Genomic DNA, 115,343 nt, shown 5'->3' with positions numbered 1-115,343 from the left:
CTCGTCTGCCAGTTGATGATAATCTCCTCTCCTTTTTTCGCATGAATTTTATTCGCTGTAAAAGTTTTGATGGCTGGCGGAATATTATACCTGAAACTTCGCTGATGGTTTTCTAAATTCTGATCATAAGTACGTCTCAGCGCGCGATCACTTAAGGTTTCATAAGCCTCCTGAATCTCACGGAAACGGTCCGCAAAAAAGTCATCATTGTCATTTTTATCGGGATGATATTTTAAGGACAGTTTACGATAGGCTTTTTTGACGTCTTCTTCTGAAGCATCCTGTGATATACCGAGAAAATAATAGTAATCTTTCATTGAGCAATACAAAAATAAGGATTTATTTTTCTTTGCGTTTGATGTTTACGGTAAAATTTTGTTGGAAGTATAGATCAAAAAGTCATTGCGAACTGCATGTGAAGCAATCTCAACATAGCTTATAATCCGTTGGTTGGAAAAACGCAAGGGCGCAAAGTTTTTTATAGCTGTCTGCATATTTTTAAGGCGCAAAGATTTTATCTCCGATAAAACTGTACTTCTCAACAAATACATGAATTGAATGAGTTCAACAGCCCCTTTGTCATTCCGAGCAAAGCAAGGAATTTCTACTTCATATTAAAGGTGTTTCCCGCAGATCTCGCAAATTACGCAGATCATTTCGTAGTAAATTCAATCATAAGAACTGAACAGTAATAGACCGACCGTAATTACTTACGGGAAATCCAATCCTTAGTGGGAGCAATCCACTCATTAAGTGCTTTGAAAAGAAAGCCATGATTCAATCCCGTATTAAGCTCTATTTCTTTAAAGTCTTTTAGGTGGGATCTGACGAACCGCTGTTCATACGACATCGGCACATGTCCGTCATCTGATCTCTCCGTAATAGAAAGAATCCTTCCATACAATCTGAAATTTTTATCTTTTTCCAAAGAATCATCTTTAAAACTGGCTCCGATGAAGACAAACTTCAATTGCGGATTCTTTTCATAATAAGACACATATTGTGCAATATATCCTCCCTGCGAAGTTCCCACAACGGTAATCCTTCCGGCAGGAATTCCCTTTTTCATCAGGCTGTCAATCTGCTTTTTTACTTTTTCAGCATACGCTGACGGATCTGTGTCCGCTTTTCTTTTCTCAGAAATGACAATCGTATTTTTATCCTTTAGCTTATTGAGTATTGTCTCATATTCTGCAACACCATATTTCGGATGCTTTTCCTCAAAAGAATGATCTTCCAAAAATTTATTATGTAAAAAGAAAATATATTGTTTTTGTTGTGACTTTTGGCCAAACAATATGATCGAAAAAAATGAAAGTATGACAATAAAAACATTTGTAAACCTCATCATAACCGGAAATAGCTTTTAATTAGAAAGAAACAAATATAGTGTTAAAAAGCCTTTACTGGGACTATTTTATGTAAAAATTCCGGCTCGGGAAGCGAAGCTTCCCGAGCCGGAATGTAACAATTTCAATTTAGTTTTTACTTTTCTTATGCTTCGCAGGTATTATCCTTTTTGCAGCATTTTGAACGGAATTCTTTTTTGAATTTCCCTTTCAGTTCCTGATAGTCTTCCTCATTCATTTCTCTGATCTTATCTGCCAGTCCGAAAGGTGACTTTTCTTTGATTCCATACTCATCAAAAATACCTTTGATAAATCTTCTTCTTTGTATTGCTTTTTTAGCGATTAAGGCTACACCTGCAACAGCTAATGCTCCAAGAGCCCCTTTTAATGCTGAATTTTTCATTTTTTCAAAATTTTAAATTTTACTACTTCTTGTTTTTTATAGAGACGAATGAATGCTGATTTTTACTTTACTACTTCTTTAAAAATTTCAGATTATTCGTTATTTCTGTTGAAGAATCCACCGGAGCATTTATTTCTCCAGACTTCTTTAAATTTCTCTCTTTCTTCAGGAGATAAGCCTGCCATTTTTTCTCTCATCTTTCTTTCCTTGAAATCTCTCACCCCTTTGCCAAAGTGGAAACCTCCGAAAAGAATTTTGCTTAAGATCAGTATTCCCATGGCCTGCCAGAAAGTAATTGTTTTTGCTCCTAAAATCTCCGGAAGAAGGCAGTTCCAAAGCATCATGACAATCCATGTAACGGCAGCTAAAATTAATGGCGGACATAGCAATAAAAAAATCCAACCCTTTTTGTGTTTATGATTCATAATTTCTTTTTCTAACTTTTTAAATCTTCGTATAATTTTCTCAATCTGTTTCTTAAGTGCTTCACAGCATAGTTTTTTCTGCTGATGATGGTTTTGATGTTTTCTCCCTGTTCATCGGCGATCTCCTGGAGGGTTTTGTCGTTCAGTTCATTTTCTACGTAGACCAGCCTTTGTTTTTCGGGAAGTTCATCAAGCGCCTCAAACAGTTTTTTCCAGATCTCATCCTGAAACATCTTCACTTCAGGACCGGCACTTTCATCCATCAAAAGGATATCCTTGATAGAAAAACTGCCGTCTTCATCTTCATATACGAAATCTTCAAGATTTTCTGTTTTCTTTTTCCGGTAACGGTCTGTGATCTTATTCGCCGTCACCCTGTACAGCCAGCCCCCAACGTTTACGATCTCAGAAAGATTCGTAAGGCTACTGAACTGATACCACACTTCCTGCAGAATATCTTCCGCATCCTCCGTGTTTTTCACTTTCGGACGAATATAAGACATCAGCTTCCCTCCGTAGTTCGAAACGGTTTGTGAGATGATGCTTTCTTTCTCCTTCTGTGGCATTGTTATTTTTTCGACAACCTCCATACTGATATGACGGTTAGCCTTTTGGTTTTACTTTAATAAATTTAAAATATTTTTCTTACAATTCAATTTTTCTTTTATTCATCATGTTTTTATCTTCTCAATTATTCCCGGATTACTCATTACTTATGTTTAAAGAAGCTTTTTCCCGCTATCCGCTCATACTCCTCACGCCAAATTACCCCACCCTCTTACCCTCCGGCTCTTCCACCCATGTTCCGGGGTAACCGCTGCTATCGGGGCTAAGTTGGTGAGTGATAATTGGTAATTGATGAATGATAATGATAAAATTGTAAAATAATATTTTTGTTGGAAAACGCAAGGGCACAAAGTTTTTATCGTTATAATGTATAATTGTAAGGCGCAAGAAAATCAGAGATTTTCAGCAAGCGATCTGTCTTATTATTTTCTAATCATGGGACTTCTCAAATCTATTTAGTCAACATAATCAGCTAAAAAACTAAAATAGGCAGTCTTCAATTTTATCGGAGATAAAATCCTTGCGCCTTAAAAATATACAGATTGTTGTGAAAATTTTTAGCGTCTTTGCGTTTTCCAACTCTACTACTTCTGGTTTTAATAAGATTGCTTCGCTTTGCTCGCAATGACTTTATGGTAAAAAGAAACGGAAGACCAAGCCTTCCGTTCCAAACATTATAAAATTATAGTTTACTTATTAAAATTTTCAGCAAAGAATCCCAACATCGATTTATAAAGTTCTATTCTGTTCGGCTCTTTTCCAAATCCGTGTCCTTCATCGTATTTTACAAGATAAGGAACTTCAAAACCTTTGGCACGCATTGCTTTTACAATCTGATCAGATTCATTGATGTTAACCCTTGGGTCATTAGCTCCCTGTACTACGAATAAAGGTTTCTTAATCTTATCAATCTGAAACACAGGAGATACCTCTTTAGCAATTTTAGCTTCTTCAGGGTTATCAAGATCATACCAGATCTGTTTTACCATTTCTTTGTATGGTTTCCAGTATTCCGGGAAAGAATCAAAAAAAGTAAAGATGTTGGATACCCCTACATAATCCACTCCACAAGCATATAAATCCGGAGTTTTGATCAATCCCATCAATGTTGCATATCCACCGTGGCTTCCTCCGTAAATAGCAACCTTATCTTTATCTACCCATCCCTGTTCAATGGCATATTTTACACCATCTTCCACATCATCCATCGCTTTTCTTCCGATCTGCTTGTAACCTGCTTTCTGGAATGATTTTCCATATCCTCCGGAAATCCTGAAGTTCACCTGAAGCGTAGCATATCCACGGCTTGCAAACAGCTGTGTTTCCGGATTGAATCCCCAACTGTCCCTGATTCCCTGAGGGCCGCCATGAGGATTTACGATCAAAGGAACTTTTTTACCTTCCAATGCAGCTTTAGGTAGGGTAATATATCCATGGATTGTCAACCCGTCTCTGCTTTTAAATTCGATAGGCCTCATTTCAGCCATGTCTTCTTCCTTCAACTGTGGCATCAGGTTGTACAGAAGCTTGGTCTGCTTGGTTTTGGTGTCGTATTCATAATAAGTCCCATAGAGCTTATCACTTCCTACAACAACCAGAAGTTTATCATTATTATCATCAGAAGAAACAATTCCAAATTCCTTGTCTCCAAACTGAGATTTTAATTTGTCATGTATTTCTTTATAAAATTTACTTACCGGAACTGTTTCTCCTTTGGTTCCTTCATAGCTGATATAGTCAAGCTCATAGTTTCTGTTTTTACCCGCTGTGCTTATTGAGCTTACATCATATACAGGATTGGAATAAATTTCTTTAATCACCGCATTCTTCTTCAGATCATACAGGACGATTCTCGCTTTATCGCTATCCAGATTGGTTACTACATACGCTTCATCTTTATTTTTAGAATTTTCATTAAACTCTATAATACTGAAGGTATCAGACCAGTCTGCAGATTTGATCAGATTGAATTTTCCGGTCTGCAGATCTTTATAATAGGTTTTTGTGGTTAATCCGTTTTCAAGGACGCTATAACCTCTCAGATTTCCGTCTTTATCAAAAAGATAATCGTCAATAGGGCTGTTGACATCTTTATTTTCATACAGCTGGGTCATTTCCCCGGTAATGAAATTGATTTTAAAAGGCTCAAAGATCTGCTTGTTGTTTTTATTCATGGTAACCACAACGAAATCAGTATCTTTTATAGGAATAATGGTCTGCACTTTTACTCCGTCAAATGGTGTTAAATCCTTTTGATTTCCTCCGTCTGTATCGGTAGCATACAGGTGGATATTTTCATTTCCGCCTCTATCTTGTGTATAGAAAAGGCGTTTTTTGTTCAGCCAGCCATAGTTTCTTATCAGATCATCTTTTTCTACAATAGCTTTGGTAATTTTTCCGGTGCCAAGATCTTTTACATAAACATGATTTTTTTTCTCCTGATCTTTTTCTTTATAGGAAAGATATTTCCCGTCCGGAGAAATTTTAAAGGCTGAAGCTTTTGGTCTTGCAAAATAATCTTCAACTTTGTATTTAAAATCTCCTTTGTCGTAGGAAATAAGTTTTTCAAGATTAGCCCTGGAAGATGGTAAAGTAGGATCTCCCGGCAGTTTGGCAGTAGAACTCTGTGCGTTGGTCATAATGGTGGATAGTACAATAAGGGCTGTACCGAAAATGTTGTGATTTAGATTCATAACTTCTGTTTTAAAGGTTAAAGTTATATAGGCATTTCATTTTTAGATTAGTAAAAACTCATGCTTTTCTATAATAAGACTCGTTACACCTATAAAATGTTACATTTTTATCTCATTTAGTTAAAAAAAATCCCGATTATAAAAAAAAACAGCCTATACAGACTGTCTTTTTTAGTGTAAATAAATTCCGAAATACCAGGTCCAGACTATTAAAATAATCTGCATGGGAATCCTTTGAGTATAAAGATACTTCATTCCCGGCCCTGTGTAATCGGCTTTAAAAATATTAATCTTATTTCTGGAAGAATTGATATTGGCTATAAAAACCAATACGTAAAAAATAATGAGTAAAATTGCTGTTATCTCACGGATGGCAGGAATCATAAGCCCGATTCCTGCCGCAATCTCCAAAACTCCTGTACAATATACCCAAAACATCCTGGCAGGGATAAAATCAGGGATCATCATCGCCATTCCTTTTTGAAATTTAAAATGGGAAAAACCTGTAAATAGGATGAAAACAGCCATTCCCAGATTCCCTGAAAATATAAAATCCGGCTTTCCCTGAAACAAAAAAGTCCCCAGCAAAGCCAGAATAAATGTTGCGAAAAGTATTACGAGTAATTTCATTTATAGGTGGTAGATATTAGGTGGCAGGTAGCAGATATTAGTATTCAGGGTAAGAAACCAACTCTAAACCTTAAACATTAAACATTGAATTTCATCACACTGAACCAAGGCTCACTCCTTCCGCAAGACTTTTCACAACCATTAATCCTTTTGTAAAGCCTGTATTCATATGATCCTGCCACTGTTTTTCTACCTGAACCTCGGCGTGAAGTTTCGTTTTTCCGTCAAAGTCTATCAGAAAGTATTTTTCAAAACTCCCGTTCCACTCCATGACTTCTTTGCTTTGGGTATCTTCATGCCCATCTTTATCTACCATTCCCAGATGTTTAAACACAATATGATTGGGCTCGTCCATGCTGTCTATGGTTGAAACCATTCCTTCTCCCTGTGCATTCAGGAAATAGGTTTTTCCTCCTACTTTCCAGTCGGATTTCATAACAGATCCTGCTCCGAAATACTTAGTCCATTCACTATATGTTTCAGGATTCCATAGGATGTCCCACACTTTCTGCATAGGCGCATCAATTACTGTTTCGTATGATAAGGTTTCCATTTTTTATTTTTTTAGGGTGGTCATTGCGAGCAAAGCGAAGCAATCTCAGAGCTCGCAGATTTTTCTTTAATTCTAACTCAATTATTTACAGCTGATTTTCTGAAAGATGTTTAACGAGTGACATCGCTTTTGGAAACTTCTCTTCAAAAAATTCTTTAAATTCTGCCGGTGTCTGAATTTCTGTTTTCAGTAAAGTGCCTTCTTCATTCTCCTCAAGAAAGTAAGCCTCTGTAGCTTCACCCCAGTCCTGAGGAACTTCAATGCCTTCATAAATTTCTCCAAGGTGCAAAAATTTTATTTCCTCGTTGGGGATCATTTTTTCCACCCTGCTGTACATTCCGTTGTTTTTCGGATCAAGAAACTTGACAATATTATTTTTTTCAAGCGTTCCTTCATAAAAAGAACCTTCTGTAAATGCTGTTGTCCATTGTCTGTAGGTAATATCACCCCAAAGGACACTCCATACTTTTTCAGGTTCAGCATTGATCTCTATTTCATATGATAATTTTTCCATATATTTTTTAAGGGATTAGGTGATGGATAATAGGTTGCAGGTGACTGCGTTGGTGGGTGAGTTTGAGAGTAAGAGAGTAAGAGTGTTATTGTGACCACTTCTAGCTTCTCATTCTATCCTCCGACAAAATCACCTCCATTGATATGAATAATTTCTCCTGCAATATAACTTGCATCCTTTGAGGCAAGAAAAACATAAGCTGGTGCTACTTCAGAAGGTTGTCCCGCACGTTTCAGCAGAGTGTCTTTTCCAAAGGTGGAAAGGTCATCAAAAGCTTCTTTCACCAATGGAGTCCATATAGGTCCTGGTGCAATTCCGTTTACCAGAATTTCTTTTTCGGCAAGATTATCGGCAAGAGACCGGATAAAAGACAAAACAGCACCTTTTGTTGCCGCATAATCTATTAAGTGGTCACTTCCGCGGTACGCTGTAACAGAGGTTGTACAAATGATTCGTCCTCCTTTTGGTATCATAGGAAGAAAATTTCTGGTGAATGAAATCATGGAAATAATATTGGTATCAAACGTTTCCTGAATCTGTTCATCAGAGATTTTTTCCAGACTGCTTTTTGAAGTATGAATTCCTGCATTATTAACAAGAATATCAATATTCTTCCACTCTGTTTTAATCTTGTCTGCGCATTTGGTTCTGAATGCTTTCCGGGTAAGATCTCCTTTGATCAGAAGACATTTCTGCCCTTCTTTTTCCACCAGTCTTTTGGTTTCGTTAGCATCATCGTCACTTTCTTTATAGATAATGGCGACATCTGCTCCTTCTCTGGCAAAATGAACGGCCACCGCCTGTCCTATGCCGCTGTCTCCTCCGGAAATAACAGCTTTTTTACCCTGCAGCTTCCGGCTTCCCTGATAATCGTTCCTGATAATTTCCGGAAACACCCCGTCTTTAGGGACTTTTGACTTAGAGTCTGATTTGTTCTGTGTTTTCATATGCAAATCTTTTTTCTAAATCACATCAAACAATACGCCGAAAATATTTAAGAATTATAAGCGTCTTCCAGATCCTGAATAATAATTTTCTGCATTTTCATCATCGCCTGAACAACTTTATAGGCTTTTTCCTGGTTAGAATCATTCATCAGCTGGATGAGTCTCTTAGGAACAATCTGCCAGCTTAATCCGTATTTATCTTTCAGCCAGCCGCACATACTTTCTCTGCCACCGCCAGCAGTGAGTGTATTCCAATATTTGTCGGTTTGTTCCTGGTCATCTGTCATTACCACTAATGATATTCCTTCATTGAAGTCAAACTGGTGATCATAGGAATTATCCATACAGAATACGCTGTAATTATCGATTGTAAAATGAGCATGCTGAACATTTTCTGCCGGTTCCGGAATGTTATGTCCTTCGCTCCCTGCTCCGTAGGTCAATATATTTCCGATGCTTGAATTGGGAAAAGTTTTCGTGTAAAGTTCCATTGCTTCTTTGGCTTTTCCGTTATTTCCATGGATAAACATCAAGGTAGGAATTATTTTCTGATCGCTTGCTTTTTCTCCCAGAAACAACTGCCATGTTACGCCATATTTATCCTGAACCCATCCGTATTTCGGGCTCCATGAGTAAGATCCCAGTTCCATCAAAGCTATTCCGCCATCCAGTAACTGATCCCAGTATTTTTGAACTTCATCTTCTGTTTCACAGATTACCATAAAAGAGATGGAAGCATTTTTTTTGAATTGAGGGCCTCCATTCAGAAGCATAATTCTCTGTCCAAACAAATCAATATTCATGACAACAGGAGTATCTGCAGTGATTTCGCCTCCGAAAACCTTACAATAAAATTCGGCTGACTGCTTGGCGTCTCCATCATACCAGAGACATGGGAAAATATCGTTATTCATAATTTTAATTTTTAAAAAGGGTGATGTATTTTTAACTTTCTATACAGCAAAAACAGATCTTATGCCTTTGCTTTTAAACGATACCAATCCGTTTTACTGCAATGACACTGCAAAATTTTTCAGTTGTATATATATTATGCTTCTTTAAAGCAGACCTGATTTTCTTTCATGTAATTCTTCAGTTTCATCATCGCATTTTTACCGAAACCATGCAGCTGCATGATTTCTTTTTCGGAATAATCTGAAAGTTTTTCCAAAGAATTTATTTTTTCCTTTTCTAAGGCTTTTCTTGCCGGTATTGCAATAACTCCGTGAAGGAATTGCTCTGCAGAGTCATAATTAAAAGCATACATAGAGTTTAAACTCTTTGACATGATAACTAGATTGATCATGGCTACAAAAAAATATTATTAATGATTCTCAACATATTTGTGGAAGTTGTTGAGAATAGCATACCAGCCATCCCGCTGCATTTCCACAGAATTTTGTTTTTCCGGATCGAAAATTTCAATCACTTTTGTTGTATTCTCATCTATTTTATCGAAAACAACTTCCACTTTTCGTCCGTCCTCCAGGTGATACTTAATGACCTCATGAGGAATAATTTCATCATATACGCCTTCAAAATCAAACCCGAAGCTTTTGTCTTTTGCTTCCATTCTGTTTTTGAATTTGCCTCCTACTATAAGGTTATTTTCAGAACTAGGACAGTGCCAGGTTTCATGGGCGAAATTCCATTTCGTAATGTGCTTGGGTTCATTGAAATAATTCCAAACCTTCTCCACCGGTGCTAAAATTGTGATGTCTATTTTAATTGGATCCATAGTTCTATATTTTTAAAAGTTTAAATAAAGAGCTGCCCAAAAATGAGCATCTCTTTATTATCATTAGTTAAATATAAGATTATTTTGCAGATTCTTCATTATAGTTCACCATCCAATGAACACCATACTTATCCTGAAAACATCCGAAGTAGTCTCCCCAGAACTGATCTTCAATGGGCATTTCCACGTTTCCGCCATCAGAAAGTTCTTTAAAAATTCTGTCTGCTTCGCTTTTTGAATCAGGGAAAATAGACACATAATTATTATTTCCTACAGTAAGAGTCTGCCCGAATGCCGGTACAATATCGGATGCCATTAAAAGATCGCCTCCCACAGGCAAAGCGATGTGCATTACCCTGTTTTTTTCTTCTTCTGACAGGTTTTCGGTACCGGGAGCATTGCCCATTTTATGAATTCCACCAACGAATTCACCACCGAAAACACTTTTGTAAAAATTGAACGCTTCTTCAGCTGTTCCATCAAAATTCAGATAAGGATTTAATTTAGCCATGATTTTTAATTTTAAAGTTATTATTATAAAATATTGTTTCTACTGTTGATCCATTAAGGATTAATTAATTTACTATGAATAAAAAAACGCTTAATGGTTTAAAAATTTTTCTACTTCCCTGACGGTAAAGTCTATTAAGTTGGCATCAATACTTCCATCAAAGTCCGGCATCATATAAGTACCATGAGTTGCGGGAAGTATCAGTAACCGGGAGCCTTTCACCAACCTCCACATTTCGGCAGTATGTTCCGGCTTCATCACATCCTGATCGCCGCTGATAAATAATGCAGGTGATTTGATCGACCTCAGCACTTCATCATTCCAGTCCTGAAAAGTCTGCATCCTTGTACAATCTTTCTCAAAAAGGTTTTCAAGCTTTGAAAAATCAGGATTGAGGCTTAAGAAATTAATTTTAAAAGGTTCCGGCATTGATTCAAAAGTTGCTTCCTGCATTCCTTCAAAAAATCCGTCTATCATTCCGCTTTTTTTGTAGAAAGCTGAGGCAACAACCAGTTTTTCAACAATGCCCGGATGTCGGTGGCCAATCTGCATTACCGTACTTCCTCCATTACTGAATCCCCAGAATGAAGCTTTTTCAATGTTAAGTTCTGCCAAAAGTCCTGCAACATCGTCTGCATCCTGTTCAAATGTTTCAGGAATATCGCGGTGTTCACTTCTGCCATGGTTTTGTAAATCGATTCCTATCAGCTGGAACTTGCCTTCCAGCCTTGCAATGACTTCTTTAAAATCATAAAGCATTGAAGAGCCACCGCCATGGATTAAAACCACAGGTTTTCCTGATCCGTAGATCTCGTAATATAATTGGATTCCGTTGACTTTTTTATAGCCTTTTTCTACTGGATTCATTATTAATATTTAAGATTTTCGTCCACATCATATTTCATTCCCGGATAATCCAAAATTCTGCGCATGAGACCTATCTGTCCGCAGAGATAGTCTTCACGGCCGATGCACATTCCGACAAAATTGAGTTTTGTTTCTTTAATGAAAGGGATGTTCATTCCTATTTCAAATATTTCATCCAGCTCTTCATCGGTTACTTCATGAAGTTTTTGAAAGACTTTAGCTGAAATTGTATGAAAGTTTTCTTTCAGTTCAGCCAGGGTTGGATATTTTAAACTTTCATCCAGTGCTTTTCCCTGGAAAAACAAATCATTGTAAGGGTCTTCTCCCTGAAGCCCAAGTACTGAACCTAATCCGTAGCGCATGTTGACAAAGTTTCCTGCCATCCATACGATATGATTGGTTTTATTTTCAATTCTTTTCAAGGCGTCTTCTTCCGAAATGCCGTCCAAAACATTCATAAAGCTTTGGGAATGCATTCTGTAAGCCGGAATAACGAGCTCCATTTTTTTTGATTTTGGTGTGTTCATTTTTAATCAGAGATTAGAAGTTAGAAATTAGAGGTTAGTAGGTTGGAGAAACATAAAGGCGCTAGGAGTTTTACAAACTATGCTTTTTTAAGTCGCAAGGATTTTATCTGCGATAAAATTATACTCATCTGAAAAGGTAATACTCATATTTCAGCGATGCACCTGTCATTCCGAGCGAAGTAAGGAGTCTAAAAATAGCATGCTATTTTATAGCACCCGGTTTTCCTAAAATTCTGCGGAGATAACCCAGCTGCCCACTGTGATAGATTTCATGAAGGCTTAAGGTTGATATATCTTTAACCATTTCAGGTTTAAAACTATCAAGCGTGCTGAGTTTTGCTTCCAGCTTATCCTGAGATTGTTTAAGATAGGATTTTAAATCTTCGATACTAATCAATTTATCTTGATGATCTAAAGCAATTTCACCCCTGTTATAGAAAGAAAATTTTTCACTATCCCAGACAGATTCTTCTCCTAAAATATTCAGTAAGGGATTTCTGATGTAAATTAAATGTCCAAGGATCCAGTTCATACAATTGGCTTCACCATTGGGAAAAATCATAGATTCTTCGTGGGTAATACCATCGATATTCATCGTAATCACAAAATAATTACTGGTTATCTGATTTTTTATGATTTCTATATCGTTTGATTGTGTTTCCATATGATATATTTTGTGGTGTTATGGATTATTCTGCAGGGATCTGAGAAGCATCACCATGCACTACTTCCCACTGATGGCCGTTGATATCAGCAAAACTGCTTTGATACATCCATCCGTAATCTACAGGTTCACTGTATTTTGACCCTCCGTTTTCGATCGCTGTTTTTACCATACCGTCTACTTCTTCCCGGCCGTTGACTCCGATAGCAAGAAGTACCTGAGTAGTATCTCCTTTCGCAAAAGGTCTGTTGGTAAAGGTTTGGAAAAACTCTTCTTTAAGAAACATGGTGTAGATATGATTTTCTTTCATGACTACGCATATTGCTTTCTCATCTGAAAACTGTTCATTAATAGAAAAGCCAAGCTTCGTCCAGAATTCTCTGGTTTTTTGAACGTCTTTTACAGGTAAATTGACGTAAATATCTGTAATATTCATTTTGTAAATTTTAGTGGTGATTGTTATCCAAAATTATCAGGATTTGGTAAGAATGTGCTTGCCATAGGGCAAGATTTATTTTTTATTTGGATTAATTTATTCAGCAGGCATTTGAGACATATCTGCAAAAGTAATATTCCAGCCATGCCCATCCGGGTCCCAGAAGGAGTTCTGATACATCCATCCGTAATCCTGAGGTTCTTCATGCTGCCGTGCGCCGTTCTCTACAGCAGTGTTTACTATTTTATCTACTTCTTCACGGCTGTTCAAACCTACCGCTACAAGAACCTGACTGGTATTTTCTTTGGCAACAGGTTTATTGGTGAAGGTCATAAAATAATCTTCCTGGAGAAACATCACATAGATAGTATCATTCAAAACAACGCAGGTTGCTTTATCATCAGAGAATTGTTCATTGATAGAAAAACCTACCTTAGTCCAGAATTCTTTGGTTTTCTGTACATCTTTTACCGGAAGGTTGACATAAATTTGATTGACTTTCATTTTTTGTAATTTTAGTGTTAAATTGTAATCCAAAATTACCGAGGTGCAATGAAAATCTACTTGTCATAGGGCAAGATTTAATTTTTCTTGGGATGAGAAACGATTTCCTTACGGATACGGCTCAGGGAAGTATCTGTAACTCCCAGATAGGACGCTATTTGTTTCAAGGGGGCAAATTGTATGACTTTAGATTTTTGCTCCAGCAGATTAAGGTATCTTCTGGTGGCAGAAAGGGTAAACATTTCTACAGATCTTTGTTTGTAGGCAAAAAGCTCCTGAGACATCCATGATCTTCCCCATTCCCTGAGGTTTGGGATTTTATGGAACAACTCCTGGAAGGTATCATAATCCAGCCTCCAGCACTCGCAGTCGGTAATACAAACAATATTTTCCTGAGACGGAACCCGCTGAAACATTGACAAAACCTCAATAATGACTTCATTTTCTACAAAAAAGTGGGTTGTTACTTCATTTCCGTTGAAATCATTCACATAGGAACGCGCCAATCCGCTTTCAAGAATATAATATTCATTGGCTGTTTTTCCTTCCTCAAGAATGAAATCACCTTTCTGGAAAGATGTTTTTTCATGAGCCTGGAATATTTCAGCAAGCTCTTCAGGGAAAAAAAAGGGGAAATCATAGCAGGTTTCTAAAGCTTTATTGGTCATTTGGTGTCAATTTTTTAAGTCTTTAAAAGTAAAATTTTTAATTGAATTCAGAGCAAAAAATATTAAACAAAGCGTTGAATGTTTTTATCAAAAACACATACCCTATTGAATTAAAAGCATTTCAAATATTTTTGTTTTTAAACAGCCATTTGAAACATACGATATATGACCACCCCGTCAAAAATTCTTTGAATTTTCGCCACCCCTCCAAAGGATGGGAATAACTACCTGCCGATAATAGTAATCGTAAACTTTTTAAAAGAAATAGAAAGCTTAAAATAAGGAAAGCTGTATTGATTTAGGAGCAGTGGGTTTCTGGGCATCGCCGAATACCGTTTTCCCACCAAAACGCCATGAATTTTGTCTTTCTTCTTCAATTACCTGCTGAATATCAAAATCCGGTGTAAAGTCTTTTTCTGCTTCAGTGACAATATGGTGAAGCTTGTTTAAAGAATTAAGCTTATCAGAGTTTCCCAGCCTGGATTTTTCAATTCCTTTTCTGAGAATGCTGATACTTTCATCATACGTATTGATCGGAACAGGGAAAGGATGTCCGTCTTTACCACCATGAGCAAAGGAAAACCTTGCCGGATCTGCAAATCTTGACGGTGCTCCATGAATCACTTCACTTACCAAAGCCAAAGACTGCATGGTTCTTGGACCTACTCCTTCCAGCATCAGCAGGTCTTCAAAATTCTGTGGCTGCTGTTCTCTGGTAACATACAGAAGGGCTCCGAGACGTTTCAGATCAACATCAGAAGCCTGCACATCATGGTGGGCAGGAAGAATCAGTCTTGCAAAATCTTTCATCACTTCCGCAGAATCGGTGTGGGAAATATCCAGAATTCCTTTCCTGTTCTCTGAAGCTTCAGTATCGGTAAGGTTAAGAATTCTCCCTCTTGAAATCCCATTGATTCCTGTGTGCGGCTGTTCTACAAAAGAGGTAATGTTTTCCGAGTGCCAGTGATAACGTCTTGCTGTTCCGTCAGATTCATGCATTCCCTGCTGAATGACGCTCCAGTTTCCGTTGTCTGAAAGAATGAAATTGTGAAGATACAACTGATAGCCATCCTGAATGGCTGTATTATCTACTTTTGCAGAAAGCTTGCTGGCTCTTACCAGTTCTGTTCCGTTCAATCCGGTTTTATCTGCAATTTTAATGAGCTCTGATGGAGTTTCGCGGGAAAACTTCCCTTTTCCGCCACAGATATAAAGTCCCAGTGATTGAGAATTTGGGTTAACAGAACGTTTTAAAGCTCCCATAACGGAAGTGGTAATCCCTGAAGAATGCCAGTCCATTCCCATCACAGCTCCAAAACTTTGAAACCAGAATGGATCTGCTAATCGGCGTAGAACCTCATCTTTACCATAATCCATGAGAATGACTTCAATAATGGACAGCCCCAGAACAGACATACGCTCATACAGCCATGGCGGTACTTTGCCATAGTGAAGGGGTAAATCTGCAGTTCCTGAACGTTTCATTCCGTTTTTAAAATGTAAAGGTAAGTTTTATTCCTCTACTATTTAGTGATCCGGATCATTAATAATGCCACATTATGGTAAAACATGTGGCCCTGGGAAACTGTTTTATTGGTGAGACAGTATATTGATCAGCTTTTCAAATGGATCTCTGACAAAAAACCTGCGAACTCCCCAGTCCTCATTGGTAAGTTCTTAAGTGACTTCAAAACCGGCCTTTTTCATCTTTTCATACACTTCATCCACATTATCCACTTCAATGGAAAGATCAGGAACTTCCGTATCGTTTCCACCCTGTTCAGCAAAGCTGATCTGAACTTTGGCTTCTTCCTCATTACCCAATGTTTTAATCCAGCCATGATCCATCAAAACCTCCAGTCCCAGAATATCCTGATAAAACCGGCTGGCTTTGGAAATAGTATTCGTTTTAATATTGACTACGATTCTTTTTACCATGTTCAAATTTTTTAATTAAAAAAGCCTTGCAAAATCATATTCACAAGGCTTTTCTACAAAAATTATTTTATTATTTCAATGCTGCAAGAGCGGCATCGTAATTAGGTTCATTAGCAATTTCCGGAACCTGCTCTGTATAAACTACTTTATTGTTTTCGTCAGTAACGATCACGGCACGGCTCAGTAATCCTTTCATAGGAGAATCTGCGATGGTTACTTCATAATCGTCTCCAAAGCTGCTTCTGAAGTCTGAAAGTGTTTCTACATTATTCAATCCTTCTGCCGCGCAGAATCTTCCTAATGCAAATGGAAGGTCTTTAGAAACATTGATGATCACCGTATTATCAAGCTTTGAAGCTTCCTCATTGAATTTTCTGGAAGAAGCAGCACAGGTAGGGGTATCAATGCTTGGGAAAATATTGAATACTTTTTTCTTTCCGTCAAAATTTTGAAGTGTTTTTACATTTAATCCTGAATCTACCAATGCAAAGTCTTTTACAGTGGTTCCTACTGATGGTAATGCTCCTATTGTGTGTACTTCGTTTCCTTTTAAAGTGATTGTCGTTGACATAATATTTATTTTTTTATTTTTTCAAATGTAATCAAAAAAGAAAATTTTTCCGGTTTTATTATGGTTAAATTAATCTTAAAGTGAAAATAAAAAATATCTTATTGATAATCAGTTTTATCAGAGATAATTATTATGTAGCTGCAGACTTACAAAAGCCTGATTGTAAGGACAAAAAGTTCAGCCTCTGAACATTATAAAATTATTTCTAAAATAAATGTACCCGGAAGGTGAACATAAATTAAGCAGATATCAATATAAAGACTCAAAAGCCTCTTTTTTTTATGGAAATATCTTAAATAAAACAATGATATTTACTAAATTTGTGGGACTTAAAATTTCAAATAAAAAATAACAGTATAATGTCAGAAAAATCAAAAATCTATTACACACTTACTGATGAAGCTCCAATGCTGGCTACTCACTCGTTTTTACCTATCGTAAAAGCTTTTACAAAATCAGCAGATATCGAAATCGCAGTACCGGACATTTCTTTGGCAGGAAGAATTTTAGCCAACTTTCCTGAGTTTTTGAAAGACGACCAAAAGATCGGTGATGCTTTGGCAGAACTTGGAGAATTGGCAACAAAACCTGAAGCCAACATCATTAAGTTACCGAACATTTCTGCTTCTGTACCTCAATTGGATGCAGCGATTGCGGAATTACAAGGTAAAGGTTTCGCAGTTCCAAACTATCCTGCAGAACCTAAAAATGACGAAGAAAAAGCGATCAAAGCTAAATATGCCAAAGTATTAGGAAGTGCTGTAAACCCAGTATTAAGAGAAGGAAACTCTGACAGACGTGCTCCAAAAGCTGTTAAAAACTATGCAAAAGCAAACCCTCACAGAATGGGTAACTGGGCATCTGACAGCAAAACTGACGTAGCTCACATGAACAATGGTGATTTCTACGGTACAGAAACTTCTACAACGTTAGAAAATGCTACCAAATACAGAATCGTATTCAAAGGAAACGACGGTTCTGAATCTGTATTAAAAGACTTCGCAGGTCTTCAGGCTGGTGAAGTAATTGACTCTTCTGTAATGAACCTTAATGCATTAAGAGCATTCGTTCAGGAAGCTATCGAGGAAGCTAAGAAAAGAAATGTACTTCTTTCTGCTCACCTTAAAGCAACGATGATGAAAATCTCTGACCCAATCATTTTCGGGGCTATCGTTGAGACTTTCTTCAAAGAAGTATTTACAAAATATGCTGAGACTTTCAAGTCTTTAGATATCAATCCAAATAACGGTCTTGCTGATCTTTTCGAAAAAATCAAAGGAAACGCTCAGGAAGCTGACATTAAAGCTGATATTGAAAAAGCTCTTGCTGAAGGACCTAGAGTAGCAATGGTAAATTCTGACAAAGGAATTACCAACTTCCACGTACCTTCTGACATCATCGTCGATGCCTCTATGGCTGCCCTTGTAAGAGGAGGAGGTAAAATGTGGAACAAAGACGGAAATGAGGAAGATACCGTTTGTATTATTCCAGACCGTTCTTATGCTGGTTTCTATCAATCTGTGATTGATGATATGAAAGCGCACGGAAAATTAGACCCTACCACTATGGGATCTGTTCCAAACGTAGGTTTAATGGCTCAGAAAGCTGAAGAATATGGTTCTCACGATAAAACTTTCCAATTGTCAGCTGACGGAACTGTAGAAGTTCAGGATGAAGCCGGAAACGTTCTTCTTTCTCAGAAAGTAGAAAAAGATGATATCTTCAGAATGTGTCAGACTAAAGATGCTCCTATCCAGGACTGGGTAAAATTAGCGGTAAACAGATCAAGATTATCTGATACTCCTGCTATCTTCTGGTTAGACAAAGGAAGAGCTCACGACAGAGAAATCATCAAAAAAGTAGAGAAATATCTTGCTGATCACGATACAACAGGTCTTGACATCAAAATCCTTGATGTAAAAGACGCTATGACTGAAACGTTGAAGAGAGCAAGAGAAGGTAAAGATACAATCTCAGTTTCCGGAAACGTATTGAGAGATTATTTAACTGACCTTTTCCCAATCCTTGAGCTTGGTACTTCTGCAAAAATGCTTTCTATCGTTCCATTGATGAATGGTGGTGGTTTATTTGAAACTGGTGCCGGAGGTTCTGCTCCAAAACATATTGAGCAGTTCCTGGAAGAAGGATACCTAAGATGGGATTCTCTGGGTGAATTCTTAGCACTTCAGGCTTCTTTAGAGCATCTTGCACAAACTCAGGGAAATACAAAATCTCAGGTTTTAGCTGATGCATTGGATGAAGCTAATGCTAAATTCTTAGCTACAGATAAATCTCCTGCAAGAAAAGTAGGTCAGATAGACAACAGAGGTTCTCACTTCTATCTGGCAATGTATTGGGCTGAAGCGTTGGCGAACCAGACTGCTGATGCTGAACTGGCTGCTCAGTTTGCTCCTGTTGCTCAGGCACTGCAGGAAAATGAGGAAGTAATCAATGCTGAATTAATTGGTGCTCAGGGTAAACCTCAGAACATTGAAGGTTACTACAAAGCTGATACGTATAAAACATATGCAGCCATGAGACCTAGCACTGTTTTAAATGAAATTATTGACGGAATCTAAAATTTATGAAAAAAACTATAACCTTATTATTTGCTTATTTATCAATATTTTCATGCAGCAGTTCAAACGATGATATTACGGAGGTGGTCACAGTAACACCTCCTGTTATTGAAAATAAGATCAATTTAACTTCAACTTACAGTGATACCACTGAAACGGTAAGCTTAAAATGGACGCTCAGCGGAGATGCCACTTATAATCATTATAAAATTGTAAGAAGTGATTCTCAAAATGGGATACAATCCGAAATTGGTAATAGCTATCCGAATCAGTTTACATTTACTTCAGCCGTACCATTTAACCCTTATGTAGAATATCAGGTTATTGGTATTAAGGCTAATGGTGAAGAGGTTAAAAGTAACATTATAAAAATTGAAAGACCTGAGATCAAATTGGTTAATCTTAAAACTTTTGATGCCCAATTTGATAAAAACTCCGGAAAGCTATACCTATTAGATACGGATGGGAAAATTGCTATTTATGATGTGAATACAAACTCTGTTACCCATCAGATCAGCACAAATGCAACTTTAGGCTATTCTGATATTGGAACCTATAATGGAAGTGTAGAACTATATGTTCCCAGAAATGATGGTTGGGTAGATATTTATGATGGAAATGATCTGACATTGAAAGCTCAGGTGAGTTTCGGAATGCCGCTCATCAGTACTGTATATCATAACGGTATACTTTACGGTTCTTCAAATAGTAATAGCAGTTCCAGTGTGATTAAATCAGCAAGCAGGGCTACAAAAGCTATCATTTCTCAATCGCCTCAGCTTTATTATAATAGCGGAAGGATGAGAAAAGCTGTAGGAAGTTCTGTGCAATTATATACCATAACACAGAATATTTCACCTGTAGATATGGATCTTTATAATTTTGATCTTAATGGTAATTACATCAGTCATCAGGACGATACTTATCATGGAGATCACCCACTTAATTACAGGATATTTGAAGCATTTCCTGATGGAAGAATCATTACGGCAAGTTCTGGTTCTGTCTATAATTCGCAAATGATTTATCAGAATGATCTGCCTTCCGGAAATTCCAAGCTATCAAGTTTTGATTTTGATAGTAACAGTATTATTGCAGGAACTACAAGTAAGACCATTGAGCTTTATAACATCAATTCTTATACAAAAACCAAGACAATCAATACAAAAAGATATCCTTATAAAGTGTTCAGCTACAATAATAAGGTAGTCTGTGTAAGTTCAGTTACTCAACTCAACGTTCAGTCTTATGATTATTCAGGAATAATTCCTGACAATGTAATGATCGAAATTTTTGACAAATAATTATAAACCTCTCCTTTGTGAGAGGTTTTTTATTGGCATTATTTCCTATCTTCCACAATTACTCTTCTATGCTCCCTGCCCCAGTTGATCATTTCCTGAATGATATTTCCAAAGGTTCGGCAGTATTCTGTGGGTTCATATTCTATTAAAACAGGAGTTTCGGGATAAACGGTGCGTTTTAGCAGTTTATTCAGTTCCATATCTTTCAGTTCTTTAGAAAGCATTCTGGTGGTAATTCCGGGAATACTCCTTTCAATTTCCCTGAAGCGTCTGTTCCCGTTACACAGTGAATTGATGACAGGAATCCGCCATTTGCCTCCGATAAAATAAAGGGTATCCTGTAATGCTCTGAGTTCTTCGTTCTGGTCTCTTTCCATAATTGCAAAGTTAAGTGATATCAAGAATGATACTGGTATACTCTGTGATACTGGTTACAAAAGTATATCATTTTGAAATAACTTTGTCAAAAAAATTTACAATGAAAAAATTCAGTAACAAACTGGCTATCGTAACAGGAGGAAACAGCGGGATCGGATTCGCTGCAGCAAAAGAACTTATTTCAGAAGGAGCAACCGTGCTCATTACCGGAAGGCGAAAAGAAGCTGTAGAAAAAGCAGCTGAGGAGCTTGGAGCGATCCCCTTTATTGCAGATCAGGCGGATATTGAGGATATTGATCTGTTGAAGAAAGAAGTAGAGAAAAAGTTCGGTAAAGCAGATATTCTGTTTATCAATGCAGGAATTACCGGAACTCTGACTCCTATTGAAAATATGGATGTTGAAAATTTCGATCAGGTGATGAATATTAATTTCAGAGGAGCTTATTTTACATTAAGCAAATTCATACCATTGTTAAATGATGGTGCTTCTGTCATCTTTTTATCTTCTATTGTTGCGTCTACCTATAAACCCAACAGTTCAGCTTATCAGGCAAGCAAAGCCGCGTTGAATTCTATTGCCAAAACGGCAGCAACAGAATTGGCTCCAAGAAAAATCAGAGTGAATATGATAAGTCCGGGTCCGATAAAAACAGAAATCATGAGTAAAGCAGGCCTGGATGAAGAAACTTTGAAAAATATCCAAAACCATCTCATAGAACAGATTCCAATGAAGAAAATGGGAACCGCTGAAGAGATTGCCAAACTGGTTACTTATTTAGCCGACAACGATTCTTCCGGGTATGTCACCGGAACTGAAATTGTGATAGATGGTGGTATTACTTTATAAACAACAGATTTAATCAAATCCCGGTAATTGTGTTACCGGGATTTTTCTTGTAGATTTTCGGGGTTAAAAATTCCGGATTCGCCTTTTGATTTGTCCAGCTCGGACAGTTTTCCGTTTCACAGCATGTACTACCCGCCTACTTTTGATCCAGAAAAATAAAACAATACTCATTATGGATACCGTAAAGAAAAAAAGAAATCCCATTGCCATCGTATTTCTGGCTATACTAGGTGTTTTCGGAGGGTTGCAGCTATTCAGTAAACCTTTGGAAGGAAAACCGATTACAGGAAAAATTGAAGCCCCAAAGGAAGTGATCAGTATTCTTGAAAACTCATGTTTCAGCTGTCATTCCAATCAGCAGAATTTAAGCTGGTATGATAAACTTGCTCCTGTTTCCTGGGCTGTGAACAAAGATATCAAAAGAGCCAGAGAAGTCCTGAACTTCTCAGAATGGGAAAAGTTATCTCCTGCAGAACATCAGGGAAAAATGTACGCTATTCTCAATATGATGCAAAGTGGTAAAATGCCTCTCCATGAGTACACCCTTCTGCATCCCTCAGCCAGGATTACAGCAAAAGATATTGAAACGATCAAAAAATATACAATTTCCTTATCCTCAGCAGGCCCATCTGCTCAAAAAAAGATTGAGCCCCCTCAAGTCTCATCCACTGTACCTGTTCCGGCATCAACCAATTTCCCGGTTTCTCCCAACGGTGTTCGATATACCGATGATTTTAAAAACTGGAAAGTAATCAGTATGAGTACGCTGTTTGATAACTCTATCCGTGTAATTTATGGAAATGATATTGCGGTAAAGGCTGTGGAAACTGAGAACTTTCATCCGTGGCCGGACGGAAGTGTGGTAGTAAAATCCGTATGGAAACAAGAAGAGCTTCCGGATGGAGAAATCAGACCCGGAAAGTTTATCAATGCGCAGTTTATGGTTAAAGATTCCAAGCAGTATCAAGATACAGAGGGTTGGGGATTTGCAAAATTTTCCGGAGATGATCTTCATCCGACAGGAAAAACGGCGTCCTTCGCCAAAGAATCCTGCATTGCCTGCCACAGACAACTCGCTGAAAAAACAGGATATCTGTTTGATGTTCCCATGAAAGTAAACACTCAAAGACTCATTCAAAATTTACAGAAAAAATGAAAAATACAATCCTGATCTTATTGGTAAGCCTTGTTTCTCTTACCGCCTGCAGCAAAGAAAATAGTAATACGAATAATGGCCTTTCAAGGGTTGTTTTTGACCCGGGAAATCTCCAATTCATCTCCAATTCTTTAAACCCTAAGAAGAAAACGATGTCGGCATTGTACGGAAATGAAAAAGCACTGGAATCTTTGTCAAAGAAAATCCAGACCCCTGAAGCAGGTGCTGTGATGAAACTGGTTACCTGGAAATACCATGACAATCCTCAGTATATTGGCGGAACCATCACCGGAGAACTGGTAAGTATCGAAACTGTTCAGGCAGACAGTGCCGGAAATGTCTCTTATGATCTTAAAAATGATCAGCCTGAGAATACTTTCTCAAACCCAAAAGAAAGAATACAGTATTTCATGAGTTACCGCCCCGTAGTGAGGCCATAATAAAATTTCTGTTTCACTATTTATCATAATATTTCCAATAAAAACATTAATTTAACCTTTTCAAATCAGCAGATTTCATGCAACAGCAAAAAATAAAAATCTCACCGGCCATCATCTGGATAAGCTCCGTTTTCCTGGGAGTTCTATCTTCTGTACCCCAGCTGGCGTCTCATGAGTTCAACTGGAAAGAGGCCGCAGTAAACTCGGCCATTACAGCAGCATTTTCCGTTATTATGTGGTATATCAATATCTATATGCTGAACCGTACAGGAAAACGAAGACAGCATATCTCTTATTCCAGATTGATGGTGGTACTGGCTTTCGGGATGGTGATTATGTTTGGACTGGCATGGATTCAGCAGCTGATTCTGTCTCATATCAATTTTGGTCCTGTAATGCTGATGGTAGAAGTAAGGGGAATTTTAATCAACCTGGTTTGCTATATGTTTCTTACGCTGCTTCAGAACAACTATACAGGGCAGCAGATACAGCTTGAACTGGAAAAGGTAAAGAGTGATAATCTGGGTGCTCAGTATGAATTATTAAAGCAGCAGATCAATCCGCATTTTCTTTTCAACAGTTTGAATACGTTAAAATTAATGGCAGAGACTCATGACGAAGAAACCGTTGATTTTATTGTCAAGCTTTCTGATTTTTACCGTTTTACACTGGAAAGCCGTAAGCTGGATCTGATCAGCGTTCAGGAAGAAATGAAAATCGTGGATTCTTATCTTTTTCTTCAGAAAGCCCGTTTTGGAGAAGGAATTAAGTTTACCAACGAACTTGGAAAAGAAACCGCTCAAACGCTTATTCCTCCTTTTACCCTTCAGCTATTGGTGGAGAACTGTATCAAACATAATATTGTCTCACAAAGTAAGCCTTTACACATCAAAATCTATAATGCAGATGACAAAATTGTTATTGAAAATCCTATACAGCGAAAAGTAACCCCCGAAGATTCTTTGGGTGTTGGACTCGACAATATTAAAATGCGCTACAAACATTTATTGGAAAAGGATATTACCATTCATTCAGGCGAAAAAACATTTCAGATAAAACTACCATTAATCCATGAATATAATCATTATTGAAGATGAATTCAGGGCGGCAAAATCCCTGCAGAATTTAATTTCAGACTTAAAACCGGAATCAAAGATACTAGGTGTTTACGACAGTATTGAAACAAGTATTGAAGGCTTAAAGGAAATCAAACCTGATCTTATTTTTATGGATATCCATCTTTCGGACGGACTCTCCTTTGAAATTTTCAAATCAGTGGAGATTACCTGCCCTGTGGTTTTCTGTACTGCCTTTGATCAGTATATGCTGGATGCTTTTAAAAGTAAAGGAGTTGATTATGTTTTGAAACCATTTTCCAGGGAAGATATTGCCGAAGCCCTGCGAAAAGTTGATGAACTGAAAAAATTCTTCCAGAAAAATGAACTTCCGGACCTGGAGTCTCTGATACAGAAAATCAGCCAGCCTGCTACTGCAGGTAAGAGTAGTTTTCTGGTTTTTAAAAATCAGAAATACACCACCATTCCTACCGAAGACATTGCTTATTTTTATATTCATAATGAGATCACCCATCTGGTTACATTCACAAAGGAACAGTTTCCTCTTACCCAGCCTTTAGGACAAGTGGCGGAACAGGTTTCCGACAAACAATTCTTCAGAGTCAACAGGCAATATCTCGTTAATTTTAAAGCGATTAAAGAAATGGAGCATTATTTTCAGCGTAAAATACTCGTAAAGCTTACCGTTGAAACTCCCGAAAAACTTTTAATTAATAAAGAAAAAACGCATAGTTTCTTTACGTGGCTGGAGGAAAGGTAGAGGAGAAAGGAGGCTGAAAGTTGGGTGTTGGAAGTACTTGAAGGCTTTATAATCAATAAAAGTTTTATTTAAATATACTAGAGCCCTGATTGAGATGATCAGGGTTTTCTTTTGTTAATTTTTTAAGCTTCCTGGCTTATATTAAAAATAAACCTGTATTCCATTTCGTGCTCTGAAACTTCCAGCCTCCCACTTCCAGCTTCCATCCTAAAACCCTTCCCCTCACAATTTCCGGATTCACCTCTCAATTTGTCCGGTTGAACCTGTTTTGTATTCTTTTGCCTTTATCAAGTATCTACTTTTGAATCAAATTAAAAGACATGATACTAAAAAACTTAATTACAGTAAGCGCTTTTACCGCGGTATTATTTGCAGCCTCAGCATTTATTCATCAAAATAAAGATCAGAAGACAGCACAGCATTCCACTTCAGAAAATAATGGTTTCGCTGTTCTGGAACTCTTTACTTCAGAAGGCTGTTCAAGCTGTCCTCCTGCAGATGAACTGATGGGAAAAATTGAAAAGGAATACAAAAATGAGCCTGTTTACCTCCTCTCCTATCATGTTGATTACTGGAACCGACTCGGATGGAAGGACCGGTTCAGTACGGCTGAAAACTCTCAACGGCAACAGCAATACAGCCACCTGCTGAATTCCCAGGTTTATACTCCACAGCTGGTAGTGAACGGAAAAACAGAATTTGTAGGCTCTGATGAAAACAATATCAAAAATGCCATCCGAAAAGCTCTGATTACTTCTAAAAAAACACCTGTAGAGTTATCTGCCGTCATTTCTCAGCATAAAATTGATGTTCAGTATAAAACACCTTCCGCAGATCCTCAGAATATGCTGCTCATTAATCTGGTTGAAAAACATTCTTCCACAGAGGTAGGGAAAGGCGAAAATGAAGGACGCCATCTGCATCACTGGCAGATTGTCCACAAGCAAAACCTCATCTCATTGAATAAACAGCAGGAAGGAATCACAACATTTAAACTTCCGGAAGGCTTTTCTCCGGAAAACTGGGAAGTCATCGCTTTTATTCAGAATAGGAGAACGGGAGAAATCTCAGGATCAGCAAAAACAGCTTTTAAATAAAATACTATACAATTTAATTATCACTAAAAATTACAACAATGAAAACAAAAACTACAAAAATTATCTATTGGTCAGGTGCTATTTTTATGTCATTATGGTTTGGAGCCAGCGGTTTCTTTGAACTGACAAAAAATCCGGTTGTATGGGATATTACGCGACAGCTTGGATATCCGCATCATTTTATTTATATATTAGGAATTTTTAAAATCTCCGGAGTTATGGTTCTTTTGCTTCCCAATAAATTATTGAGACTAAAAGAATGGGTGTTTGCAGGAATGTTCTTTGATATTCTGTTTGCTTTCTTTTCAAAAATTGCGGTCCTGGGTTTTCCGTCTACGGTAGATGCAATTGTTGCCTTTTCTGTGTTAACGGTAACTTACATCATGTTCAGAAAGCTGTATTCTCCTGAATTGGTGTTTGGAGAAGCTTAATGATAAAACTCTAATTTTTTCTTATGTTTGAAACAGATCCTTCCATTGCTTGGGAGGATCTGTTGTTTATATATGATCAATAAATTTTGGTTAAAACCGAATAAATAAATGTTGATTATGAAAGCGGACTAAAGTCCGCTGCTATGGATGATTTATATGTTGGATTGATTATGCTGTTTAGTTAACCACCCCGTCAAAAATTCTTTGAATTTTTGCCACCCCCTCCGGAGGAGGGGAATACTGAGCACCTATTTATTAATCCAGGTAACGTATTCCTTATCCCTAATCCTCTTTTTCTCTCACCTGCAACCTACGATCTGCTATCTGCAACCTATTCCCTAATTCATAAAACCTTCCGGAAACCATTCAAAGCCGGATGTTTTCTTTTTTGTGTAACCAAGGCCCGGCCAGGGTAAATGGTAAGCAAACGCTCTGATTCTGGTATCCGCCAGTTGCTGAAGGAGTTTTTTTCTTGAAGCTGTTGCGATATCCAGATCTGTATCTCCGAAATAGCCCCATTCAGGGTGTGGAAACAAGATAACATCAGAATGGATAAGGTCTGCAATATAGATCAGCTTTTCGTTTCCTGAAGAGATGGTGGTAACGGTTAAGCCTGGTGTATGGCCAGGAGCTAACTGGAAACTAAAATAATCATACAATGTATTATTAAGGTCATAAAACTTCAGTTTGGGCTGAATCGTTTTCAAAATATTCTGAATTGCAGGAATAATCTGATTAAGAAATCCAGGTTGTGTTTTCAGTGCACTGTTGCTGAAATCTTTGATGGAAGCTTTCATCCAGAAATCATGTTCTGTTTTGGAGATGAAAATATCAGCATTGGGAAAAATAAACTGATTTTGTTTATCCACGACTCCGCCAATGTGATCCGGATGGGCGTGAGAGATGAAGACATCGGTAACATCTTTCGGAGAAAATCCTGCTTTTTGAAGACTTTTCAATAAAAATCCGCTTCTTTCATCGGCAAAAATACCCATTCCGGTATCCAATAAGATGAGTTTATTCTTTGTTTTAACCAATAGAATGTTCATCGCCATATCAATATAATTCTCCGGTCTGAAATTATCTTTAAGAATTGCTTTCAATTCTGAAACAGTGCCTCTTGGTGCAAATGAATTCAGGTTTTCTTCATGGATATATCCGTCCGTAAGAACAAATAGTTCAAGTTCACCAAGCTGCAGTTTTTTAAATCCGGAAAGGTCATCACCAGTTTTTTCAACAGTTGTTTTAGATTGTGCCATTAGGCCGGAGAAAGAAATCATGCTCAATGATACTGCCAATAATCCGTTCTTTAATAATTCTCTTCTGTTCATAGTCGAACTCATTTTAAATATAAAAACAAAAAAACTGAGCTCTTTTATTGTAAGAAGCTCAGTTTTATCTAACATAGTCTTTAATTGTTCACCAGTTTCATTGAACCTTCATTGTATCTTTCTCCTACATTAGGATATTTTTTCAAGATGGCATCAATGGTATCCAGATCTGATTGGGAAAGTTCAATATTGACAGCCGCAATATTTTCTTCCAGATATTTGATTCGTTTTGTACCAGGAATCGGAATGATATCATCTCCTTGGTTCAGCACCCAGGCTAAGGCAAGCTGGGTACCTTTCACTCCTTTGGAAGCGGCAAATTCGTTGATTTCGTTAGCCAGCTTAGTGTTATTTTCAAGATATTCCTGCTGATAACGCGGTAATGATTTTCTGAAATCGTCATCACCCAGATTTTGTGCATCATAGATATTGGTAAAGAGTCCTCTTGCTAACGGCGAATAAGGAACCAAAGAAATTCCCAGTTCTCTGATGGTGGGTAAAATCTCATGTTCAACATCTTTCGTAAGGATAGAATATTCTGACTGCAATGCTGCGATAGGGTGAATTTTATTGGCCTTTCTGATAGATTCTGCCGAAGCTTCAGACAATCCAAGATATTTCACTTTTCCTGCCTTTACCAATTCTGCCATTGCTCCTACCGTTTCTTCTACAGGAACATTAGGATCTACTCTATGTGCATAATACAAGTCGATTGTATCAATCTTTAATCTTTGAAGGCTTAAATCCACGGCCTGTCTTATCCATTCCGGAGAGCCGTCGAAATAAGTTCCCGGAGCACCGCTGTGGCTTGCCTTACCATCTTTAAACCTGAATCCGAATTTGGTAGCAATGAAAATCTTATCCCTGTTCGGTACTAAAACTTTAGAAATCAGTTTTTCATTTTCTCCATTGGCATACATATCTGCCGTATCCCAAAAGTTAACTCCTAAATCCAAAGCTCTGTGCAGGGTATTGATACTTTCCTGCTCGTCGGTAGGACCATATGCGAAACTCATTCCCATACATCCTAAACCAATTGCTGATAACTGTTCTTCTGTGTTTCCTAATTTTTTAAATTTCATGATAGGTATGATTTAATTTTACATGACAAAATTAGAACATCAGGAAGTCAACCCTGATATAGAATTCAAACTAAGAATTATAAAATTCAAACAACATCCATTCTTAAGGCATTGGGAGTAATTCCGGTTTGTTTTTTAAAATAATTGGTGAAATAAGCGGGTTCTTCAAAGCCTAATCCGTAGGCAATCTCAGCAATATTCCAATCCGTATGTTTCAGTAAGGCATTGGCTTCCTGAATAATCCTTCCCGTGATCTGCTGGCTGGTTGTTTTCCCTGTAATCTCTTTTACCGAACGGTTTAAAGAATTCACATGAATGGAAAGACTCCGGGCATAATCATTCGGGGTTTTTAACTTCAAAAAGGCCTCAGGGCTGTCGATAGGAAACTGTCTTTCCAACAATTCCATAAATAAAGAGGCAACCCTTTGTGAAGCATTCTGATAAGGTTCGAAACTTTCTGCCGGCTGCATTCTCATCGTCTCATGAATCATCAGATGAAGATATGCTCTCAACATATCATATTTGTGAATATAATCTGACTGGATCTCCGTCATCATTTTGGTATAGATCTCAGCAAGTATTTTCTGCTGTTCTTCATTTACAAAGAAAACAGGTGTTCCTCCGATCTTGAACAGCGGAGAATCCTGAAGGTTTCCCATACGGCTTCCGTTATGCAGAAACTGATCTGTAAACAGGCAGAACCAGCCTTTCTGATCCTCATCATCCGCTTCCCAGGAATAGGGAATAATGGGATTGGAAAACAATAATGCAGGACGGTCTACTTTGATCCATTTATCAGCATAATGAAGCTTTCCCTTTCCTATAATTAATGAAATTTTATAATAATCTCTCCTGCTGTATGGGGTAAGAGGAGAACAGTATTCCCGTGAAAACACATTGAAGTGTCCCATTTTACTGACCCCAATACATTGAGATGCCAGATTGGGAGCATTCCTTTCATAAAAACCTTTGAGTGATTCGTGTGATTCCATAGATCAAAGTTATAAAAATCAAACAAAATAAATCACATCAGATATTGAAAAATAATATGGCTGACAAAAAATGTCAGCCGTTATAAGTGATAGAGTTGATAATGGGCTTAATCCCAGTCACCGTCATGCCCGTGACCGCGGTGTTTATTTTGTTTTTTATAGTATTTCTCCTGATCTTTATAATACTTTTCCTGTTGTTTACGGTATTTTTTATAATCGTTTTTGTTTCTTCCGTAAACAATTACAGGATTCTGTCCTCTGTAGTACTTCTTTTTAAAGATGATATACTTTTCTCTACCCAGAATTCTTTCCAGCTCTGAATAACGGTCGTTTCTCCATCTTCCCGGTTCCACCACATACACTCTATTCCAGGTATCATAATCACGATATCTGTCATTTAACACATAAATCTGATTGGCCTGTGTTGTTGAAAGCACAAGATCAGTAATTACTCTTTGCCAGTTGATATCAGAGATACTCCTTCTGTAATCATTATAATAATCTGACTGGGCATAACTAAGACTAAATGTCCCAACCAATAATGCTGTTAATATTAATTTTTTCATTTCACACCACTTTAAAATTAAACATGAAGGGATAGTCAATTAAAGTGCCAATTCTTAAATATAAATACTAATATTTGTTAATAAAAATCATAAACCACTGATTATCTTTGAAATATTTTCTGCGTTTTTTATGAAATTTATAAACATTAACCAATCCAAAGTCATCCTCAGAACGCAAATAATTACATCCAACGAAAACTTATGAAATATTAATAATCAATGAATTGTAGATTATTTTCAATATAAAAAAAGAGATCTATTTGAAGTTTTGGCTGAAGCCGTAGGAGAAATTATATATTGTATGGCGGGCTAAAGCCCAGCTCTATTGATCCTGACATACGGATATTTAATGGTAATATCTTTTATCTTTTATCTTTTATCTTTTATCTTTTATCTTTTATCTTTTATCCATTTATGTTATAAAATTCGTTAAGATTATTAAAAACTATTATCTGATATCATTTAATTTCGTAATTTTAATGGAGAGAATGTTTTTAAAGAATTGTCTCAAAATTATTTTTAATCAACCAAATCTTACATTGTTATGGAAAATATAAAGTTTCAGGTATCTCAATATCAGGATGAATTGCAGCTACTTATCGATGGGAAAAAGGCAGGTTATATGTCCATAGAGGTTGATGGAAGACTGCTTATTGTATTTTATACGAAACTTGATGAAGAGCGTGAGGGAAAAGGATACGCCAAACTATTGCTGGACGAGCTGGTACGCTATGCGGAAGAAAAAGATTTGCTTGTAGACCCGGAATGCGATTTTGTAAGACAGCAGTTTGAAAATCATCCTGCAAGGTATAAAGAAATCTGGCATGCCTGATCAGCTTTCCCACCAGGCTGTAAATTTCTGGTCTGACTGATTCAGATGTACAACCTCACCTATCATCGGGGTGAGGATATTCAACTGTTTTTCTTTTCCAAGGGCGGTTATCTTTTGTAAAGGCTCATTCCACGGATGAAGTGCCAGTGCAAATTTGGCCGCATGAACCGGGATAATACGCTGTGCTCTAAGATCAATAGCAGCCTGAACAACATCTTCCGGTAAGGTATGAATATACCGCCATGCCTCTCCATATTGTCCGTTTTCAAGAACAGCATAATCGAAAGGTCCGTACTTTTCGCCTATTGCTTTAAAATGGGAATCATAGCCGCTGTCTCCTCCCAGAAAAATTCTTTTTGTTGGGGTTGCCAGAACATACGAGCTCCAAAGCGTATCATTCTGTCTCACTCTTCTGCCGGAAAAGTGTCTGGCAGGAGTGTAAACAATTTTTATATCATTTTTCAGGGCAACTTCTGTTCCCCATTCTTCTTCAATAAGCTTGTTTTCAGCATATCCCCATCTTTCCAGGTGCGCTCCTACTCCCAAAGGTATAATGGCCATGTCTGTACTTTCTTCAATCGATTTTACCGTTGGGTAATCCAGGTGATCAAAATGATCATGAGTGATGACCAGATAATCTATGCCGGGAATGTCTTCAGGCTTAAAAATATCTGAGCCTTTGAAAGCTTTATTAAAGTATTTGAAAGGTGAGCCATAAAGACTTAGAACAGGATCTATCAGAAAGGAAACGCCATCTGTCTGCAGGTAATAAGATGAATGTCCCAGCCAGATCAATACATCCTGATTTTTATCAAAATTTTTCAAATCGGTATGAAGAGCTGGAATTTCTTTCAAAGGTTTCAGCAGCGGATCTTTTTTTCCTAAAAAGAAATCATAAGTCACTTTTGACATTTTGTAGCCTTCTGTAAGGGAAGGTGTATGGCTGATATTCTGGAATTGTCTGTTTTTATAGAGTTTCGACTGCCTGATGCGCTTCAGCCTTTTCCCTTTTGGCACGCCACCAAACGCCTTCATATTGATCACGATAAAAAAAGTTACCGTCAAAACAACTATACACGTAATAATCCAGTAAATCATCTGTACGAAATAAATATCAAATGTATTGACTTTTGTCTTTACATGAAAGTTTATTCCATTTTACTGCATTTTTTAACTAAATTTATCATGTATTTTTAAAAATTTATTATTCATTTAAGTCGGGATTAATTTTAAACTTTTTATTTTAGCACCCTAAAAAAACTCAGATACATTGAAAAATTATTCGGTAATATTACTTCTCGCTATTTTTTCGTCCTGTGCCTCTGTAAAAAAACACAACGAACAGCGGGCTTCATGTATTCCACCGGAGCAACTTAAAGAGGATGTGGACTTTGCGTATTCAAAATTACAGCAAATGCACCCTCAATTATACTGGTATATTCCCAGAAAGGAACTGGAACGTAAATTTGACAGTCTCAAGCAAACGATCACCGAACCTCTTACCCCACTTCAGTTTTATTTCAAACTTCAGCCTGTCATCGCCGGAATTCGTGAAGGCCATCTTTCATTGAGAATTCCCAGAAAGAAATTTACGAAAGAAGAAATTAAAAGACTGGAACATCAAAAAGGAATGTTCAGCCGTTTTGAATATTATATATCGGGAGACCGAATGTATATCATCCAAAACAAAGATTCCATTGAGCACATAAAGCCAGGAACTGAAATTTTATCCATCAATAATGTACCTGTATCTGATTATATCAAAAAGTACAGAAGCCTGATCAGCAGTGATGGTGATAATACCACTTTCCATCCGTATTTTTTAAAAGATCTTTTCTTTAATTTTTATACTGCAGAAAATGGTTTTGACAGCAAAGCTACTCTTGAAACCCTTTATAATGGTAAAAAAAGAACGTATACTTTAACCCGCGAAACGAAGTCCGATTCTGATCTTGAAAAGGATAAGGAGATGCAGAAAAAGACCCCGGAAAAGAAACTGAATGATTATGTAGCTTCGAGTAATTCTTATAACAGAAGTTTCCGGTTTCTGGACAAAGACAGTACTATTGCTTATATTAAGGTAAAAAGCTTCTCAAGGGATTACTCAGATAAGTTTTATAAAAAAGCTTTTGCCAGCATCAACCATTCAAAATCTTCCTACCTCATCATCGATGTCCGAAACAACTACGGCGGTTCATTATATGAAATCAATAACCTGTATTCGTATTTAGCTGATGCACCGTTTACTCTGATTAAACCCTCTCAGCTAACTTCAAGAAATGCACCTTTACGCACCAATTACTTCAGAAAAAGTACTCCTTTAGAGTATGCTCTTAAAAGTATCGCTTATCCGAGTTATTTTCTTGCGCAGACTTTCAGTACCTATAAAAAGGATGGAAAAGTATTCTACAAGATGAAGGCTGACAAACCTACAAAGCCTAAAAAGGAGGCTTTCCATGGAAAAGTTTTTGTATTGATTAACGGAGGGAGCTTCTCAGCATCTTCCATTATTACCGCCAAACTTAAGAATGATAAAAGAGCAACGCTTGTGGGAGAAGAAACCGGAGGTGCCAATGACGGAACTGTGGCCGGATTTTATTCTTACCAGAAGCTTCCCAATTCTGAAATCAGATTTCCGATAGGACTGCTTTTGGTGCAGCCTAATATTAATTTTTCAGATTCACGGAAAGGGGTTGTTCCGGACGTGACTATTATTGAAAATATGCAGGATATTATTGATCAAAAAGATCCGCAACTGGATTGGATAATAAACGAAATAGCAAAAGAAAAAGAAAATAAAAGTAATTAATGAATATTGATCCGGCGGGCTTTCAGCCCGCCGAATTCTTTTCTATCTTTTCAATTCTCCCAGAAGACTTTCAATATATTGGATATATCTTCCGTAATAGCGGTGAAACCAGAATTTTCCAGCCAGATACAGTAAAAACAATCCTGCAACCACAGAACCGATCAGGATAACAGCAATCTTCAGTTCACTCAAAGGTTTTGGCCACGGGATAAATTCAAGAACAATAAGGATCTCGCATACGAGAAACGGCGCAAAACTGATGTAATAAGAGAGGTAATACTGTTTATTAAGATTAAGCTGCATTACAAGATCTTTTAAAGAATCATAGGTTTTTGGAGCGGGATTACTGATTTCATTGTACAATGTAAAGAACTTACTAAAAAAGAAAACGGTAACCAAAAGCATGGAGGCAATCAAAACTGTTATATACAACTGAAGTTTAAATGGTCTGCATACAGAGCATACCAGAAAGGCAAAAATAAAGATTCCGATGATCCACCAGAATTCCACACGCATGTTTTTACGTATCTTTTCCAGGGGTAGATGTAATTTATTTCTCTGTTCTATGCTTATTTCAGGAGTTTCCTCCACAATATCTTCGTTCCAGGTATTTTTCAATTCATCGATATTCATGAGATTACTGTTTTTAATGTTTGTTGGTTTTTATGTGGCTTAAGATATCTTTAAGTTTATTTTTTGCCCGATTCATTTTCACTCTTGCGTTGCCTTCTGAAATTCCCATCTGTTCTGCAATCTGTTTTCCTGAAAAATCCTCCAGATAATAGAATATAAAGGCCTTGTCGATAGGATTAAGCTGATGAATAGCCTGATACATTTCAGCCAGACGCTCTTCTTTACGGTAATCATAGTCTTCCTGAATAATAATTTGGTTAGAAAAGTCTTCATGGGCGATAAAGCTTCTTCTCTTTTCTGATCTCAGGAAAATAATAGCTGTATTCAAAGCAATTCTGTATAGCCATGTTGAAAATTCACTTTCACCTCTGAAACCCGGAAATGCTTTCCAGAGCTGATAGGTAATCTCCTGAAAAAGATCATCACGGTCATCCTTTTCAGTCATATACATTTTAGAAATCTTAAACAGGATTCCTTTATGCTGTTCAATCTGACTTATAAACTCTTGTTCTAATGAGGTCATGGGCATTTACTCTATAGAGTTAGTTTTCGTTTAAAAAAATTGTTACAGATTTTTACAAAAAAATAAAAAACCTGACAGAGAAATACTGCCAGGTCTCATTGTGTTTTTTTTAAGCTTTTTACGATTTCCCCGAAATAGCATGAGTCGAAATAATTTTTTTCTGACTTGACCAGTTCGTAGGAAAAACGTAAAAATGTTACATAAAAAAAGCAATAACCTGATATTGTTAACATCAGGTTATTGTTTTTATATATCTAATTCTTTTATTATTTAAAATCTAAGAAATCATCTTTTTCCAGATAATGGTTCAGTGCAGTGATAAGCTGAGAAGAGTTAATATCAGCACGCTGTCTGAAAGCAAGATCTACCACATCCTGAATATTTTCATCTGAACACATATAATGGAGCTTGTTATGAAAAACGAAATCAGGTAAGATTTCATTATCATCCCCACCAATATCCAAAGGATCTCCGATAAAAATTTTCATTCCGGGCTTAAATTCGTCTGCTGAAGAATAAACTGCATAATTATATTCCGGGTCGAAGGCTGCTTTCCTGTCCTGCTTGTTCTTTACAAGCTCCAGAAATTCTTCTATAGAATACATCTGATTTTTAAAATCATCCATGTAATATTTTTTTACAACTCAATGTTCTAAAGATAGAAATTTTACAGAAGATACAGTCATTTCTAATTCAGTTTATTTAAAGCTCTCTGTAATGATCCGATATCCAGAAAATCAAATTTTGCTCCCACTATAATAATGATCAGAAGAACAACGGTCAGCAATAATATGATCAAAAAATACATGGATACAAACCATATCACGGTATTCAGAATGTTTCCTTTAATCCCCATTTTATTCATAAAAAGTCTCTGTGAACGTTCAAACCAGGTCATTTTCTTTTCAGGTTTTGGCCTTACTTCAATTCCGTTAAGCTCATCTACCAGACGCACTACATCATCAATATATCTTCCGTACATATAATAGATCCAGTATTTGATAATAAAGGCGATTAACAGAAGGGTAATGAGAAGACTGATACCGAAAATAGCCAGGTTATATTCCCTATCAAAATGAAAATTAATTTTGATCAGAGACAAAAGAAACCCAAGAGGAATATAAGCAATATAATAGGAAATATAAATTTCTTTTGATATGAGGAGCTGCGTTCTCAGATTAAACAAATCATAATTGGTATTGATGCTGTTTTTTCCAAGCAGCTTATACAATTTCAGGAAGCGGGAATAAAAATAAATAATAACAGCAACTGTCAGAATCGTGACAAATATTGAAATGGTTTTAATATTAGAATCAGCAGAAGCCAATGGAACACCTGTCAAGAGCAAAGGCAGTGTTATAATCATCAGCCAGAATTCAGTTTGCATATTCACTTTCAGCATCTCCAACGGGGAATGTATTTCCTTCTGTTTTTCCAGAGAAATTTCAGGGGATCCGTGTCCTGTATCTTTATTCCAAAGTTCTTTAAAGTTTTCTAACTCCATAGTGTCATTTTTTAATGGGAATCTGTACCTTGTCTGGCAATAATCTCTTTCAGCTTTTCTTTTGCCCTCTTCAGCTTTACGCGTGTATTCACTTCAGTAATTCCCAGTTGTACAGCAATCTCTTTTCCCGAAAAACCCTCTAAAAAGAAAAATATAAGGGCTTTATCAATGGGGCTCAACTGATGGATGGCTTCATACATCCGCTTCATATTCATATCATCCGTATCATTATAAGGTTCCTGCCTGGCACTCAGCCCATCCACATTCTGATTTTGTATAAAACTACGTTTTTTTTCACTTCGCAAAAAAACAATGGCTGTGTTGAGCGCAGTTCTGTACAGCCATGTGGAGAAATCACTCCTCTTTTGAAAATCAGCGTATGATTTCCAGGCCTGGTAAATGATCTCCTGGTAGAGGTCATTCTGGTCGTCCTTATTATCCATATACATTTTAGAGATCTTGAAAATAACACCTTTGTGCTTTTCAATTTTCTCTAAAAATTCTTTTTCGGGTGAAGACATGATTTACACACTGATCATTAGATGACATCTCTAAAAAACACCATCCTATTATAACACAAAACTTTAATTTCCGGTATTAAGTTAAAAAAATCCTCAACAAATCAAGGTGTTTATTGAGGATTTTATTTTATGTTAAATATAATGCTGGTCAGAATCAGAAAATATAATCTGTGCTTAAAAAGTTAGAATCATGTTCCCTTACAATCGTATTCAGCAGCTCTTTGTTGGAATCTGTCAGCTTTGCTGCCACCAGAGACCTGATAGAGAATGAGCGGAGCGCATCAAAAACAGAAAGTGTTCCTTCCGCACTGTCTTTTCTTCCGGTAAATGGAAAAACATCGGGGCCTCTTTGTGCCTGACAGTTGATATTGACGCGGCTTACAAGATTTACAAAAGGATCAATCAGTCGTGCTACTTCATGAGGATCTTCACTGAAAATACTTACCTGCATTCCGTGGGAGGCATTCACCTGATATTCTATAGGCTCTTCTATATCTTCGAAGGGAACAACAGGAATCACAGGACCAAACTGTTCTTCATGATAAAGTTTCATATCGTTGTTTACAGGATATACAACTGCCGGGAAAACAAAAGATTCATCTGTATAGCCTCCATCTTTATTCAGTACTGCAGCTCCTTTCTGTAAAGCATCATCAATACATTCTTTCAGATAAGCCGGTTTATTGACCTCCGGAAGTGGAGTTACTTTCACCTCTTTTTCCCATGGCAGCCCGGCCTTCAAAGCAGAGACAGCAGCACTTAATTTCTCTGTAAACTCCAATGCCACTTCTTTCTGAACAAATATCAGTTTCAATGCTGTACAACGCTGCCCGTTGAAAGAAAGTGCTCCTAAAATACACTCACTTACCGCTACATCAAGATTCGCATTTTTAGTAACGATGGCTGCATTTTTAGCATCCAGACTCAGGATGGCTCTTAAACGGTTCACTTTCGGGTGTAATTTTTTTAATCCGTTCGCCACTTTACTGGATCCGATAAAGGCAAGAACGTTCACTTTTCCGCTTTCCATAATCGGAGTGATGATTTCTGAACCTTTTCCATATAATGTATTCACCGTTCCTTTCGGGAAGGCTTCTTTGAAAGCGTTCAATAAAGGATAATGAGCAAGGACGCCATGTTTTGGAAGTTTAAACAGGATGGTATTTCCCATGATCAAAGCCGGAATCAATGTGGTAAAAATTTCATTGAGAGGATAATTGAAAGGTCCCATACTTAACACCACGCCAAGCGGAGCCCTTCTGATCTGTGCAATGGTTCCTTCTGCCTGTTGAAAGCGGGAAGATTCCCTGTCAAGATCTTTTAATGCATCAATGGTTTGGTTGATATAATCTACAGTACGGTCAAACTCTTTGGTAGAATCGGCCAGTGTCTTCCCGATTTCCCACATCAGTAGTCTGATAACCAGATCTCTCTGCTGGATCATCAGATATACGAATTTCTGCATGCATTTGATACGTCCTTCCACAGACATGGTAGGCCACTCGCCAAGTCCGTTATCATAGGCTTTTACACAAGCTTCGAGAACTTCCATCGCCTCGTTCGGACCAATATTCGGAATACTTCCCAGAAGTTTTCTTTCCAATCCGTTTTCTGTGGGGATGCATACCGGGGAATAAATTTCCGTGACATCTCCTTTCCACTCTACCAGTTCTCCATTCAAAAGATAGGTTCTCTGATGGATGACCGGAACTTTATATTCTTCCGGAATTTCGTTTTCTCCTTTAAAAATGCTGTGATGAAATGATGCTGTATTTTCTGAACTCATAAATCTTTCTATTTTTTTATGTGATAAGATTGAGATTGTCTCAAAATTTAAATTATTTGACTTTCGTCATTCTGACGAATGAAGAATCTTTATTGATTTTTATATGAGATTCTTCATTACATTTTATTTCATTCAGAATGACACCTTTGAAACAACCCTGTTTAATAATATAAAGGTAAAAGTAAATTGTGTTGAAAAAAATAATCTGACAATAGATTCGATCTATTTGAATTAAAATTAATCTTAGCTCCTGAAAAAAGAATAATTTAGCTTAAAAATAAATTTCATGTTTTCAAAATTAGTTTGCGGCACACTGCTATTCTTCTCTGCGGTGGGCTTTGCTCAAAAATCTAAAGCGATCAATACAGTTTTAATGGGCGGGAAAGAAGTTCATACTTATGCCAAATTGCCGGCGCTGAATAAGCCGGCTCCTAAATTTACCCTTACCGATGTGAATATGAATGACCAGACCCTGGATTCCTTCAAAGGAAGATACGTTATTCTGAATATCTTTCCGAGTGTAGACACTGGTGTTTGTTCTGCTTCTGTACATCATTTCAATGAAGAGGCAGGAAACCTTCCCAATACCGTAGTCCTTTGTATTTCCAAAGATCTGCCGTTTGCCCAGAAAAGATTCTGTGGCGCAGAAGGCATTAAAAACGTAATCATGCTTTCCGATTTCCGTTCAGACTTTGGCTGGAATTATGGTGTGGAACTGGTAGATTCTCCAATGAAAGGGCTTCTGAGCAGAGCAGTTGTGGTGATAGATCCTTCAGGTAATATTATCTATGAAGAACAAGTGCCGGATATTTCTCAGGAACCGAACTATGAGGCGGCTATTGCGGCTGTGAAATAATAAATGGCTTAAAAATAAAACTCAGCGAATTGCTGAGTTTTTTTATATAATAACTGTTTTGTTGGAAAAACGCTAAGGCGCAAAATGACATTAAAAACTTTCTGTTGTAAGGCGCAAGGATTTTATCGGAGATAAAATTTCAACGGCATTTTTGTCATTCCAAGCAAAGCAAGGAATCTAAACGCAAATCTCCAGAAACTGCAAGAAAATAACCATTAAGAAAAATTAAATTATTAAAAATAGTAAGGTGAAGTGCACCGCTTAAAAAAAATCTTTGATGTTTTCTTAACTGATCTTCACCACTTCAATATTCTTAATGGTTAAAAAAAATAAAACTCAGTTTCATACTGAGTTTTTTTATGTTATAATTGTTTTGTTGGAAAAACGCTAAGGCGAAAAATGACATTAAAAACTTTCTGTTGTAAGGCGCAAGGATTTTATCGGAGATAAAATTTCAACGGCATTTTTGTCATTCCAAGCAAAGCAAGGAATCTAAACGCAAATCTCCAGAAACTGCAAGAAAATAACCATTAAGAAAAATTAAATTATTAAAAATAGTAAGGTGAAGTGCACCGCTTAAAAAAAATCTTTGATGTTTTCTTAACTGATCTTCACCACTTCAATATTCTTAATGGTTAAAAAAAATAAAACTCAGTTTCATACTGAGTTTTTTTATGTTATAATTGTTTTGTTGGAAAAACGCTAAGGCGAAAAATGACATTAAAAACTTTCTGTTGTAAGGCGCAAGGATTTTATCGGAGATAAAATTTCACACCACCACTGTCGTTGCGACCCGAAGGTGAAGCAATCTCAATATTCTCCCGCAGATTAGGCGGATTAAGCAGATAAATATAAAAAAGATCTGTGAGATTTGTGGGAAAGAATAACGTAATACTTACTGAAAACCTCACATTGAGCCAAAACGAAATGTTCTTGCAACTTCAAATAAAAAATGAAGCACAAAAACTTTATGCCCTTGCAATTCTCCAACAAAAATTTTGCATATTTGTAGAAAATACGGGTCATGCAAAAAGAAAAACTACGCAATGCAAGAAAAGTAAAAGGCATCACGCAACAACAGATTGCAGATATCATCGCCACAGATGTCTCTAACTATAGCAGAAAAGAAAGTGGAGATGTAAGGATTTTCAATGATGAATGGGAAAAAATTGCCCGTTTTCTGGAAGTTCCCGTAGAGGAAATCTTTGAAGAAGAGGAAGCAAAGCAGATCAATCATTTTGATAATATTACTGGAAGTAGTGGTTTTGGAAATAACATAAATGGTAATCTTTATTGTAACGTTCCAGAGTTCCTTCTAGAAAGCCAAAGAGATTATATAGAAATCTTGAAAAAGGAAAACCAGAGATTACAAGAGGAGCTAAATACCCTTAAGAAAAAATAAAAAACTCAGCAAATTGCTGAGTTTTTTTCCGTAGTTGAAAACGCAAAGATCAAATTAAAGAAATACGATACTCAAGCGGGCAAAGAAGAATCAATCAGGATTGATTTTATGAAGCTGCCGTTTTACATCCCGCTTCATCAGTGGCGCAGCCACATCCCTTTGCTTCCTTATTTTAAAACGAATAATAATTAAAAGCTTTGCGTCAAAAAAACATTTTTGTTGGTAAACGCAGAGGCGCAAAATGATATTTAAAATATATTTTTTAAGGCGCAAGGATTTTATCTACGATAAAATTGAACGTTGGTTATTTTTAAAGGGTCATTCCAATAAAAAAATCTGTGTTATCTGTAAAATCTGTGGGAAAACAGACAACGCTCCACTTGCTGAAAAATCTTAATTTGTATTTACTTTTATATATTTATTCATCTATCAACAATATTATTCAAACCATGAGAATATTTTCTTTCTGAATTTAAAAATAATAAAACCAGATATGATCAATGATAAAACAGAAAACATAATACTTATCCAATTGAATTCTTCTGCTGCCTTCAGATTTCCGGGAATCCTTTTTTTATTTTTTACGAGTGTTTGAGAAGACAACTTCATTCTTTCTTTTAAAACAGGATTTTCTAAACCATATTTTTTGGCCTGCAGATAGCTTTTTTCAGCATCATATTTCTGGTTCATCAATAAAGCAATATTTCCAAGGTCAAATAAAAGCTGTGCTACAATTGGATCCTTAGGTTTTACAAAAGTCATTCTCTCATTCAGCTGATAAAAGATCTGCATTTTAAGCAATTGAAGATCATCCTTGCTTAATGTGGACTTAGGAGCTTTCCCATTCCCAAAATCTTTTCCAATAAGATCGGTGGATGAGATAGATTTGCCACTAATTTTAGCTTTTAAAATATTAAGGTGAATCCATTCAGATTTTAAGTGAGAATGAGGTTCTATCTTTACCGCGGTTTCAATCCATTTCAGAGCTTCTTTATTATTTCCTATCAGCTCATAAGCTGTACCTATATTGGATGCTGTAGAGTATCTGCCAGGTTGTAAAGTTTCAATCCTCCTATATAGATCAATTGCTTCCTGATATCTCCCTAAAAGAATTAAGATATATCCTTCGTCCGACAAATAATCAACATCTTTTGTCTTATCATATCCTTTTTTCAGCTTCACCAAAAACTCTTCTAATTCTTCTTTACCACCAATCTGGTGTCCGTATGGAACTTCACCATCAAGATCAACATATAGTATCTCTTGATTGGCTAAAACCATTTTTTCTCCATTCAGGCAGGCAAAAGCAGATATTGAAAATAAAGTTCCGAAAAGTAGGCTAAAAAGGTATTTTTTCATTTTTGTGTATATTAATTTCTAGTTTTTATTGAATTTTAAAAATAAAAAAACTTTACTATATTTTTAAATAGAAACTTTAATTTTATGTGGATGCCATTCAGAGCACAGGCCAAAGAAGCCAAAACTTAATTTTAAATTTCGGCTAAAGCCAATTATATTACGCACAAAAGAAAACGGGCTTCCTTCGACTAGGCTTAGGATTATGGCCCGTTCCTATTGATGTTGAGATTCTTCATTCCATTGCATTTCACTCAGAATGACAGTTTTCCTTACAAATATCAGTTAAGATTCTACCAGCATTGCTCCATCTTTTAAAATCAAATATTCCTGTCCAACTTCCTCAGAAATATTTTTCAAATCCTGCTCATCAAACACCTGAGGGATATAGCATTTCTCGTGGGCAAACAATCCGTAATGGATAGGCACCAGCTTTCTGGCGTGCAGAAGATGAGCCGCAGCAAAGGCTTCTTTCAGATTGAGGGACGCGGGAACTGGGCTGTATTCTAATCCAATGATCTCAAAATTGACTACTACTCCGTTTACGGGTAAGAAAGCGTAATCTATATTGGGGTTTTCTTTCCCGAGCTTCCAGAACTGGTTGTGCCAGATGGTATCTCCACCATGAAAGATTTTAGTATCACCATCATCTACAATCCAGGAAGACTGTATTTCTCCTACGCCATCCATGGCAAATACAGGTTTGAAGGTGATATTGTTTTCTGTGAAGGTTTCATCAAGATCAAGAACGATCATTTCAACATCAGGTACAAGTTTTCTTACAATAGGCTCCAGTCCTGCGTAGATGATCAGTTTTCCGTCTTTCTTTAAGCATTTCCGGATCACTCCTTTATCAAAATGATCAAGGTGCATATGCGTAAACAGGATATAATCTGCCTGTACATGGTCTGAAAATTCTATGAGATTTTCTACAGCATCTCCCAAAACGGGTTTGTAATAAGAGAAATCTTCTACAGCATCTATTAAGATGGTTTTGTTATGTGAAGTGAGTTTTACACCTGCCCAGTTTAATTTTTGTATTTCCATATTCTTTTTTCAGCAAAGGAAGAAACTTACGGAAGGCCAGTCAATAAACAAAAGTTAATTAATGGGGTGTTTTTAAGGTTGGAAGATGGAGGATGGAAGTTGATTGTTTCTCTACAGTTTCTATTGCCTTTTCTTTGAATTAACAGTAAGGATTTTATAAACGTTCTATGTTAAAAAAACTCAGCAATATGATATAGTCTTAGTAACTTCTTTTATTATCTTCAAATTTCCAGCATCTTACAAAATTCTTTTTCTGATTCTGCTTAAAGAGATAGGTGTAATCCCGATATAAGAAGCCAGGTATTTCAGAGGAATATTTTGAATATAATGGGGTTTGTTCTTCAGCAGATATTCATAAAGATCCTGTGGAGTGTTTTTCAGCAGGAGCATTTCCCTTTTCATCGCAGCATTCAGTTTTCTGCTCAGATAATAGTTCTGTACGAAACGGCAGTGCGGATTGACAGCAAACAGGTTTTTCACCTCATCCAGGGTGATTTCCCAAGCCAGTCCTTTGTTGATGGACTCGTAAACGGCATCGAAACTTTTTTCTTCAACAGTAAAAATATCACCGGGAAAGTAGAATTCTGCACAGATCTCGGTGTCGATATCTGAGGTGCTGTTGATGTAGTATTTACGGACAAGCCCATCTTCTACAAGATAGGCTTTGTTGTCCATAAATATATTTTTCTTTGAAAATTCAACCTCAGCAAACTTCTCCCATACAGGATCACTATCCTCTACGTTCAGGTGTGAAAACAGTTTTTTGTTGATGGTTGCCAATGTTGAATTTTTATATTACAATAAGTTTTCGTCTACAAGGTTCGGAAGTGTTACTTTTAAGTTTGGTTCTGCTTCCATCGCTCTTTTTATTGCGAAAATAGCGCCTTCATTTCTTGCCCAGCTTCTTCTTGAGATTCCGTTGTTTACATCCCAGAAAAGCATGGATTTTAATCTTCTGTCGGCATCATCGCTTCCGTCAAGGAGCATTCCGAAACCTCCGTTGATCACTTCTCCCCAGCCTACTCCGCCACCATTGTGAATGGAAACCCAGGTAGCTCCACGGAAACTGTCCCCAATCACGTTGTGAATGGCCATATCTGCTGTAAATCTTGATCCGTCATAGATATTGGAAGTCTCTCTGTAAGGAGAATCTGTTCCTGAAACGTCATGGTGGTCTCTGCCTAAAACCACAGGTCCGATTTCTCCGTTTTTAATAGCTTTGTTGAAGGCTTCAGCAATTTTCATTCTTCCTTCTGCGTCTGCATAAAGGATTCTTGCCTGAGAACCTACCACCAGTTTGTTTTCCTGTGCTCCCTTGATCCATTGGATATTGTCTTTCATCTGCTGCTGGATCTCTTCAGGAGAGTTCTTAACCATTTCTTCTAATACTGAACAGGCAATATCATCTGTCTTCTGAAGATCTTCCGGATTTCCACTGGAACATACCCAACGGAACGGCCCAAAACCATAATCAAAACACATAGGTCCCATGATATCCTGTACATAACTCGGATATTTGAATTCTCTTCCTAATGTCGGATTTTCTGCCATTACATCAGCTCCGGCTCTGGAAGCTTCCAACAAAAAGGCATTTCCGTAATCGAAGAAATACGTTCCTTTTTCTGTATGTTTATTGATGGCTACAGCATGTCTTCTCAACGTTTCCTGAACTTTTTCTTTGAACAACTCAGGGTTTTCAGCCATCATGGTATTGGATTCTTCAAAACTTTGTCCTACAGGATAATAACCACCCGCCCATGGATTGTGAAGGGAAGTCTGATCTGATCCGATATCAATTCTTAAGTCTTCCTGATCAAATTTCTCCCAAACTTCCACAATATTTCCAAGATAAGCCAAAGACACCGTTTCTTTGTTCGCCTGTGCTTCTCTTACTCTTTTTACCAATGCATCAAGATCTTCATGGATTTCATTCACCCATTTCTGATCGTGACGGATTTTCGTGATCTTCGGATTCACTTCTGCACATACAGTAACACAGCCTGCAATGTTCCCTGCTTTTGGCTGAGCTCCACTCATTCCTCCTAATCCTGAAGTAACGAAAAGTCCTCCTTTTGGTTCTTTCTTGATTTTTCTGAAAGCATTTAACACAGTAATCGTCGTTCCATGAACAATCCCCTGAGGACCGATATACATATAACTTCCTGCCGTCATTTGCCCATACTGAGTAACACCTAATGCATTGAATTTCTCCCAGTCATCCGGTTTTGAATAGTTCGGGATCATCATACCATTCGTTACCACAACTCTTGGTGCGTCTTTATGAGAAGGGAATAATCCCATCGGATGTCCTGAATACATTACCAAGGTCTGTTCATTGCTCATTTCAGACAAATATTTCATGGTCAGCAGATACTGCGCCCAGTTGGAGAAAACCGCTCCGTTTCCACCATACGTAATCAGTTCGTGTGGATGCTGTGCTACTGCATAATCCAGGTTATTCTGAATCATCAGCATAATGGCTTTTGCCTGCTCAGATTTTCCGGGATAGTCTGTAATAGGTCTTGCCTTCATTTCATAATCCGGACGGAAACGGTACATATAAATCCTTCCGTAATCTTCAAGTTCCTGCTTGAATTCAGGAATCAGTTCTGCATGAAACTTAGGTTCGAAATAACGTAAAGCATTCTTCAATGCCAGTTTTTTCTCTTCTTCCCCTAAAATTTCTTTACGCTTCGGAGCATGGTTGATATTGGTCTCGTATGGTTTTGGTTGTGGCAGCTGATTAGGAATCCCCTGCTGTATCTGTTCTTGGAATGTCATATTACTATTTAAAGGTCTATGTTTTTAAACAATGTTTGAAGTTTTAAAGATATTCAAAATAGGAAATATAGGCAAGTTATAGGATGAAAATGGCTTGGGGTTTAAGGTTTAAGGTTTAAGGTTTAAGGTTTAAGGTTTAAGGTTTAAGGTTTAAGGTTTAAGCAAAGTTATGAAAGTTGTAAACCTGCCACCATTTGATATTAAATACTATATTTGAATAAATGCACCTTAATTCCCCTCCTTTGGAGGGGTGGATTTCAAAGTTAACAACTTTGGAAGACGGGGTGGTCAAAAACACAACAATGAAAGAAATTCTTACCGTCATCAACGGAATTCCTATCCGCAGGAATTTCGTTGAAAACCTGCCCTACAATCCCTATTTAAAAGCATTATCAAAAGAAAAACGTAAAGCCCGGATTTTGGGAGAAGTGATCTTCTGGAAAAAAGTCCGTGCAAAAAAATTCTATACCATTGATTTTGACAGACAAAGGATTATCGGAAATTATATCGTTGATTTTTATGTAAAAACGCTTGGCCTCATTATAGAAATAGACGGTTCAAGCCATGATGAAAAACAGATTTATGACGGGATAAGAGAAGAATATCTTGAATCTTTGGGGTTGTCGGTCTTCAGGATTAGTGATTTTGATGTGAGGAATAATCTGAGTCTGGTGATGAAGGAGTTGGAGGATTTTATTGTGCTGCATTACGGAACCACCCCGTCTTCAAAAATTTAAAGAATTTTCGAATCCACCCCTCCGAGGGAGGGGAATTGCCCTTACCCATATTAGTCGTTATTCAGCATAAAAAAACCTTACTGAAATTCAATAAGGCTGGTTTTTGTATCGTTAAAATTTAAGTTAAAACATCATCGTTTTCTTCTTCATGGTCATCTTCATTATCGCTGAGACTCCAGTAGTTGTTTTCTTCATCTTCTGCACCTATTTCTTCCATTTCATCATCATCCTCGGCTCCAGGGATATCCAGGCCTTTATCGATTTTATCTTCATCAAAATCTTCATCCAGAATAGGGTTTCCGTCGCCATCGAGCGAAATATGTTTTTCTCTCTTAAATATATCTTCATTAGGGCTATAATCCATCTGTTCTAATCTCTTGTTTTGCTCATTAATATTTTTCTCTGGTGCCATAGTATTTAAGATTTTAGGTTTATATCATCAGAACAAAAATAATTCCAAGTTATGATGATTGATGAGAATAAACGTCAGGATTTGCACAATTCGGCATTTTTTCATTTTTTGAAAAAGCGATAATATTTCCTGCAGCCAGTCTGGCCATTCCATTTCGGGCTTCCAAAGTCGCAGAACCGATATGTGGCAGAATACAGACACTTGAAAGTCCCAGAATAGGATCATCTGCAGACATTGGTTCCGGATTGGTAACATCCAGACCCGCTCCCCAGATTTTTTTGTCAACAAGTGCCTGATACAGATCTTTTTGACTATGAAAACCTCCTCTGGCTGTATTGATGAAAATCGAGTCTGGCTTCATTTGTTCAAATATTGAATAATTAAACAATTCTTTCTGTTCAGGGGTAAAATTAGCATGTACACTCAATACATCTGAGCTTCTGATCAATTCTTCAAAAGAAACATAAGCTGCCCCCAGCTCTTTTTCTGCTTCTTCATTCTGATGGCGGTTGTGGTAAATGATGTTCATACCAAAAGCCTTTTTTGATTTTTCAGCCATTTCATACCCGATTCGGCCTAATCCAAAAATCCCCAGTGTTTTTCCATATAATTCCTGGCCCAGGGAGTGTAGAGGATCAAATGCTCCCCAGTTATCATCTTTTACTTTCTGAAAATTATAGCTTGCTCTTCTGGCAACAGACTGCATCAGTAAAAAAGCAACATCTGAAGTAGCTCTGCTCAAAACATCAGGAGTATTCCCTATCGGAATATTTCTTTGCGTAGCTTCTTTAATGTCAACGTGATCAAATCCTACAGAATATAAGGCAATGGCTTTGACATTCGGGCAGGCATCAAAAAAATTCTTATCATATTTGAAATCTCCGCCCACATTGAGTATGGTGTCAGTGTTTTTACAGTAATGAATCCATTCTTCGTAAGAAAGGGTTTCCTTTTCCGGAAATATAAGTTCCAGACCGGCCTCATTCAGCATTTCAATTCCTGTTTCGGGAATTCTTTTATTGATAAAAACTTTCATTGTACTGTGGTTTGATTATTTTAAATAAAAAACCTCACTCGCAAAAAGTAAGGTTATTGAACTTTAATATTAAAAAATTATTTCTCTTCATCCGAATGGTCTTTGTTTTTCTCCCAGGCTTCAGAAGCAATTTCCTGAATTTCTGTCCAAACTTCTTTTGCAGATTTCTGAGCCTGCGCCATAAATCCTTGTTTGGTAGCTTCCTGATTCCTGCTTTTCATGTCATGAAGGTAATCTTTCACCTGCTGGGAATAGCTTTCTATACTGTATCCCGGATTATTGTGCAGATTTTTCTGAAGATTACTAAAATCATGTGACGCCTTGAATCTGTTCGTGTCCATAATATTAAGATTTTAGTGATTGGGTTCTCATGTGAATCCAATTTTTATTCCGAAACATATTTAAAATGTATTAAAAAAAATTAAATCTTATTAATTATCGAATTTCAAAAACACAAACTATGGCTAAGAACAGGTATTTGAAACCAGCAGGTTGACCAGTCCTTGTCTGTAATACATTATTGATTTGTATTTCCAAGCATCGGAACAAATTTATAAGCTCCGAATTCTTCTTTTTCAAATTCTGTAGGGCCTACTTTTGTAAATCTGTATAAAACCTGTTCATCCGTTGGACCTAATGGGATCACCATTATTCCACCGATGTTCAGTTGTTTTAAAAGCTCTGTGGGTAATGTAGAAGCGCCACAGGTTACAATGATTTTGTCAAAAGGAGCAAAAGTTGGAAGCCCGGCAAAACCATCTCCAAAACTCTGAAATTTTGGAAACAGATGAAGTTCTCTGAGTTTCTTTTTGGAAAAATCAAAAAGGTCTTTCTGCCTTTCCACCGTATAGACATGAGCTTTCATCGCCATTAAAACTGCGGTCTGGTATCCACATCCTGTTCCGATCTCCAAAACTTTTTCACCTGGTTTTACCTTCAGCAATTCAGACTGTTCCGCTACCGTGGACGGATGGGAAATGGTCTGATGGGCGAGAATAGGAAATGCCCTGTCTTCATAGGCAAAATCTTCAAAAATACTTTCGATAAAAAGGTGTCTTGGAACTTCATTCATTGCCGAAAGTACATTTTCATCCGAAATACCAATTCTGTTTCGAAGGTAGTCTACTAAAATCTTTCTTTTTCCTTTATGTACAAACGAATCCTGCATTTGACAAAAGTAAGAAATTAGAAATTAGATTTCAAATCGGAACAAAGAATATCCCAAAAATAAAGCAGCCATTATTTTGACTGCTGTGTTTTTATTTTTAATTCCATTGTATCGGATAAGGACCATAAAAATCACTGAAGGTATTATCAGCACATCTTTTTCTCACAAAAAAGTTATAATTCACTGTTTTACTTAATCCTACATAAACAGCTTTTTGGCCTGCAAACACCAAATCTCCACTTGCAGGAGGAGCAAAACTAGTTGTCAGAACAGTTTCATATGCAGAAACTCCATCATTTTCCCAGGATACTGTAGCATCAAAAATAGAAGAATTCGCAGAAGAGGTTGTTTTCGAATAGGTTGCATATTCTGGTTTTACGCAGGTGGTAGTAGTGCCGGCCAATACGGTGACAGGTCCTGCCCAGTTGCTCCGGCCGTTGTCAATTCCGCAGTTTTTTCTTACATAAAGATCATATTTGTTATCTTTATATAGAGGGAGATTATAGAAGTTCTTATTGGTGACCACTGTGATTCCCTTTCCTAAAGAGAAACCCTGTTCCCCATACTGTACTTCATAATAGCCTTCTCCCATACTGATAAAGCTCCAGGAAAGTCGATTATTTGTTTTCTCAAATATCAGATTTGTAGGAGTACCACATTTGGCCTGCGGGTCATATGGGCTATCTCCTATACATCCGGCAGTGCATAATCCAGAGATGATTACAATCGAAATTATTCTTTTCATAGCTATTTTTCTGACCGTGAATTTAGTATAATTTCTTTAATGAATGAAGGTGTTCATTCCTGACTATCACCAAGTGAAAAGTCATGTATTTTATAAATGTACATTCACTATCTTTACAAAAATTTAATACAGCTATGTTAAAAGCAGGTTTGGTAGGTGCCGGACACTTGGGAAAAATACATTTAAAACTTCTTAATCAGTCAGATAGATATGAATTTGTAGGTTTCCATGATAAAGATGTTGAAAACGGAAAGAAATTAGAAGCCGAATTCGGATATAAATATTTTGAAAATTTTGATGAATTGCTTGAGCAGATTGACATGCTTGACATTGTCACTCCAACTGTTTATCATTATGATTATGCCTTAAAAGCCATTGAAAAAGGCCTTCATTTCTTTATTGAAAAACCGGTAACCCAGACTCTTGAGCAGGCAGAAGAAATTCTTCGTTTGTGCCAGGAAAAAGGAATCAAAGCACAGGTAGGACACGTTGAGCGATACAACCCGGCTTTTATTGCTACCAAGGAATACATCAGTACTCCGATGTTTATTGAAATCCACAGACTGGCTGAATTTAATCCCCGTGGTACAGATGTTTCTGTGGTATTGGATCTTATGATTCACGATCTTGATATCTTATTAAGCATTGCGAAATCTAAAGTGAAAAATATCCACGCAAGTGGTGTTTGTGTAGTCAGCAAAACTCCGGATATTGCCAACGCAAGAATAGAATTCGAAAACGGATGTGTGGCCAACCTTACGACTTCCAGAATTTCTATGAAAGCTATGAGAAAAAGCAGATTTTTCCAGAAAGATGCTTACATTTCCGTTAACTTCCTTGAGAAAAAGGCTGAAGTGATAAGAATGAAAGATGCTCCCGAAAACCCTACTCCATTTGATATGATTATTGAAAATGCAGAGGGAGAAAAGAACCAGATTCTTTTTGAATATCCGAATATCCAGCCTAACAATGCGATTCTGGATGAATTGAATTCATTTGCGGATGCCATTACCAATGATAAAAATGTAGAAGTTTCCCTTGAAGACGGAACTGAAGCATTGAAAGTGGCTTTGGAGATTATGAAACTGATCAGTTAAAAACATACTGATTCTTAAATATATCATGCTATCTTATAATCAGAATAATGGATTATGAGATAGCATTTTTTATTATTATAAAACGCAAAGTTTCATTTTCAGCCACGGATTATGTTAAGTAAGCAAAGAATGAATCAATTAAAATTGATTTGATGAAGCTGCATATTTAATTAATTCAGAATTTGTATTTTAAGAAACTCATGTAAAAAAAAACGATTCATTAATAATTACAGATTTATCAATAAAAAATCCTTTTCAAAACAAAAAAATAATATATTTGAAGAATAATTCAATAAAGCATTGAAAAATTTTGTTTTACATATATGGATATCCGGCAAACGTGAAGATGTGAACTTTGATTCATCTCGTTTGATCACCATTCCGTATTATTTCTAATATTTTCCTATTATTTTAAACATTGCAATCACTATGAAAAGAGCCATTCTATTATCCGTACTTTTATTGTCTCAATTTGGGACATCACAATTACTGAAGACTTCAGGACAGAAAATCGTTAATGATAAAGGTGAAAATATTCAATTGAAAGGCCTTGGGTTGGGCGGCTGGATGTTACAGGAAGGATATATGCTGAAAACTGCCGATTTCGCCGGCCCTCAGTATAAGATTAAGGAGAAAATTGCTGAACTGATTGGTGAAGACGGAATGAATGAGTTCTACAAAGCGTACCTGAAAAACGGAATCACTAAACAGGATATTGACTTTCTTGCCAAAGCCGGATTCAATTCCATAAGGCTTCCGATGCACTACAATCTTTATACGCTACCGATTGAAAAGGAACCTGCCAAAGGAAAAGATACGTGGCTGGAGGAAGGTTTTAAAATGACTGATGATCTTCTTCAATGGTGTACCGATAACAAAATATACCTGATTCTGGATCTGCATGCAGCTCCGGGAGGCCAGGGAAATGATGCGAATATATCTGATAATGATAAATCCAAGCCTTCACTTTGGGCTAATGAAGAAAATCAGAGAAAAACGATTGCGCTTTGGAAAAGACTGGCTGAAAGATATAAGGATAATCCTTGGATTGGAGGGTATGACCTGATTAACGAACCCAACATCAACTTTACAGGTAAAAACCCGAATGGTACAGATGAAATGTCCAATGCTCCACTTTGGAAGCTTCAGAAAGACATCACTGCAGCTATTAGAGAAGTTGATAAAAAACATATTATTTTTATTGAAGGAAACGGCTGGGGAAATAATTATAACGGATTACCAGCAATCTGGGATAACAATATGGCCTTCAGTTTTCATAAATACTGGAATTACAATGATGATCAAACCATTAAGTTCGCGCTGGATCTCAGAGAGAAACACAATATGCCGATATGGCTTGGAGAAACGGGAGAAAACTCTAATGTATGGTTTACTGAGTTGATTCAGCTTTTAGGCAAGCATAATATAGGATACGCCTTCTGGCCGATGAAAAAGATTGATAATATCGCGGGAATTACCAATGTAAAAATCACTCCTGAATATGAAAAGCTGTTGGATTACTGGAAAAACGGAGGTGAAAAGCCTTCTAAAGAGTATGCAAGAAAAGCTCTATTACAGATTGCCGACAATTATAAGCTGAACAACACGGAAATTAAAAGGGATGTGATTGATGCGATGTTCAGACAGATTACAGATGCTTCTACAAAACCTTTCAGAAATCACCAGGCTCCGGGAAGAATATTTGCTTCAGAATATGATTTGGGAAGAATGGGTGCTGCCTATCTGGATAAGGATTTTATCAATCTCTGGGTAAGTGATCCGGCAAAAAGATCGGAGTGGAACTCCGGACAGCAGATGAGAAATGACGGGGTGGATATTTATAAATGTAATGATAAAGTTACCAATCAGTATTATGTAGGAAAAACAGAAACCGGAGAATGGCTTCAGTATACGCTTCGATCAAAAGGAGATGCAAATTATACTCTGGACATCAGATATTCTGCTGCCAACGATGCTAAAATAAGAATTGAAACGGCTTCCGGAAAAGTTTTAGCTACAGTATCATTGTCATCTACGGGTGGAAATGAAAACTGGAAAACGGTTACTGCAAAAAACATCAGCCTTCAGAAAGGGGAAAACAAGATCAGAATCGTCTTTGAAAATGATGGAGTAAATCTGAATTATTTTGAATTAAAATAGTAATAATTGTCTTAAATTGCAGCTCTCTTCCGGTCTTCAGAAGAGGGCTTTTTTAATGATCATATTATGAAAAAAACAGCATTCTTTTTCCTTTTGATTTCAGCATTTACCTTTGCCCAGACTTCTTTATTAGAACAGAAAATAAACTCAATCCTTAAGAACAAAAAAGCTACTGTGGGCGTTTCTGTCCTAGGTTTTGAAAATGGTTTTACATACAATAAAAACGCAGACAAAAAGCTGCCAATGCAAAGTGTATTCAAGTTTCACATTGCCGCAGCGGTTCTGAATGCCATAGACCAGGGAAAGCTTTCTCTGGATCAGAAAATTAAACTGGATCAGTCAAATTTACTAGAGAATACGTGGTCGCCGCTTCGTGATCAATATGCAGGAAAAGATGTTGAAGTTCCGTTAAGTGAAGTGATTGAATATACGGTTGCCAAAAGTGATAACAACGGCTGTGATATTCTTCTCAGGTTATTGGGAGGTACCCAGACTGTTCAGAAATTCATGGATTCCAAAGGGGTACAAGGTTTTCAGATCAAATATAATGAAGAAGACATGCATAAAGACTGGAATGTTCAATATGAAAATTACAGTACTACAAAATCAGCAGTCGATATCCTTAAAAAATTCTATGACGGGAAAATACTTTCCAAAAAATCTACAGATTATCTGATGAAAGTACTATGGTCTACTTCCACAGGATTGAATAAAATGGTGGAACAACTTCCCAAAAACACTCCCGTGGCAAGAAAAACTGGAGCTTCCGGGAAAAATAAAGCAGGTTTGACAGGTGCGGAAAATGAAATAGGAATCATTACTTTACCGAATGGAAAACATTATGCATTAGCCGTATTTGTCAGTAATTCAACGGAAACGGATGCAGTCAACTGCAGGATGATTTCAGATATTTCCAGAGAGGTTTGGGAATATTTTAATAAGTAAAATTTTAAGCTTATTTTTAAAGCGATTTAACATGAAAAAAATAATACTAACAACGGCTCTGTTTGCTTTCACATTCTTTTACGCTCAGAAGAATCAGAATTATTTAGAGATCAGCTACGGAAGTGTATGCTGTGGCCCTGCCTCTGATAAGCCTGTGATGAGCTTTCTGAAAGAATTTAAGAACAAAAGCCAGATCAAAAGCCTGGAAGTCCTGATCCAAAAAGGGATGGGAAGAGAAGGCGAATATACATTGTATGTTGGCACCGATTTTCTTACAAAGAATCAGAAAAAACGATTGATAAGAGGTTTAACGGCTACTGTTTCCAATCAGAATAACAGTAAAAAAAGCCAGAGTGTAGGAAATGTTACCTTTGATTCAACAGCTGTTGTCACACAATCTGACCTTACAGACGCAAAAAATTTAACTATCTATAAAAAATAAAGGAAAAATGATCAAAAACATTGTAGTTATCGGAGCGGGAACCATGGGAAATGGTATTGCACATACTTTCGCACAAAGCGGTTTTAAAGTAAATCTTGTAGATGTATCCCAGGAAGCTTTGGACAGAGGTTTAAAAACCATTACTACCAATCTTGACAGAATCATTGCAAAAGGAAACCTTACAGAGGAGCAAAAAGCTGAAACATTAGGTAACATCACTACTTTTACAGCATTGAATGAGGCTGCAGGATCTGCTGATCTTATTGTAGAGGCTGCTACTGAAAATCTTGATCTTAAACTGAAGATCTTCGGCCAGATGGATGAGCTGGCTCCTGCCAATTGTATCCTTGCAACCAATACTTCTTCTATTTCTATCACAAAAATTGCTGCGGCTACCAAAAGAGCTGATAAAGTAATCGGTATGCACTTTATGAACCCGGTTCCTATTATGAAACTGGTAGAAATCATCAAGGGATATTCAACTTCCAAGGAGACTTTTGATGCCATTTATGAAATGAGTAAAACTTTGGGTAAAGTTCCAGTAGAAGTGAATGACTACCCTGGTTTTGTGGCGAACAGAATTCTAATGCCAATGATCAATGAGTCTATCGAGACTCTTTACAACGGAGTGGCTGGTGTAGAAGAAATTGATACGGTAATGAAACTGGGAATGGCTCATCCAATGGGTCCGCTTCAGCTGGCAGACTTTATTGGTCTTGATGTATGCCTTGCTATTCTGAACGTTATGTATGACGGTTTCAAAAATCCTAAGTACGCTCCGAACCCACTGCTTGTGAATATGGTGACAGCCGGAAAACTGGGTGTAAAATCAGGAGAAGGGTTCTACGATTATTCTGAAAGCAAAAAAGCTGAAAAAGTTTCAAAAATGTTTTTGAAGTCATCTTAAATCAATAATTTTAATTATCTTTGAGAAAGTTAAAACATTAAAAAAATGAAATTACCAAAGTTTTTATTAGCAGATAATTCGGAATTTCCAGAGGATCTATTCGTGGTTCATACAGAATATCCAAGATTTATCTTAAACGTTGAGGAAGAAGAAGTTGAGTGGTTAGATGATCTTGAAGGTGATGATGAAGAAACGATGGCAGACGAGGCTACTAAAGTAGTAGAAGCAGCATTCAAATGGTGCGATGAAGAGTTGGCTAAGTACGACGAAGAAGAGGAAGATTAATAACACTCTAAACATAAAAAAGGAACTCAATTGAGTTCCTTTTGTTTTTTATTCTGATTTTGTGAATTTCAATAGCAAAAGATTGTCTTTGTACAATTCTAAAGTATTTCCGGAAACCACATATTTGTTAGCTTTCCCCATCATATCCATAAAGTTCTGTTCTACCCCGATGTTGCTGCACATCATTTTTGTAGATCCCATCTGTCCGGCTGCAAAACTTCCTGTAGACGGATCTATGGTAGCCGTTCCGAAATAGTTGTTACATCCCGCATTTCCGGTGATCTTTTCTCCTTCAATATTTAATGTTGGAACTTTACCTTTTACCGTTTCAGCCAGTGTCCATTTTGTGCTGGCAAGAGCAGGCTGAGCTTTTCCTACTTTAGATGCAGACGGGCTTGTCATGGATCCACATGAAGCCAATACTGCCGCTGTACATATACTTAAAAAAAGATTTTTCATTTTTTTCTTTTTGAATTAACCCAAATTTACGGAAATTATATTATTTAAACGGGTTGCCGTGAATTTTATTATTCTTTAACATTTGATATTTTGAATATTTTTCCGAGCAAAAGATCTTATTATGCGGTCATAAGTTGGAAAACGCAAAGACGCAAATTTGTTAATATGCAAAGAGTTTAAGGCGCAAAGATTTTATCTCCGATAAAATTTTAATACTATACCCTTGTCATTCCGAGCAAAGCAAGGAATCTATACTATAATTGGTTTATAAAATATATTGAGACTCTTACGGAGTGATAAAGACTGTGGATAGATTGTTTTTATACAAAATTTCCATTTTAAACACGAATAACATTAATATTTTCACTAATATCACTAATGCAATTCAATAGGAACGGGCTTTAGCCCGTTTTTCTATCCACAAAAATTCATTTGGCTTTAGCCCAAGCCTAACAACAACGCAATAAAACAAAAAAACGGACTTAAACAAGTCCGTTTCTATTATGTTGAAATATATATTTTCAATGATTAAGATCTCAACTCAGCGTTGAATTCTTTCTGGAAAGCTTTGATCAGAGAATCCATTACCTCTGTAATCTCTTTTTCTTCCAGTGTTTTTTCTTCGTTTAACAGTTCGAAGCTCATTGCATAAGACTTCTTACCTTCAGGAAGATTTTTACCTTCATACACATCGAACAGATTAATGTTTTTAATGAATGGAGATTTGTTCTTCTTAGCCGTCTGGTATAAATCCTGATAGTTAACTGTTTTATCAATCAATAAAGCTAAGTCTCTTCTGATTTTGTTAAACTTCGGAATATCTTTGAATTTCAATTCATTTTTAGAACGTAACTCCTGAGCAAATTCCAGTTCAATTTCTGCATAGAAACATTCCTGATCAATATCAAAGTCTTTCAATAAGGCAGGCGCTACTTTTCCGATTCTTACCAATGCTTTACCATCCGCTTCATATACCAATGCATCAGAGAATCTGTCATCAGTTAGAGCTACTTCTTTGTAATCTACAGCCAATCTTTCCAATAAAACTTTTACATACGCTTTAAGGTTATAGAAGCTTACCGCAGATTTTGGCTGAAGCCAGTTTTCTGCAACGTCTCTTCCGGAAACCAGTAATGCCAGTTGTTTTCTTTCTTCGTATTTATCTTTTTTGTGATAAATTTTTCCTAATTCGAAGAATTTGATATCCTGATTTTTTCTGTTGATATTGTATACTGTATTCTGAAGAAGTCCTTCCAATAAAGACTTTCTCATGAATGCTAAATCTCCGCTTAAAGGATTCAATAGTTTTACAGCATCTGTTTCATCTTTTACAGAAGTTAAAGAGTTGTTCATTACTTCATTGAAACCAAGGCCTTGTAAAGTTCTTGCCCAGCTGTTTTCCAGTTCATCCTGATCGTTAGCACTTAGCTTAACAGGAGTAAATGAAATCTTCTGTGGAGCATCAATTTTATTGTATCCGTAGATTCTTAAAATCTCTTCAATCACGTCAATTTCTCTTGTTACATCTGCTCTGTATGCAGGAACTGAGATTTCGAAACCGTTTGGAATTTCATTTAAAACCTGAATTTCCAATGCTTTTAAGATTTCCTTTACTTTTTCTCTGTGGATTTTTGTTCCTAAAATCTGCTCAATTTTAGAGAATCTAAGGATCACGTAATTGTCCTCTATTTTCTTAGGATATTCTTCCAATAAGTCACCTACCAATTTACCTTCAGCAATTTCCTGAATCATTTTAATTGCGTGAGTGATGGCTGTTCTGGTAAGATTCGGGTCTACTCCTCTCTCAAATCTGAAAGAAGCATCTGTATTCAAGCTATGCGCTTTTGCTCCTTTTCTCACTGCAATCGGGTTGAAGTAAGCACTTTCAAGGAATATTGTTTTTGTAGTTTCAGATACTCCTGAATTCTCACCTCCGAATACTCCGGCAATACACATCGGTTTATCTTTACCGTCTTTGATCATGATTTCAGAACCATTTAATGTTCTTTCAACACCATCTAAAGTTGTAAATTTTGTTCCCGGTTTTACCACTCCCACTTTCACTTTTTTATCTGCAATTTTATCTGCATCAAATGCGTGAAGCGGCTGTCCGTATCCGTGAAGAATATAGTTGGTAATATCTACAACGTTATTAATCGGGCTTAGTCCGATCGCTTTCAGTCTGTCTTTCAACCACGATGGTGATTCTGCAACTTTTACATCTTCAATAACTGCTCCGATATATCTTGGACACAATTCTGCATCTTCAATTTCCAGTTTGAAATCATGAGTTCCTTCATTATTCAAAACTTCAGAGGCTACTTTATTAAATTGTGACTTCAGTTGGTTCGTAGAAATATAAGCGTGTAAATCTCTGGCAACACCATAGTGAGACATAGCATCTGTTCTGTTCGGTGTCAATCCGATTTCAAAAACCTCATCATTGGTCAACTCAAAATAGTCTGCAAAGTTTTTCCCTACTTCATATTTTGTTTCATCCAGCACCATAATTCCTCCGTGATCATCGCTAAGACCTAATTCGTCTTCTGCGCAGATCATCCCCTGAGAAACCTCACCTCTGATTTTTGCTTCTTTAATTTCAAAAAAGTTTCCGGTCTTGTCATAGATTTTTGTTCCGACAACGGCTACAGGAACAGTTTGCCCCGCTTCTACGTTAGGAGCTCCGCAAACAATGTTCAACACTTTTCCGTTTCCTACGTCTACAGTTGTCTTCTTCAGTTTGTCAGCATTAGGATGCTTTTCGCAGGTAAGTACTTTACCTACAACAATTCCTTCCAGGCTGCCTCTTACACTTTCAAATTTATCTATCCCTTCAACCTCTAGACCTATATCTGTAAGGAATTCACCGATTCTTTCAGTTTTTGATTCCGTTTTTACAAAGTCCTTCAGCCAGTTGTTTGATATTTTCATTTGTTAATCTATCTACTTATTTAATTCGTCAGATGAGTTCTAGATTCCACCTGCTCTATTTTGAAACTTTTATTTGAAATCCCACCCCTTTTCCGGTGTGATTTTTCGAGCTACAAATGTCGTGTTTTTTTGAGAAATAGAGAAATTTACAAGCGATTTTAAGATAATAAATTTTCGTTAATCTTTGTGCTGCTGATTCATGAAACTATTGGTCCAATGGTTTCACCAGCTTCTTCAGGCTATCAGAAAATAATACCAACCCTCCGGCCATCATGATAATATCCTTCAATACGAGACGTCCTGCTCCTGACAGATACGGAAATCCATATTGAGGTGTCACTCCATCTCCGCCCAGATTGGGGACGTAAACTTCAGGAGTAGTGATCAGGAATGACAGGGTAACCAATGACATTAAAAATGTTAAAGCACCTCCAATTGTTCCAATTTTAGGAAACCAAATCCCCAGTAATACCATAACTCCTATTACAACGATCATTGTCCCTAAACCGTAGGAAAAGGCATATGTTCCGTTTTCCTGATGCCAGTCAATATTTTTCTGAACCACTTTTCCTTCAGGATTTTTATACAAAGTGTATTCTGCAACCCGTTTTTTATCTTCCTTAATAACTTTATGGTCTGCATTTTTGTAGAAAAAACTCATCAAAGGGCTGTTGGCAACGAAAGGCACAATTCCATCAGCTTCATAATGAAAGGCTTTCAAGCCTCCAATCCAGGCCATAACGATGAAAATTGAAATTCTGAGAAAATTGAAAAAGTACGTATCCCATTGTAATAATTGGTGATAAAGTCTGCTGTTTTTCATGTGATTTATTTTTTACCAAAGGTATTCACATGCCTGCAGCACCAACATAGACATTTCAGGACATTACATGGACATTTTCGCCACCACGGAGATCCCCACTTTTTCTCTGTAATTTTTAGGAGAGCAGCCTACTGACTTTTTGAAATACCTGCTGAAATAAAATTCATCTTCAAATCCCAGTTCAGAAGCAATCTCCTTTACAGATCTGTAAGTTAAATGCAACAATTTTTTGGCTTCCAGAATAATTCTCTCATTGATAAGCTGAGTGGGTGTTTTGGAGAATTCTTTCTTTACTGCCTTGCTTAATGTACTATTGGTAATGTTCAGTTTATCGCTGTAAAATGACAGTTCTTTTTCTGTTTTAAAATACGTTTCCAGAAGTTTCTGAAATTCTGCAGCATTTTTATTAGAAAGCTTTTCATTAGAAATTATGCTGTTTTCAATACTGCTTTTCTGTTTGCTTCCAATGGCAAGAATGAGCTGGATATAGGTTTTGATAATGGATTCCGAAAACGGATGCTTTTCACGTTCTTCTTTTTTAATATGATTAAAAAGCTCAAGAATATAATGATAACTCTCTTCCGAAAGCTCAACACTCGGATTCAGATAAATATTATTGAAAAGAAGTCCGTTACAAGCCACTTCTTTTTTATGATATTCTATACAGTAATAATCTCCGTGAAAGAAAAGCACGTGGATATTTTCATCAGATTCCGAAACCAGTTTCACCTTTTGATAAGGAGAAAGAAAGAGAATATTGTATCCGCTGTAAGAATAATTAATACCATCTACTGAGAAAACACCGGAACCTTTCCATAGAAACACGCTGTAATTTTCAGTTGTGAACTCTGCGGAAAAATCTGAGGTTTGGGAAGACTGTATTTTTATTTCCATGATGAGTTGATTTAAACACTAATGACGCTAATGATTCACAAATAACACTATTGATTTAATATTCTTTTGAATACGCCTTTCTCTTATTATACTTTTGCCTTGAAGCAAAAGTATACAAAAGTTCAAGACGGGAATCATCCGCTAAAAATTTGAATGTACTCCTAAAATTTCCAAACTCGCATGGATCATCTGGTTCTTCTTCGGTTCAATAGTATATCCCATGCTCAGACAATGGAAATTTTTTGGCGGATTACATTTAAATTTTCTTAACGCTCCTGATTCCTAAGTCGATTAGACCCTACAAAAAAAGCCGGAAAATTCCGGCTTTTTATTTGTATACTAAATCAATATTACAATCCGATTACCGGCATTGATAACATTAAGATATTTTCATTTTCTTCAAGACCATCAAGAGGTTCAATGATTCCTGGTCTGTTAGGCTGGGACATTTTCATGGTAATATCATCAGATCCTAAAATCGTAAGCATTTCTGTTAAGAATTTTGAACTGAATCCGATATTGATATCTTCTCCGTTGTAGTCGCAAGGAATCTGCATGTCAGCTTTATTTGCATATTCAGTATCTTCTGCATGAAGGTGAAGAATATTTCCGGAAAGCTTGAATCTCACCTGATTGGTAGATTTGTTGGACATGATAGACGCTCTTTTGATTGCTCCCAGCAACAGGTTTCTATTGATGGTCAATACATTTGGATTTTCTTTTGGAATTACCGCAGTATAGTTCGGATATTTTCCGTCAATCAGTCTACAGATCCAGATATGCTTACCAAAAGTAAATTTAGCCATATTCTCATTGAAGTCAATGGTAACGTCTTCATTGGAACTTGCCAGGATATTTTTGAAAATGTTAAGAGGCTTTTTAGGCATGATAAACTCCATCGGCTCAGCATTCATCAGGTCTGCTCTTTTGTACACCACCAATCTGTGGGAGTCTGTAGAAACGAAATTGGTTTCATTTTCTCCAAACTGGAAAAGCACTCCTGTCATTACCGGACGAAGAGAGTCGTTACTTGTAGCAAATAGTGTGTTTGTCAAAGCTTCAGACAAAACTCCTGCCGGCATCGTTACACTTTGGGAAGCGTCAAATTCCGGTAATTCAGGATAGTCATCAGCATTGTCTAATGCTACTGCGAAATTATCTTTTTCATCTAAAATCTCAAGCTGGCTTCCGGTACCTTCGGCATTGTCTTTTACAACAAATGTCAGAGGCTGTTCACCATATGTCTTGATAAAATCCTGAAAAATTTTAGCAGGAACAGCAAATTTACCTGTATCATCAGACTTTACTTCCAGGGAAGTAACAAGAGTTGTCTCGCCGTCAGATGCTGTAATGGTAACATTATTTCCGTCTAATTCAAAAAGATAGTTTTCTAAAATCGGTCTCGATTGAGAGCTTGATATTACGCCACTTACAGTTTGCAAAGCCTTCTGCAGTTCACCACTTGAAATAATAAATTTCATAGATTTATAAAATAAGTTTCTACAAATATAATAAATACATACAACAAAGAAAAGAATAATATGGAGGAGTTTTTAACAAAGATCCTTAATTTGTTTTGAACCTTGACATTATGCTTTGATTTCTGCGAAGATTCATTTTTTTATCAAAATACAAAGACTATCTTTGTGTGAAAAGTTCACAATCATGCAAAAACCTCCTATTCATAAAAGTTTTCTCAATGCTTTCAGGGGTGTTTTGATGATGATAAAAACGGAAAGGAATTTCCAGATTGAACTTCTGGCATTTTTTGTCAATCTCTTCCTTATTTTTTATTTCAACCTGAGCAACACAGACACCGCTTTGGTTCTTATTGCCTCATTCGCTGTTTTAAGTGCTGAAATTTTTAATACCGCTATTGAAAAGATCTGTGATATCATTCAACCTGATTTCGACAAAAGAATTGGCTTTATTAAGGACATTGCAGCCGGAGCTGTATTGCTGACAGCCATTGCATCTGTGATTGTCGGAGTCTTGGTGTATGGGAAATATGTTTTCAATTAAAATTAGGGAATTGTTGACAAATATTGTTTAACCACCCCGTCAAAAATTCTTTGAATTTTTGACACCCCTCCGAAGGAGGGGAATATCACGTCTTCAGTTCAAAGGTTGTGAAGGCAGGTTCTTTCACTTTTTGTTATTTTACAGCGATGAAAATATCTACTTCGGCATCTGAAGGATTTTGTGCTTTTTCTCCATACACTTCAAAATCGGCGGTAAATGTTCTGTTCAAACCCATTTGCCAGATTTTTATCCATTCGTTGATAACCAACCCTTTTGAAAGGTCTCCTTTTGGGACAAATTTCAGATAATCTCCTCCATCAAAAGAATAGCCAACCATTCCTTCCGGGATGTTATCAAGGTTTTCGACTTTACATCCAAGAACCGTTGTATAAGGTTTTGTATGGTCTTTTTCGTAATCTGTATAGATGGAATAAATGGTATTGTCTATTTTATTTGGAATTGAATTGACAATATTCTCGCTGATCATTTTCTCCCATAATACCGGAATATCTTTTCCTGCCTGTCCATTTTCATTGGTTGTTCTTACAGAGATCCCGATCACCTTAAAAGGTTCTATTTTTACGTTATTCATTTATTGATTTTTTGTTAGCACAAAGATAAAAACAGGTTGTGACAAGGGTATGTCAGTAGTTTTTTAAATTTAGGCTAAAGCCAATGGATTTATTTATAAGATAAGTGGGCTAAAGCCCAATTCCATTGAATATTAAATTGGTCATATTAGTAGAAAAGCACCTATTAAGTCTAAAAGTTACTTCATTTGCGAAATCTGCGAGAGAACATTCAAGCTTAGATTCCTTGCTTTGCCCGGAATGACAAAGACCTCGTTGAAACTTTATATGAGACAGTGGGATTGCTTCGCTTTGCTCGCAATGACAGGGGATGTTTTAAAAGATGAGAAACTATTTTCCGACATAGATAAATCCTATTTTCCCGGATTTAAAGACTGTTTCTATTCTTTTGTAATCATCTACTTCATATTCGTCTGCCTGGAGGATCTCTTCATCTGTCACGTCAAAAAGTACTCCTTCTATCTCATCCTCATTGTTTCCTGAAAATTCCAGTACAGGATGGTATTTCTGACCGCTTTTCCTCAGGACTTCAGGATCTGTGATTTCAAGCATACTTAATTTGTAGCCTGCTAAAGTATCTTTTTCACCTTGTAAGCGTCTTCCGAAGGTTTCAAGCTGTACCTGTTCTTTCTGCAGGGTTCCATAAGAAAATAAATTAGGCATTACAAATACTTTTCAATGATTGGAATTGCGATTTCAGCCATCATTCCATAGCCTTTTTCATTAGGATGCACACCGTCTGCAGAAAGCAGGATTTCTTTATCATCCAGGAAAGCAGAATAAAAATCAATATATCCCAATGAGTCTTCTGCTGCAATATTTTTCAAAATCTGATTATATGCGACAACATCTTCGTTGATTCTTTTCTTCCCTGAACTTACCACTACTCCATCTATTTTTTGAGAAAAAGGAAGAATGCTTACGAGATAAATGGTATTGGAAAACTGCCTGGCATGGGCAACAGCTTCTTTGATATTACTCCTGAATTTATCTGGTTCTACAATTTGCACTCCATCTTTTACCGCAAGATCATTGGCTCCATAACTTAGAAAAACGATATTTCCATCAGCAGAATTTCTTGCAGCCAATTCATGAGGAATTCTTTTGAGCAATCCTTCTGTGGTTTCTCCTCCTATTCCGAGATTGAACAGGATCAGTTCATCTCCGTTTCCTTCATGAAATTTCTGCAGGGCATATCTTTTCAGAATATCTACCCAGCCGCCAAAAACGCCGTCATATTCTCCATAGGTAATGCTGTCACCGAAGAACAGCCCGTAAATAATTTTCTTCATTGAACTTTATTGTTTCCTGTTTTGTTGAAGTAAAAGTATTAAGAAAAAATCGTTTAAGGGAAATAATTCTCCTCAATTTTATGTGATTTTTAACGCAAAAGACGCTCATGGTTTAACTTTTATGTTTTCGTTCGCAAGGGCGTTTCACTTAGCTATAGACCAATTTGTACCCTGGTTGAATAAACTTAGTTGAACCATTAAGATTTTTGAAGGAATAAAGAATTATTAAGGCAACAGCTAAAGCTATTATGAAGCAGAATTCCCTATTCATCGGCGATGAATCTTAACTTTTCTTACAATCTTTATTATTCTTAATGGTTAAATTTTTGACGCAAAGGTTTTATTGTGAGTATGTTTATCCAAGGAAGCAAAGAATGAATCAACAAGTTGATTGGATGAAGCTGATATAACAAAATTACTTATTACTCATTACATCATTCTAATGTCAGCGTAATATTCGTATGTGATTCTATAATTTCCACCAGAATTTCAAAAAGCGTCTGGCCTTTCCCTTCAGTCAATTCATCTAATTTTCGCTGAATTAATTCTATATTGAAGGGTTTTCCCTGTCGGATTTTGTTTTCGTAGAATTCACGGGTAGCCTTAAAGCCTAAGTCTTCTTTTGACTTTTCTGCTTCTTTCCAGATGATTTCAATTTTTTCTTTGCCTTCAATCACTCCGAAACCTCCGTAGAGAATATCATCAAAGCCATCTAGTGTTCCTACTTTCCAGTCTGTATCCTTCATGAGAACGTTGGAAGCTTCTTCGTAGAAACCTCCTAAAGACGAAAAATGACCGCCATGGATGACGATCATTTTTCTTGTATTGTTATTTGAAGTATTCAACACCGTTTTTGAATATATTGTGATAATTCGCGGTTGGTATATTCTTCATGAGACCTTCTGCAAAACGTTCCGGGTGCCCCATTCTTCCGTAGATTTTTCCACATGGACTAGTGATTCCTTCGATTCCGAATAAAGAGTTATTAGGATTGAATGGCATTCCGTGAGCAATGTTTCCATCAAGATCAATATATTGAGTAGCAATCTGCCCGTTTTCATACAATTTCTTAATCTCTTCTTCTGAAGCCATGAAACGTCCTTCTCCGTGGGAAATCGGAATTGTGAAAGTTTGTCCTTTCATTCCTTTTAACCAAGGGCTTTCGTCATTCACTACTTGTACTGTAACCATCTGAGAGATGTGTCTTCTGATGGCATTATGAGCTAACGTTGGAGAGTTTTCATCCAGATCTTTGATTCTTCCGTAAGGTAACAATCCTGATTTCACCAATGCCTGGAATCCGTTACAGATCCCGATAATCATTCCATCTCTGTCTAATAATTCGTGTACTGCATTTTTCATTTTTTCGTTTTTCAGAACGTTAACGATGAATTTTGCAGAACCATCCGGTTCATCACCCGCAGAGAAACCTCCTGAGAAGGCCAGAATCTGAGAAGTTCTGATCTCTTCTACCCAGGCATCAATGCTTTCATCCAATAACTGGTGATTGATATTGATTAAAGGCAAGCTGCTAACTACGGCACCTTCTTTCTGGAATGCATTCAGCGTGTCGTACTCACAGTTAGTTCCCGGGAATACAGGAGCAAATACTTTCGGCTGTGCAATTCCGTGTTTTTTAATGATGATATTTCTTGGATGGATTGAGTTTGATTTTTCATCAATTTCAACCGTGATCTTTTCTTTTTCTAGTGTTGGGAAGAGATTCTCAAATGTATTGGTATATGCGGCTTCGAGGTTCGTGATTCGGGTTTCGAGATTATTAATCTTTAAAATCCCTGAATCTTTTACTTCTCCGATCAACTGAAGAGCAGCTGAGCTTAATTCTTCTTTAGCTTCAATGATCAGGCTACCGATATTTTTAGCCAATAAAACAGCTTCATCAGCATTGATTTCAACACCTAATCTGTTTCCGAAGCTCATTTTTGCTAAAGCTACAGCCAAACCTCCTTCTTTCACTGTTTTTACAGAAACAATTTTTCCTGCTTTGATGTTTTCAAAAATGAATTCAAAAACTTCTTTTAAAGCATTATAGTTTGGTAGTCCGTTTTCCTGAGCAATGTGATTGAAGAAATACAGTTTGTTTCCTGCGCTTTTCAATTCAGGAGAGATGATATTTTCTTTATCTCCGTTGGCACATGCAAAAGAAATCAAGGTCGGCGGAACATTCAGATCCTGGTAGGTTCCACTCATGGAATCTTTTCCTCCAATGGCTGCAAGACCTAAATTGATCTGCGCATCGTAAGCTCCTAAAAGTGAAGCCAAAGGTTTACCCCATTTTTCAGGGTTCTGTCCCAATTTTTCAAAATATTCCTGGAAGCTTAGTCGGATGTTTTTATAATCGCCTCCCATCGCTACAATCTTCGCTACACTCTCTACTACGGCGTAAGATGATCCTAACAGGGAGTTTTGTTTTGAGATTTCAGCATCGAATCCCCAGCTTGCCAGAGAAACAGTTTTTATATCTTTTGCTCCTAAGATCGGCAGTGTCTGCACACTTCCTTCCATAAGGGTCTGCTGATATTTCCCTCCTAAAGGCATAGCTACTGTTGTTGCCCCGATTGAAGAGTCGAACATTTCAAGCAATCCTTTCTGAGAAGCTACATTTTTATCTTTTAAGATGTTCAGGAAGTTTTCTGCTGTGAAAGCTTTTGTTTCTTCTTTTACTTCTTCAAGGTGAGTGATTTTCACTTCCTGAGACTTTGAACATCCGTTGGTATCTAAGAAAGCTCTTGAAAGGTCTACAATTTTGTCTCCTTTCCAGAACATCTGCATTCTTCCTGAATCTGTCACTTTTGCTACTTCTACGGCAACAATGTTTTCAGCTTCACAGAATCTGATGAATTTTTCTTTATCCTGAGGATCCACAACTACCGCCATTCTTTCCTGAGATTCGGAAATAGCCAGTTCGGTACCGTTTAATCCTTCATATTTTAATGGTAATACATCAAGGTTTACTTCTAAAGAGTCTGCAATTTCACCGATTGCCACAGAAACTCCTCCAGCTCCGAAGTCGTTTGATTTTTTGATCAGCTTCGTTACCTCAGGATTTCTGAATAATCTCTGGATTTTACGCTCTTCTACAGCATTTCCTTTCTGAACTTCCGAACTCATGGTGTGGATAGAAGTTTCGTCCTGCTCTTTTGAACTTCCGCTTGCTCCTCCTACTCCGTCACGACCTGTTGCACCTCCTAAAATGATGATTGAATCACCGTTAGCAGGTTTCTCACGTCTTACCCAATCTACAGGAACGGCTCCGGTTACGAAACCAACTTCCATTCTTTTAGCTTTATAGCCTTCGTCATAGATTTCAGAAACCATTGTGGTAGCAAGACCAATCTGGTTACCGTAAGAAGAATATCCGTTGGCAGCCTGCTTTGTAATCGTTTTCTGAGGTAATTTTCCTGGTAATGTCTTATCTACAGATTCCAAAACATCTGCAGCACCCGTTAATCTCATGGCCTGGAAAACAAAAGATCTTCCGGATAACGGATCTCTGATTGCCCCTCCCAAACAAGTAGATGCCCCACCGAAAGGTTCAATTTCAGTTGGGTGATTGTGCGTTTCGTTTTTGAATAGTAAATACCAAGGTTCTTTTTTACCGTCGTATTCTGCTTCGATCTGAATGGTACATGCATTGATCTCATCAGAAATAACAAGGTTATCAAGATTCCCTGTTTTATGGAAATATTTACCGCATACTGTTGCCAGGTCCATTAAGGAAATTGGCTTCAGCTCACGGCCTAAGAATTTTCTTTTTTCGATATAATCATTGAAAATAGTTTCCAATGTGTGTTTGAACTGACCTTCAAACTGAATGTCTGACAATTCTGTCTCGAAAGTAGTGTGACGACAGTGGTCGCTCCAATACGTGTCTAATACTTTTAATTCTGTTTCCGTAGGATTTCTTTCTTCAGTTTTGAAGTATTCCTGAATGAATTTCAGGTCATCCAATCCTAATGCAAAGCCGTGGTTGTTATAGAAGTTCTCAAGTTCTGCATCATTGAAATTGATAAAATTTTCGTGGATGATTACTTTTGACGGGGTTTCATCTGCAGGAATATCCAGAATGGATAAGTCTTTTTCCTGAGATTCCACTTTGTTGATCAGAAGGTCTTTGATTTTAATCAAATCAGCTTCAGAAACTCCTTCAAATTCGATTAATTTTCCACTTCTTACTTTTGATTTTTCATTTTCAGTCAGCAAAGCGATACACTGCTGCGCAGAGTCTGCTCTCTGATCATACTGTCCCGGCAAAAATTCCATTCCGAAATGAATAGCCTTTGCAGGGTTTTCTGTATGTAAAATATCAGTAACAGGGTCTACGAAAGTGTTGTTTACCACTTTTTCAAATTCTCCGTCGTTCAGATTGAAAATATCATATACATTGTATACTTTCACACTTTGAACTGCCGGGACAACCGCTTTTACTTCATCAAAAATTTTTGGACTTTCAACATCGAAAATTCCTCTTTTTTCTACGAAAATTCTTTTGTTATTAGACATTAGATGTCAGATTTTTAATATTAGATTTATTTTTTATTTTCAAATTTATTTCTTGCTATCTCTATTGAACGATGCAATTTTTCAAGCAAAACTTTTTCTGAAGGTAAGATAAGTAAATATTCTGCTACTTTTATATTATCCCCTTCCAGATTCATGAGTTCTATATGTTCGGAATTTTTCCCGGAACAAAGGATTAAACCAATGGGAGGGTTTTCACCTTCTACTTTTTCATATTTATTAAGGTATGAGAGATAAAGCTCCATCTGCCCTTTATGGCTGGCTTCAAATTCACCTAATTTTAGTTCGATAACGACTAAAGATTTTAGTTTCCTATGATAGAAAAGCAAATCCAGGTAGTAGTCTCTATTATCTATTGTGATTCTTTTTTGTCTTGAAAGAAATGCAAAATCACTTCCCAACTCAGAAATGAATTTTTGAAGTTCCACGATAATGGCTTCTTCTAAATCTTTTTCAGAAAATGTATCTTTCAATTCCAAAAAATCAAGAAAATAGGGATCTTTAAAAACCAAATCAGGGTTTGAAATATTATTTTCAGACCATTTTTTCAGTTCTTTATCTATTATTTCCTCAGGCTTTTTGCTTATTGCTGTTCGTTCAAAAAGCAGAGAATTGATTTTCTCTCTTAAGACTCTGACACTCCAATTTTCAATTTTACAAACTTCAAGATAAAAGTTTCTTTTAGTATCTTGTGAAATAGGAATGAGAAGCAGAAAGTGAGTCCATGATAATTGTCGCATCGCTGATGCGACAATATTAAAATCACTAAAAACAGACGCAAACTGCATCATTTTTCGGATATTTTTCTCAGAAAATGAATTTCCAAATTCTAACGTAAGTTGTTGAGAGATTTGTACAATAACTTCTTTACCATACTCTGCCCTCTTATTATCTAAAACATCTTCATTTATTCTTTTTCCTATTTCCCAGTACAAAACCACCATTGCCGAGTTTACCTGAGCAGCGACCTGACTTCTTGTCTTGTCTACCAGCTCCTTAAGATCGGTCATTAATTGTTGATGATTTTGATTCTGTAACATTATTAAAAATTAGATGTCAGATTTTTAATATTAGATTTATTTTTCTTTTTTACTTTTTCTGAGTTAAAGTTTTTTTCTTTAAACCCATCTATATTGGAAATTTTTGAAAGAGATTTTCTTCCCAATCATTATTCTGTACAAATTTAAAGGAATAAGTCATATGTTCTTCAAATTTGAACTGCCGAATTTCCAATTTTATATTATTTATTGATAAATTTATTCGGATTATCCTTATGTTCTTTCTGAAAGTCTTCTGCATTTTTTATTTCTTCTTTCAGCCAGTTTTCAAAAGGAACTTTCTTTTCATTAAAATCCTCAATGGCATAAAATGTTTTTCCATCTTCTGAAACCAGGAATTTGAAACGGTACAGCATATCCAAATCTTTCTTCTTGTGATTATAGGTATTCACCTGATAATACGGAAAGTTTTCTTTTGGTCTTTCTACGATTTCAAAAAAAAGATTCTTTTCTTTTTCAGACAGTTTACTGTAAAAATTTACATAATAAAGATCTGATAATTTTTTCTTCTGCTTTTCAAAGAACTGAAGGATATTCTTCTCCTTTTCATTATACTGAAACTGATTAGGATAATATTTACCATCTATTTCAACATCCTTTTCTGATGGTTTTGCCAATGGCTGAACCGTTTCTCCTTTGACATTCATCACGCCCCATTTTCCTCCTACAATGGATCTGTGCTCGTCATTTGTTTTTTCCCAGTCACAGCCGTCACAAAATGCAGCATATCCATAATTAAAAGGAAATGCAAAATCGTGCTTAGCTACAATAACAGTATTCCCGTTTCGGTCTGCAAATCCTACTTTACCATTTTTAACCAATCTTCTCAGTCCTTCAGAGAAATAATCTGCCCCATTGTCAAAAAGGAAAGGCTGATACAGGAATTTCCCATTTCTGTCATACACATAGCCCCATGCATTTTTCTCCGGTTTTTCACCTTCTTTACTGCCATCAAAAAGAATGGTTTCCCCTTCTACAGGATCTCCATCTTTTAGAAATGAAAAGATTTTGAACTGTGCAGGAACAATTATTTTTCCTGCTTTATCTTTTACTCCTACTAAAGAATCTTTGGATTTGAAATAATGTAAATCTTCTTTAGTCTGAGAAAAAGAAATGACTGGTGTTAATATAATGGTTAGTAGTAGTTTTTTCATATTAGTTGGAGTGGGAAATAAAATATGCAGCCGAAAAGACTGCATATTGTTTTATACTTTAAGATCAGCTTCCAATCCTATTAAGTCTTTGTTTTGGTCTATAATCGGCTGTACCTCGTTCTTGACGAATTCTTCCGTCTGGATCGGCGCGAAACCAATAAAGTTTTTAGGATCTAAAACTTCTTTCAGTTTTGATTTGTCTAGTTTTAAAGAATCATCATTTAAGATTCTTTCGATAAGGTCGTTTTCTTTTCCTTCTTCTTTCACTTTCTTTGAAGCTTCCATAGAGTGAACTCTGATCACCTCGTGGATTTCCTGACGGTCACCACCTGCTTTTACTTCTTCCATGATGATATATTCTGTCGCCATGAAAGGAAGCTCTTCCATAATGTGCTTGTTGATTCTGTTTGGATATACTACAATTCCGTTCAGAATGTTGTTCCAGATCAAAAGAATAGCATCCACGGCTAAAAACGCCTGAGGAATGGTTAATCTCTTGTTGGCAGAGTCGTCCAATGTTCTTTCAAACCATTGTGTAGAGGCCACCATTGCAGAACTTGTCGTCAGAGACATTACATATTTTGCCAATGCTCCGATTCTTTCGCTTCTCATTGGATTACGCTTGTAAGCCATCGCCGATGAACCGATCTGGTTTTTCTCGAATGGTTCTTCAATTTCCTTAAGGTTTTGAAGTAGACGTAAATCGTTTGTGAATTTATGCGCAGATTGTGCAATATTTCCTAATAAAGCAACTACTTTCGCATCAATTTTTCTATCGTAAGTCTGTCCGGAAACTCCGAAAACTTTATCGAAGCCGAATCTTTTTGAAAGTTCTTTATCTAGGTGTTTTACTTTGGAATAATCACCGTTGAAAAGCTCAAGGAAACTGGCAGCTGTTCCTGTTGTTCCTTTTACTCCTCTGAAACGAAGGGTTTCAAGGAAGAAATCCAGTTCTTCGATGTCAAGAACCAAACTCTGTAACCAAAGTGTAGCTCTTTTCCCAACTGTTGTCAGCTGAGCCGGCTGGAAGTGTGTAAACCCTAAAGTGGGAAGGTCTTTATACTGAATAGCAAAGTCTGCTAAGTTCTTCATGACGTTAACCAACTTTTTCTTTAAGATTAAAAGTCCGTCACGGATCTGAATTAAGTCTGTATTGTCTCCTACAAAAGCTGAAGTAGCTCCCAGGTGGATAATTCCTTTTGCTGAAGGCGCCACATCCCCATAAGCGTGAACGTGAGCCATTACATCATGACGGAATTTTTTTTCATACTCTGCTGCTTTCTCATAATCGATGTTTTCAGCATTAGCTTTTAACTCAGCGATCTGCTCGTCTGTAATTTCAAGTCCAAGGTCTTTTTCGATTTCAGCAAGAGCTATCCAAAGCTTTCTCCAATTCTGGAATTTGTTATTGTGTGAGAAGTTAAATAACATTTCTTCACTGGAGTAGCGCTCTTCCAATGGATTTTTGTAGGAATTCATTCGTTCTTTTACTTTTTAGATGTACAAAAATACGGTTTTTCATTGAGAGTTGAAAATCCAGATCTGATGATTTTCATTCATAATTTATACTTATACTTTTGTCTTGAAATCGAAGATTCGACATAGCCAAACAAAAGTATACAAAAGTTCAAGACTGGAATTATCCGCTAAAAATTTAAATGGAATCCTAAAATTTCCAAACTCGCATGGATCATCCGGTTCCGCTTCGGTTCTGAGCAAGTCCCATGCTTAGACAGTGGAAATTTTTTAACGGATTACATTGAAATTTATAACCATGTTCTAGGTGAGACTAGCTGCCGAACCTTTTCTTTTTAATATATCGCAGATAGAAATATAGGATTATAGAAATTAGAATTGCAATGACTATTTTCAGATATACACGAAGAGGAATGTTGTGACTGCTGGCTAATACCATTAATAAATAAAAGACACAGATTAAAAAAGAAGTAAAACAAATAATTTGTAAAATATTTAATATGATTTTCATTTATACTTTTGTCTTGAAACAAAAGTATACAAAAGTTCAAGACTGGAATCATCCGCTAAAAATTTAAATGGAATCCTAAAATTTCCAAACTCGCATGGATCGTTCGATTCTGCTTCGCTTCTGAGCAAGTCCCATGCTCAGACAGTGGAAATTTTTTAACGGATTACATTGAAATTTTCTTAACGCTCCTGATTCCTAAGTCGGGCATTAATGAGTAACATACTACTTTTTAAATGACTGTTGCCTAAAATACACAGATTAAAAATAAGTAAAACAAATAATTTGTAAAATATTTAATATGATTTTCATTTATACTTTTGTCTTGAAACAAAAGTATACAAAAGTTCAAGACTGGAATCATCCGCTAAAAATTTAAATGGAATCCTAAAATTTCCAAACTCGCATGGATCATCCGGTTCTGCTTCGGAGCTGAGTAAGTCCCATGCTCAGACAGTGGAAATTTTTTAACGGATTACATTGAAATTTTCTTAACGCTCCTGATTCCTAAGTCGTACATTAGTACATACTACTTTTTAAATGACTGGCGGTTAATACCATGAATAAATAAGTGACATATACAAAAAAGAAGTAAAACAATAACTTGGGAAATATTTAATATGATTTTCATTTATACTTTTGTCTTGAAACAAAAGTATACAAAAGTTCAAGACTGGAATCATCCGCTAAAAATTTAAATGGAATCCTAAAATTTCCAAACTCGCATGGATCATCCGGTTCTGCTTCGGTTCTGAGCAAGTCCCATGCTCAGACAGTGGAAATTTTTTAACGGATTACATTCAAATTTTCTTAACGCTCCTGATTCCTAAGTCGTACATTAGTACATACTACTTTTTAATTGACTGGCGGTTAATACCATGAATAAATAAGTGACATATACAAAAAAGAAGTAAAACAATAACTTGGGAAATATTTAATATGATTTTCATTTATACTTTTGTCTTGAAACAAAAGTATGCAAAAGTTCAAGATGGGGAATCATCCGCTAAAAATTTAAATGGAATCCTAAAATTTCCAAACTCGCATGGATCATTCGGTTCTGCTTCGGTTCTGAGTAAGTCCCATGCTCAGACAGTGGAAATTTTTTAATGGATTACATTGAAATTTTCTTAACGCTCCTGATTCCTAAGTCGTACATTAGTACATACTACTTTTTAAATGACTGGCGGTTAATACCATGAATAAATAAGTGACATATACAAAAAAGAAGTAAAACAATAACTTGTAAAATATTTATTATGATTTTCATTTATACTTTTGTCTTGAAACAAAAGTATGCAAAAGTTCAAGACGGGAATCATCCGCTAAAAATTTGAATGTACTCCTAAAATTTCCAAACTCGCATGGATTATCCGGTTCTGCTTCGGTTCTGAGTAAGTCCCATGCTCAGACAGTGGAAATTTTTTAACGGATTACATTCAAATTTTCTTAACGCTCCTGATTCCTAAGTCGATTGGTGGTGAGCACTAAAAAAGCTGTCCCATTTCTGAGACAGCCTGTTCTTTACCTTATTTTCATGAATGAAATTAATCAATAATAAGTCCGCATGGTGACCCTACCGGAATACATTTTCTTTCCAGTGAGCACCAGAAGTATCCTGCAAGACACATCGGGATACCTCCCTGAACTGTTTTCAATTCTCTTTTTGAAAGTTTTCTTAGATTTTTCATAGTAACATTTTTTTGATTTTTTCTCCTACTCTATATGCTTTTCGGATTACGCTTTAATTTGGTAATACCAATATACAGATTTTTGGAATACAAAAATATAACCTGTTCATTTTATACAATTTACAAAGACAATTGTTTATTAACTTTTGATGATCATTATATATATCAATAGAGCTTCTTAAGACAAAATAAATCAAAACCTCCGCTGTTGCGGAGGTTTCGTTATTTGTGGACACGAGCGAGTCGCTCGCGCCAGCGGGGGCAAGAAACGCTGGTGGTCACGGAAAGACTTCATTTAAGTATATTTTCTCTTCTTGCTACCTCAAATAGATTATTTTGAATAACACTATCTTTTCGAAAAATATACTCTATAGAATCTCCTTTATTTTTTGAAATGGAATCTCCTATTTGATAAGGTGTTTCCATAATTTTCTCAGTGCCGTTCGAAAATTTTACATATAAAAAATTATGCTCATTTTTGTTGACGTATATATCAGTAACTTTCGTATGCCTGTTAATTTTTAAAAGTTGTTCTTTAGTCAAATCAGCGGAATTATGATTCAAATAAAAAATAGTAAGAAATACGACTGACCCAAATATTAACAAAAAAATAATAAGTGGGGTTTTACTAGACTTATCCAATTTAAAATTATTGTCCATATACGTGTGTTTTAGATTTTGTCCACATTATAGGTAAAGCTTGAGCTGACCCTTTAGCAACACCTATACCAAATGTCCTATAACCACTATTATTTGTTTCAGAATTTTGTCCAAAATGAGAAGGGTTAAAATTATCAATATTTCTATATCCATCATATTTATCATTAAATGTTCCTCCATATGATAAATTAATAGGTCCATCTCCTCCAGAATAAGAAACACCCGTCCCTGCAAAATCTGAATTAACAAATTTATGGTTTGGATCTGTGGGAACTATGACCCCTTTTTCAACTCCACCTGATGCACCAAAACCTATATTTCCATTAAATGAAGAAAACCAGTTTGTTTCTCCTTTACTATCAGTGACATTACCAAAACTAAAGCCTATACCACCTCCTATAGCATAATTTGCACTAAAACTCCAATAAGTTCCTATATTGGTAGATCCTGCTTCAAATTTTGTACCATCTGGGGTTGTTAATATTTCTCCTCTATTTGCTGTAATATTTGGGTAATTATAATCTGAAACTGTTCCGTCCGGATGTAAAACTGCTCCTAGAACTTCATTTTCATAACCACCTCGCGTTAAAATATTGATATCATTAGTTCCACTATTATCAACATAAGCATAACCTTGATGTTGATCTTTTCCATCAAACCATTTATAATCCCCAGTTAAAGTATTTTGATACCAATCAGTTCCCTGTCTTCCATCTGGGTCAATAAACCTAATTGGATTATTAAACGCATAATTATAAGGACTAAATCTCGTCATTTTTTCTGCGAGCGGATCCACAACACCCCATCTTCCAATATCAGGCATATAGAATCTTGCAACATAATCATACATCCCAGTCTCCTGAAGTTCCTTACCGTTGTACTTGTATTGATACGAAGGATTTCCTACCAATCCATTATACCCCTCATGCTTCAATCCAAACGGGTAATAGTTACTTTCTTCAATGATCTCTGTTCCTGCTCCATTTTTAGCATAACTTAATCTAACATTTCCAAGGTGGTCCGTATAATTGTACACGTACTTTCCAGTTTCAACATTAAAATATCCTTCTGATGTTGGGAAAAACTTTAATACTGAATTGGTATACTGAAAACCATCCAGATAATCGGTTGTTTCTGTTCCGAAAACCTTTTTTTGTTTCACTCCGTCTGCTCTGTAAATATAATCCATTACTTTTGAGTTCTGGGTAATCTTTCGTGGTAAATTTAGATAATTATATTGAATGGAGGAAATTCCTTTATCCAATTGGGTCGTCATATTTCCGTTATCATCGTAGCCTATTTCATTTCCTCCTACAGGATATCCTAAACTGTTAAGATAGGCATCGGATACTTTGGTAAGCCTGTTTCCCGTGTAGCTGTAGATCAGATTATCGATCACCATGGCCTCAGTACTTCCCGGGAGAAGTCCCTGGGTTCTTACCAGATTCAGAATATTCCCGTTCAGGTCATAAGCAAAGAGTTCATTGTATTCTTTCCCGGAAGGATTGGTGTCTTTTTGATAGAAACCTGCTGTAAGCCTGTTCAACGGGTCATAAACATATCCGTATCTTCTCACATTATCATTCGCTCCTGTAGAGATTTTCCAATCAACTTCAGCGATATTGCCGTTGTATTTCGGTTTTACTTTGTGGTTCGGGTAATTGGTATTGGGGACTTCCAGACCTTGTACTTCATTATATCTGATTTTATATCCAAACAGGTCATTTCCAAGGTTGGCAGGATCGTTAATCTGGGTCAGCCACCCACGGATATTATATTGGTAATCTATCTGCTGAAGCGGAGAAGAAGCTGTAACTCCTCCCACTTTTTTATTCGTAACCTGGGAAATTTCATTATAGGTATTCTGAGCCAGGATTTCTTCAGCATTATTATCAATCTTATGTTTATGGGTAACCAAGCGGTTCTGACTGTCATAATCAAAGGTTTCTGTGATGACTCTTTCGGTATCCGTACTCAGTCTCTTATGCCTTGTTACAGTCTGTTTCGTGATTCCTGCAAAATCCAGTTTGGATTCTGTTCTTGTATATTCTCCCAAATGATTCACAGAATGACTGCCAATAGCTCTTCCTTTCTGATCGTAATAGGTATAGTTCCTGGTCCAGTTGTCATCCTCAATATTCTTTACAAAACTCATTACAGGTAGTCCTTTGGTACTTCTTCCGTCAGCTGCAGGAGTGTCTGTCAATACTGGTTCTCCCTGAATTGTTGAGGGGAATGCCGGATTAAAACTGTAGGCAGGATAAGAGTCGTAATAATTAACCGACAAAATACTTTCAGGGGTAAAATAGACGGCTGTATAATAAATATTGATTCCATTCCTTACAAAACCTGTAGAATGGCGCGCATCATAAATAACCAAATCCTTGATCTGATCCTGTATTGTCGCCCTACTGTCATTTGAACTGAATATTCCTGTATAGGCAACTCTTCCAAACTGGTCATACTTGGTCATCAGCCATTTTCCAGATCCTTTCATATTGGCATCCTGGGTAAGCATCAGCCTGTCGGCTTTATCATATACCATAAACTCCCAGCCTTTTCCGGGAAGCTTTTTTTCCACCAGTCTTCCCCTACCATCATAATGGTACTGATAGCATAAGGTATTGAGAAGATCATCCGTAATAGGCTTATGAACAGCCAGAGGAGGAATGACAAAAGCCAGCTGGTCATATTCATTGTAAACATAATAGGTATCCACATTTTCTGCGGGGCTCATGACTTTCCTTACCAAAACAACCTGACCTTTACCGTTTTTAAATTCTATGGTTTCATTACCATCCTCATCTTTGACAGAGTTTTTATAAAGCTGGTTTGGGGCATAAACCGTGGCAGAGGATAAGCTCAGTGCACTTTTAGTAGCTCCATTTATCCAGCTCGTGGTACTAATGTACTGATAGACTTCATTCAGTCCGTTGGTGTCATAGCTGAACTTTACAGATTTTCCGTTCCAGTCATTACCTACCTGTTTCTGTTCCAGAACCCTGTCCAATGGTGAGCTTTCCAAAACTTTTTCAGAATAGATCTTTTCATTACCATACGTGTTAGGATAAACACCCAAGGGTCCTGAATAATAGTTTCCATTGCTGGTAGAAAGCTGGGGAACAGGTAAATAATCTTTTACCTGTCTTCCGAAAGGATCATATTCTATATGAGTAACTACATCACGTCCCAGTGGTGATGCTTTGACATTCACTACCTGTTTTGGTCTTCCCAACCCGTCAAAATACTGTACGGTTTCTGAGGATTTGGTAGCAGATGTTCCATTATAATCCAGATACGTTTTGGACTGAATATAGTTTTCATTGCTTGAAATAGTGGAAAGCTGCGCATAGGTTATATTGGATAAGAGCAACGCTCCTATTGGTATTATTATCTTTTTCATCAGTTTTAGTTTTTATAATTGTATTTCATTTCCTTCAACACTTTACCATTCACATCGATCACTTTCTGAAGTCTGTTTGCGGAATCATAAACATAGCTTTCTCTGATTCCTGATGGTGGTGTGATGCTTCTTACCCCAATTAAAGGATCATAGGTATAGGTGGTAATCTGATAGTTTGGCAAACTACTTCTGAAGGTATTTAGTACAGATAAAAATGAAGTTTCATCATTATTAGCTGCAGCAGAAGCATCTGTATTAGAAGCATTAATAATGGAATCAATCAGTGACTGCTGGATATCTGATAATTTAGCTCCTTCTATTTTGGCAATGGGCTGGGTCTGGTTGTAACCCCAGATGATTACTGTGGAAACACCTGATTTTGTAGTGTACTGCTGTAAGTTTCCTTTGTTGTCATATTTATCATAAGTCACTTCAGTAGAAACAACGTTTTGTAGATCCGTAGAATTTACCTGGTAAGGTAATGCTAAACCTACAGTATTATTTGTTATTTCATAAGTAAATTTGGGGTATTTAATCTCTGTTTTAGAGATACTCTTGTTATTTTTTTTTAATTCTATAATAAGAGGAATGCCTACCATATTTTTAGTCCTTAGCAAATAATTATCACCCTGAGAATCCTGAGCATAATATACATTCTTGGATACTGTAGTATTGTCAGAAAAAGTGTTATTTTCCCGAGCCAGATTCAAATGACTATCACTATCATAAAAATATTCAGTAGTATTTATCACTGGAGTATTATTAAGAAAATCAGTAGTAATTTTCTTTTTGATAGCTGATGTGTTAAGGTATCTTTTATAACCTTGGACCCAATATCCTGAAAGATGGTTGACCACAACATAATTATTATTATCCTTAAGACTATTTGGGTTATAATCTATATTATCATTATAAATATATTCAGTTTTCTTTAACGGGTTTGCAGAACCTTCTGGATAAATTATCTCAGATTTTAACTTTCCTCTTAAAATACTCCTGTCAATACCATAAAGATTCTTAAGATTTTTATATAAATTCTCTGGATTTGACTGATATGTTCCAAAGTTAGGAGGATTATTAAAATAATTCTTAATATTATTTGTGTCGGGGTTTAAAATATCGGGATAATCTTCATAATTTGTAAAATTATATTCTGTATATCCTTTTCCTAAGTTTATTTCATATACTTTTTGATAACCTACGTTATAACTGTCCATACTATTTTGTTGAACATTAGAACTGGATCTAAGCATTAACTTTTCAAGAAATCCTGTTCCTGAAAATTCTATGTAATACATATATCTTGGCCAGTTCATTAGTATTCCAGAAGATGTATTACCTATTAATGTTGTAGAATATTTATAAGTTTTATCATTTATAATTCCTCCATTTTCAGAATAATCATATTGTCTGTGAATTCTTGCTCCTCCTACAACGCCAGTATTATTAGTTATTGTCGGCAGAAAAGCACTTACAGAGTTTCTTTCTATTCTTTTTCCATAATAGTTAGGTTCGTACTCAAATACTGAATAGCCTTTAGTAGGATAAGTAACTTTACTTAATAATCCGACATTGTATTTTTGAATATTAGTGTCTCTGAAAGTATTATTAAGCGTATAATCACCAGTAGATGCATTATAAGTATCAAAAGGTGCCAGATTCGTGTTTCCATCATTACCATTCCAATACCCCCAGTGATCTAATCCTTTTGTGAAAGGTGAATCCAGAAAGAAGGAAGAAAGGCTTTCCGATTCGAAGGGCCATCAGACGCTCTAAACTTCAATGAATTTTTGCCAATGCAAAGGTTTTAAATTTTGAAGGATATTTTCAAGATGGAACAAGAATTGAAGAATGGCGTCTCGTGATTAAAACATCTTTGGAACCATAGCCTTTTGATGAGTTTTGGACATTTCCTGCAACAAAGAATCCTAAATCTGTAGTTTGGATAACAGCTCTTGCTTCTTCATCGGAAGAACTTCCCAAGTTTTTTTGCCATAGTTCATCTCCGAATTCATTGATTCTGATCAGCCAGATATCTGAACCTCCTTTGGAATCCTCTTTTTTATCCAATCCCTTTCCTGAATAAGAAGTTCCTGCCAAAAGAAATCCGCCATCCTGAGTGGTAACAGTGGCTGACAGATAATCATGGTTTTGTCCTGAGAAATATTTCTCCCAGACTTCTTCACCCTGTTGATTGAGTTTTACCAGATGAAAGTCGTAACCGTTGTTTTGCTTACTGCCTGAAGCCTTTTGCTTATCGCCTTGAATAGAGCTTCCCGAGATCAGGTATTGCTGATCAATGGTTGTGGTGACCTGGCTTAGAAAATCCTGGGTAGAGGATTGAATGTCTTTCTGCCACACCACTTCCTGGGCAGATACGCCCAGGACTGTGCATAAAGTGAATGCACCGAAATAGAATTTTTTCATTCTATGTTTTTTTTGAGTTAGTAATTAGTTTCTTAAAACTTCGCGAATTTAACACTTTTTAAGATATGGAAATCATTTTTGTGTGGTATCCTGTAAATCATACTATTTTTAATTAGATTCTCTCTATTTATACCAGTTTTTATTTTATTATGATGTAAAAATATTTATCCACAACGTCAAAACATGTCGTATTAAACCGAATTAATTTTAATTATTGACATAAAAAAACCACTCTTGCGAGTGGTCTGTTATTTGTGGTTTTATTTTACTGATAAATGACTTCATCATTCTTCTTGATCTGATAGCTTTTTTTATAGGGAGTTAAAACATAGCTGTCTTTCACGTGAGCTCCGCTTTTCCATATTTTTGCTTTTCCCTGCTTATCCAAAATAATGCTTTTTGCAGCTCCATCCGGAATGAATACTTCGGCTTTAGTCATGCTTTTATTAAAAATAACTGCCGTCATTGAAGTATAGCTTTTGTCTGAGTTTACTTCTTTGAGTTTTATTTTCTGATTGAAAGTCTGTATACAATTATTTCGTAATTGGGAATAGGTATATCCTGCGGAGCCGATACAACCGTGAACATCTCTGTCGCCTCCGAGAACAGGAGTACTTTTTTGTGCAAAAACGAATGATCCAAGGAACATTGTACTGAGTAAAATTATTTTTTTCATAGGTAAAATTTTTGTTTTCTGATGGATTAAAAATATCCCAGAAATGTGATATTAATTAATTTCTCTAAGGTACAAAAAACCACTCTTTCGAGCGGTTTTTTTTAACCGGATCTTACTGATAGATCACGATATTATCCTTTTTAAGCTGATATCCGTGCTTTTTGTAAGGAACCAATACATAACCATCCTTTTTCCATGCTTTGGCTTTACCTCCTGCTCTGGTAAGGATAATGCTTCTTTCACCGGCATCTTTTACAAAAACCTCAGCTTGTTTCATGTCTTTACTGAAAATAACAGCAGCTATCGAAGTATAGCTGTCTTTCGGAGCTACTTCTGTTAACTTGATTTTCTGTTCAAACGTTCTTATACAGTCTTTCTTAATTTGAGAATAAGTATATCCTGCTGAACCAATACATCCGTGTGCATCTTTGTCTCCACCTTTTATTGTTCCTTTTTGTGCAAATAGTAAAGAACCCAGGAACATTGTGCTTAATAAAATTGTTTTTTTCATGTCGATTTGTATACTAATAATTACCCGAGGTATTATTAAAAATCGTGCCAAAAAACTTCATAACACAATCCGGTGAATTACTTTTCCGGATATTACTTAGTCCAGTTAATCTTTGAATGCTGAACATTGTCAGAACTGGTTCCGATCATAATATCAAATTCACCTGATTCCCAGTCATATTTCAAATCTCCGTTATAGAACTTAAGGCTTTCAGGAGTGATATCAAAAGTTACTTTTTTAGATTCTCCTTTTTTCAGAAATATTTTATGGAAACCTTTTAATTCTTTTACCGGTCTTGTAATACTTCCCACCATATCTCTGATATACAACTGAACAACCTCAGCTCCGTCATAATTTCCTGTATTTGTTACAGTAACGGATGCCTGAACCGTCTGATTTCCTTTTGCAGTAGTAGTGGAAACTGCCATATCAGAATAATTGAATTTCGTGTAGCTCAATCCATATCCGAAAGCATACAATGGCGTATTACATTCGTCCATATAGTTCGAACGGAATCTTTCATAAGTACATTTGTCTACTTTATCCTGACTCAGCGGGCGACCTGTATTTTTAGCATTATAATAGATTGGCACTTGCCCAAGACTTCTTGGGAAAGTCATCGGAAGTTTTCCGGACGGGTTTACTTTTCCGAACAGAACATCTGCAATGGCATTTCCTGCTTCAGATCCTGCAAACCAAGCATTCAATATAGAATCCGGAGTGTCTTTTACATTGGTTAAAGCTAAAGGACGACCTGTGAAAAGAACCATTGCGATTGGTTTTCCCGTCTTCTTTAATTCGTTGAGTAAGTCAACCTGAGACTGTGGAATCGTAATTTCTGTTCTTGAAGAAGATTCTCCACTCATTTCAGCAGATTCTCCGATAGCCAGAACAATCACATCTGCTTTGTTGGCTACCTCTACAGCTTCTTTTAACAATTCTTCTTTCGAGCGGTTGTCTCTGTCTGTTTTTTTACCATGAGCTGCATAGATTTCTTCTAATTTGGCATCGTAATCTATATTGGCTCCTTTTGCTGATAAAAACTTAACTTCTTTTCCATAGTTTGACTGTAATCCCTGCATCAAAGAAACTGAAGCAGCATGTTTTGTCGCAACACTCCATGTTCCGGCCATATTCATTGAGTTATTCACCAATGGGCCGATTACAGCCACTGTTCCTGATTTCTTTAAAGGCAATACCTGATTGTCATTTTTCAATAACACCATGGATTGAGCAGCTGTATTTCTTGCTATATTACGGTTTTCCATATTATAGACTTCTTTTGCCGCTAACTTCGCATCTCCATGTTTGTATGGATTATCAAATAAACCAAGATCATATTTTGCTTCAAGAATTCTCCTTGCTGCCATATCAATTTCAGCTTGCGTAACTTTTCCTTCCTGAAGGGATTTTTTTAATGTTGTTAAAAAACCTTCTCCCACCATATCCATATCAACCCCAGCTTTTAAAGCCAAAGCAGATACCTGCTGAAGATCTCCCATACCGTGGTCTACCATTTCATTGATACCGGTATAGTCTGTTACTACGAAGCCTTTGAACTTCCATAGATTTCTTAAAACTTCTGTCTGAAGCCATCTGTTTCCTGTCGCCGGTACTCCGTCCACTTCATTGAAAGAGGCCATTACAGAAGCCACACCAGCATCCACTGCAGCTTTGTAAGGAGGAAAATATTCGTTGAACATCCTTACATGGCTCATATCAACCGTATTGTAATCTCTTCCGGATTCCCCTGCTCCATATAAGGCAAAGTGTTTCACGCAAGCTAAGATATTGGTTCCATTAGCCAGGTCTTTCCCCTGATAGCCATACACCATATTTTTAGAAATTTCACTTCCTAAATATGGGTCTTCACCAGAACCTTCTGATACTCTACCCCATCTTGGTTCACGGGAAATATCTACCATGGGAGAGAATGTCCAGTTGATCCCGTCGGAAGCAGCTTCTCTGGCAGCTACTTTTGCTGACTGCTGGATAAGGTTCATATCCCACGAAGCGGCTAACCCTAAAGGAATCGGGAAAGTAGTTTCATAGCCATGAATAACATCCATTCCGAAAATCATAGGAATCTTCAGACGGCTTTTTTCTACTGCCACTTTCTGAACTGCCTTGATCTTATCTGCTCCTTTTATATTGAATAATCCGCCGACTAATCCCTGCTCTACTTTCTTTCCGATATCAGAGCTCTGTGCCTGTCCTGTAGTGAAATCTCCGGAAGTCGGAAGGTTCATCTGGCCAATTTTTTCATCCAATGTCATTTTAGATAAAAGATTGTCTACAAAAGCTTTCTTCTTAGCCTGATACTGAGCTGTCTGGTAAGACTGAACGGGCTTCGTTACCATTTCCTGTGCGGAAAATACAGGTGCCAATGCTAAAGTGGCGATTACAATTAACTTTTTCATAAATCTATCTTCTTAAATTATTGTTTTATATTTTTTGCTTTAATTTGATGGGTTTATTTTTCAATCATTGGTGTCCTGGATTACTTTTCTTTCTTTTTGGACAGCATCCATTCATACAGAGCTGGATTTGAGTAAGCCGAATCCCATGAGTTATGATTATCATTCGGGAAGATAACCAATTCTGCTGAAGGATTTACAGGATGCAGCTTTTGATAAAAATTAAAAGCATTGGCCGGTAATACAATATCATCCATTCCGCCATGAAAAATCCTCATATTCAGATCTTTAAACCGATGAATATTGGCGGTCATAACCTGATCTGTAGGGGCACACACTGAAGCCACTGCAGCAAACATTTCCGGATGCTCCATGGCCAGCTTTAAGGTTCCCCATCCTCCCATAGAAAGTCCTGTAAGATAAATACGGGAAGCATCAATTTTATATTTCTTCTGAATTTCCTTGATCAGATTATATACGGTAACCGTATCCCACCAAGTTCCTTCCGGGCATTGGGGTGCGAGAATAGCTACAGGTTCTTTGATCAGGTTTTTATAGGTAAACGGACTGTGTGCCTTTACCAGATCAAGATTAGTTCCACGCTCTCCTGAACCATGAAGGAAAACAATTAATGGTACATTTCCTTTAACATCCTGTGGGTAATCCAGAATGTATGACATTTTCTCCTGTCTTTTAATTTCTTTATTGAGTTCCCCTTTTATCTCCTGCGCATTCATTGGTATTGAAAACGGCAGCAATAAAAGAGGAATATGTTTCAGTTTTAGTTTCATATTGTTATTTAGATTTTAGCTAGAGCCAACGGATTTGATCATTTTTATGTAAACGGGCTGCCTTCGGATAAGCTCAGGATAATGGCCCGTTCCTGTTGAGTTATTTTATTCCATATTTGGCTGACCGGAAGCTTAGCTTTTTTAATCCCTGCTGAATTTCCGGGGCATTCATAAATAATTTCCACAGGAATCCTGATCTGTAATTTTCAATCATTGGTGCTATCGTTCCCTGATCTATCGCCAGATATCTTGGGGTAAACCAATTGTTATAATTAATGGAGGTAGCATCATAAGGTCCCGCAGATCCTATGAATTCAGGTTTTTGGGTATACATGAATCTCAGGAAAGCCATTGATTCTTTTGGTGTATAGGGAAAACTACTCAAGGCAGCTGTAGGAGTAATCACTCCATTATCATTGCCAGGCATGTGAGCGGTGTATCCAGTGCTTCCATCTTCATTTCTTGTATATCCGGCTGTAAGCCCCCAATAGTTGGGACCATACCCTTTCCATTGTTTTGGATTTTCGACACAATATTGATAGTCGATAAGGGTTTGATTTTTATTGACGTCAAAGTAATTTTTGACAAGTTTATCGGATAATCCAGTCGGATCAAGCCCGATATATGAATATTGTGCCCAGAAAAGCGGGCCGCCGTATTCTTCGGCATAGTTGTGTTTTACATACAGAGGTAGTCCGTACTTTGTTTTATCTGTAAGGTAAGTTCCGTTTCTGGTCCAGCCTTTATAATAGGTTTCTGCATCAATGGAATAAGTAGGTGAAGAGGCTGCTAAAATATAAGTGATCAGGCATTCATTATATCCTTCAAGAGGAAAATTCATCTCCCATTGGTAATCCGGTGACCAGTGCCAGTATAGGACTTTCTGTCCTCCTTTGGTATACCAGTTCCATTGGATTCCTTTCCACAGTTCATCACATTTTGCTGCCAGTTTTTTTTCTTCTGCATTTCCGTTTTTAAAGTATTCACGAACCATCAGTATTCCTGAGGTAAGGAAAGCGGTTTCCACAAGGTCACCACCATTATCTTTTTTCCCGAATGGTACGGTTTTTCCGGTTTCCCCATTGATCCAATGTGACCATGCTCCTTTGTGGCGGTCTGCCTTAGCCAGAAAGTCCATGATGTGAGTAAGTCTTTTCACCGCTTCTTTTCTTGGAACAAATCCTCTTTCTACCCCTACCAGAATAGTTGCCAACCCGAAGCCTGAGCCTCCTGTAGTGATTACGTGCTTATCGTTATCCGGATAGATATTATCTTCATGGTAACGTTCTCTTCCCAGCATTGAGTTAGGTTCTGCATAGTCCCAGAAGTATTTTAAAGCATCCTTTTGCACTCTGTCCATCAGTTGTTCATCCGTGATATTGCTTTTTACCGCTTCAGTTTTTCCGGTTTCCTGTTTGGCAACGGGCGCATTTTTACAGGAATACACAAAGAATAATGAAGTAATAGCCATTGATAATACGTTCCTTTTCATGAGATCTCTTTTTTAGGGTTTCTTACTAAAAGAAGAGGAGAACTTTCATTCTCCTCTAAAGTTTTTATTGATTAAATTTTAATAGCCGGGGTTTTGTGCTGACAATCCACCTGCTTCCATTATAAAATCTTGTGGAAGTGGGAATAGTTCATGTTTTCCAACGATGAATTTTTTACCACCATCAGCCGCCATGGCTGCCTGGGCTTGTCCGGTTCTTACAAGATCAAACCATCTGTCATGTTCGAAAGCAAGCTCTAATCTTCTTTGTTTCCAGATATCCAATCTTACGTCTGCCTGAGAAGAAGCAGTCGTGTTTCCGATGTTAGCCCTGTTTCTTACCTGATTCAGGAAAGGAATAGCTGCAGATGTTTGCCCAAGCTCATTCATTGCTTCAGCTCTGATTAATAGTACTTCAGCATATCTCAGATAACGAATGTTTACATCTGTTGAAGCCTGATCTCTATAATTGGAAGAATAAGCTTTATAATTATAGAATTTATTTTCTGTATTTGGACCTACATAATATCCATCATATAAAGTCATATCTCTATGGATAATCGTAGCATCTCTTCTGGAATCCGTTGCAGAGTAGGCGTCATATAATCCTTGGGTAGGCGTTGCAAATCCCCAGCCCCAGCCTGTAGTACCTCTTGCTCCCTGAACCTGGCTATACTGCTGGATTGCTCTTCCTGCTGTTCCTCCACTACCATTAATTTCGAAGATAGATTCAGCATTATTTTCTCCGGAAACTTTATAAATATCCTGGAAATTAGTTGTCAACGAATAACCTGTAACCAAATTAGTCTCATCTACTGCCAGCTGCCATTTCTTCTGATATAAATATACCTTAGCTAAAAGCGCATGGGCAGCGCCTTTTGTAGCTCTTTGTCCACCGGTTCCAGAAGGCAAAACTGCTGCGGCGTCTTTAAGGTCTTTTTCTATAAATGCGTAAATTTCTTCCTTGCTTTTTCTGGTTAGCGTCATTTGCTTATCAGCTTCAACCCCTGTAACGGGAACATGATCTACTAACGGAACTCCCCCAAAAGACCTAACTAAAGTAAAGTACATAAATGCTCTTAGGAACTTTGCCTCTCCCGCTAATCTCTCACGTAATTGCGGGTCTGCCTTATCCAACTGAGGAAGGTATTTCAACGCTTGATTACACCTGTTAATCCCCTGATAATTAGAAGCAAACAATTCTTTGAATGATGGTGTTGATGCTGTAAATGTCAAAGCATCCAAAATGTCTTTATCTGAACCTGAATCACTTGCACTTGAACCTTTATCAGCATCATCAGAAACAATTGATGTAACCCCGATCCATGCAAATGTACTCATATTCCAGTCTAAAAACTTAGCATAAATAGCTGTAACTAAACTATTGGCTCCTGCATCATTATTGTATATTTCACCCAATGCGCTCTCAGGAATTGCTTCCGTAGGTGACACGTCGATAAAGTCATTACTACAACTTTGGTTAACAGCTCCTAAAATCAAAAATGCCGCTGCTATGATATATTTTTTGTTCATTTTTTTAAAAATTTAGGTTAACACCAAATACAAAAGATCTTAATGTAGGGTAAGCATCTAATTCTACCCCTGCACGTTTGTAAGGATCTCCTTCTGCAGTAGGATCCGCAGGATTATATCCTGATAATTCTGAGGAATATCCTGAGTATTTCTGGAAAACAAAAGGATTAATTGCACTTACATAAAGCTTAATTGATTTCATATAATCCGTTACATTTTTAAATGTATATCCTACTGAAATATTATTGATTCTGAAATAATCCCCGCTTTCCAGATAGAATGTAGATGCAATTGGAATATTTGCAGGATTTACAGGATTTGCTGCATTAGTGTTTGTAGGAGTCCAAAAATCATTCGCTACAGAAGCTTCGACATTTTCTCCACCATTCCTTTGTGCTTTTTTACCGTTATACACTTTGAATCCGAAAGCTCCATAACCACTTAGGGCAAAATCCCAATTTTTATAGGACATTGAAACATTAACACCTAATGTTGACTTTGGTATGTAAGAGTCAAAGAATCTTCTGTCTCCCGGATCTGCACTTCCTGTAATTCCGTTACCATTCAAGTCTTTAAACTTCAGGTTACCATTTGCATCATAACCATCAGCTTCCCATAAATAGAAACTTCCTAATGCATAACCAACTGCATTAGCGTTAAAAAGTTTTGTATCTTGTCCGTTTCCAAGATTTCCTCCAACAATTTGAGAAACAGGCTTAGAAAGATTAATGCTGGCAAGCTTGTTCTTATTATAAGAATAATTGGCACCAATTGAATAGGTAAAATCCTCGCCTACTTTATCAGCCCAGTTTAGGCTTACCTCAGCACCTTTATTAACAACACTTCCCATATGAGAATAATTCAAATCAGAAATTCCAGTTGCCATATATGGAACAACTCCCAAAATAAGATTTTTGGTCTTTCTGTTATAAATATCAAACGTACCTGTCAATCTTTTATTCAGGATTCCAAAATCTAATCCTAAAGAGGATTCTTCTGTAACTTCCCATCCTAAGTCCGGATCGTAACCTTTATTAACAGTAACTCCATTGCTTACTGGTGAACTTCCAAACGCATAATTATAAGTTGCTCCCATTGAAAGTGGTAGATAATTCAAAGGAACATTCTGGTTTCCGATTTTACCCCATCCACCTCTAAGCTTCAAAAGGTCAAAGAAACCATCTTTCATGAAGTTTTCTTCGGAAATAATCCAACCTGCACCAAAAGATGGGAATGTACCCCACTTATTACCAGCAGCAAACTGAGAAGAACCGTCTCTTCTGATCGTTCCACTTAATAAGTAACGATTCATAAATTTATATTGGAATCTTCCGAAATAGGAAATTGTAGTATTTCTGTTTCCTTTTATTGATTCAAGAGCTTTTGTATCACTATCACTATACAGGTTACCATAGTAATCAACTCCGCTAAGATTCCAGTAATCTTTTGCAATAGGAACATCTTTTCTGTTAATAATTAAAGTCTCAAGCCCATTCTTTACTGAAGCTTCTGTACCTACAACAACTTCAATATCATGGTTTTCAATTTTCTTTGTATAGGTTAAATAATTATTAAGTAACCAGTTGAAATAGTTCTGACTTTTATTGGTTAACCTTGTTAGTGGTGACGTAGCTGAGTATTGGTTTTCCGTTCTCATAGGATCACTATCTAACCAGAAAGATTTTGAATTTACAAAATTATAGTATTTATAGTTACCATATTCTCCACTAAATTGAGAGGTAAATTTTAAATCTTTATAGATATCTATATCCAATTTTAATCCACCTTGTAATAAGAAATTTCTACCTCTTTGATTGTCATAAGCAAGCTGCATCACCGGGTTGCCTACGTTATTAAATCGTCCTCCTTCATAATCGATATTCCCGTTGGTCTTATTATAAATAGGCTGACCATATTTTCCATTCGGATAATATACAGGGACTAATGGTGATTGTTTATAAGCATTTGTAAAAGCACCATACGATTTAGGAGTATCATTAGTAAATGTTGCGCTTAAAGTCTGCGCCAATCTGATTCCTTTGGTAATTCTGAACTCGTTATTGGTTCTTACTGTAGTCCTGTTATAATTTGTTCCTTTAAGGATAGACTGCTCATCATAATTACTTAAACTTAAAAAGTACTTTGCAGCTTCTGAAGATCCTGAAATTGATAAGTTATGCTGGTTGTAAATTCCCGTTCTTGTAATTTCTTTGAACCAATCTGTATTATAAGGTTGATTAGGATTCAAATAATTACTTGCTTTACCAGCATTATTATAATTTGCAAATTCAGACCCGTTAGCCATTTTAATGGTTTTTAAAGGGGTTCTAAATCCAACCAGTCCATCATAGGAAACGCTTAATTTTCCTCTACCTGACTTTGTCGTAATGATGATTACTCCATTAGCAGCTCTGTTACCATAGATAGCCAATGCTGCAGCATCTTTCAATACATCATAGGTAAGAATATCATTAGAGTTAATATTGTTGATGTTATCAGTAAACATCCCATCAACTACATATAAAGGTGTTCTTCCCCCCAGTACTGTACCAAGTCCTCTGATCATCACTGTAGGAGTAGATCCTGGTGCATCGGAAGCTATTACCTGTACACCGGCTGCTTTACCCTGAATGGCTTGTGATGCATTCAACACTTTGGTTTTAGTTACTTCTTCCGCACTGATAGAACTAATAGAAGTAGTGTTGTCTACTTTTTTACGGCTACCATATCCAATCATAACGACTTCGTCAATCTTCTGGACTTTAGCAGAATCCTGCGTAACCTGTGCATTCACGTTCATCCCGAAATATAACACGGCAATGAGACATGAATACTTTAAATTACTTTGTTTCATATAGTTTCAATTTTATTCAAATAAATTCAAATTTGCACCTGTCTCTAAATAGTGGAGTTATTTAAAATCTCAAAAAAAGACATTAGCCAAAAATATAAAAAATATCCAACACTGTTAAACTATCTTAAATATTTAAAAATAACTATACTTTATTAAATGAAAAATGCCAAAAATATAGATTTTATAATTTTTAATTTAAAATCAAGATCCTTTATTCATCATATTTACAAATGAAATTTTAACATTTTTGACACAATATTCACCAAAACATGTACTCAATTTAATATTTTGTTAAATTGGGAATAGTAATTACCTTTGGTGCAGTTTTTGACAAATGCATCTTAGAAATACATAATAAAAAAATCAATGAAAAAATATATCATTGCAGCCGCTCTTTTGATTGGAACCGGTGCTGTTATTACCACCACTGTACAATCCTGCACTTCATTGGCAACATCAGACATGGGGCTTTCTATTATCAAAAGAATTCTGCTCAATGGTATTGATAAGGGAATGAGTATCTATGGCAACAAAGAAGCGTTCCTGCAGAATAATATGGTTGATAAAGCCCTTCCCAAAGAGTTGAGAGACATCAATTCCACACTGGAGAAAATTGCTCCTTCACTGGTAGCCAAAGAACGAGATTATATAGCACAGGCAGCAGCTTACACAGTGAATACATCAAAACCTATTTTGCAGGATGCCGTAAACAGCCTGAATGCTCAGGATGTAACGCGAATTATGCAGGGAACCACTGCTACACAGATTCTGAAGGAAAAAACATCCCAACAGCTTATTGCGGCCATTGCTCCTAAAGTAGATGAAAAACTGAATGAATATGGAATTGTAAAAACCATTAATACAGCGCTATCAGGCAGTAATTTTTTGGGCAGTCTTTTAGGGGGAAATAACAACACTGTCAATTCAGGAGGATTGAGTAAACTTGCTTCTGAACAGCTGGTGAATGGATTGTTCAATATCATTGAAGATTATGAACATCAGAACTCCAAGTCCCTGCTGGGACCGTTTGGAAAATAGGAAAATTTTCGCTATTTTTATATTATATTAACAATTGCAGATGGATATATTACAAGGAAATCAACACGCAAGCCCTGAAGACTTTTATCAGTCTTTGAGGGAGAAACTGGAGGATCATCATGATTTTCCGGAGGATTATTTATTTAAATTTATTATTCCTACAGACCAGGCAAAACTTACTGAAATTTATAGAGTTTTTGATGGTATTAAATTTACACTGGGAAACCGCGAAAGTAAAAATGGAAAATACACGGCCTGCAATATCAATGCATTTGTTCTGGATGCCAATCAGGTAGTGAATATTTATAAAGAAGTAGCAAAAATAGAAGGCGTTATTCTATTGTAAAAACAAAGGCCGTTTCATCATGATGAAGCGGTTTTTTATTATTAATACATAAAAACAGAATATGATGAACATCCAACTGATCCTATTTAATGTCATTTTAGCAACCTCTGCTACAAACTGTATGCACAAAAATAACAGCGAAAATAATACCCCAAATATCTCTTCTGCAGTTCAGCAACAAAAGATTGAACAGATCCGGTTAACAGAAAGAACAAGAGGGTTCAGCAGAGATATTGTTTTCACTCCTTCCTCAAAAGAATCCAATATCAATGAAGAGATTATAAATACCAAAATCTCCACCGCCGAATGGCTGGCAGTTTCCAGGCTGGCTCAGAACATTGACCTACCGAAGATATCTGAACTCAAATCTCCAACTACAGGCAGATATTCTGACCAGGCAATGATATCATCTATGATCATTACCGCTGGCGGAAAAGAATATACTTCTTCAGAATTTGATTCCGGACGTCCTCCCAAAGAACTGGAAGCTTTATATAAGGCGATAAACGGTCCGGTTACTACAAAAACCCCATAACATAAAAGATCCGCTCTATAACAGAACGGATCTTTTTTATTTATTAAATTTCGTTTATTTTTCAATAAAGAACTTTACATTTTCAATAGGTCTTCCCAGCATTGCTACTGAACCTTTTACCAGAATGGGTCTTTGTATTAAAGATGGGTTTTCGGAAAGAATCTTTATCCATTCCTCTTCTGAATAGTTTTTATCTGCATAGTTCTCAACGTAAAGCTTATCGGTTTTACGGATAATATGAAAAACACTCTGATTCAGTTTCTTCAGCACCGTTCTTATTTCAAGAGGACTTAAAGGATCTTCAACAATATTAATGATCTCAAAAGGCACTCCGTTTTCGTCAAGATACTCCAGTACAGCGTTTGACTTTGAACAGTTTCCGTTATGTAAAACTTTAACTACCATGATATATTTTTCAAAAATTAAACTTGGTCTTAACAAATTTAAAAAGATTTACCCTGAGTCTGTCTTAATGTTCTGATAAAAATATGTTAAAACAATCCGTGTAGCTCTGCTTCAATCTTCTCCAGAATAAACCCGAAATCTTCAGGTTTTTCAACGAAATCAAGATCATCCACTTCTACAATCAGAAGTTTTCCTTCTGTATAGTTGGAGATCCATTTTTCATATTTCTGATTCAGTTTGGAAAGGTATTCAATACTGATGGATGCTTCATATTCACGGCCTCTTTTATAGATTTTTTTAACCAGGTTAGGAACATCAGATTTCAAATAGATTAAAAGATCCGGAGCAGATACGAAAGACTTCATCAGATCAAATACTGATGAGTAGTTATTGAAATCCCTGTCTGAAAGAAGGTTCATATCATTCAGGTTTTCCGCAAAAATATGGGCATCTTCATAGATCGTACGATCCTGAATAATGTTTTTCCCGCTTTCCCTGATCTCCTTTACCTGACGGAATCTGCTCCCCAGGAAATACACCTGCAGTGCGAAACTCCACTTGCTCATGTCTGAATAAAAATCTTCCAGATAAGGATTATGATCTACATCTTCAAATTGTGCATCCCATCCGTAATGCTTGGAAAGCATCGTTGTCAAAGTTGTTTTTCCGGCTCCGATGTTTCCTGTAACTGCAATATGCATAATATTCTTTTTCCTTGTATTTACCGATTAGTTGATAAGTTTTTCGACAGCCTCAGTCTGAACCTGAGAAATATCTTCAATCAATTTCTGTAAAGTATTGTCTGAAGGTTTCTCTACTGTATTCTCATCTGGCTTTTCTTCCGTCTTTTCTACTGGTTTTTCTGTAGATGGCGGAGGAGATTCCGGCTGAGCTTCGAGCTGTTTTTGCTGTTGGGCTTTCTTTACTTTTTCAAGGCTGTAAAGATAGAGTTTGTTCCCTTTGATTGCAAAATAAGAGAGGATGTTTTTATCCACAATTTGCGCTTCCTGATCTTCGAAAACAGTTGCCATACCTTTTTCAGGGATGTATTGTGAAATGAAATTACCCGCGATAACCATGATCACATCATTTTCTCTTCGAAACCGTTTTCCGTTTTCCAACGGGGCTTCAAAAAGTTTTTCAAATTTCAGACTATAGATTCTGATATGTTTTCTCGTTAAGATATAAACCTTATTTTCATAGACCAGCATATCCATCAGGTCTTCAAAACTGATGTCAAAAGGATATGAATTGATGGTGGTATCATTCCTGAAATTATACTGTATCAAACGTTTTGTACTGTCGTCCAAAAGCCAGAGCTGCTGCAGATCTTCTGCATAAGCCATTCTGATAAAACCAAATTTTTGTTTAAAATCCAATCGTTGAATCTCATTCATATTCTGGTCTACAAATTTCATTTCCTGGGCATTTTCAGAAAACAATGGCACATTCAGAGGATTTTGTACGGTCTGTACTTTGTACGGAACAGTGAGCATCATTTTTCCGATCTGTTTTCCAAGGGAATCATATTTGGTAAAACTAAAATCTTTGTTTTTATAGATATACAGATTTCCGTAGTCATCGGCAAGCATATCTTTTGCCTCCTTCAGTTTTAAAGTATCTAAAGGAAGTACATCCTGCGCTGAAGCCGTACAGAAAAGGAAAAAAAATACTATGTTTAAAAACTTCACTCTGTTTTTTTAATGGGGTCAATTTACTGAAAAATACGTTCACTCAAAAGATGATTTAGCCTAATAAAATTTTCTTTACTATTAATCAAAATTAAGAACAGTTTATTACTGAAAAACAACTTCATAAATTTTTTCCCAGTTCTTTCCTGTCACCAGCATATGATCACCTTTAAAAGCAATTCCGTTCAGGACATCTTCAGTACCTTTGGTATTTTGTTTGGCAATTTTTGTAAAATCAAAAGTTCCCACTACTTCTCCATTAGCAGGATTGATCTTTAAAATAACCGGTTCTCGCCACACATTAGCATATATAAAGCCATCGTGATATTCAAGTTCATTGAGCTGATTATAAATTTCAGAATTCCCGCCAACAGCTATAGTTTTCACTACTTTCGAGGGATCATTGATATCCAGAAAATAAAGATTTTTTGAACCGTCTGTAGCGATCAGATTTTTTCCGTCGTACGTCAGTCCCCATCCCTCTCCCATTGTATTGGGCAAAGGAAATTTTGAGAGTTCTTCAAACGTATTTTTATCGTAAATAAAACCTATTTTATTTTTATAAGTTAACTGATAAATGTTATTTCCAACTATTGCACAGCCTTCGGAGAAAATTTCAGCAGGTTGTTGTTTTACAATTATCGGAGTGGATGACCCTAAAGTATATTTTATCAACTGGGAAGCATTCTCCATCCCATCACTTTCATATACTGTATTTCCTTCCATCAGAAAGCCTTCAATAAAGTTTTTGGGATCGTGAGGGTAATCTGCAACTATTTTATATGGAATATTCTGCTCGGGAGTTTTTGTGAATACATTGATGGTAGCATCCTGATTTAAGACTTCTCCATTTTTTGTTTTAATCCTGAAGACTACATCATTATCTCCTAATGTAAAAAACTTTGGACTAACAGTTAAATCCGTTGTTTCTTTATCTCCGAAACTGATTGTTATACTTTCTGCATTTTCCGTTACTTCTTTGGGAAGATCAAGTTTATCTCCGAAATGATACCCTTTTGATTCTCTCGCATTGTTATAATCAGCCAGAGAATCAAGCATTTTCTCGTTATTATTGCAGGAAGTCAACAAGAATACGGCTGCCAGACCAGCCATAATATTTTGCTTCATGAAGTTTTTAATCATTTGCCAAAAGTACTAAAATTTAATCCTCAAAACGAAAATAACGCTCCCAGGGGAACGCTATTTTTATTTTTATCAATAGAATCAGATTACTTGATCTGAACTTCATAAATCTTCGACCAGTTTTTTCCTGTCACCAGCATATTATCCCCTTTGAAGGCAATTCCGTTCAGTACATCATCACTTCCTTTGGTATTCTGTTTTGCGATTTCAGTAAAGTCAAAAGTTCCCACTACTTCTCCATTGGCTGGATTGATCTTTAAAATGATCGGCTTCTGCCATACGTTGGCATAAATAAATCCGTTGTGGTATTCCAGCTCGTTCAACTGGTCGTATGCCTGAGAACTTCCTGCAACCGCAATATATTTAATCAGTTTTGAAGGATCGTTGACATCAAGGAAATATAAAAGTTTACTTCCGTCAGAAGCAATAAGGCTTTTTCCGTCATACGTTAATCCCCAACCTTCACCCAATACATTAGGATAAGCAAATTCTGAAAGCAGCTTTAATGAACTTTTATCATAAACATATCCTTTTTTGCTTTGCCATGTCAATTGATATACTTTGTCTCCTACGATGGTACTTCCTTCAGAAAAGTCTTCCTGAGCCTGTTTTGTAGAAGCCAGCGGAGTTGTTGTTCCCAGCGTATATTTTAAAATCTGTGAAGATCCGTTCTGCCCGTCACTTTCATAAATGGTATTTCCTTCAATCTGGAAACCCTGTACAAAGTTTTTAGGATCGTGAGGATATTCCGCTACAATCTGATAAGGAATATTTTTTTCAGGATTTTTTGCAAATACATTGATGGTAGCATCCTGATTTAGCACTTCACCTCCTTTTGTTTTAATATTGAATGTAACAGCATTGTCTCCTAATGTGAAAAATTTAGGATCAATTGTTAAATCTGTTGTTTCTTTATCTCCAAAGCTGATTGTTACGCTTTCTGCATTTTCCGTTACCTCTTTCGGAAGCTCAAGCTTATCTCCGAAATGGTATCCCTTCGCCTCCATTGAAGTATTATAAGTGTTTAATGTATTAAGAATCTCCTTATCCTTATTACAAGACGCCAATAATAAAATCGCTGCGAAACCCGCTATTATACTTTTTTTCATTGAATTTCTAAATATTTCTCCAAAAATAGCAAATTTTATTCCGTATTGCCAATATTATCTGCGGGTTCACCAAATTGTAATAGGTAACCATTGTTGTCATATATTGCAAATTCTCTCATTCCCCACTCAAAAGTTTCGATTTCATAGCAGACTTTGGCTTTCGTTTTAAGGTCTTCCCAAAGATCATTCACTTTATTTACATTGAAATAAAACGAACCGGAAAAACCAATGGAAGTATTTTTTTCATGTTCGTTAGGCTGAGACAGCATGATGTATATGTCATCTTTACGAAGGGAAGCCCATTGCCATTCGTTATTCCTGTCCATAAGGCTAAACCCAAGAACACGCATATAGAATCCTATGGTTTCATCAAGATTTTCAGTCCATAAAACAGGGCGAAGTGCGGTAAATTGTGTCATGATTCCTGTAATTCAAAACTATTTCTGTGAATTTTCATATTCAGGGAAACCCATGTTTCCTGATCAATCTTTGCTTCGCTTTTAACGTATGGGTCAAAAGCAAAACCTACTTTTCTGTAACATTCAATAGCTCCGGTATTCCAGCCGTAGACATTCAGCTCTGCTGTTTCTTTATCAAAATGACTGAAGCCATATTTCAAAAGCTCCTGCATCACCTTCTTTCCATAACCTTTTCCCCTGTTGTTCTCATCCCAGATCAGAATTCTTCCCAACAGGAATGTTTTTTCTTTCAGAAATATCTGGGCATGCCCGATTGTACGTCCTGTCTCATCTGTAATTTTAAAAAGAGTTCTGTTTTCATTGAACAGATCAGTTTCCAGCTGTTCTTCTGTGAGAGGAAAACGATATGCCGGACCGGCAAACTGAAGAAGCATTCTTTCGTCTTTTATCTTTGAAATCAGTTGTGGAGCATCTTCTATCGTAAAAGGGTGTAATGTGATCATGATTTATTTTTCTAAATATTCTTTTAAGCTTTGTCCCAAAATCGTATTCCAGCCCTTTACAAAATTTTCTCTTGAAAAGCCTTCTCCTAAGTCTTTAAAGTTTTCAATATCTTCATGGGTCAGCTTTACTAAAGTTTGACCGTCTTCTGGCAGCAGTTCCCAGGTTACAATGGTCTTCATGGCTGAAAAATCAGGATAAGACCATGTATGCTTTAATTTTTCATTGGGTATTATTTCTAAAATCTGTGCGTGGTGATGGTATTTATTCTCACCTCCCGGTTCATAGAAGTTGAATTCCTTACCTGTTTCCAAAACAAAATCCTGGATATCAAAATACCAGGATTTCATCTCATTTTTATCGGTTAATGCTTTCCAGACTTTTTCAGCCGGAGCATTTATGGTGTACTGAACAGTGATGGGTGTACTCATATTATAGGTTTAATATGTTTAAATGTACACATTTTACCTATAATCTTTAACCACAAAAGTCACAAAAGTTTTTATCTACTAAATTATTTAAGTTTAAATTTCTACTCATGAGAAGTACACGTAAGCCTTCAAAATTTCAGAATTTTCCTTTTGTGAACTTTTTATTCCTGCAAGTTCATTTTAACTTTTATCTTTTGTGACTTTTGTGATTTATTTTGTAATTACCCATGTGAAAAACCTGTGATCTTGGCTTCGTCAAAATCCAGCTGCATTTCAATGGTTCTCATCACATGATCATCAAAGATCTTTTCTCTTTTCATTCTGTGCAACTCATTTCTCTGTGCCTGAATGATCTGTCTCAAAACATCTTTGTTTTCGTTGATTGCGGACACATAATCTCCTGTGGAAGCCATGCATTGGGCTTTGTCTGCCATCAGCATCATTTCATTTTCCAGCTTGTGTTTTTGATGACGTACAAGGCTGTTCGTTACGGCTAATTCAGAAAAATCGTTATCCAGTTTGTGCAATGCTGTTTCCTTCAGTTTACGCATAAGAATGACCTCCTGTTTTTCTTCCGGCAATTCGCTTCCGGCATCCTGAATATTTAATAATTTCAAGATGGGCGCCAACAATAAACCCTGCCCTACCAGAGTGATCAATATGATCACGAAGGTTACAAATAAAATAATATTCCTATGCGGAAATGCTTCTCCGTTGGGTAAAAAAGCAGGAATGGACAAGGCTGCAGCCAGTGAAACCACTCCTCTCATTGCTGCAAAACTGATGATAAAAGGCTCCCTCCAATCCGGTTTGGGAACTTTTAACCTTAATTCTTTAGAGCAGATTCTTGGGAAATACATCAATGCGTAACTATAGAGAATTCTTGTTCCGATAATCGCTCCGCCAATCACTACACTGTAGAAAATACCTTCTGAAATGGTATATTCTTTCATCCCTTCCACTACAATGGGAAGCTCAAGACCAATCAGGATAAAGATGATGGTATTCATCAGGAATATCAGAACACTCCAAACATTCCCCGACTGAATCCTTGAGGTATGGCTTAAATAGCAATGTGAATTATAAGACATCAATAAACCTCCGGCAACTACAGCCAATACTCCCGAAAAATGGAAATGTTCTGCTCCCACATACATAATATAAGGTACGATAAGGGTAATAATGGTATCGATATTGGAATTGGTCGGAATAACTTTTAATAAAGCTCCAAACAGGAAGCCTACTGCTACTCCCACAGCAATTCCACCGATCGCCATCGTGAAGAAATCCTGAACGGCATCTCTCCAGATAAACTGTCCTGAAATAACGGCGGCCAGTGCAAATTTAAATACAATTAAACTGGAAGCATCATTGATCAAACTTTCTCCTTCCAGAATATTAGTGATCTTTTTAGGAATTTTCATATGTTTCAGAACCGAAGTAGCAGCTACTGCATCCGGCGGAGAATTGACACCTCCCAACAGGAAGCCCATTGCCACAGTAAGTCCTGGAATAATGGAAGATGAAAGATAAGCAACGACTATGGAGGTTAAGAATACCAACCCAAAGGCCATTGAAAAAATCTGTTTTCTCCATTTATGAAAATCCTGCCATGAGGTAAACCAGGCTGCCTCAAACAAAATTGGCGGCAGGAAAATAAGAAAAACAAGATCAGGCTCTATTTCAATACGCGGCATTCCCGGCACAAAGCTTATCAGTAATCCTGCAATGACAAGAAAAATCGGGTAAGCTACTTTTAATTTCTGGCCGATCATTACCAATATCATCACAGACAGCAGGACTGCAATGGATATTATAACATAGCTGTGAATCATTTTGAGTTCGTTTTTTTAAGTATTATGTTTATTTTTAGGTATCAAATATTTATTATTTCCCATACCTGATAGGTTCAGATATATTCGAAGTCTGTCATTAATCAATATCTGAGATCATAAAAAGATCAATCTAAAGCACGATATTATTCTTCGGAGTAATGGCTGGCGGAAGATCAGATTCATCCAGCATATCTCTCATATCGATTTCAATTGTACGGCTGATCTGGGTGATGGGAACGTCATTGGGACTTCCTTCAAAAGGATTTACCGAAGCCTCCCCCACGCTGTCCAAGGTATGGAAGCACCATGTTACCAGTAAAGAAAACGGAATATTGAACCACAATGTCCAGCCTTCTACCGATGTTCCTTCACCTAATTTATCAAACTCCTTCAATAATCCAAAAGGCACAAAAACAATGAATAAAAGCAATAGATATGTTGTAATTGAAGAGAAATTTCTCGGATAGGGAAAGTTTTTAATTCTTTCAGCTTTTCCCTGATTATCGGTAAACTTCACCAATTGCTGGTTGATCTGTGTCCATTGAAAATCATTGATTTCTCCTTTTTCGTAAGCTTCGGATAAAACTTTACTCTGGCTGGCTATGAGTTGAGTCGCTCTGTTTTTTTTGCTTACAATGTACTGGAGCTCAGATTCAGAAAGATATTTTTTCAGTTCTTCGTCCAGTGTAGTCAGTCTTTCCGGAATGTCATATTTTTTAGCATATTCATCAAACTGATCTGACCCCATATTTTCCCATGCTCGCGGTTCACGAAGCTGAAATCTCAATGCAGTAAGCCATGCATAATGACGAAGGAACATTTCTTTTACTTTACCGGAGTCTTTGGAAAGAAGTGCATCTCTCAGAATATACCCAAAACTGCGGCTGTCATTAATAATGGCTCCGTAAATCTGTCTTGCTTCCCAGAGTCTGCTGTAGCTGGCATTGTTTTTAAATCCAACAATAAAGGCAACCGCTGTTCCCATGATCGCAATCGGCTGCCATGGAACGGAAAGGAACTTCCAGCCTAAAAAGTACAGGACTGTAGGAATAGCTGATAATATAACCAAAGCGTAAATGCTCCGTCTGGTCCAGATAATGAACTCCCGGGCTCCGAATCTTTTTCCTGAATGCATAAGTGTTTATTTTATAGGGTTTATTAAATTTTCAAATAATGATTTCCAGAAGCATTCAGCAACAGTTTTATTAGTTTTTGGTGAACGGGATATTATTATAAAAACCAATCTGAATCTGTCCGCGGTTTCTGTTCTCCTGAATCTGGTTCATATAGCCTGCTTCAATCCTCATATTTTTGTTGATGACATATCCTAAGGCTCCATAGACTCTGTTTCTGTCGAAAACCGGATTGTCAAAATGCAGAAAAATTTCGTTATATACTGATGCGTAAAGGGTTTTCGGAAGTAATTCTTTTTGAGTAATCGGAATATTGACTCCCAGCATATAACGGAATCTCATTTTGAAATCATCCTCAAGAAAACGTTCTTCCAAACGGTAACGGTGCTGAAGATAAAAACGTCCGAATTTCTGCTTGGTAATATACTGCTGGAAAATCCTATGTTCAATATTTTCTTTTTTTTCACCGTTTACATAAGGCTGGCTGAGAATGAAGCCGTATCCCAATAAAACATTATTGTTATTTTCAGTAAGATCGTACCCGACCCCCGTACGGATCAGTAACTGCTCGAGATCTCCCAGGGCATCGAAATTACGGTATTGAATTTCATTGTGCCAGTTCAGTTTCTTGCTGATCTTATTATTTCCAAAATACATATACCATGCTCCAAGATCATTTTTTTGAGCAAATGTCAAAATGGATCCCAAACCTAAAACTGTGAACGCCAACTTCGTAAAAACCTTTCTCATGTTTATCAATTACTATTATCTATCGTTTTAAACAAAATTAATATTTTAAATCAATAATAGCAAACAATATTTCATTACCCTTATAAAGAAGTACGGATGCAATGGTCTGCATCCGTTTTTTTGTAAAAGATTATCCTGGAACCTGTTCGGTCAGAACATCACTTTCATTCTGGTCAAAATAAGTACAGGTCATCGCCTGTAGATCCATCGTCCAACCTTTGATTCCGTTTTCGGCACAGTCTTTACAGAAAGTTATATAATCTGTTCCGCCCTGCTGGTGAAGTTTCAGTCTTATTTTAAAATTTTCAAGATTTAAAGTATCGGAAACAGCAAGAGAATCATACTTTTTTCCTGTATGAACAGATTGATTTTCGTGATTGAAGTATTCTGTGTTTCCATCCTGAACGTACGCCTTATAGTGAGAAACCCCCAACGTTTTTATATTCTGAATATATTTAGGAAAATCGGCTCCGCTTTTTACTTTCTGGTGCTCTGCTTTGATGTTTTCAATTGTAAATTTCATTCTTTTGTATTTTCTGTTTTAACTATAAATTATTGTTTTTTCATAAACAATCCATTGTGTTCTGTTTATCAAAACAAAAGCTAATTTAATCAGAAAATATAAATTTCAATTAATTTTTAATGAAAACAGCTGTATGACTATTTATTCGAACCTATCTTTTAAATAGTTCATATCTGCAATTTTACTTTCTATGGCATAGACTACCAGGCCTGCAGTATTTTTAGCTCCTGTTTTAAGCAGAAGGCTATTACGGTGTCCTTCAACCGTTCTGGAGCTTATAAAAAGCTGATCTGCAATCTCAGAAGTGTTGTATTGTTTGCAGATGAGTTCCAATACTTCTTTTTCTCTTTTGGAAATGTGATTGGCATCAAAAATACTGGAAACTTTCTTTTTAGGTTCTGTAAGGTTTTGATGTAATGCTTCCATGACCTCATTGTTATAAAAGAAACCTTTGCTGTGCACTTCCCTTATTGCCGTGAGCAATTCTGCAGGGCTTGAGTTTTTTTTAAGAAAGGAACAGGCCCCTGACTGTATCATATTGACAATAAATGCTTTCGTGTTATAGCTCGTTAAGGCAATAATTTTAATCTGGGGATATTTGATATGGATTTGTTTGGTTGCCTCTACTCCGTTAATTTCAGGCATATTGAGATCCATCAGGATTATATTGGGCAGTTCTTCCAGGGTTACAAGCTCATCCAGCAGCTCTTTCCCATTGCTGAAATCACTTACCAGTTCAATATCTTTTTCTCTCTGTATCAACAATGAAATTCCCTGACGAAAGAGCGCTTCATCGTCTACAATTATGACACGAATTATATCCTTTTCCATTTTATAACGATTTAAAATGTAAATTCTACGGTAATTCCTTTATTGTTTTCACTTTCAATTTTCAGTGTTCCATTGATCAGTTCTACCCGGCTTCTGATATTTCTTAAGCCTAATCCACCTTTCAATGTATTTTCATTAAGATCAAATCCTTTCCCATCATCTTTATAGATACAGGTATTTTTTCCGGCTTTTCCCAAAAATTCTATATCAATATGCGTACTTTCCCCGTGTTTTATGGAATTGTTAATGAGCTCTTGTAGTATTCTAAAGATATGCAAATTTTTTTCTTCTTCTGCTTTTGCAAAGTATAAGCTGTTGGAATAAGTAACCTGTAGGGTTTTGGATAAGTTAATTTCTGAGCACAATGCATCTATTGCAGCATGGAGTCCAAATTTTTCTAAAATCGGAGGAAGGAGATCGTGCGAGATTTGTCTGGCACTTTCTGCAGTTTTATTAACCAGATGTATGATTTTATTTTTCAGATCGTTGTATTCTTCCCTGGCCAGATTATCAAAATCCAGAAGGTGGATATTTAAAGAAACCACACTGAGTTTTGAACTGATGTCATCATGCAGATCCTGGGCAATTCTCAGTCTTTCTTTTTCCTGGGCACTGATAATGGCGTGGGTAAGCTCTTTCTCGTATCTGACCTCCAGCTCCTTTTTCTGAATAAGGTTTCTTGTTATCTTCTTATTAGAAAAATAATAAAATATAATCAGGGTAACGGCCAGTAAGGTAAATGCCAGAAAGGTATAAACGATAGTGGAAATAATTGTATTCTCATTCATTTTGTAAAGTCATAACAGTGATTACACATTTTTTTTGCGGGAAGACAGATAGTCTGTCAGAATAAAAATCTGATACACAATAAACATAACAACATTGAAAACCCATATCTCTTTATGCAGTTTTCTGTTCATCACCGTATACAGGTTTCCCGACAAAAATATTACGGTACTGCTTATCAGATAAAGTAAAAGTCCCAGGCTTATATAATTGTATTTCTTTTGGGTATCCAGTATATTATATAAATGAAATAATGCCAGAATTATGATTGAATAAGACGTGACAAAAATTTCAAAAAGATTAAAAACATAATACTTTTCGGGGTATATGATATACTGTATAACAAGAACTACGGGAATGATAATTAAAAGTGTACGTGCTGTTTTTTTCTGGTATTTTTCCGTTACAATTTCATGGAAGAATAATCCCAGTAACATGAATTGGCCTATCAGATAATAATGTGAGAAAAACAGATTATTGATCTTCTGTGAGTTCAATACATAAAAAACAATTTCACACAGTAATATCCAGGCCAAATAACCAATGAAGAATGTATAGGCTTTTCCGGCTCCGGAAAAACCTATACAGTATACTGCCAGGTTAATCAGCAGAATGCCTTTTCCAATTAATGACAATATTTCAATCCAGTGATCCAATGATCTCTAGTTTACAGCTTCCACCATTTTGCAGCAGAGCATACGCTCGGGCAGGGTGTTGTCATGTCATATACATAATACCCTTTATCATAATCCACAATATCATTGTTATCTGCATCTACTCCTACCAGAAGAAATTTAAATTCTCCTTCATCGGTAATGGCATTATAACCCCGGTATCTCTCAAATCCTTTGTCATTAATAAAAATATCATGAACGTCCTTTGCCGGGATAAGGTGGGCCCGGATAGATGTTCCATCGATAATTTTTGTATTCTGCCAATTGCTGATCCATTTTTTAGCGTCATCTAATAAGACTGCATGTTTAGGTAATTCCATAGTTTTTCTCGTTTTAAATTATATAATAGGTTTAGAATAAGTGACTTCAGCTACACATTACAAGTTATGAAAAAAAACTAACCATACTGTGAAATACATTCATTTTAATTAACATAATATCCTTTTTTCAAAATTATAATAATAAAAACCACCAAAATTGCGTATTTCTACCTGTTTTTCAATTCGGCATTTAATACGCTGTTGTCACTTTGTATTTCTCGGTTACTTTGTGGTATCCTTTACAGAAAAAACTCATGAGCACATCAACAGTACGGGAAGCTTATGATCTTCTTTAAACATTAAAAAATCTGTATCATGAAAAAAATTATCTTTTTTGGAATCTTTGCTTTCTTAAGCAATATTACAATGACCAGTGCACAGACAACTACTGTGACTTTTGAAACTTCATCTGGCGGCAGCACAAGCTTTACCAGCAACGGATATACTTTCAATATCATATCACAGGCCGGAACTTTCAGAATTCAGGGCAATTATCCAAACACCGGCTGGAACGGAACAGCTAATGATAATGTCTATATCGACAATACAGGTACAACCAATATCAGCTCTCCCTCTTTCAGTGTTAAAAGCAATTCTGCATTCACTGTATCAAAGTTTTGGGTATTTTTAAGCAATACTGCTTTAAACCAGTCTACCTCATCAGGAACACTTATTATTACGGGAAAATTAGGGGGAGTTACAAAGTTCACCACCACAAAAACATCCGGATTTAATACTACATTTAATGCAACTACGGGAACGACAGGTATCAACAACGGATTTACCCTGATTGATCTTTCCACCCTAAATAATCAGAATAACAGCAATACTACCATTGATGAAATCCAGCTGCAATCCACCGGAGGATATGTCTATATGTGCCTGGACGCATTTACATGGACAAAAATTTCTACGCTGGGCACTTCAGAAAAATCTATCAAAGACAAAAAGAATATTTATCCTAACCCAACTTCCGGTATCTTCTATATGGATGACCTGAAGAAAAATGAAAATGTTTCTTTATATGATCAGTCCGGAAAACTTATGAAATCCACAACAGCTGAAAAAGATAAAAATAAGTTTGATATAAGTGAGTTCCCTGATGGTATCTACCTCATCACAACAGCATCAGGAAGCTACAAAATCATTAAAAAGAAATAATAGCTCAGCAACTTATCAGTAAAAAAACCGACAGGCTCCTGTCGGTTTTTTTATTATTTTGAGTGCAAAGATAAATTTTATGAGTGCTGCATTTTAGCTGGATCGTCATAATTTACCATCCAGTTGATTCCGAATTTATCGCTGAACATTCCGAAATAAGCTCCCCAGAAGGTATCAGCCATTGGCATTGTTACCTGTCCGCCTGCAGAAAGACCACCGAATAATTTGTCTGCTTCTTCTTTAGATTCAGCGTTCACAGAAATAGAGAAGTTGTTTCCTGCCTTGAAGTTGGAAGACCACTCTCCTCCTGTATCGCTTCCCATCAAAATCGTTTCTTTAGAGATCGGAAGAGAAACGTGCATGATTTTGTTTTTGTCTTCTTCAGGCATTTCTTTTCCTTCCATTGGAGGCATTTCGCCAAATGTTCCGATATAAGGATATTCTCCTCCGAAAACAGATTTATAAAAATCGAATGCTTCTCTGCAGTTTCCGTTGAATGTCAGGTAAACGTTTACTGTTGCCATAATTGTTTTGTTTTTTTAAGTTCAATTTGTTTTTATTGAGGTTTTTCAGACAGTGCTTTTAATCGTGAAAGCCCTTTCTGATAATCTTTTCCGATAGCATTCTCCATATTCATAAATAACTTCATCAAGGTAAACGGATAAGGAATCTCAGAAGTAAATCCCCATGTTGCCCTACTTCCGTTTCCTTCCGGAACTACTGTTACGTAAGCATTTGCTTCACTTTCATAAGGGGTAAGAAATTTGATTGCCGTATCTATTCTTTTACCAGCTTCATCTACTTTTTCCAATTCCTGGCAGCCTTTTCCTGCCTGTTTATTTTTACTATCCCAGCAAACTTTTTCTCCGTGCTGGCCAGTTGTTCCCGTCCACTCTTTTTTCATACCCGGATCAAGATCATTCCATGGACTCCATTGATCCATTGCTTTGAGGGTATTGGTATTCTGCCATACTTTTTCCACCGGTGCATTAATGGAAATCGATTTTTCATATTGACAGTCACCCGGAATAAAAGCAGCCCAAATCAGCAAAATGATTAGTAATGTGGCTAATAGTAAAAAAATACATTTAAATGTTCTCATCATCAATGTGTTTTTAATTATTATCTGTGTTGATCTATAAGAATCATATTTCCATCCGGATCTTTCAGATAGATATGTTCTGGCCCGGAGGTGGTTTCATCGGCTTCTCTACTGATTTCAACTCCGTTTTCTTTTAATCTTTTCTGAATTTCACGCACATCATCAAAAGATTCCAGATTCTGTGCATTTTCGTCCCATCCCGGATTGAAGGTAAGCATATTCCCATCAAACATTGCCTGAAAAAGTCCTATCAGCGTAGAACCGTTTTTCATGATCAGGTAGTTTTGTGCTTCTGTTCCTGCCATAGTTGTAAACCCAAGCTTCTCATAAAAGTTTTTTGATTTCTGAAGATCTTTTACGCTTAAGCTAATTGAAAATGCGCCTAGTTTCATAATGTTGGTAAGTTTTTAAAGTAAGCCCCCGAGGTCTGGGGTATTGTTAAGTCGAATAATGAGGTTGTTTTACTGATTTTTAAGATGGGTCTTAAATTCAATGGTTCCGTCATAACTTTTCCAATCGCCTGTAAGTTCGATGTGCTGCTCTTCAATTTTCTCTGTCTTTCTATTCCATTTGAAATTGTAGACAAACTTCCCTTTGAAAAGTCCGGAATGTTTTCCTTTATTCTCTTCCGCCAGCTCATACTCCCCGTATACGGTTCCCTGTTTTTTGGAATCTTTATATTTTAAAATGGTAATTTTGCCTTCAAATTTCGTGTAATTGGTATCCACAAGGGAATATCCTGAAACAAAATATTCCTGATCATTTTTTTTATTCTGCTCAGAGATATTGATCTTCAGTTTCAGTTCCTGACCTTTATTTCCAATGGTTCCTATATAAGGTTTACTGTTATTCAGCCATGTATTGGAAATATCAGGCATCTGACCCCATACAAAATTGGCAGCCAGAATGAAAAGTAATAAAAGTTTTTTCATACAAAGTGTGTTTAAACGCCAAATTGTGCCAGGTGATGGTTCAGGTGCTTGGCAAACATATTGTTCCATTCCTGGGAATTCAGTTTACCAAAAGAAAAAGATTCTTTACCATCGAACGCATCTGCTCCCAGCTGCTGAGTCTTCTGGATAAAACCAATCAGTCTTGTTTTTTCTTCATGAAAATTCTTTCTGGTGGTAATCAAAAACTGTGGAGCGGTAGGTGAATCTCTTGGATATGCTTTTTCTCCCACTACTTTAGGTTTTACAAAAGTTTTTAATATAAATTTTGCAATCGCTCCCGGTTTTTTGTGTTTTTCCGGTTCATATACCATTTCATAGGTAATACAGCAGTGTGCCAGCATCTGGTCTACTGTCATTTTTCCCCACAGACCGTGTGTATCTTCCACCAACTTATTTATTCTATCAATATAGTTTTGAGCATCTTTTGCATCAAATACATTTTCCATATAATTTCTATTTTACTATGGACAAATATATCAGTTTTTTTGTTTGATTTTATCGTTGGCTGAAAAAATTGAGGGGTGCTTGTTATGAGATACGAGTTATGGGGTACGGGATTCGAGTTCGAAAGTTTTTCGGCTATTTTTCGATTATTTTTTACGTATTTTTCCCTGCTCTTTAATTTGTCGTCGGGTATAGATACTGATCATCTGCCAGCCTATATACTACAAAAGTAACCAGCAAACCAGCATCATATCAACCTCTAACTTAAAAACCAGCAACAAATTAACCAAAAACTACTCTATCTCTTCCCGAGAAGTATCCTCAATTGTAATTTCCTGGGGTGCAGATTTTTTGAAAATAAACCATAGTTTGATCTTTAAAGCAATCCAGCCGATAACAGCATATATTACTAAAAGGATACTTAGATGTTTCAGATACGGGAAAGTAAGCTCTACCGAACCTTTTTGAATCAATAAGATCTTGAAAGCCTGTAAAAAGGGAGTCAACGGAATAATATTCGCGATAAACTGTACAAAAGCAGGCATTGCATTCAAAGGCCATGTAAAACCACTGATAATGAAAGCCGGCGAAGCAATGACCATCAGGATTTGTGTCGCCTTCAAAGCATCCGGAATCAGAATACTGATGAATACTCCCAAAAATGAAGCTGATCCCACAAATACCGCTGTGAGGAGAATAAAATTGAGTATTCCTTCCGGCATCGGAACATGGAAAATCATGTGCATAAAGTAATAAATACCTACAATAAGAACAGAAAACACCCAGATCGGAATGACTTTTATCAACATGGTCGGGAAGGCCCATTTTTTCATTTTCAGATATTCTTTCACAAAAGATCCTCTTTCGAATTCAGCGGCAAAACTCACTGCCATTGCCAGCAGAATGACCTGCTGTAATACCACTGCCAGCATTGCGGGCCACATAAAGATCAGATAATTTCCTGTAGTATTGAAAAGGGTTATATAATTGGCTTTGAAAGGTTCATATTGTGTTGCAGCCTTTGCAGCAGGCATTCCTGCTTTCTGAAGGGCTTTAATGGAAGCTCCGGCAGAAAATGTTCCGATGGTCAACTGAAGTGCTTTTGATGCAAAATTTGCCGTTAAAACATTTCCTGTATTGATATACACATTCAGTTCAGGATATTTTTTCTGCAGCATATCTCCTTCAAATCTTGAGGGAATAATAACCACAGCAGCTGCCTCATGCCTGATTACCTCATCTTTTATGCTTAAAGGTTCCTGCAGATATCTGATAATTTTGATGCTTTTATTATCATCCAACATTTCCGTCAGTTGGTTGGATAACGGTGTATTGTCTCTATCAACAACCAAAACAGGAGTATTTTCAACTTTTCCGCTTTTGTAGACAAACCCCAGCAAGGTGGCATAGAAAACCGGTGCCAAAAAGAACACCGTCCTTAAGGTGGAATTGCCGATAAAAAGTTTGAACTCACGTTTCAAAAGACGGAAAAATTCTTTCATCTGTATATTTTTATAAGTGGAAGAACGAAATGAAATTTTATAGAAGCTTCATCTGTCCTTTTCAATTTATTTCAGGATTACGTTGGCATTGACTAAAATATTTTTAGCCTTATTCATGTCTTTGGGTTTTACTTTGATCTCGTAGATAGCGTCTTGTAACTGATAGTCCGGGTAAGCCGTGGTGATATCCGCATACTTTGTCAGCTGTTTAATATACACGATAGTTCCCGTAAGGTTTTCTTTGTTATAGACTACCTGCATGGTGACCTCCTGTCCTTTTTTATATTTTGAAATAGCACTTTCCGGGATGGTAAATCTGAAAAAAGTACTCTCAGGAATATATCCGTTGAACAGAGCAAAACCAGCGGTTGCCAACTCGCCAGTATTCAGGCTGATGGTTTCGATCTCCATATCATTGGTGGCAATAATATATCTTTCGGAATAGGCTACATTTGCTTCCTGCAAAGCGCCTTTAGCCTGTGATGCCTGTCCGGCCGCCATTTCTACTTTTTCGAAACGGGTTCCTCTTTTCACATCATCAAGTTCCGCCACTACAGCATCATATTGTGCCTTTGCTCCCTGCAATTTTGCGTAGATTTCGTCATGAGCCTGTGGAGACATTAAACTGTCGCGGAACATATTATTGGCTCTTCTGTATGATTTCTGAGCAAATTCATATTGTTCCTTCAATCCTTTATATTTGGCCTGAAGCTGTCTCATCTGATCGGCTGTTGCTCCGTTTTTTGCCATTTGCTCCTGAGCCGTAGCCGCACTTACTGCTCCTTGCGCCTGTGCAATTTTTGCAGAAACTTCCGGTACATCAAGCTGTGCCAGGGTATCTCCTTTTTTCACAGTCTGACCTTCGGAAACATATATTTTCAGAATCCTTCCGGTAACTTTAGGGGCAAAAGAGATCACATCCTTTTTGGTTTTTCCTTCCGGTTCTTTGATTTTCTCGTTTTTTTTGTCACAGCTCCCCAATAAAAACAGAGCAGCGAAGAGTATAGATATATTTTTATGCATCATTTAAATTTTTAAGGGATTAAATAAAATTTGGTGATATCCAGTTCCTGGGTAGATCTCATCAGTTCTATCCCCGCTCTTCTCTGGTTGAAAATGGCATTCTGATATTCCAGTTCTGCAACTTCAAGATCATTTTCGGCATCAATAAGCTGTGAAGATTTACTCATTCCGTATCTGAATTCTTTTTCTGCCTGTACGAGTGCATTTTTAGCCAGCTCTTTTTCTTTGGCTTTCAGGGTAATCTGCGCAGAAGCGATATCATAATTGGTTTGATTATTAGCCAGATTCAAGGTCAGTTTTTTCAGGGCGTCTTCTTTCTGGTTCTGCAATACTTCTTTACCAACTTTGGCAGTTTCTTCTGCATGTTTTCCTTCTTTACCGTCGAAAATTTCCCATTTAAAACCTACACCTGCTGTAATCAATGGAAACACGTTGATGTTATTAGGTCTCCAGTCCAGCTTTTTCCCTTCATATCCAAGAATTGGCACAGCAGGGATTACATTTTCCGAAGATTTTATTCTATTCCCGTACAATCCGATATAATAGGCAGAAGCCATCAGTTGTACTTTAGGAATCATCCACGTTCTTTCTGCTTTTATTTTATAGTCTGCCGCACTGATTCCATGTTCCAGTGCACGGATTTCTGCTCTCTGTTCAATCCCTTTTTCTGCAGCCAGCAATTCTACAGGAGATAATACAGGATCAATCATTCTGAGCCTTTCTCTTTGAATCCCTGTCAAAATATAAAGCTGGGTAAGAAGAAGTTCTTTTTTCCCTTCATATTCTACCATTTTAGCATCCAGAGTAGCCTGGGCGAGTTCAATTTTCTTATGGTCATAAGGCGTTATCAAACCATAGCCAAGCGCTTTATCAGCTGTTTTTCGGTTGATATCCAATCTTTTTTTACTTTCATCCAGAACCTTTTTAGACTGATGAATCAATGCTAACTGATCATAGGCTTTGGAAATGGTGGCAATCACCTCATCTTTTGTTTTTTCCAGAAGGATATCTTCAGACTTTTTCTTTTCTTCCACCGCTTTTTTCATGTACTTCACCTTTCCTCCTGAATACAGCAGCATTTTGGCATCTGCCTTGGCAATACCTGAAAATCCGGATACATTGAAATTATTGTTGAAAGTCCCTTCGGGAATATTGATAAAGGGAGCGAGATTGAATTCCGGGGACGTCAGTCTTGCTGTTCCGTTGAGATAACCGGCCTGACCGCTCAATTCCAGGGTTGGAAGAAAGATATCCTTCAGTTTGTGCTCGTCAAGGTCAGTAAGCTTATTTTGGGTAATCTGCATTTTAAGGTTCGAGTCCCGAACCATAGCACTATCCAGAAGTTCTTTAAAATCCGGCGCAGACTGTGCCCAGCCAAAAGCGGGGAAAGCAAAAAAACTAAACGTAAAAATCAATAAATTGTTTTTCATGGTTTATGTTTACAACAAATATAATGCAAAAATTGTTAAAATCCTTAAAGATAATTCTACAAGACGGTGAATTTAAATTAAGTTTAAAATATGTTTAAGTTTAAAACCTTATAAAATAAAGTTTTGTCGGAGTCGTTTAAATATTAATTAAATACTAGAAAACCTGAAAAAAATTTTAACTCTACTTTTTCTGTATTATTTTTACGACACTTTTTTCAGGAAACAAAGGAAGAAAAGAACATTTTCTGAAAAAAATCATTCTGAATTTGGAATTTGGATTCCTTCGGAATGACAAACTGGATGGATAGGCTTGTATAATAAATTTCTTAATCTATAAAATCTGTGAAAAACAATATTTAATAGGAACGGGCTTTAGCCCGTTTAATAAAAAACAAAACTTCAATTGGCTTTAGATTCTGTGTTAACTTCCAAATATTTTTTATACATTTATATTTATAAAAGCGACCTTGAGTTAGCTTGCGTAGGGTGAACGTCTTTGATTTTTACCCTACTTTCTTCAAAATCTATC

At 36.6% G+C, this 115,343-nt stretch carries 118 protein-coding genes (1 of these 118 running past the window's edge); 25 read left to right on the top strand and 93 right to left on the bottom strand.

The window, feature by feature from the left end:
• From ACLI50_RS00590 to tpx (ACLI50_RS00480), 23 genes are all read right to left on the bottom strand, one after another.
• On the bottom strand, nucleotides 1-317 hold the beginning of the coding sequence (locus ACLI50_RS00590; protein ID WP_110010381.1) for a J domain-containing protein. 331 nt of this gene lie to the left of the window's left edge; the window shows 317 of its 648 coding nt (coding positions 1-317); it begins with the start codon at nucleotides 315-317; the stop codon falls past the left edge of the window.
• A gap of 389 nt (nucleotides 318-706) precedes the next feature.
• Nucleotides 707-1,240 carry an alpha/beta hydrolase gene (locus ACLI50_RS00585; protein WP_343638797.1) on the bottom strand — a complete coding sequence of 178 codons (534 nt, stop codon included), beginning with the start codon at nucleotides 1,238-1,240 and terminating at the stop codon, nucleotides 707-709.
• A 254-nt stretch (nucleotides 1,241-1,494) separates the two neighbouring features.
• Nucleotides 1,495-1,752, bottom strand: coding sequence for a hypothetical protein (locus tag ACLI50_RS00580; protein WP_110010383.1), 258 nt, complete (start codon nucleotides 1,750-1,752; stop codon nucleotides 1,495-1,497).
• Between the two features lie 92 nt (nucleotides 1,753-1,844).
• The gene (locus ACLI50_RS00575) at nucleotides 1,845-2,177 is read right to left on the bottom strand and encodes a hypothetical protein (protein WP_047433535.1); all 333 of its coding nucleotides are present in this window, start codon (nucleotides 2,175-2,177) and stop codon (nucleotides 1,845-1,847) included.
• 11 nt (nucleotides 2,178-2,188) lie between these two features.
• Entirely contained in the window at nucleotides 2,189-2,767 is a 579-nt protein-coding gene (locus ACLI50_RS00570) for an RNA polymerase sigma factor (protein ID WP_034697053.1), read from the bottom strand.
• A 666-nt stretch (nucleotides 2,768-3,433) separates the two neighbouring features.
• Entirely contained in the window at nucleotides 3,434-5,437 is a 2,004-nt protein-coding gene (locus ACLI50_RS00565) for a S9 family peptidase (RefSeq protein ID WP_411412916.1), read from the bottom strand.
• A 171-nt stretch (nucleotides 5,438-5,608) separates the two neighbouring features.
• Entirely contained in the window at nucleotides 5,609-6,067 is a 459-nt protein-coding gene (locus tag ACLI50_RS00560) for a DoxX family protein (RefSeq protein ID WP_343638810.1), read from the bottom strand.
• Between the two features lie 94 nt (nucleotides 6,068-6,161).
• Nucleotides 6,162-6,620: an SRPBCC family protein gene (locus tag ACLI50_RS00555; RefSeq protein ID WP_343638812.1), complete on the bottom strand. Its 459-nt coding sequence runs from the start codon at nucleotides 6,618-6,620 to the stop codon at nucleotides 6,162-6,164.
• Nucleotides 6,621-6,705: 85 nt separating this feature from the next.
• Nucleotides 6,706-7,134, bottom strand: coding sequence for an SRPBCC domain-containing protein (locus ACLI50_RS00550; protein ID WP_343638814.1), 429 nt, complete (start codon nucleotides 7,132-7,134; stop codon nucleotides 6,706-6,708).
• 113 nt (nucleotides 7,135-7,247) lie between these two features.
• Nucleotides 7,248-8,081, bottom strand: a complete 834-nt coding sequence (locus tag ACLI50_RS00545; RefSeq protein ID WP_202838592.1) for an SDR family oxidoreductase — start codon at nucleotides 8,079-8,081, stop codon at nucleotides 7,248-7,250.
• A 47-nt stretch (nucleotides 8,082-8,128) separates the two neighbouring features.
• Nucleotides 8,129-8,995, bottom strand: coding sequence for a VOC family protein (locus ACLI50_RS00540; protein WP_343638816.1), 867 nt, complete (start codon nucleotides 8,993-8,995; stop codon nucleotides 8,129-8,131).
• A 134-nt stretch (nucleotides 8,996-9,129) separates the two neighbouring features.
• On the bottom strand, nucleotides 9,130-9,369 hold the full coding sequence (locus ACLI50_RS00535; protein ID WP_228432187.1) for a helix-hairpin-helix domain-containing protein: 240 nt from the start codon (nucleotides 9,367-9,369) through the stop codon (nucleotides 9,130-9,132).
• Between the two features lie 36 nt (nucleotides 9,370-9,405).
• A complete protein-coding gene (locus ACLI50_RS00530) occupies nucleotides 9,406-9,819 on the bottom strand; it encodes an SRPBCC family protein (protein WP_343638820.1) in 414 nt (137 codons plus the stop codon).
• 79 nt (nucleotides 9,820-9,898) lie between these two features.
• The gene (locus tag ACLI50_RS00525; protein WP_062675266.1) at nucleotides 9,899-10,330 is read right to left on the bottom strand and encodes a VOC family protein; all 432 of its coding nucleotides are present in this window, start codon (nucleotides 10,328-10,330) and stop codon (nucleotides 9,899-9,901) included.
• Between the two features lie 90 nt (nucleotides 10,331-10,420).
• Complete coding sequence (locus ACLI50_RS00520; RefSeq protein ID WP_411412915.1) at nucleotides 10,421-11,197, bottom strand: alpha/beta fold hydrolase; 777 nt, start codon at nucleotides 11,195-11,197, stop codon at nucleotides 10,421-10,423.
• Between the two features lie 2 nt (nucleotides 11,198-11,199).
• Nucleotides 11,200-11,700, bottom strand: a complete 501-nt coding sequence (locus ACLI50_RS00515; RefSeq protein WP_411412914.1) for a DinB family protein — start codon at nucleotides 11,698-11,700, stop codon at nucleotides 11,200-11,202.
• Nucleotides 11,701-11,926: 226 nt separating this feature from the next.
• Nucleotides 11,927-12,388: a hypothetical protein gene (locus ACLI50_RS00510; RefSeq protein WP_411412913.1), complete on the bottom strand. Its 462-nt coding sequence runs from the start codon at nucleotides 12,386-12,388 to the stop codon at nucleotides 11,927-11,929.
• A gap of 25 nt (nucleotides 12,389-12,413) precedes the next feature.
• Complete coding sequence (locus ACLI50_RS00505) at nucleotides 12,414-12,824, bottom strand: VOC family protein (RefSeq protein ID WP_411412912.1); 411 nt, start codon at nucleotides 12,822-12,824, stop codon at nucleotides 12,414-12,416.
• Between the two features lie 96 nt (nucleotides 12,825-12,920).
• A complete protein-coding gene (locus ACLI50_RS00500; RefSeq protein ID WP_202838588.1) occupies nucleotides 12,921-13,328 on the bottom strand; it encodes a VOC family protein in 408 nt (135 codons plus the stop codon).
• A 77-nt stretch (nucleotides 13,329-13,405) separates the two neighbouring features.
• Nucleotides 13,406-13,996 (bottom strand): Crp/Fnr family transcriptional regulator, encoded by a 591-nt coding sequence (locus ACLI50_RS00495; protein WP_202838587.1) that lies wholly within the window; start codon nucleotides 13,994-13,996, stop codon nucleotides 13,406-13,408.
• A 273-nt stretch (nucleotides 13,997-14,269) separates the two neighbouring features.
• Entirely contained in the window at nucleotides 14,270-15,481 is a 1,212-nt protein-coding gene (locus ACLI50_RS00490) for a DUF763 domain-containing protein (protein WP_411412911.1), read from the bottom strand.
• A gap of 192 nt (nucleotides 15,482-15,673) precedes the next feature.
• A complete protein-coding gene (locus ACLI50_RS00485; protein WP_411412910.1) occupies nucleotides 15,674-15,934 on the bottom strand; it encodes a VOC family protein in 261 nt (86 codons plus the stop codon).
• A gap of 70 nt (nucleotides 15,935-16,004) precedes the next feature.
• Nucleotides 16,005-16,505, bottom strand: a complete 501-nt coding sequence (gene tpx, locus ACLI50_RS00480; protein ID WP_062675275.1) for a thiol peroxidase — start codon at nucleotides 16,503-16,505, stop codon at nucleotides 16,005-16,007.
• A gap of 359 nt (nucleotides 16,506-16,864) precedes the next feature.
• Between tpx (ACLI50_RS00480) and ACLI50_RS00475 the strand changes: the two genes are divergently transcribed.
• Complete coding sequence (locus ACLI50_RS00475; protein WP_411412909.1) at nucleotides 16,865-19,084, top strand: NADP-dependent isocitrate dehydrogenase; 2,220 nt, start codon at nucleotides 16,865-16,867, stop codon at nucleotides 19,082-19,084.
• 5 nt (nucleotides 19,085-19,089) lie between these two features.
• Nucleotides 19,090-20,388, top strand: coding sequence for a hypothetical protein (locus ACLI50_RS00470; RefSeq protein WP_330746845.1), 1,299 nt, complete (start codon nucleotides 19,090-19,092; stop codon nucleotides 20,386-20,388).
• A gap of 38 nt (nucleotides 20,389-20,426) precedes the next feature.
• On the opposite strand, the gene ACLI50_RS00465 is transcribed toward ACLI50_RS00470, so the two are convergent.
• Nucleotides 20,427-20,765, bottom strand: coding sequence for a winged helix-turn-helix transcriptional regulator (locus ACLI50_RS00465; RefSeq protein WP_114821030.1), 339 nt, complete (start codon nucleotides 20,763-20,765; stop codon nucleotides 20,427-20,429).
• Between the two features lie 101 nt (nucleotides 20,766-20,866).
• On the opposite strand from ACLI50_RS00465, the gene ACLI50_RS00460 reads away from it, so the two are divergent.
• The 7 genes from ACLI50_RS00460 to ACLI50_RS00430 all read left to right on the top strand — a co-directional run bounded on the left by ACLI50_RS00460 (nucleotide 20,867) and on the right by ACLI50_RS00430 (nucleotide 26,573).
• On the top strand, nucleotides 20,867-21,613 hold the full coding sequence (locus tag ACLI50_RS00460; RefSeq protein WP_411412908.1) for an SDR family oxidoreductase: 747 nt from the start codon (nucleotides 20,867-20,869) through the stop codon (nucleotides 21,611-21,613).
• Between the two features lie 172 nt (nucleotides 21,614-21,785).
• The gene (locus tag ACLI50_RS00455) at nucleotides 21,786-22,769 is read left to right on the top strand and encodes a heme-binding domain-containing protein (RefSeq protein WP_411412907.1); all 984 of its coding nucleotides are present in this window, start codon (nucleotides 21,786-21,788) and stop codon (nucleotides 22,767-22,769) included.
• On the top strand, nucleotides 22,766-23,209 hold the full coding sequence (locus tag ACLI50_RS00450; RefSeq protein WP_343638850.1) for a hypothetical protein: 444 nt from the start codon (nucleotides 22,766-22,768) through the stop codon (nucleotides 23,207-23,209). The genes ACLI50_RS00455 and ACLI50_RS00450 overlap by 4 nt, the downstream gene beginning before the upstream one ends.
• A gap of 77 nt (nucleotides 23,210-23,286) precedes the next feature.
• The gene (locus ACLI50_RS00445) at nucleotides 23,287-24,300 is read left to right on the top strand and encodes a sensor histidine kinase (protein WP_411412906.1); all 1,014 of its coding nucleotides are present in this window, start codon (nucleotides 23,287-23,289) and stop codon (nucleotides 24,298-24,300) included.
• Complete coding sequence (locus tag ACLI50_RS00440; protein ID WP_411412905.1) at nucleotides 24,281-25,045, top strand: LytR/AlgR family response regulator transcription factor; 765 nt, start codon at nucleotides 24,281-24,283, stop codon at nucleotides 25,043-25,045. Before ACLI50_RS00445 ends, ACLI50_RS00440 begins: the two co-directional genes overlap by 20 nt.
• A 320-nt stretch (nucleotides 25,046-25,365) precedes the next feature.
• Nucleotides 25,366-26,142 carry a DUF1223 domain-containing protein gene (locus tag ACLI50_RS00435; protein ID WP_343638856.1) on the top strand — a complete coding sequence of 259 codons (777 nt, stop codon included), beginning with the start codon at nucleotides 25,366-25,368 and terminating at the stop codon, nucleotides 26,140-26,142.
• Nucleotides 26,143-26,180: 38 nt separating this feature from the next.
• Nucleotides 26,181-26,573: a DoxX family protein gene (locus ACLI50_RS00430; RefSeq protein WP_343638858.1), complete on the top strand. Its 393-nt coding sequence runs from the start codon at nucleotides 26,181-26,183 to the stop codon at nucleotides 26,571-26,573.
• A 338-nt stretch (nucleotides 26,574-26,911) separates the two neighbouring features.
• On the opposite strand, the gene ACLI50_RS00425 is transcribed toward ACLI50_RS00430, so the two are convergent.
• The 4 genes from ACLI50_RS00425 to ACLI50_RS00410 form a co-directional block, all read right to left on the bottom strand.
• A complete protein-coding gene (locus ACLI50_RS00425) occupies nucleotides 26,912-27,904 on the bottom strand; it encodes an MBL fold metallo-hydrolase (protein WP_343638860.1) in 993 nt (330 codons plus the stop codon).
• A gap of 80 nt (nucleotides 27,905-27,984) precedes the next feature.
• Entirely contained in the window at nucleotides 27,985-28,986 is a 1,002-nt protein-coding gene (locus ACLI50_RS00420; protein WP_411412904.1) for an aldo/keto reductase, read from the bottom strand.
• An 86-nt stretch (nucleotides 28,987-29,072) separates the two neighbouring features.
• Nucleotides 29,073-29,978: a helix-turn-helix domain-containing protein gene (locus tag ACLI50_RS00415; RefSeq protein WP_137905529.1), complete on the bottom strand. Its 906-nt coding sequence runs from the start codon at nucleotides 29,976-29,978 to the stop codon at nucleotides 29,073-29,075.
• A gap of 107 nt (nucleotides 29,979-30,085) precedes the next feature.
• Nucleotides 30,086-30,544 (bottom strand): hypothetical protein, encoded by a 459-nt coding sequence (locus tag ACLI50_RS00410; protein WP_110010411.1) that lies wholly within the window; start codon nucleotides 30,542-30,544, stop codon nucleotides 30,086-30,088.
• A 544-nt stretch (nucleotides 30,545-31,088) separates the two neighbouring features.
• Here ACLI50_RS00410 and ACLI50_RS00405 point away from each other — a divergent pair.
• Entirely contained in the window at nucleotides 31,089-31,376 is a 288-nt protein-coding gene (locus ACLI50_RS00405) for a GNAT family N-acetyltransferase (RefSeq protein WP_047433564.1), read from the top strand.
• Here the strand turns inward: ACLI50_RS00405 and ACLI50_RS00400 are convergent, their stop codons facing one another.
• The gene (locus tag ACLI50_RS00400; protein ID WP_411412903.1) at nucleotides 31,377-32,474 is read right to left on the bottom strand and encodes an MBL fold metallo-hydrolase; all 1,098 of its coding nucleotides are present in this window, start codon (nucleotides 32,472-32,474) and stop codon (nucleotides 31,377-31,379) included.
• A 172-nt stretch (nucleotides 32,475-32,646) separates the two neighbouring features.
• Between ACLI50_RS00400 and ACLI50_RS00395 the strand changes: the two genes are divergently transcribed.
• Nucleotides 32,647-34,185, top strand: a complete 1,539-nt coding sequence (locus tag ACLI50_RS00395; protein WP_411412902.1) for a S41 family peptidase — start codon at nucleotides 32,647-32,649, stop codon at nucleotides 34,183-34,185.
• 42 nt (nucleotides 34,186-34,227) lie between these two features.
• On the opposite strand, the gene ACLI50_RS00390 is transcribed toward ACLI50_RS00395, so the two are convergent.
• From ACLI50_RS00390 to ACLI50_RS00365, 6 genes are all read right to left on the bottom strand, one after another.
• Nucleotides 34,228-34,818, bottom strand: a complete 591-nt coding sequence (locus tag ACLI50_RS00390; RefSeq protein ID WP_227944344.1) for a hypothetical protein — start codon at nucleotides 34,816-34,818, stop codon at nucleotides 34,228-34,230.
• 13 nt (nucleotides 34,819-34,831) lie between these two features.
• On the bottom strand, nucleotides 34,832-35,341 hold the full coding sequence (locus ACLI50_RS00385; protein WP_411412901.1) for an RNA polymerase sigma factor: 510 nt from the start codon (nucleotides 35,339-35,341) through the stop codon (nucleotides 34,832-34,834).
• 266 nt (nucleotides 35,342-35,607) lie between these two features.
• A complete protein-coding gene (locus tag ACLI50_RS00380) occupies nucleotides 35,608-35,967 on the bottom strand; it encodes a DUF7716 domain-containing protein (RefSeq protein WP_411412900.1) in 360 nt (119 codons plus the stop codon).
• Between the two features lie 62 nt (nucleotides 35,968-36,029).
• Nucleotides 36,030-36,845 carry a hypothetical protein gene (locus tag ACLI50_RS00375; protein ID WP_411412899.1) on the bottom strand — a complete coding sequence of 272 codons (816 nt, stop codon included), beginning with the start codon at nucleotides 36,843-36,845 and terminating at the stop codon, nucleotides 36,030-36,032.
• 11 nt (nucleotides 36,846-36,856) lie between these two features.
• A complete protein-coding gene (locus ACLI50_RS00370) occupies nucleotides 36,857-37,366 on the bottom strand; it encodes an RNA polymerase sigma factor (protein WP_411412898.1) in 510 nt (169 codons plus the stop codon).
• Between the two features lie 154 nt (nucleotides 37,367-37,520).
• Entirely contained in the window at nucleotides 37,521-39,152 is a 1,632-nt protein-coding gene (locus tag ACLI50_RS00365; protein ID WP_411412897.1) for an NADP-dependent glyceraldehyde-3-phosphate dehydrogenase, read from the bottom strand.
• A 286-nt stretch (nucleotides 39,153-39,438) separates the two neighbouring features.
• Between ACLI50_RS00365 and tpx (ACLI50_RS00360) the strand changes: the two genes are divergently transcribed.
• Together tpx (ACLI50_RS00360) and ACLI50_RS00355 are read left to right on the top strand one after the other, a co-directional pair.
• Nucleotides 39,439-40,008, top strand: a complete 570-nt coding sequence (gene tpx, locus ACLI50_RS00360; RefSeq protein WP_171006332.1) for a thiol peroxidase — start codon at nucleotides 39,439-39,441, stop codon at nucleotides 40,006-40,008.
• A gap of 1,024 nt (nucleotides 40,009-41,032) precedes the next feature.
• A complete protein-coding gene (locus ACLI50_RS00355) occupies nucleotides 41,033-41,410 on the top strand; it encodes a helix-turn-helix domain-containing protein (protein ID WP_411412896.1) in 378 nt (125 codons plus the stop codon).
• Between the two features lie 438 nt (nucleotides 41,411-41,848).
• Here the strand turns inward: ACLI50_RS00355 and ACLI50_RS00350 are convergent, their stop codons facing one another.
• From ACLI50_RS00350 to hutU, 4 genes are all read right to left on the bottom strand, one after another.
• Nucleotides 41,849-42,769 (bottom strand): tetratricopeptide repeat protein, encoded by a 921-nt coding sequence (locus tag ACLI50_RS00350; protein WP_343638884.1) that lies wholly within the window; start codon nucleotides 42,767-42,769, stop codon nucleotides 41,849-41,851.
• Nucleotides 42,770-43,051: 282 nt separating this feature from the next.
• Nucleotides 43,052-43,813, bottom strand: coding sequence for an MBL fold metallo-hydrolase (locus ACLI50_RS00345; RefSeq protein WP_411412895.1), 762 nt, complete (start codon nucleotides 43,811-43,813; stop codon nucleotides 43,052-43,054).
• Nucleotides 43,814-44,050: 237 nt separating this feature from the next.
• Entirely contained in the window at nucleotides 44,051-44,593 is a 543-nt protein-coding gene (locus ACLI50_RS00340; protein ID WP_411412894.1) for a Crp/Fnr family transcriptional regulator, read from the bottom strand.
• Nucleotides 44,594-44,608: 15 nt separating this feature from the next.
• Nucleotides 44,609-46,594, bottom strand: a complete 1,986-nt coding sequence (gene hutU, locus ACLI50_RS00335; RefSeq protein ID WP_411412893.1) for a urocanate hydratase — start codon at nucleotides 46,592-46,594, stop codon at nucleotides 44,609-44,611.
• A 302-nt stretch (nucleotides 46,595-46,896) separates the two neighbouring features.
• Here hutU and ACLI50_RS00330 point away from each other — a divergent pair, with 302 nt between their 5' ends.
• The gene (locus ACLI50_RS00330; RefSeq protein WP_343638892.1) at nucleotides 46,897-47,331 is read left to right on the top strand and encodes an endonuclease domain-containing protein; all 435 of its coding nucleotides are present in this window, start codon (nucleotides 46,897-46,899) and stop codon (nucleotides 47,329-47,331) included.
• Nucleotides 47,332-47,449: 118 nt separating this feature from the next.
• Here ACLI50_RS00330 and ACLI50_RS00325 read toward each other — a convergent pair whose 3' ends face one another.
• From ACLI50_RS00325 to ACLI50_RS00305, 5 genes are all read right to left on the bottom strand, one after another.
• A complete protein-coding gene (locus ACLI50_RS00325; protein WP_110011071.1) occupies nucleotides 47,450-47,743 on the bottom strand; it encodes a hypothetical protein in 294 nt (97 codons plus the stop codon).
• Nucleotides 47,744-47,792: 49 nt separating this feature from the next.
• On the bottom strand, nucleotides 47,793-48,779 hold the full coding sequence (locus ACLI50_RS00320; RefSeq protein WP_411412892.1) for a 2-hydroxyacid dehydrogenase: 987 nt from the start codon (nucleotides 48,777-48,779) through the stop codon (nucleotides 47,793-47,795).
• Between the two features lie 77 nt (nucleotides 48,780-48,856).
• The gene (locus ACLI50_RS00315; protein WP_110011069.1) at nucleotides 48,857-49,120 is read right to left on the bottom strand and encodes a prevent-host-death protein; all 264 of its coding nucleotides are present in this window, start codon (nucleotides 49,118-49,120) and stop codon (nucleotides 48,857-48,859) included.
• 176 nt (nucleotides 49,121-49,296) lie between these two features.
• Nucleotides 49,297-49,947: a protein-L-isoaspartate(D-aspartate) O-methyltransferase gene (locus tag ACLI50_RS00310; protein WP_110011068.1), complete on the bottom strand. Its 651-nt coding sequence runs from the start codon at nucleotides 49,945-49,947 to the stop codon at nucleotides 49,297-49,299.
• 97 nt (nucleotides 49,948-50,044) lie between these two features.
• A complete protein-coding gene (locus ACLI50_RS00305) occupies nucleotides 50,045-50,692 on the bottom strand; it encodes a hypothetical protein (RefSeq protein ID WP_411412891.1) in 648 nt (215 codons plus the stop codon).
• A gap of 134 nt (nucleotides 50,693-50,826) precedes the next feature.
• Between ACLI50_RS00305 and ACLI50_RS00300 the strand changes: the two genes are divergently transcribed.
• The 6 genes from ACLI50_RS00300 (at nucleotide 50,827) to ACLI50_RS00275 (ending at nucleotide 56,528) form a co-directional block, all read left to right on the top strand.
• Nucleotides 50,827-51,789: a Gfo/Idh/MocA family protein gene (locus ACLI50_RS00300; RefSeq protein WP_411412890.1), complete on the top strand. Its 963-nt coding sequence runs from the start codon at nucleotides 50,827-50,829 to the stop codon at nucleotides 51,787-51,789.
• Nucleotides 51,790-52,218: 429 nt separating this feature from the next.
• On the top strand, nucleotides 52,219-53,949 hold the full coding sequence (locus ACLI50_RS00295) for a cellulase family glycosylhydrolase (protein WP_411412889.1): 1,731 nt from the start codon (nucleotides 52,219-52,221) through the stop codon (nucleotides 53,947-53,949).
• Between the two features lie 66 nt (nucleotides 53,950-54,015).
• Complete coding sequence (bla-A, locus tag ACLI50_RS00290; RefSeq protein ID WP_202839453.1) at nucleotides 54,016-54,894, top strand: CGA/CIA family class A beta-lactamase; 879 nt, start codon at nucleotides 54,016-54,018, stop codon at nucleotides 54,892-54,894.
• 31 nt (nucleotides 54,895-54,925) lie between these two features.
• Nucleotides 54,926-55,336, top strand: a complete 411-nt coding sequence (locus ACLI50_RS00285; RefSeq protein WP_202839451.1) for a hypothetical protein — start codon at nucleotides 54,926-54,928, stop codon at nucleotides 55,334-55,336.
• Nucleotides 55,337-55,346: 10 nt separating this feature from the next.
• Complete coding sequence (locus tag ACLI50_RS00280) at nucleotides 55,347-56,243, top strand: 3-hydroxybutyryl-CoA dehydrogenase (RefSeq protein WP_202844343.1); 897 nt, start codon at nucleotides 55,347-55,349, stop codon at nucleotides 56,241-56,243.
• A gap of 45 nt (nucleotides 56,244-56,288) precedes the next feature.
• Nucleotides 56,289-56,528 (top strand): DUF8828 family protein, encoded by a 240-nt coding sequence (locus ACLI50_RS00275; RefSeq protein WP_002977986.1) that lies wholly within the window; start codon nucleotides 56,289-56,291, stop codon nucleotides 56,526-56,528.
• Nucleotides 56,529-56,576: 48 nt separating this feature from the next.
• Here the strand turns inward: ACLI50_RS00275 and ACLI50_RS00270 are convergent, their stop codons facing one another.
• The 5 genes from ACLI50_RS00270 to dnaN all read right to left on the bottom strand — a co-directional run bounded on the left by ACLI50_RS00270 (nucleotide 56,577) and on the right by dnaN (nucleotide 63,116).
• Entirely contained in the window at nucleotides 56,577-56,987 is a 411-nt protein-coding gene (locus ACLI50_RS00270; protein WP_062671854.1) for an META domain-containing protein, read from the bottom strand.
• Nucleotides 56,988-57,515: 528 nt separating this feature from the next.
• On the bottom strand, nucleotides 57,516-59,918 hold the full coding sequence (gene pheT / locus ACLI50_RS00265; RefSeq protein ID WP_411412888.1) for a phenylalanine--tRNA ligase subunit beta: 2,403 nt from the start codon (nucleotides 59,916-59,918) through the stop codon (nucleotides 57,516-57,518).
• 205 nt (nucleotides 59,919-60,123) lie between these two features.
• The gene (locus ACLI50_RS00260) at nucleotides 60,124-60,741 is read right to left on the bottom strand and encodes a DUF417 family protein (RefSeq protein ID WP_411412887.1); all 618 of its coding nucleotides are present in this window, start codon (nucleotides 60,739-60,741) and stop codon (nucleotides 60,124-60,126) included.
• A gap of 63 nt (nucleotides 60,742-60,804) precedes the next feature.
• A complete protein-coding gene (locus ACLI50_RS00255; RefSeq protein ID WP_343638920.1) occupies nucleotides 60,805-61,635 on the bottom strand; it encodes an AraC family transcriptional regulator in 831 nt (276 codons plus the stop codon).
• A 350-nt stretch (nucleotides 61,636-61,985) separates the two neighbouring features.
• Complete coding sequence (gene dnaN / locus ACLI50_RS00250) at nucleotides 61,986-63,116, bottom strand: DNA polymerase III subunit beta (protein WP_034699704.1); 1,131 nt, start codon at nucleotides 63,114-63,116, stop codon at nucleotides 61,986-61,988.
• A gap of 184 nt (nucleotides 63,117-63,300) precedes the next feature.
• Here dnaN and ACLI50_RS00245 point away from each other — a divergent pair, with 184 nt between their 5' ends.
• A complete protein-coding gene (locus ACLI50_RS00245) occupies nucleotides 63,301-63,657 on the top strand; it encodes a diacylglycerol kinase family protein (protein WP_343638926.1) in 357 nt (118 codons plus the stop codon).
• A gap of 133 nt (nucleotides 63,658-63,790) precedes the next feature.
• On the opposite strand, the gene ACLI50_RS00240 is transcribed toward ACLI50_RS00245, so the two are convergent.
• The 20 genes from ACLI50_RS00240 to ACLI50_RS00145 all read right to left on the bottom strand — a co-directional run bounded on the left by ACLI50_RS00240 (nucleotide 63,791) and on the right by ACLI50_RS00145 (nucleotide 92,729).
• Nucleotides 63,791-64,249, bottom strand: a complete 459-nt coding sequence (locus ACLI50_RS00240) for a GyrI-like domain-containing protein (protein ID WP_110011059.1) — start codon at nucleotides 64,247-64,249, stop codon at nucleotides 63,791-63,793.
• Between the two features lie 328 nt (nucleotides 64,250-64,577).
• The gene (locus ACLI50_RS00235; protein ID WP_411412886.1) at nucleotides 64,578-64,910 is read right to left on the bottom strand and encodes a gamma-glutamylcyclotransferase family protein; all 333 of its coding nucleotides are present in this window, start codon (nucleotides 64,908-64,910) and stop codon (nucleotides 64,578-64,580) included.
• The gene (locus tag ACLI50_RS00230; RefSeq protein ID WP_411412885.1) at nucleotides 64,910-65,539 is read right to left on the bottom strand and encodes an SGNH/GDSL hydrolase family protein; all 630 of its coding nucleotides are present in this window, start codon (nucleotides 65,537-65,539) and stop codon (nucleotides 64,910-64,912) included. The genes ACLI50_RS00235 and ACLI50_RS00230 overlap by 1 nt, the downstream gene beginning before the upstream one ends.
• A gap of 434 nt (nucleotides 65,540-65,973) precedes the next feature.
• The gene (locus ACLI50_RS00225) at nucleotides 65,974-66,387 is read right to left on the bottom strand and encodes a barstar family protein (RefSeq protein ID WP_343638932.1); all 414 of its coding nucleotides are present in this window, start codon (nucleotides 66,385-66,387) and stop codon (nucleotides 65,974-65,976) included.
• Nucleotides 66,368-70,063 (bottom strand): phosphoribosylformylglycinamidine synthase, encoded by a 3,696-nt coding sequence (locus ACLI50_RS00220; protein WP_411412884.1) that lies wholly within the window; start codon nucleotides 70,061-70,063, stop codon nucleotides 66,368-66,370. Before ACLI50_RS00220 ends, ACLI50_RS00225 begins: the two co-directional genes overlap by 20 nt.
• Nucleotides 70,064-70,089: 26 nt before the next feature.
• Nucleotides 70,090-71,091, bottom strand: coding sequence for a PDDEXK nuclease domain-containing protein (locus ACLI50_RS00215; protein ID WP_317193478.1), 1,002 nt, complete (start codon nucleotides 71,089-71,091; stop codon nucleotides 70,090-70,092).
• 230 nt (nucleotides 71,092-71,321) lie between these two features.
• Nucleotides 71,322-72,293 (bottom strand): WG repeat-containing protein, encoded by a 972-nt coding sequence (locus ACLI50_RS00210; RefSeq protein ID WP_238349602.1) that lies wholly within the window; start codon nucleotides 72,291-72,293, stop codon nucleotides 71,322-71,324.
• Between the two features lie 51 nt (nucleotides 72,294-72,344).
• Nucleotides 72,345-73,772, bottom strand: coding sequence for an adenylosuccinate lyase (gene purB / locus ACLI50_RS00205; RefSeq protein WP_202839428.1), 1,428 nt, complete (start codon nucleotides 73,770-73,772; stop codon nucleotides 72,345-72,347).
• Nucleotides 73,773-75,824: 2,052 nt separating this feature from the next.
• A complete protein-coding gene (locus ACLI50_RS00200; RefSeq protein ID WP_156121528.1) occupies nucleotides 75,825-75,968 on the bottom strand; it encodes a bacteriocin-like protein in 144 nt (47 codons plus the stop codon).
• A 291-nt stretch (nucleotides 75,969-76,259) separates the two neighbouring features.
• Nucleotides 76,260-76,628, bottom strand: coding sequence for a hypothetical protein (locus ACLI50_RS00195; RefSeq protein ID WP_110011053.1), 369 nt, complete (start codon nucleotides 76,626-76,628; stop codon nucleotides 76,260-76,262).
• Complete coding sequence (locus tag ACLI50_RS00190) at nucleotides 76,618-80,031, bottom strand: DUF6443 domain-containing protein (RefSeq protein ID WP_343638948.1); 3,414 nt, start codon at nucleotides 80,029-80,031, stop codon at nucleotides 76,618-76,620. Before ACLI50_RS00190 ends, ACLI50_RS00195 begins: the two co-directional genes overlap by 11 nt.
• A gap of 5 nt (nucleotides 80,032-80,036) precedes the next feature.
• Nucleotides 80,037-81,248, bottom strand: coding sequence for a hypothetical protein (locus tag ACLI50_RS00185; protein WP_343638950.1), 1,212 nt, complete (start codon nucleotides 81,246-81,248; stop codon nucleotides 80,037-80,039).
• Nucleotides 81,249-81,858: 610 nt separating this feature from the next.
• Nucleotides 81,859-82,458, bottom strand: coding sequence for a hypothetical protein (locus ACLI50_RS00180; protein WP_343638952.1), 600 nt, complete (start codon nucleotides 82,456-82,458; stop codon nucleotides 81,859-81,861).
• 265 nt (nucleotides 82,459-82,723) lie between these two features.
• Nucleotides 82,724-83,134 (bottom strand): hypothetical protein, encoded by a 411-nt coding sequence (locus tag ACLI50_RS00175; RefSeq protein WP_062671818.1) that lies wholly within the window; start codon nucleotides 83,132-83,134, stop codon nucleotides 82,724-82,726.
• A gap of 112 nt (nucleotides 83,135-83,246) precedes the next feature.
• Nucleotides 83,247-83,645 (bottom strand): hypothetical protein, encoded by a 399-nt coding sequence (locus tag ACLI50_RS00170; RefSeq protein WP_110011040.1) that lies wholly within the window; start codon nucleotides 83,643-83,645, stop codon nucleotides 83,247-83,249.
• Between the two features lie 92 nt (nucleotides 83,646-83,737).
• Nucleotides 83,738-86,065: a beta-glucosidase BglX gene (bglX, locus tag ACLI50_RS00165; protein ID WP_202839413.1), complete on the bottom strand. Its 2,328-nt coding sequence runs from the start codon at nucleotides 86,063-86,065 to the stop codon at nucleotides 83,738-83,740.
• Nucleotides 86,066-86,145: 80 nt separating this feature from the next.
• The gene (locus ACLI50_RS00160; protein ID WP_411412883.1) at nucleotides 86,146-86,853 is read right to left on the bottom strand and encodes a carboxylesterase family protein; all 708 of its coding nucleotides are present in this window, start codon (nucleotides 86,851-86,853) and stop codon (nucleotides 86,146-86,148) included.
• A gap of 100 nt (nucleotides 86,854-86,953) precedes the next feature.
• Entirely contained in the window at nucleotides 86,954-88,345 is a 1,392-nt protein-coding gene (locus tag ACLI50_RS00155; RefSeq protein WP_411412882.1) for a glucoamylase family protein, read from the bottom strand.
• A 78-nt stretch (nucleotides 88,346-88,423) separates the two neighbouring features.
• A complete protein-coding gene (locus ACLI50_RS00150; protein ID WP_411412881.1) occupies nucleotides 88,424-89,875 on the bottom strand; it encodes a RagB/SusD family nutrient uptake outer membrane protein in 1,452 nt (483 codons plus the stop codon).
• 4 nt (nucleotides 89,876-89,879) lie between these two features.
• Entirely contained in the window at nucleotides 89,880-92,729 is a 2,850-nt protein-coding gene (locus ACLI50_RS00145; RefSeq protein ID WP_411412880.1) for a SusC/RagA family TonB-linked outer membrane protein, read from the bottom strand.
• A gap of 366 nt (nucleotides 92,730-93,095) precedes the next feature.
• Between ACLI50_RS00145 and ACLI50_RS00140 the strand changes: the two genes are divergently transcribed.
• From ACLI50_RS00140 to ACLI50_RS00130, 3 genes are all read left to right on the top strand, one after another.
• A complete protein-coding gene (locus ACLI50_RS00140; protein WP_110011034.1) occupies nucleotides 93,096-93,767 on the top strand; it encodes a DUF4197 family protein in 672 nt (223 codons plus the stop codon).
• A 40-nt stretch (nucleotides 93,768-93,807) separates the two neighbouring features.
• Nucleotides 93,808-94,113, top strand: coding sequence for a DUF493 family protein (locus ACLI50_RS00135; RefSeq protein WP_047433612.1), 306 nt, complete (start codon nucleotides 93,808-93,810; stop codon nucleotides 94,111-94,113).
• A gap of 61 nt (nucleotides 94,114-94,174) precedes the next feature.
• Nucleotides 94,175-94,648: a hypothetical protein gene (locus ACLI50_RS00130; RefSeq protein WP_411412879.1), complete on the top strand. Its 474-nt coding sequence runs from the start codon at nucleotides 94,175-94,177 to the stop codon at nucleotides 94,646-94,648.
• A 54-nt stretch (nucleotides 94,649-94,702) separates the two neighbouring features.
• Here ACLI50_RS00130 and ACLI50_RS00125 read toward each other — a convergent pair whose 3' ends face one another.
• The 16 genes from ACLI50_RS00125 to ACLI50_RS00050 all read right to left on the bottom strand — a co-directional run bounded on the left by ACLI50_RS00125 (nucleotide 94,703) and on the right by ACLI50_RS00050 (nucleotide 107,199).
• Nucleotides 94,703-95,053: an arsenate reductase family protein gene (locus tag ACLI50_RS00125; RefSeq protein WP_110011032.1), complete on the bottom strand. Its 351-nt coding sequence runs from the start codon at nucleotides 95,051-95,053 to the stop codon at nucleotides 94,703-94,705.
• A gap of 86 nt (nucleotides 95,054-95,139) precedes the next feature.
• The gene (locus ACLI50_RS00120) at nucleotides 95,140-95,754 is read right to left on the bottom strand and encodes a deoxynucleoside kinase (protein ID WP_002977952.1); all 615 of its coding nucleotides are present in this window, start codon (nucleotides 95,752-95,754) and stop codon (nucleotides 95,140-95,142) included.
• Nucleotides 95,755-95,781: 27 nt separating this feature from the next.
• Entirely contained in the window at nucleotides 95,782-96,744 is a 963-nt protein-coding gene (locus ACLI50_RS00115) for a hypothetical protein (RefSeq protein ID WP_411412878.1), read from the bottom strand.
• A 105-nt stretch (nucleotides 96,745-96,849) separates the two neighbouring features.
• Nucleotides 96,850-97,872 (bottom strand): glutaminyl-peptide cyclotransferase, encoded by a 1,023-nt coding sequence (locus tag ACLI50_RS00110; RefSeq protein ID WP_411412877.1) that lies wholly within the window; start codon nucleotides 97,870-97,872, stop codon nucleotides 96,850-96,852.
• Nucleotides 97,873-97,973: 101 nt separating this feature from the next.
• Nucleotides 97,974-98,996, bottom strand: coding sequence for a glutaminyl-peptide cyclotransferase (locus ACLI50_RS00105; RefSeq protein ID WP_411412876.1), 1,023 nt, complete (start codon nucleotides 98,994-98,996; stop codon nucleotides 97,974-97,976).
• Nucleotides 98,997-99,031: 35 nt separating this feature from the next.
• Nucleotides 99,032-99,415: a VOC family protein gene (locus ACLI50_RS00100; RefSeq protein ID WP_395974153.1), complete on the bottom strand. Its 384-nt coding sequence runs from the start codon at nucleotides 99,413-99,415 to the stop codon at nucleotides 99,032-99,034.
• Nucleotides 99,412-99,918, bottom strand: a complete 507-nt coding sequence (locus ACLI50_RS00095; RefSeq protein ID WP_411412875.1) for a GNAT family N-acetyltransferase — start codon at nucleotides 99,916-99,918, stop codon at nucleotides 99,412-99,414. The genes ACLI50_RS00100 and ACLI50_RS00095 overlap by 4 nt, the downstream gene beginning before the upstream one ends.
• Nucleotides 99,919-99,921: 3 nt before the next feature.
• On the bottom strand, nucleotides 99,922-100,347 hold the full coding sequence (locus tag ACLI50_RS00090; RefSeq protein ID WP_395974156.1) for an SRPBCC family protein: 426 nt from the start codon (nucleotides 100,345-100,347) through the stop codon (nucleotides 99,922-99,924).
• A gap of 221 nt (nucleotides 100,348-100,568) precedes the next feature.
• Complete coding sequence (locus tag ACLI50_RS00085; RefSeq protein ID WP_202839391.1) at nucleotides 100,569-102,182, bottom strand: Na+/H+ antiporter; 1,614 nt, start codon at nucleotides 102,180-102,182, stop codon at nucleotides 100,569-100,571.
• 130 nt (nucleotides 102,183-102,312) lie between these two features.
• A complete protein-coding gene (locus ACLI50_RS00080; protein ID WP_411412874.1) occupies nucleotides 102,313-103,317 on the bottom strand; it encodes a bestrophin family protein in 1,005 nt (334 codons plus the stop codon).
• Between the two features lie 70 nt (nucleotides 103,318-103,387).
• Nucleotides 103,388-104,065: a DUF2490 domain-containing protein gene (locus ACLI50_RS00075; RefSeq protein WP_411412873.1), complete on the bottom strand. Its 678-nt coding sequence runs from the start codon at nucleotides 104,063-104,065 to the stop codon at nucleotides 103,388-103,390.
• Nucleotides 104,066-104,195: 130 nt separating this feature from the next.
• Nucleotides 104,196-104,588 (bottom strand): DUF1398 domain-containing protein, encoded by a 393-nt coding sequence (locus ACLI50_RS00070; RefSeq protein WP_411412872.1) that lies wholly within the window; start codon nucleotides 104,586-104,588, stop codon nucleotides 104,196-104,198.
• A gap of 141 nt (nucleotides 104,589-104,729) precedes the next feature.
• Nucleotides 104,730-105,419 carry a response regulator gene (locus tag ACLI50_RS00065; protein ID WP_411412871.1) on the bottom strand — a complete coding sequence of 230 codons (690 nt, stop codon included), beginning with the start codon at nucleotides 105,417-105,419 and terminating at the stop codon, nucleotides 104,730-104,732.
• An 11-nt stretch (nucleotides 105,420-105,430) separates the two neighbouring features.
• A complete protein-coding gene (locus tag ACLI50_RS00060) occupies nucleotides 105,431-106,207 on the bottom strand; it encodes a sensor histidine kinase (protein ID WP_202839382.1) in 777 nt (258 codons plus the stop codon).
• Nucleotides 106,208-106,228: 21 nt separating this feature from the next.
• Nucleotides 106,229-106,861: a hypothetical protein gene (locus ACLI50_RS00055; RefSeq protein WP_202839380.1), complete on the bottom strand. Its 633-nt coding sequence runs from the start codon at nucleotides 106,859-106,861 to the stop codon at nucleotides 106,229-106,231.
• Nucleotides 106,862-106,872: 11 nt separating this feature from the next.
• Nucleotides 106,873-107,199: a hypothetical protein gene (locus tag ACLI50_RS00050; protein WP_411412870.1), complete on the bottom strand. Its 327-nt coding sequence runs from the start codon at nucleotides 107,197-107,199 to the stop codon at nucleotides 106,873-106,875.
• 315 nt (nucleotides 107,200-107,514) lie between these two features.
• Here ACLI50_RS00050 and ACLI50_RS00045 point away from each other — a divergent pair, with 315 nt between their 5' ends.
• Nucleotides 107,515-108,360 (top strand): T9SS type A sorting domain-containing protein, encoded by an 846-nt coding sequence (locus ACLI50_RS00045; RefSeq protein WP_343638996.1) that lies wholly within the window; start codon nucleotides 107,515-107,517, stop codon nucleotides 108,358-108,360.
• A gap of 77 nt (nucleotides 108,361-108,437) precedes the next feature.
• On the opposite strand, the gene ACLI50_RS00040 is transcribed toward ACLI50_RS00045, so the two are convergent.
• The 8 genes from ACLI50_RS00040 to ACLI50_RS00005 all read right to left on the bottom strand — a co-directional run bounded on the left by ACLI50_RS00040 (nucleotide 108,438) and on the right by ACLI50_RS00005 (nucleotide 114,814).
• Nucleotides 108,438-108,884 (bottom strand): VOC family protein, encoded by a 447-nt coding sequence (locus tag ACLI50_RS00040; RefSeq protein WP_110011019.1) that lies wholly within the window; start codon nucleotides 108,882-108,884, stop codon nucleotides 108,438-108,440.
• Between the two features lie 32 nt (nucleotides 108,885-108,916).
• The gene (locus ACLI50_RS00035) at nucleotides 108,917-109,465 is read right to left on the bottom strand and encodes an SRPBCC family protein (protein ID WP_411412869.1); all 549 of its coding nucleotides are present in this window, start codon (nucleotides 109,463-109,465) and stop codon (nucleotides 108,917-108,919) included.
• Between the two features lie 17 nt (nucleotides 109,466-109,482).
• Nucleotides 109,483-109,854 (bottom strand): VOC family protein, encoded by a 372-nt coding sequence (locus tag ACLI50_RS00030; RefSeq protein WP_411412868.1) that lies wholly within the window; start codon nucleotides 109,852-109,854, stop codon nucleotides 109,483-109,485.
• Nucleotides 109,855-109,923: 69 nt separating this feature from the next.
• Nucleotides 109,924-110,394, bottom strand: a complete 471-nt coding sequence (locus ACLI50_RS00025) for a hypothetical protein (RefSeq protein WP_411412867.1) — start codon at nucleotides 110,392-110,394, stop codon at nucleotides 109,924-109,926.
• A gap of 11 nt (nucleotides 110,395-110,405) precedes the next feature.
• Entirely contained in the window at nucleotides 110,406-110,861 is a 456-nt protein-coding gene (locus ACLI50_RS00020) for a DUF1569 domain-containing protein (RefSeq protein WP_110011016.1), read from the bottom strand.
• A 291-nt stretch (nucleotides 110,862-111,152) separates the two neighbouring features.
• On the bottom strand, nucleotides 111,153-112,361 hold the full coding sequence (locus ACLI50_RS00015; RefSeq protein WP_411412866.1) for an ABC transporter permease: 1,209 nt from the start codon (nucleotides 112,359-112,361) through the stop codon (nucleotides 111,153-111,155).
• Between the two features lie 66 nt (nucleotides 112,362-112,427).
• Entirely contained in the window at nucleotides 112,428-113,384 is a 957-nt protein-coding gene (locus ACLI50_RS00010; protein ID WP_343639013.1) for an HlyD family secretion protein, read from the bottom strand.
• Between the two features lie 11 nt (nucleotides 113,385-113,395).
• A complete protein-coding gene (locus ACLI50_RS00005) occupies nucleotides 113,396-114,814 on the bottom strand; it encodes a TolC family protein (protein WP_120231659.1) in 1,419 nt (472 codons plus the stop codon).
• Between the last annotated feature and the right edge of the window lie 529 nt (nucleotides 114,815-115,343).

Origin of the sequence: Chryseobacterium cupriresistens (assembly GCF_046614675.1) — a bacterium.
Lineage (GTDB): Bacteria > Bacteroidota > Bacteroidia > Flavobacteriales > Weeksellaceae > Chryseobacterium > Chryseobacterium cupriresistens.
This window is presented reverse-complemented; position numbering and strand designations above follow the sequence as displayed.

Coding starts and splice junctions, on each gene's coding strand:
- ACLI50_RS00580 (WP_110010383.1), bottom strand. CDS start 1,752: ATGAAAAATTCAGCATTAAAAGGGGCTCTTGGAGCATTAGCTGTTGCA.
- ACLI50_RS00575 (WP_047433535.1), bottom strand. CDS start 2,177: ATGAATCATAAACACAAAAAGGGTTGGATTTTTTTATTGCTATGTCCG.
- ACLI50_RS00570 (WP_034697053.1), bottom strand. CDS start 2,767: ATGGAGGTTGTCGAAAAAATAACAATGCCACAGAAGGAGAAAGAAAGC.
- ACLI50_RS00565 (WP_411412916.1), bottom strand. CDS start 5,437: ATGAATCTAAATCACAACATTTTCGGTACAGCCCTTATTGTACTATCC.
- ACLI50_RS00560 (WP_343638810.1), bottom strand. CDS start 6,067: ATGAAATTACTCGTAATACTTTTCGCAACATTTATTCTGGCTTTGCTG.
- ACLI50_RS00555 (WP_343638812.1), bottom strand. CDS start 6,620: ATGGAAACCTTATCATACGAAACAGTAATTGATGCGCCTATGCAGAAA.
- ACLI50_RS00550 (WP_343638814.1), bottom strand. CDS start 7,134: ATGGAAAAATTATCATATGAAATAGAGATCAATGCTGAACCTGAAAAA.
- ACLI50_RS00545 (WP_202838592.1), bottom strand. CDS start 8,081: ATGAAAACACAGAACAAATCAGACTCTAAGTCAAAAGTCCCTAAAGAC.
- ACLI50_RS00540 (WP_343638816.1), bottom strand. CDS start 8,995: ATGAATAACGATATTTTCCCATGTCTCTGGTATGATGGAGACGCCAAG.
- ACLI50_RS00535 (WP_228432187.1), bottom strand. CDS start 9,369: ATGTCAAAGAGTTTAAACTCTATGTATGCTTTTAATTATGACTCTGCA.
- ACLI50_RS00530 (WP_343638820.1), bottom strand. CDS start 9,819: ATGGATCCAATTAAAATAGACATCACAATTTTAGCACCGGTGGAGAAG.
- ACLI50_RS00525 (WP_062675266.1), bottom strand. CDS start 10,330: ATGGCTAAATTAAATCCTTATCTGAATTTTGATGGAACAGCTGAAGAA.
- ACLI50_RS00520 (WP_411412915.1), bottom strand. CDS start 11,197: ATGAATCCAGTAGAAAAAGGCTATAAAAAAGTCAACGGAATCCAATTA.
- ACLI50_RS00515 (WP_411412914.1), bottom strand. CDS start 11,700: ATGGAGCTCGTTATTCCGGCTTACAGAATGCATTCCCAAAGCTTTATG.
- ACLI50_RS00510 (WP_411412913.1), bottom strand. CDS start 12,388: ATGGAAACACAATCAAACGATATAGAAATCATAAAAAATCAGATAACC.
- ACLI50_RS00505 (WP_411412912.1), bottom strand. CDS start 12,824: ATGAATATTACAGATATTTACGTCAATTTACCTGTAAAAGACGTTCAA.
- ACLI50_RS00500 (WP_202838588.1), bottom strand. CDS start 13,328: ATGAAAGTCAATCAAATTTATGTCAACCTTCCGGTAAAAGATGTACAG.
- ACLI50_RS00495 (WP_202838587.1), bottom strand. CDS start 13,996: ATGACCAATAAAGCTTTAGAAACCTGCTATGATTTCCCCTTTTTTTTC.
- ACLI50_RS00490 (WP_411412911.1), bottom strand. CDS start 15,481: ATGAAACGTTCAGGAACTGCAGATTTACCCCTTCACTATGGCAAAGTA.
- ACLI50_RS00485 (WP_411412910.1), bottom strand. CDS start 15,934: ATGGTAAAAAGAATCGTAGTCAATATTAAAACGAATACTATTTCCAAA.
- tpx (WP_062675275.1), bottom strand. CDS start 16,505: ATGTCAACGACAATCACTTTAAAAGGAAACGAAGTACACACAATAGGA.
- ACLI50_RS00475 (WP_411412909.1), top strand. CDS start 16,865: ATGTCAGAAAAATCAAAAATCTATTACACACTTACTGATGAAGCTCCA.
- ACLI50_RS00470 (WP_330746845.1), top strand. CDS start 19,090: ATGAAAAAAACTATAACCTTATTATTTGCTTATTTATCAATATTTTCA.
- ACLI50_RS00465 (WP_114821030.1), bottom strand. CDS start 20,765: ATGGAAAGAGACCAGAACGAAGAACTCAGAGCATTACAGGATACCCTT.
- ACLI50_RS00460 (WP_411412908.1), top strand. CDS start 20,867: ATGAAAAAATTCAGTAACAAACTGGCTATCGTAACAGGAGGAAACAGC.
- ACLI50_RS00455 (WP_411412907.1), top strand. CDS start 21,786: ATGGATACCGTAAAGAAAAAAAGAAATCCCATTGCCATCGTATTTCTG.
- ACLI50_RS00450 (WP_343638850.1), top strand. CDS start 22,766: ATGAAAAATACAATCCTGATCTTATTGGTAAGCCTTGTTTCTCTTACC.
- ACLI50_RS00445 (WP_411412906.1), top strand. CDS start 23,287: ATGCAACAGCAAAAAATAAAAATCTCACCGGCCATCATCTGGATAAGC.
- ACLI50_RS00440 (WP_411412905.1), top strand. CDS start 24,281: ATGAATATAATCATTATTGAAGATGAATTCAGGGCGGCAAAATCCCTG.
- ACLI50_RS00435 (WP_343638856.1), top strand. CDS start 25,366: ATGATACTAAAAAACTTAATTACAGTAAGCGCTTTTACCGCGGTATTA.
- ACLI50_RS00430 (WP_343638858.1), top strand. CDS start 26,181: ATGAAAACAAAAACTACAAAAATTATCTATTGGTCAGGTGCTATTTTT.
- ACLI50_RS00425 (WP_343638860.1), bottom strand. CDS start 27,904: ATGAACAGAAGAGAATTATTAAAGAACGGATTATTGGCAGTATCATTG.
- ACLI50_RS00420 (WP_411412904.1), bottom strand. CDS start 28,986: ATGAAATTTAAAAAATTAGGAAACACAGAAGAACAGTTATCAGCAATT.
- ACLI50_RS00415 (WP_137905529.1), bottom strand. CDS start 29,978: ATGGAATCACACGAATCACTCAAAGGTTTTTATGAAAGGAATGCTCCC.
- ACLI50_RS00410 (WP_110010411.1), bottom strand. CDS start 30,544: ATGAAAAAATTAATATTAACAGCATTATTGGTTGGGACATTTAGTCTT.
- ACLI50_RS00405 (WP_047433564.1), top strand. CDS start 31,089: ATGGAAAATATAAAGTTTCAGGTATCTCAATATCAGGATGAATTGCAG.
- ACLI50_RS00400 (WP_411412903.1), bottom strand. CDS start 32,474: ATGATTTACTGGATTATTACGTGTATAGTTGTTTTGACGGTAACTTTT.
- ACLI50_RS00390 (WP_227944344.1), bottom strand. CDS start 34,818: ATGAATATCGATGAATTGAAAAATACCTGGAACGAAGATATTGTGGAG.
- ACLI50_RS00385 (WP_411412901.1), bottom strand. CDS start 35,341: ATGACCTCATTAGAACAAGAGTTTATAAGTCAGATTGAACAGCATAAA.
- ACLI50_RS00380 (WP_411412900.1), bottom strand. CDS start 35,967: ATGGATGATTTTAAAAATCAGATGTATTCTATAGAAGAATTTCTGGAG.
- ACLI50_RS00375 (WP_411412899.1), bottom strand. CDS start 36,845: ATGGAGTTAGAAAACTTTAAAGAACTTTGGAATAAAGATACAGGACAC.
- ACLI50_RS00370 (WP_411412898.1), bottom strand. CDS start 37,366: ATGTCTTCACCCGAAAAAGAATTTTTAGAGAAAATTGAAAAGCACAAA.
- ACLI50_RS00365 (WP_411412897.1), bottom strand. CDS start 39,152: ATGAGTTCAGAAAATACAGCATCATTTCATCACAGCATTTTTAAAGGA.
- tpx (WP_171006332.1), top strand. CDS start 39,439: ATGTTTTCAAAATTAGTTTGCGGCACACTGCTATTCTTCTCTGCGGTG.
- ACLI50_RS00355 (WP_411412896.1), top strand. CDS start 41,033: ATGCAAAAAGAAAAACTACGCAATGCAAGAAAAGTAAAAGGCATCACG.
- ACLI50_RS00350 (WP_343638884.1), bottom strand. CDS start 42,769: ATGAAAAAATACCTTTTTAGCCTACTTTTCGGAACTTTATTTTCAATA.
- ACLI50_RS00345 (WP_411412895.1), bottom strand. CDS start 43,813: ATGGAAATACAAAAATTAAACTGGGCAGGTGTAAAACTCACTTCACAT.
- hutU (WP_411412893.1), bottom strand. CDS start 46,594: ATGACATTCCAAGAACAGATACAGCAGGGGATTCCTAATCAGCTGCCA.
- ACLI50_RS00330 (WP_343638892.1), top strand. CDS start 46,897: ATGAAAGAAATTCTTACCGTCATCAACGGAATTCCTATCCGCAGGAAT.
- ACLI50_RS00325 (WP_110011071.1), bottom strand. CDS start 47,743: ATGGCACCAGAGAAAAATATTAATGAGCAAAACAAGAGATTAGAACAG.
- ACLI50_RS00320 (WP_411412892.1), bottom strand. CDS start 48,779: ATGAAAGTTTTTATCAATAAAAGAATTCCCGAAACAGGAATTGAAATG.
- ACLI50_RS00315 (WP_110011069.1), bottom strand. CDS start 49,120: ATGGACACGAACAGATTCAAGGCGTCACATGATTTTAGTAATCTTCAG.
- ACLI50_RS00310 (WP_110011068.1), bottom strand. CDS start 49,947: ATGCAGGATTCGTTTGTACATAAAGGAAAAAGAAAGATTTTAGTAGAC.
- ACLI50_RS00305 (WP_411412891.1), bottom strand. CDS start 50,692: ATGAAAAGAATAATTTCGATTGTAATCATCTCTGGATTATGCACTGCC.
- ACLI50_RS00300 (WP_411412890.1), top strand. CDS start 50,827: ATGTTAAAAGCAGGTTTGGTAGGTGCCGGACACTTGGGAAAAATACAT.
- ACLI50_RS00295 (WP_411412889.1), top strand. CDS start 52,219: ATGAAAAGAGCCATTCTATTATCCGTACTTTTATTGTCTCAATTTGGG.
- bla-A (WP_202839453.1), top strand. CDS start 54,016: ATGAAAAAAACAGCATTCTTTTTCCTTTTGATTTCAGCATTTACCTTT.
- ACLI50_RS00285 (WP_202839451.1), top strand. CDS start 54,926: ATGAAAAAAATAATACTAACAACGGCTCTGTTTGCTTTCACATTCTTT.
- ACLI50_RS00275 (WP_002977986.1), top strand. CDS start 56,289: ATGAAATTACCAAAGTTTTTATTAGCAGATAATTCGGAATTTCCAGAG.
- ACLI50_RS00270 (WP_062671854.1), bottom strand. CDS start 56,987: ATGAAAAATCTTTTTTTAAGTATATGTACAGCGGCAGTATTGGCTTCA.
- pheT (WP_411412888.1), bottom strand. CDS start 59,918: ATGAAAATATCAAACAACTGGCTGAAGGACTTTGTAAAAACGGAATCA.
- ACLI50_RS00260 (WP_411412887.1), bottom strand. CDS start 60,741: ATGAAAAACAGCAGACTTTATCACCAATTATTACAATGGGATACGTAC.
- ACLI50_RS00255 (WP_343638920.1), bottom strand. CDS start 61,635: ATGGAAATAAAAATACAGTCTTCCCAAACCTCAGATTTTTCCGCAGAG.
- dnaN (WP_034699704.1), bottom strand. CDS start 63,116: ATGAAATTTATTATTTCAAGTGGTGAACTGCAGAAGGCTTTGCAAACT.
- ACLI50_RS00245 (WP_343638926.1), top strand. CDS start 63,301: ATGCAAAAACCTCCTATTCATAAAAGTTTTCTCAATGCTTTCAGGGGT.
- ACLI50_RS00240 (WP_110011059.1), bottom strand. CDS start 64,249: ATGAATAACGTAAAAATAGAACCTTTTAAGGTGATCGGGATCTCTGTA.
- ACLI50_RS00235 (WP_411412886.1), bottom strand. CDS start 64,910: ATGCCTAATTTATTTTCTTATGGAACCCTGCAGAAAGAACAGGTACAG.
- ACLI50_RS00230 (WP_411412885.1), bottom strand. CDS start 65,539: ATGAAGAAAATTATTTACGGGCTGTTCTTCGGTGACAGCATTACCTAT.
- ACLI50_RS00220 (WP_411412884.1), bottom strand. CDS start 70,063: ATGTCTAATAACAAAAGAATTTTCGTAGAAAAAAGAGGAATTTTCGAT.
- ACLI50_RS00215 (WP_317193478.1), bottom strand. CDS start 71,091: ATGACCGATCTTAAGGAGCTGGTAGACAAGACAAGAAGTCAGGTCGCT.
- ACLI50_RS00210 (WP_238349602.1), bottom strand. CDS start 72,293: ATGAAAAAACTACTACTAACCATTATATTAACACCAGTCATTTCTTTT.
- purB (WP_202839428.1), bottom strand. CDS start 73,772: ATGAATTCCTACAAAAATCCATTGGAAGAGCGCTACTCCAGTGAAGAA.
- ACLI50_RS00200 (WP_156121528.1), bottom strand. CDS start 75,968: ATGAAAAATCTAAGAAAACTTTCAAAAAGAGAATTGAAAACAGTTCAG.
- ACLI50_RS00195 (WP_110011053.1), bottom strand. CDS start 76,628: ATGGACAATAATTTTAAATTGGATAAGTCTAGTAAAACCCCACTTATT.
- ACLI50_RS00190 (WP_343638948.1), bottom strand. CDS start 80,031: ATGAAAAAGATAATAATACCAATAGGAGCGTTGCTCTTATCCAATATA.
- ACLI50_RS00185 (WP_343638950.1), bottom strand. CDS start 81,248: ATGGACAGTTATAACGTAGGTTATCAAAAAGTATATGAAATAAACTTA.
- ACLI50_RS00180 (WP_343638952.1), bottom strand. CDS start 82,458: ATGAAAAAATTCTATTTCGGTGCATTCACTTTATGCACAGTCCTGGGC.
- ACLI50_RS00175 (WP_062671818.1), bottom strand. CDS start 83,134: ATGAAAAAAATAATTTTACTCAGTACAATGTTCCTTGGATCATTCGTT.
- ACLI50_RS00170 (WP_110011040.1), bottom strand. CDS start 83,645: ATGAAAAAAACAATTTTATTAAGCACAATGTTCCTGGGTTCTTTACTA.
- bglX (WP_202839413.1), bottom strand. CDS start 86,065: ATGAAAAAGTTAATTGTAATCGCCACTTTAGCATTGGCACCTGTATTT.
- ACLI50_RS00160 (WP_411412883.1), bottom strand. CDS start 86,853: ATGAAACTAAAACTGAAACATATTCCTCTTTTATTGCTGCCGTTTTCA.
- ACLI50_RS00155 (WP_411412882.1), bottom strand. CDS start 88,345: ATGAAAAGGAACGTATTATCAATGGCTATTACTTCATTATTCTTTGTG.
- ACLI50_RS00150 (WP_411412881.1), bottom strand. CDS start 89,875: ATGAACAAAAAATATATCATAGCAGCGGCATTTTTGATTTTAGGAGCT.
- ACLI50_RS00145 (WP_411412880.1), bottom strand. CDS start 92,729: ATGAAACAAAGTAATTTAAAGTATTCATGTCTCATTGCCGTGTTATAT.
- ACLI50_RS00140 (WP_110011034.1), top strand. CDS start 93,096: ATGAAAAAATATATCATTGCAGCCGCTCTTTTGATTGGAACCGGTGCT.
- ACLI50_RS00135 (WP_047433612.1), top strand. CDS start 93,808: ATGGATATATTACAAGGAAATCAACACGCAAGCCCTGAAGACTTTTAT.
- ACLI50_RS00130 (WP_411412879.1), top strand. CDS start 94,175: ATGATGAACATCCAACTGATCCTATTTAATGTCATTTTAGCAACCTCT.
- ACLI50_RS00125 (WP_110011032.1), bottom strand. CDS start 95,053: ATGGTAGTTAAAGTTTTACATAACGGAAACTGTTCAAAGTCAAACGCT.
- ACLI50_RS00120 (WP_002977952.1), bottom strand. CDS start 95,754: ATGCATATTGCAGTTACAGGAAACATCGGAGCCGGAAAAACAACTTTG.
- ACLI50_RS00110 (WP_411412877.1), bottom strand. CDS start 97,872: ATGAAGCAAAATATTATGGCTGGTCTGGCAGCCGTATTCTTGTTGACT.
- ACLI50_RS00105 (WP_411412876.1), bottom strand. CDS start 98,996: ATGAAAAAAAGTATAATAGCGGGTTTCGCAGCGATTTTATTATTGGCG.
- ACLI50_RS00100 (WP_395974153.1), bottom strand. CDS start 99,415: ATGACACAATTTACCGCACTTCGCCCTGTTTTATGGACTGAAAATCTT.
- ACLI50_RS00095 (WP_411412875.1), bottom strand. CDS start 99,918: ATGATCACATTACACCCTTTTACGATAGAAGATGCTCCACAACTGATT.
- ACLI50_RS00090 (WP_395974156.1), bottom strand. CDS start 100,347: ATGAGTACACCCATCACTGTTCAGTACACCATAAATGCTCCGGCTGAA.
- ACLI50_RS00085 (WP_202839391.1), bottom strand. CDS start 102,182: ATGATTCACAGCTATGTTATAATATCCATTGCAGTCCTGCTGTCTGTG.
- ACLI50_RS00080 (WP_411412874.1), bottom strand. CDS start 103,317: ATGCATTCAGGAAAAAGATTCGGAGCCCGGGAGTTCATTATCTGGACC.
- ACLI50_RS00075 (WP_411412873.1), bottom strand. CDS start 104,065: ATGAGAAAGGTTTTTACGAAGTTGGCGTTCACAGTTTTAGGTTTGGGA.
- ACLI50_RS00070 (WP_411412872.1), bottom strand. CDS start 104,588: ATGAAATTTACAATTGAAAACATCAAAGCAGAGCACCAGAAAGTAAAA.
- ACLI50_RS00065 (WP_411412871.1), bottom strand. CDS start 105,419: ATGGAAAAGGATATAATTCGTGTCATAATTGTAGACGATGAAGCGCTC.
- ACLI50_RS00060 (WP_202839382.1), bottom strand. CDS start 106,207: ATGAATGAGAATACAATTATTTCCACTATCGTTTATACCTTTCTGGCA.
- ACLI50_RS00050 (WP_411412870.1), bottom strand. CDS start 107,199: ATGGAATTACCTAAACATGCAGTCTTATTAGATGACGCTAAAAAATGG.
- ACLI50_RS00045 (WP_343638996.1), top strand. CDS start 107,515: ATGAAAAAAATTATCTTTTTTGGAATCTTTGCTTTCTTAAGCAATATT.
- ACLI50_RS00040 (WP_110011019.1), bottom strand. CDS start 108,884: ATGGCAACAGTAAACGTTTACCTGACATTCAACGGAAACTGCAGAGAA.
- ACLI50_RS00035 (WP_411412869.1), bottom strand. CDS start 109,465: ATGATGAGAACATTTAAATGTATTTTTTTACTATTAGCCACATTACTA.
- ACLI50_RS00030 (WP_411412868.1), bottom strand. CDS start 109,854: ATGAAACTAGGCGCATTTTCAATTAGCTTAAGCGTAAAAGATCTTCAG.
- ACLI50_RS00025 (WP_411412867.1), bottom strand. CDS start 110,394: ATGAAAAAACTTTTATTACTTTTCATTCTGGCTGCCAATTTTGTATGG.
- ACLI50_RS00020 (WP_110011016.1), bottom strand. CDS start 110,861: ATGGAAAATGTATTTGATGCAAAAGATGCTCAAAACTATATTGATAGA.
- ACLI50_RS00015 (WP_411412866.1), bottom strand. CDS start 112,361: ATGAAAGAATTTTTCCGTCTTTTGAAACGTGAGTTCAAACTTTTTATC.
- ACLI50_RS00010 (WP_343639013.1), bottom strand. CDS start 113,384: ATGCATAAAAATATATCTATACTCTTCGCTGCTCTGTTTTTATTGGGG.
- ACLI50_RS00005 (WP_120231659.1), bottom strand. CDS start 114,814: ATGAAAAACAATTTATTGATTTTTACGTTTAGTTTTTTTGCTTTCCCC.